We start from the raw sequence: 113056 nt of genomic DNA on the forward strand, positions 1-113056 counted from the left end.
CAAGTCGCTCTAGCGACTTGAGGGACGCCCTGATCACGGTGAGGGTGAGTCCACGGAGGGTGACTCCTCGGAAGCGGCGGTGGATAGCACGAGGCCCGGCGCGGGATCTGGTGCGGATTCGCCGGGTACTGCGGCGCCGGCGCGGGCCAGTGCGGCCATCAGGTCCGCGGCGAGCTTCTGGGCGGCTTCAGGGTCCTGGGCGGCAAGCTGCCGCATCTGCGCCACGGTGTCCGCGGCGTCGTCGGTCTGCCCCAACATGTGACGCAGCCTACAACCACAAATGTCCCTTTTGTACGATCATCGCCGCGACCCACCGCCCAGCTGACCGACAAGAAAAAACCCGACCCACGATGGGGTCGGGCGGTAAGACTCCTTGAATATACCTCAACGCGCGGCGCGCCTTGCGGTTTCACCAACCATGCGGACGGCGCAGCCTGCCAACGGATTCAGGAAGCTGCGCTGCTCTAAGGTCCACGGCCGTCAACTGGTACCACCAGTGCCCGCCGACGCCGTCCGCTGCGTCGCCGTTGAGGGCCCCGGCCGGGTACCCCTTGGTCGGATTCACCAACCCAATGGGGACCAGCCCGCGCACGGACGTTATCGGGAATGCCAGGTCACTATCGTTGCTGACGACCACAGCGGCATCTATGCGCTTGAAGAGCAGATCGAGCAATAGGTGTGCCGCGACGTTGACGTCGGAACCCTTCTCCTCGAACCGTGCCACCGAGACCATGAACCGTGCATCCGTCACCGGCTGTTCTGAGCCGTCCTGCACCATGATCGGCCAAGCAGGTCGAGTAAGCACCGGCCGTCCCCTGGCATCGCGCACAGCGAGTGGCGCGGTCGCCACACGGTTTACATACCGCCCCATCTCGATGACGTCGACAGCGCCGGCAGCATCGAGCGCCCGAAGGTACACATTTTGGTCATGTGCCCCCGTGGGATTAACGCCGCCCACGATGCGGGCAGTGCAATACACGACACGCTCGACGCGGGCGCCTGTCCAGCCGGAATTTCGATCAACCAGGTGCTGCGCCAACAGCCGCAGGTCAAGCCAGCGCCAGCCGGGCTGGCCACGACCGCCCACGAGTCCGCGACCGCCGTAGTAGAGGTTGTAGCCGTCGATGTATACACCCACGCGCATGGCGAGGACCCTACGGATTTTGCCGTTGGTGGTACAACCCACCGCTACAAGCGGCTACTGGCGGGTGGCGCGGTGGAGGGCGACGATGCCGCCGGTCAGGTTGCGCCACGCGACGTTGGTCCAGCCATTCGTTGCGATCCTTGCCGCCAGGCCGGGCTGGTCGGGCCAGGCGCGGATGGACTCCGCCAGGTAGACGTACGCGTCCGGGTTGCTCGCCACCCTGCGCGCTACTTCCGGCAGCGACCGCATCAGGTACGACATGTAGGCGGTGCGGAAGGCCGCGTTGGTCGGGTGACTGAACTCGCACACCACCAGGCGCCCGCCCGGCCGGGTCACCCGTGCCAGCTCGCGCAGGGCCGCCGCACTGTCCACCACGTTGCGCAGGGCGAACGAGATCGTCACGGCGTCGAAGCTCTCGTCGGCGAAGGGCAGCCGCAGCGCATCCCCGGCCAGCAGCGGCACGTCCGGCCGTACGCGGCGGCCGGCCTGGAGCATGCCGATCGAAAGGTCCAGCCCGACGGCGTACGCCCCAGAGGTGGCCAGCTCCACAGTGGACACCCCGGTGCCGGCGCCGACGTCGAGCACCCGCTGACCCGGCCCGAGCCCGAGCGCCTCCCGGGTGGCACGGCGCCAACCCCGGTCCTGCCCGAACGACAGGATCGTGTTCGTCAGGTCGTACCGCCGAGCCACGCCGTCGAACATCGCGGCGATCTCGTGGGGCTGCTTTTCCAGGTCAGCGCGGGTCACACCGTCAACTGTGCCAGGAGTCGCGCAGACACCGAGGGCGGGGTGGATGTCCACCCCGCCCTCGACGCCTTGCTCTATATAAACGACCGTCAGGCGGTCGGGGTCTCATCGCCCGGCGTCACCAGGACGACCTTGCGACGGCGGGACATCAGGAGCAGGGCGCCACCACCGGCCAGCACGGCCAGGCCCACACCACCGATGAGGCCGGCCTGCACACCGGTCACCGGCAGGTCGCCGCCACCACCGCCACCACCGGTACCGCCCACGAACACCGAGAACTCGGCAGTGTTGTCGGCGGGGTCGACGTCAGCCGGAGGCTCCTCGTCGATCGGCACGACTTCGAAGCCGCCGAGGGTCTTCGCCGCCTTGGCGCCACGGGCGAGTTCGGGGCTGATGACGCCGGAGGCGGCGGCCTTGAGCAGCCCGCCCGACAGCGTCACCGGGCCGGGGGCGTCCGCGGACACCTTGACAGGGATGGTCTCTTCGATCTCATACCCCGGCTCGATCTCGACGTTGGGGTCTTCACACGTGAGGATCCGCTGGTCTGGGGTGATCGTGCAGGCCGGGTACTCGTCGACGAAGGTCACGTGCTCCGGCAGCGTGATCTGGAGAACGACGCCCTTGACCGTCTGGCCACCCTCGTTGGCAACTGTCCAAAAGAACGGTGCGGTCGCCCCCGGCTTGACCGGCTCCCCGTCCTCGGCGCGCACGTCGTACGCGATCGTCGTCAGATCGGGGCCGCTCTCCACTACCTCGACCGGGATGGTGGCCGAGTTGTTGGACTCGTCCGGGTCGGGTGCGGTTGATTTGATCGACACCTTGAACGACCCGGCAGAGCCCTTCTCCGCGCCGTCCTTGAGGATGATGGGGAGTTGGAACGGGAGCGTCTCGCCAGGCGCCCCGTCACCGATCTCAAACACGATCTCATCGTCGGTGTCCTTGACGAGCTTCACGCCGTCGACCTTGACGTCTTCCGGGATGAAGTCGACGACCTTCGGGTCCAGCCCGCTGAGATCGAACGACAGAGTCGTGTCGGTCGCGACGCCCGGTCCCTCGTTCTTGAAGTCAAAGCGGAAGAACTTCAAGCCGGCGTCCACAGCGATCTTGGTCGACAACGGCTTGACGAGCACGTCGGCCTCGTCGGCGGCTAGGGCCGGGGCGGCGAACAGGCCGGTTGCGAACAGGCCGGCCGCGCCGGCGCCGGCATACGCCAACGCACGCGTGCGGAAGTTCATCGAAGCTTCCCCCGTGACTGAAGAGGTTAAGGAAAACGAAAAGTTCGAGGCGGGACGCTAGCGGCAGCAGGCAGGATGCGCTACCCCTCTCGAATTCCTCGAAGAGACCACGGCATTCGCTCAACGCGGGGATTGTCCAGTTTGGTGCTTCGTTGGGTGGGCGGGATAGCCCAAAGATAAATCGGGTCGCACAGGATCTGTCGACCGTTCGACCGATCATTGACGCATGTCAGCGTGACGAGGCGGTGACCTTACGTCGCCGAATCAACGGCATCAGTCCGCCGCACGCGACCGTGACCAGGGCAATCGGGCTTGGCCCTCGCGAGAGGCGGGGCCGCCGCGCTTATGCATTCGGATAACAAAGTCATCTCGATTGGCGCGGCATCGATTTCGGACTCCGTGCAAATGCGACTGCCGCCGGCTTGGCAAAGCCACAACCGGCGGCAGTCAAGTGGACGGTGGGTTAGGGAAGGTCGCGCCGCCGGCGTGCGACTACGACGAGACCGGAACCGAGGAGCAGCGTCATGAGGCCGATGGCGGCGACGGTGCCGGGTGAGCCGCCGCTGGCTCCTGTGACCGGAAGGCTGCTGCCGGTGGGGCTCGCGGTCGTGCTGCGGGTGGGTGTGGGTGTCGGCGTCCTGGTCGAGCTCGGGGTGGGGGTGGGCGTCGCCTTCGCACCGACGAACACCGTGTATTCGTCGATGTTGTCGATCGGGTCGACGTCGACCGCGATGCCGGCCGGAGCCTTGGCGGTGAAGAAGGCGCCGGGTGCGACGGCGGGAGCCCGCGCCGCGGTGACGCCGGCCTCGATCGGCGTGGCGGTGAGGGTGCCGCCGGTCAACGGCTTCGAGCCGGGAGCGTCGGCGGAGACCTTGACCCGCCAGTAGAACCAGCCCGCGGAGGTCGGGTCCTCTTCGTCTTCCGGGTCGTCTTCGCTAGCCGGTGCCAACTTGATGTCGTCGCGCGAGCAGACCGCGCGCCGCATCGGCTGGTTGTATACGCAGCCGGCCAGCGTCTCCGTGAACCAGAGGTGCGGGGGAAGTGCGATGGTCACGGTGACACCCGTAACGGGAGTGGCGCCCTGGTTCTGCACGTAGGCCCAAATAATGCCGGTGCCGCCCGGCGGGATGGGCTTGGTGCCCTCCAGGTACACATCGGGTGCGAACAGGCGCAAGTCGGCGCCTGGACCACCGATGGCGACCGGGGCGGTGGCCGTGTTGTTGGCCGAGACCGGGTCGGCGGTGTCGGAGGCCACCGAAACGGTGATCTCGCCCGCGCCGCCCGTGGCCCCTGTCTTGGCTACCCACTGGAGTGGCAGGTCGAGGTCTTGACCCGCCTTGAGCACGGTGTCGAGCTTGCACACGACCGTGCCGGCACCCTTGTCGTCGCAGGCTGTCAGGCCGGTCAGCGACACCTTGGTGCTGTCGAGCCCGGTCAGCGTGTATGTGATGGCGACGCCGGTCGCGTCGTTAGGCCCGTGGTTGATGAGGGATAGATGACCGGTCTTACCCGGTGCGCCGGCCGCGATGGTGGTGCCGGCGAGTTTTACTTCGATGTCGGCGGCCGCATCCGCAAAGGCGGGAACCGCGAAAGCGCCCCCGACCAGCAGACCCACCGCGGCGGCGATGCCGACGCGCGAAAGCATGGACAGAACGTTACCGGCTGATGTCTAACAGCGGCAGCCCCGCTCCGCCTCCCGGAAGCGCGATTGACGAGAAGTGCGAAACCACCCGCTCGTCCACCGGGTCGTCGGCGGGCGTGCGGTGGACGGCCAGATGCCGGTACAGCGTGTCGCGCTGAGCCGGAATGCGCCCGGCGGACCGGATCATCCAGATCAGCTCGTGCAGGTTGGAACGGTGGCGTGCGCCGGCCGAGGAGATGACGTTTTCCTCCAGCATGATCGAGCCCAGGTCGTCGACTCCCATGTGGAGGGAGAGCTGGCCCGCTTCCTTGCCGGTGGTGAGCCAGGACGCCTGAAGGTGCGCCACCTGCTCGAAGAACAGCCGCGCCACCGCGATCAGCCGCAGGTACTCCAGCGTGGTCGCCTGCGTGCGGCCCTTGAGATGGTTGTTTTCGGGCTGGTACGTCCACGGGATGAAGGCGCGGAACCCACCGGTACGGTCGTGCACGTCGCGGATCATCCGCATGTGCTCGATGCGTTCGGCGTGCGTCTCGCCGGTGCCCATCATCATGGTCGCGGTGGACTCGACGCCGAGCGTGTGCGCGAGCTCCATGACCTCCAGCCACCGCGCTCCCGACTCCTTGAGCGGCGCGATGGCCTTACGCGGCCGGTCCGGCAGCATCTCGGCGCCGGCGCCCGCGATCGAGTCCAGGCCGGCGGTCTTGATCCGGGTGATCGCCTCCTCCAGCGACACCCCCGAGACCTTAGCCATGTGCAGGATCTCGCTCGGGCCGATCGAGTGGATGACGAGCTGCGGGTACGCCTTCTTGACCGTGGAGAAGAGTTCCTCGTAGTACTCGACGCCGTAGTCGGGGTGGTGCCCGCCCTGGAGCATCACCTGGGTGGCGCCGAGCTCGACCGCCTCGCCGCACCGCCGCAGGATCTCCTCCATGGGGTGCGACCAGCCCTCGCGGTGCTTCGGTGCCCGGTAGAAGGCACAGAACTTGCACGCGGTCACGCACACGTTCGTGTAGTTGATGTTGCGGTCGATGAGGTACGTGACGATGCCGTCCGGGTACCGGCGGCGCCGCACCGCGTCAGCCGCCTCACCGAGCGCGTGGAACGGGGCGTCGGTGTAGAGGAGCAGCGCCTCCTCGGGCGTGATCCGCCCGCCGTCGGCGCCGCGCTGGAGGATGCTCTCGATCTCCCGATTCACAATCCGAGCGTACGTGAGCACACCCCCGCCGATATGCTGGCAACCCCTCTAGCTGTGAAGGCCGCCGCACTTGTGACCGCTACCGTGATTGCTGCCGAGACACCTGCGGCCCGCAAAGTTGATCAACTTCGGCGCCACTGGATCTTTCTCACGCTCTTCCTGCTCGGCGGCGTCCTGCGGCTGCTTTTCATGATCGCGTACCAGCCGGCGTTCTGGTTCTACGGCGACAGCGGGTCGTACATCCGGCTGAGCGAGGCACCGCTCGCCCCCCACGTCAGCCGCGGCCTCGGCTTCGTGGTACTGCTCAAGTGGCTCGAACCCACGGGGACGTTCCTGTCCGTGGCGCTACTGCAGCACCTGCTCGGCCTGGGCATGGCCGCCCTGGTGTACGTGGTCCTCCAGCGCCGGGGCGTGTCCCGCTGGATCTCCTGCCTGGCGGCCGTGCCGCTGCTCTTCGACGAGCTGGCCGTCACCGTGGAGCACTACCTGCTCCCCGACACCCTCTTCACGGCGCTGCTGGCCGCCGGCGTACTGGTCCTGCTGTGGCACAAGAAGCCCGGCTGGATGGCGACCGCCGGCTCCGGCGTCCTGCTCGCCGCGGCCTGGTTCACCAAGCCCAGCGCCCTGCCCGTCGTGCTCCTGGTGGGGCTGTACCTGCTCGCGACGCGGGTCGGCTGGCGTCCGCTGGTCGCGTTCGCGATCGCGTTCGCCGTGCCGTACATCACGGTGATGCAGTGGATCGGCGACCGGCCCAGCGTGTACGGCTCGCAGACCAGCATCGCGCTGTACGGTCGGGCGGCCATCATCGCCGACTGCGACCGGATCAAGCTGACTCCCGAGGAGCGCACGCTCTGCCCGGAGGTGCACTACGACCGGGCGGACGCGTACTTCTGGCGGCGGCCCCCGCACATGGTGCGGATGGTGTACACGCCGGAGGGCGTCAAGCTGATCAACGAGTTCTCCATCGCGGTGATCAAGCAGCAGCCGCTGGACTACCTGCGCTCCGTCGGCAAGGAGTCGCTCGCCCACTTCGTGCCCGGTATGCACCTGGGACCGATGCACGACTGCCTGCGCGAGCGGTGGGCGCCGCCGGAGCAGTGGCGAGACAGCACGCCGGTACCCGATCGCTGCCCACCGGCCCGCGCCCGCCCGGACTACGCCGACGACTTCGCGCCGCTGGAAAACGCGCCAACGGCCACCCCGCTCACCCGTGCCCTGGACGTGTACGGGAAGTACGTCCGCACGATCCCGCTGGTGTTCTCGGCGGCGCTCTTCCTGACCCTCGCGGCGCTCTTCTCCGGGCGCGGGGTGCGCGGGCGCATCCGGCTGGACACGGTCATGCTCCTGCTCACCGGGCCGGGTCTGACCGTGCTGACCGTGCTGCTCGGCATGTACGAGGCCCGGTACGCGCTGCCCGCGCTGCCGCTGGCCGCCGTGGGAGCCGCGCTAGCCTTGCACGGGTTGATCAACAAGCAGCAGGATGGGGAGAGCGTCGATGGAGCACCGCCGGCTGGGTAACTCCGGCCTCTCCGTGTCGGTCGTCGGGCTGGGCTGCAACAACTTCGGACGCAAGCTCGACCTCGACGGCACCCGCGAGGTGGTCGACGCCGCGATCGACGCCGGCATCACGCTCTTCGACACCGCCGACATCTACGGCACCCCGCACGGCACCTCCGAGGAGTACCTGGGCGCTGTCCTCGGCCGGCGGCGGGACGATGTGATCATCGCCACCAAGTTCGGCATGGACATGGAGGGCGTGAACGGGCGGGACTTCGGCGCGCGCGGCTCCCGGCGGTACATCCACCGCGCGGTCGAGGCGTCGCTGCGCCGGCTCGACACTGACCACATCGACCTGTACCAGATGCACGAGCCCGACCCGGCCACCCCGATCGAGGAGACGCTGGCCGCGCTCGACGACCTGGTCCGGGACGGCAAGGTCCGGTACCTCGGCAACTCGAACTTCGCCGGCTGGCAGATCGCCGACGCGGACTGGACGGCGCGCACCAACGGGCTGACCCGCTTCGTCAGCGCGCAGAACCGGTACAGCTTGCTGCACCGGCACGCGGAGGCCGCGACCGTGCCGGCGTGTGAGCGCTTCGGTCTTGGCCTGCTGCCATTCTTCCCGCTGGAGAGCGGACTGCTCACTGGCAAGTACCGGCGCGGCGAGGCGCCCGCCGCCGGCACCCGGATGGCGATGGAGCGCTACGCGAGCTGGATCGCCACCGCCCCGTGGGACGCCATCGAGGCCATCGAGAAGTACGCTTCGGCGCGCGGGATCAAGCCGCTCGACGTGGCGATCGGCGGTCTCGCGGCACAGCCGGCGGTCTCGTCCGTCATCGCTGGTGCGACCACGGCCGAGCAGATACGCGCCAACGTGGCGGCCGGCCAGTGGCGACCGTCAGCGGCGGATCTCGCCGAGTTGGACGAGATCACGCGTCATAGTCGATGACCACCCGGTCGGTGGTAGGGCTGGACTGGCACGTCAGCACGTAACCGGCGGCCAGCTCGTCCGGCTCCAGGGCGTAGTTGCGGGCCATCTCCACGGCGCCGTCGACCACCTTCGCCCGGCAGGTCGAGCACACACCGCCCTTGCACGCGTACGGCAGCTCGGCGCGCACCCGGAGCGCCGCGTCCAGTACCCGCTCTCCCGGCGCCATCGTGAAGCTGGACGCCCGGCCGTCGAGCAGGATGGTGACCTGGGCGCCGTCTATCTCAGGGGTCTCGCGACGCCGCGGCGGTGCCGGTACATCCTCCACGTGGAACAGTTCGATGTGGACACCATCCGGCCCGAGGACGGCTTTCGCGTCCATCACCAGACCGTGCGGTCCACAGAGGAACCACTCGTCCACGTCGGACAGATCGAGTGCTTCGACGAGCGCGCCGAGGCGGTCTCCGTCGATGCGGCCGGAGAGCAGCCGAGCCTCCTGCGGCTCCCGCGACAGCACGTGCACGACGTGGAGCCGGTCCGGGTACCGGTCCTTCAGGTCGCTCAGCTCCTCGGCGAACATGACGCTGCGGGCGTACCGGTTGCCGTACAGCAACGTGAAGCGACTGCCCGCCTCGGTGCTCAGCGCGGTCGCGACCAGCGACAGCACCGGTGTGATGCCCGACCCCGCGACCACCGCGCCGTAGTGCCGGATCCGGTCGGGCGCGAACGCCGTGGTGAAGTGCCCGAGCGGCGGCAGTACCTCGACCGCGTCGCCGGGCCGCAGCGCGCGGGCGGCGAAGCCGGAGAACGCGCCGCCGGGGATCTCCTTGACCCCGATCCGCAGCCGGCCCGAGGCGGCCAGCTCCGCGGGCGTGGAGCAGATCGAGTACGACCGGCGGACATCGTCACCATCCGCGGCCACCCGCCGCACGGTGAGGTGCTGCCCAGCCCGGAACCCGAACGTCTCCCGCAGCTCCGGCGGCACCGCGAAGGTCACCGCCACCGAGTCGTCGGTGAGCCGGTCGACTGCCGCGACGGTGAGCGGATGAAAGACGGGACGCCGCCGCACCGGCCGCGTGATGGTGACGCTCATCAGAGCGCCTTCACGTGGTCGAAGGGCTCGGCGCACGCGCGGCAGCGCCACAGCGACTTGCAGGCCGTGGACCCGAATCGGCTGAGCTGCTCGGTGTCGGGGGACCCGCAAAGCGGGCAACGGACGGAGAGGGCCAACCGGACCGGACCGGCCCGGTGGGGCGGCGCGATTCCCGCCGCGGCCAGCTTCGCGCGGCCGGAGTCGCTGATCCAGTCGGTGGTCCAGGCCGGCGCGAAGACGGTCTCGACCGCGACATCGCGGTACCCGGCCGCGCGCAAAGCGTCCTGGACGTCGGCCCGGATCACGTCCATGGCCGGGCAGCCCGTGTACGTGGGCGTGATGGTGACGGTCACCCGCTCACCGTCGACCCGCACGTCCCGCAGGATGCCCAGCTCCTCGATGGTCAGCACCTGCAGTTCGGGGTCGACCACCGCGGCCGCGGCCTGTCGTGGCGTCACCATTTCGCACCCGGGTGCGCCCGGTGCAGCACCTGCATCTCGGCGAGCAGGTACGACAGGTGCTCGGTGTGGACGCCCGACCTCCCGCCGTCCGGCGCCCAGCCGCCGTCGCCCGGCCGCACCAGCGTCGCCTCGGCAAGGACGGGCTCGACGAGGGTCAGCCAGTCGCTCCGGCTGACCTCGCCGGCGGTCAGCTCGTGCGTGTACGGCCAGATGTCGTCGACGGCGTCCTGCATGCGCCGGTGCGACTCCTCGGTGCCGTCGCCCAGCCGGATAGTCCACTGTGAACTGTGGTCGAAGTGGTACGCCGACTCCTTGCGGGCCTTGGCCGCGATGGCGGCGAGCCGTTCGTCGGGCCCCGCGGCGAGCGCCGTGTAGAGCGGCAACTGGTACGCCGACAGGAACAGCAGCTTGGCCATCGTGACCGCGAAGTCGCCATTGGGCAGCTCGACCAGCAGGCAGTTGCGAAACTCGCGATCGTCGCGCAGGTACGCCAGCGCGTCCTCGTCCTTGCCGAGCGACTCGCCCGCGTAGGTGAGCAGCAGTCGCGCGGCGCCGAGCTGGTCAAGAGCGATGTTGGCGAGCGCGACGTCTTCTTCCATCTCGGGCGAGCTGGCGTGCCACTCGGCGAGACGCTGCGCCGCGATCAGCGCGTCGTCACCGAATCCAAGCAGCCGGTCCACATCACTCACAGGTGCTGCACCCCGTCCGGCACCTCGTAGAACGTGGGGTGGCGGTACACCTTGTCAGCCGCGGGGTCGAAGAACGCGTCCTTCTCGTCCGGGCTCGACGCGGTGATGGCCGTGGCGGGCACGACCCAGATCGACACGCCCTCCTGCCGGCGGGTGTACAGGTCACGGGCGTTGCGCAGCGCCATCGGGGCGTCCGGCGCGCGCAGGCTGCCGACGTGCCCGTGCGACAGCCCTCGCCGGGGCCTGACGAACACCTCCCAGAGCGGCCATTCACTGCTCATCGTGACCTCTTCTTGGCGTAGGCGGCCGCGGCTTCGCGTACCCAGGCACCCTCGGCGTGGGCGCCGCGCCGGTGCGCCATCCGCTGCCGGTTGCACGGACCGTCGCCCGATATGACCCGCTTGAGCTCGTCGTAGTCGGGCTGCGTGTAGTCGTACGCCTGCCGTTCCTCGTTCCACCGCAGGTCGGGGTCTGGCAGCGTCAAGCCCAGTACCTCGGCCTGCTGCACGCACATGTCGACGAACCGCTGCCGCAGCTCGTCGTTGGAGAACCGCTTGATCTTCCATGCCATCGACTGCGCGGAGTGCGTCGAGTCGGCGTCGGGCGGGCCGAACATCGCGAGCGACGGGTACCACCAGCGGTTCACCGAGTCCTGCGCCAGCGCCTTCTGGCCGTCTGTGCCGTGCGCGAGCGTGTGGAGGATCTCGTACCCCTGCCGCTGGTGGAACGACTCCTCCTTGCAGATCCGGATCATCGCCCGGGCATAGGGGCCGTACGAGCACCGGCACAGCGGCACCTGGTTGACGATCGCGGCACCGTCGACGAGCCAGCCGATCGCGCCGACGTCCGCCCAGGTGAGCGTCGGGTAGTTGAAGATCGAGCTGTACTTCTGCCGGCCCTCCAGCAGCATCTGGACCAGCTCGTCCCGGCTCACGCCCAGGGTTTCGGCGGCGGCGTACAGGTACAGCCCGTGCCCGGCCTCGTCCTGGACCTTGGCGAGCAGGATGGCCTTGCGCTTGAGGCTGGGCGCCCGGCTGATCCAGTTGCCCTCGGGTTGCATGCCAATGATCTCGGAGTGGGCGTGCTGGGCGATCTGCCGGATCAGCGTCTTCCGGTACGAATCCGGCATCCAGTCGCGTGGCTCGATCTTCTGATCGGCCTCGATCACCGCGGTGAAGTACTCCTCGAGCCCTTCGCTGCCGCTGACCTGGCGACCGGCAGCGTCCCGGAGCGCCTCTTCAGCGGCCTCGACCTCACCCAGAAGTCCGTCATTCCCGTACACCCCATCAGTGTTACAGCTCAGGCGTTGCGCGGCCAGCGGGTGTCACAAACTCCACTCGCAGTAGTCGATCAACTACGACATGGCGTTTCGAGGTTTGAGACGTAGACTCCACGGGTCCATCCCTCCGGCTACACCCCCCTGGAAACACCCCTCATGCGCCCTCGCGTGATCATGTGGTTCACGATCGCGGCGGTCGTCCTCGGCGGATTCGTTCTTGTACCCGCCGCATTTGCCCGACTCGGGCGGGACGCGCCCGACGCAGCCCCGGCGCCGGCGGCATCGCCGTCGACATCGCCGTCGGTTGTGGCGACCACGCCACCGCAAAAACCGACACCGAGCCCAAGATCGGACGCGAAAAACCGAACCACTCTGGCCGCTGGCCCCGTAGAGGTTGATGTGGATGGTTTCTTCGGATGGGCGCTACTCGACCGCGCCACCGGCAAGATCGCCGGTTCGAAGAATATCTCCGCCACCAACTCCACCGAGTCGATGATCAAGATCTGGCTCGTCTCCGACTACCTTCGGCGTGCCGCCGAGCGGGGCGAGAAGCCGTCGGCCGAACGGCTCGCCCAGGCCAGTACGGCTATCCGCGACAGCAACGACGACGCGGCGCAGTCGCTGTATGTGGCGGGCGGCGGCGATCCGGTGGTCACCCGCATGATCTCGATCTGCGGGCTGACCGATACGAAGATCGGCCGGTCGGGGTGGTGGAGCTACACCCAGATGTCGCCACGTGACGCGGTGCGCCTCGGCGACTGCGTCAAGAACGGCACCGCCGCCGGTCCACAGTGGACCGGCTGGGTGCTGAACGAGATGGCTCGCGTGCGCGGTACGACGGCCGACAAGGACCAGCACGAAAAGTCCGGCGGCGGTCGCTGGGGCATCATCGACGGCCTGCCCGACGAGATCGTCAAGCAGGGCGTCGGCATCAAGAACGGCTGGACCCGGATCGGCGCGGACGGCATGTGGCACCTCAACTGCCTGGCGGTGGCAGATGACTGGGTACTGGCCGTGATGACCCGCTACCCGATCGAGTACGGGCTCGACTACGGAGCCAACGTGTGCGCGAGCGTCGCGAGGCAACTCGTCACACAGACACCCGAGACGAAGGGCTAACCCACACGATGGCTAAGTCGCGGCGGCGTTCCCGCTCCGGTTCCGGTAAGGCGCTCTGGGCAGTACTCGGCGTCGTCACCGTCGCGGGATTGGCGCTAGCCGGCGTCGGACTCCGGACGCTTCCCGGCTCGCCACTCGCGGCCAGCGCGGCCGGCTCTGGCGGCTCGACCACCACCGGCGCGTCAGGCTCGTCGAATTCGCCCTCGGCGTCACCGAGCCCGACCCTGCCCCCGCTCGCGATCCGGCCCGCCAGCATCACGCTCGACGTGGAGGGTGACTTCTCGTGGGCGATGATCGATCGGCGCGACGGAAAGATCTCCGGCTCGAAGAACATGGCCACGACCAGCAGCACCGCCTCGATGATCAAGGCGTGGATCGGGGCCGACTACCTGCGCCGCGCGGCTGAAAACGGCCAGACGCCCAGCAACCTGCGCATGGAACAGCTCCGCATCATGATCCGAGACAGCGACAACGACGCGGCGCAGACTCTCTGGGGTCAGGTGGGGCGCGCCGCCTCGACGCAGCGGATGATCAAAATGTGCAAGCTCACCGACAGTAAGGCGAACTCCAACTGGAGCATCACCGCCCTGTCGTCCCGCGACACCGCCCGCCTTGGCGCCTGCATCGCAGACGGTCGCGCCGCCGGCAAGAAGTGGACGCCCTGGCTGCTCGACGAGATGCGGGCGGTACGCGGCGTCGGCGACTTCGGCATCCGCAAGGCGTTCGCCGAGGACGTGTCCGACACGATCGCCATCAAGAACGGCTGGGTGGTCCGCGACGCTTCTGGCGAGTGGGAGGTCAACTGCCTGGCGATCGGCGACAAGTGGGCGCTCGGCGTGATGACGCACTACCCGGCGAACCTCGGCTACGAGTACGGCGCCAAGATCTGCCAGGACGTGGCGCTCAAGCTCAAGACGCCGACGGCCTAGGGAAGCACGAACTCCGGGCCATGGTCCGGTAGCGGCGGTGCCGCGCCCAGCGCCACGGCGCGCTGGGCGAACTCGCGCAGCCCCGCGACCTGGCGCTCACCGAGCGAGAAGTCGAGCACCCGGAAGTACGAGGCCAGCGTCGCCGCGTCGAAGGGCTCCCAGCGCGCCGCGCTCGCGGCCACCTCGTCGAGCTCGGCCAGGCACAGGTCACGCGAGCGCAGGAACGACTCGTGCACCTCTTTCACCAGGCCGGGATGTGCGTCGGCGAACTCGCGTCGGACCGCCCAAACGGCGAACACCATCGGCAGGCCGGTCCACTCCCGCCAGGCCTGGCCCAGGTCGGTGACGGTCAGGCCACGCCGGGGCGCCTCGTACAGGGCCCGCAGCGCCGTGTCGCCGATGAGCACGCCAGCGTCCGCCTCGAGCAGCATCTGCGTCAGGTCGGGCGGGCAGCTGAAGTACTCGGGATTGGCCCCGTACCGCTCCGCGAGCAGCATCTGGGCGAGCAGGACGCCGGTGCGCGACGTGGAGCCGAGGGCCACCTTGGCGTTGTCGAGGTCGGCGAGCGGCCGCGTGGAGACCAGGTTGACGGAGAGCACCGGCCCATCGCTGCCCACCGCGAGATCCGGCAGGAGTAGCAGGTCGTCGGCGTTGCGCAGGTACTCGACCAGCGAGATCGGCCCGATGTCCAGGTCGCCGGCCACGAGGGCCGAGTTCAACCGGTCCGGCGAGTCCTTGTGCAGCTCAACATCGATAAGCGCGCCCGAGCGCATCAAGCCCCAGTAGATCGGTAGGCAGTTCAGAAACTGGATGTGGCCGACTCTCGGACGCCTCATGATCCCCACCGTATCGATCGCCTCCGGGAGTGGGTCGGGCAGTCACCTCAGAAGTGGCCGACCGCACCTTCGGCGCGACCAGAAGCACCACGAGCAGCCCGGCCAGCCCGCAGACCGCCACGAGCGGCCTCGGCTCGAACCGTTCGAGCAGCAGCCCGCCAGCGAGGAACCCGAAGAGCCCCGCGCCCTGGATCGCCGCGCCCTGCGCCGCGAACGCCCTGCCTCGGTCCGCGGCGGGCACCCGGTTCGCCATGATCATGGTGCTGAAGACGTTGAGCCCGCCGTTGAACACGCCCCCGAACAGCCACAACGGCAGGAGCCAGCCCCAGCTTGGCACCGCCGCGCTCGCCAGCACCGCGACGCAGCACAGCCCGAGCATCAGCATCAGCCCGTCGACCAGTGCGCCGTCGCTCCGCGCCCGCTGGACCGACCGGGCCAGCAGCCACCCACCGGCCAGCATGCCAGCCGTCCAGGTCGCCTGGACCAGCCCGAACACGGTTGTCGAACTGTCCAGCGTGTCCCGCACGAAGAAGACCTCGACGACGTTCACCGCTCCGACCCCAGCCACCGTGCCGGCGATGGCCGCGGTCATCGCCAGCACGATCGGATCCTGGCGCAACGTCCACCCGGCTCCAGCCACGCCGGCCGCAGCCGGCTTGGCCCTCATGCCACCTCCTCTTCGTGTACCGAGCAGAAGCCCCGCCGCGACCAAGCTGAGATAGCTCACGGAGTCGATGAGCAGCGGAACCCTGACCCCGAACTCCCCGACGAGCAGGCCCGCCAATGCCGGCCCGAGCAGCACACCCACCGAGTTGGCAGTCTGGTTGACGGCGCTCGCCCGCGGCAGGTCAAATCGGCTGACCATCTCCGGGAGCAGCGCGGCCAGAGTCGGCTGGGTCACCGCAAGCCCGCTCGCCAGCAGCGCCACGAGCACGATCTTCACGCCCACGCCGTCCGCGAAGGCGAGCGAGAGGCAGATCGCCGCCTGCGAGAGCCCCGCACAGATCAGCAGCGTGCGGCTGTCGACCCGGTCCGCCAGCCGCCCGGCGAGCGGCGCCAGCAGCACGAGCGGCGCGACCCCGGCCAGCATCAGCGCGGCGACCGAGAAGCCCCCAGCCCCGGACGACTGGAGCGCGAGGGCGAGCGCGGTCGCCGCGAGCAAGTCTCCGCAAGCCGAGATGCCCCGAGCTCCGGCCGCGACATACACGTCACGCCACCGCGACTCGGAAGATGTGAAGGACATACTTCGAAAGTAATCCTTCACATCTCCAGCCCGCAACCCTTCGGCGCTCCCGTGTGATGTGAGACTGGGGCGGTGACGTCGGGACAGCAGCGGATGACGATTACCGACCCGCAGGTGATGCGCGCGCTCGCGCACCCGGCACGGTTGGCGATCATGGAGTACCTCAGCTCGACCGGCGCCGCCGTGACGGCGACCGAGGGCGCGGAGGTCGTGGGGCTCTCGCCGAGCGCGACCAGCTATCACCTCCGCGCGCTCGCCAAGGCGGGCATGGTCGAGCAGGCGCCCAGCCGGGGCGACGGCCGGGAGCGGGTCTGGCAGAGCGCCGTCGTGTCGTGGCAGATCGACGCCGGCCCGGGCGCCGACGAGGAGACCCGGGCGGCCGAGGGCGCGCTGATCGACGCGTACCTGGCGCGGACCGTCGAGCGGGTACGCGAGTGGATGCGGAGCCCCGACGTTTACTCGCGCGAGTGGTACGACGCCGCGACCTTGAATGAGTCGGTGCTGTTCGTGACGGCGGAAGAGTTGACGGCGCTCGGCGCGGCGGTGCGCGAGCTGGTCGAGCCCTACAAGCGGCGGCACCGCATGACCGGCGCACCCGCGGGCGCCCGAACCGTCGCGGCGCAATTCATAGCAATCCCCACCGACTGACCACCCTCACAGCGCTGGACAGCCGGTACTACAAACTGTTTGTAGTACAAACTGTTTGTAGTACCGTGTCCTTGTGACGATCGTCGGGCGGAAGACGGAACTAGCAGAATTAGCAGAAGGCTGGAGCCGAGCCTCGGCTGGCGAGCCCGAGCTAGCGGTCGTTTGGGGGCGTCGCAGGGTCGGCAAAACCTATCTGTTGACTCATTTCGCCGAGGGCAAGCGCTCGGTCTACTTCACGGCGACTCGTCAGGACAACGACGACCGTCAGCTGTACCGGTTCGCCGAGGCACTGCGGGAGCAGCTCGGCGACGAGGTGGCAGACCTCGCACCGCCTACCTTTCCCTCCTGGGAGGCGGCGCTGCGATTCGTGGCGGGCCTTGCCCGCACGGAACCTCTACTGGTGGTGCTCGACGAAGCCCCTCGCCTTACCGGGGGTCATGCCGACTTCGCCGACACGGTTTCAGCGGTGTGGGAGAACCACATCAGAAACCAGCGCCTAATGCTGGTGCTTTCAGGCTCCGCCGTTGCTGTGATGGAGCAGATGCTGGGCCCACAGGGAGGCTTGCACCGCCGCGCCGGGGTCGAGCGTCGGATGGACCCTTTCCCGCTTGTGGACGCTCGCGCATTCCAGCCTGATCTGTCGCCTACAGAGTTCATCGAGGCGTACGCAGCCTGCGGCGGGTATCCGTTGCACCTGACTCGCTGGTCCGCGCAGCGGTCCAGCGACGAAAACCTCGATGAGCTGGCATTCTCGCCTGGCGGTCTGCTCCTTCGCGACGCGCCGGACATCCTTTCCGAAGATCTGGACTGGCGCGGCGGGTATGAACGCGTCCTAACCGCGATGGCAGGGGGTGCGCGCCGGCGCTCCAAGATCGCCGGGCGGGCGCAACAGCGCATCGACTACACGCTCGACCGGCTGCGCCGCGCCGGCTACGTGCGTGTCGTCCGTTCGCTCGGCAACGCCGGCTCGCCCGATCCGCTCTATGAAATCGCCGACGACTACCTCGCCTACTGGTTCGCGGTACTGCGCGACGACGCGGATCTGATCGATGGCGGCCAAGGCCCGGCTGTCCGGCAGCGGACCGCGGGGCGGTGGCAGACGCACCTCGCCAGGGTCTTCGAGCATGCGGCCCGTGCTCATGCACAGCGGCTGGTGGCATCTGGCGCACTGCCCAGCGACACCATCGTCGGCCGGTGGTGGAGGGACGAAACCGTCGAGATCGACGTACTCGGGCTCTCCGGCGATCAGCCGATCCTCGTGGGCGAGTGTCGGTGGCAGGCCAAGCGACTTGCCCAGCGCGACCTCAGTGACTTGCAACGCCGAGCCGCCCACCTGCCGCCGCCTGGTCCGGCCGGGCTCACTTTCGCGTTCTGGTCCCGCGGCGGGGCCGACGAAAGCCTGGCGGGCCATCCAGAGGTTCGTGCGTTTACACCCGACGACATCGTGGACGGGGACTAAATCGGTGGTGAGGTGGGGTGGGGGCGCGTAGGGTGGAGGGCCGCTTGACGGCCGAGGTGAGTAGCACCGCATTGGACGTCCCCGCGCCGGCTGGCTGGCGACCCAGCCCCGGAAACGCGAGCGAGCAGCAGATGACCCGATAGGAAGTCAGCGTGCCCGCATCCGACCTGGACACCGATCTCAAGAACGAACGCGAACACCTCGCCTCGTCCCGTGCCGCGCTGCGGCGGATGCGGGACCGGGCGGAGGCGCTGTTCGCGACCGGCGCCAACGTCGCCGGTGACGCGTACGCCGCCGAGACGCTGGGGCGGACGCTGTCGCGACGGGTGGCCGAGCTGGCCGATGATCCCACGATCCCGCTCTTCTTCGGGCGCCTGTGGTTCGAGGACGAGCCGCACCACATCGGGCGGCGGCACGTCACGGACGATGTGGGCGAGCCGATGGTGCTGGACTGGCGGGCGCCGATCTCGCGGGCGTTCTACCGGGCGAGCGCCAGTGACCCTCAGGGTGTCACGGTGCGGCGGCGGTTCGGCTTCGCGGCCGGCGAGTTGACCAGCTTCGAAGACGAGCACCTGGACCGGGGCGAGGAGCTCGGCACCAAGTCGCGCATCCTGACCGCGGAAATCGAGCGGCCGCGCGTGGGGCCGATGCGCGACATCGTCGCCACCATCCAGCCGGAGCAGGACGAGCTGGTACGGGCCGATCTTGAGGACTCGATCTGTGTACAGGGTGCGCCGGGTACCGGGAAGACGGCGGTCGGGCTGCACCGCGCCGCGTACCTGCTCTACCTGCACCGGGAACGGTTGCGCCGCTCAGGCGTACTGATTCTCGGGCCGAACAAGGCGTTCCTGTCGTACATCTCGGCTGTCCTGCCGGCGCTCGGCGAGGTCGAGGTGGAGCAGAGCACCGTGGACGAGCTGATCGCCCGGATGCCGGTGCGCGGGCGAGACGGTGCGCAGACCGCGGCGGTCAAGCATGACGGCCGGATGGCGACGGTGCTGCATCGAGCGTTGTGGCGGCACGTCCAGAAGCCGGTCGAGCCGATGGTGGTGTCGGACGGCTCGTACCGGTGGCGGATCACCGAGGAGGCGCTGCGCCGGGTGGTCGACGAGGCGCGCCGGGAGGGGCTGCCATACGGGATCGGGCGGGAGCGGGTACGCGCCCGCGTGGTGGGGCTGTTGCAGCGGCAGGCGGAGGCCCGGCGGGCGGAGTCTCCGAGTGACGCGTGGATGCGGCGGATGTCGCGCGGCAAGCCGGTCACGGAGTTCATCGACGCCGTATGGCCGGCGGTCACGCCGGAAGGGCTCGTCTTCGGGCTGCTGAGCGACGCTGCCGCGCTGGCGAGTGCCGCCGACGGCGTGCTGACCGCCGAGGAGCAGGAGCTTCTGTTGTGGACGGCCAAGCCACGCACGCCGAAGGCGGCCAAGTGGAGCGCGGCCGACGCGGTACTGATCGACGAGGCGGCCGGCCTGATCGAGCGACCGTCGAGCTTCGGTCACGTGGTGGTCGACGAGGCGCAGGATCTCTCGGCGATGCAGTGCCGGGCGATCGCGCGGCGCAGCGAGCACGGTTCGATCACGCTCCTCGGTGACCTGGCGCAGGGCACCGCGCCCTGGGCGGCGACGGACTGGCGGGAGTCGCTGCGCCACCTGGGCAAGCCGGACGCGCCCGTGGTGCCGTTGACGACCGGTTTCCGGGTACCCGCGGCGGTTGTGGCACTCGCGAACCGGTTGCTTCCGGAGCTGGCTGTCGACGTACCCGAGGCCGTTTCCCTGCGTCAGGACGGCGAGCTGCACCTCGAAGCCGTGTCCGATGTGGACGCGGCGGCGGTGGGTGAGGTGCGGGCGGCGCTGTCGCACGACGGATCGGTCGGGGTCATCGCCGCGGACGCGGCGCTCGACCGGATCGGCGCGGCGCTGGCCGCCGCCGGGGTCGAGACCGGCACGCTCGACGAGCCGTCCGCGCGGGTGACTCTGGTACCGGCCAGCCTCGCCAAGGGTCTGGAGTACGACCACGTCGTGGTGGTGGAGCCGGCGCAGATCGTGGCCGCCGAGCCGCGCGGCCTGCACCGGCTGTACGTGGTGCTGACGCGGGCGGTCTCGCGGCTGGCAGTCGTGCACGCCGAGCCACTGCCGGCCGCTATAGCGTAATCGCCGTAACGGTGTAATCATGTAATCATGCGTGAGAAGCTAGAGCCGCCACCCGCCGATGGCGCGGCGGCATGGATCACCGGCGCGCTGCCGGAGGGGTGGTTCACCGAGCCACCTGAAGTGATCATCGACCGGGACGAGATCGTCGTGTACGGGCGGCTGCCCGAGCCGCAGCTCGCCGACGACGCGTCCGACGCCGACCGGGCCGCGGCCGAGGCCGGTCGCGTCAACCAGCACCGCGAAGACACCCGCGAACGCCGCATCAAGATCGCCCGCCAGGTCGAGCACAGGTACCAGCGCAAGGTCGCCTGGGGTGTGGTCTGCGGCAACACCCGCGTGCTGTTCACCAACCTGTCCGCGCCCGTCATGACCCGGCTGCGCCAGCCCGAGCGGCAGGTGCTCGACACTCTGGTCGACGCGGGTGTGGCCCGATCCCGATCCGAGGCCCTCGCCTGGTGCGTACGCCTCGTCGGCCAGCACGCCAACACCTGGCTCGACGAGCTGCGCGACGCGATGGGCGCGGTGACCGAGCTACGGCGCCGGGGCCCCGAGATTCCGTAGCGCCGAAGGCGGCCAGGCGCGGGCGCGCGGCGAGCCGAGCGCCCGCGACACCCCGCGCGCGGCCGCCCGCACCGCCGGGATGTAGGGGCCGGGCGGCTCGCCCGCGGGTACCACGATCGACAGGGCCGCCACCGGCTCCTCGGCCGCCCCGAAGACCGGCGCCGCCACCGACAGCGCGGTCAGCTCCAGCAGCCGGTCACTGATCGCCACGCCGGCCCGGCGCACCTCGGCAAGCTTCCGGCGCAGGTCACGCGGGTTCGTGACGGTGTACGGGGTGAACCGGGGCAACGGGCCCGCCAGCACGCGCTCCTGCACGTCGGGTTCGGCGTGGGCGAGCAGGGCCAGACCGACACCGGTGGCGTGCAGGGGCAGCCGCCCACCCACACGAGAGATCACGCCGACGGCACCGCGGGCGCTGAGCCGTTCCAGGTACAGGGCCTCGGTGCCGTCGAGCACGGCGAGCTGCACGTTCTGGCGGGTCGCCTCGTACAGGTCCTCCAGGTAGGGCATCGCGTGCTCGCGCAGCCCGAGACCGCGCGGCGCGAGCGCGGCCACCTCCCACAGGCGGAGCCCGATCCGGTACCGGCCCTCGTCGTCGCGCTCCAGCGCGCCCCACGTCGTCAGCTCCCCCACCAACCGGTGCGTGGTGGTCAGCGGCAGCCCGGCGCGGCGGCTGAGCTGCGACAGCGTGAGCCGCGGCCGGTCCGGCGCGAAAGCCTCCAGCAGCCGCAGCACGCGGGACGTGACGGTGGGCCCCATCGCACCATCATGGCTTCCGCTGAGCGGAAGAGCCACGCCACCGGGTCGCCCGGCGTTGGACGCTGCTGGCATGCGTACCCGGGTTGGCATCATCGGCGCGGGCCCCGCCGGACTGGCGCTCGCGCACCTGCTCCGCCTCCGTGGCATCGACTCCGTCGTGCTGGAGGCGCGCAGCCGCGAGTACGTCGAGCGGCGGGTCCGGGCCGGCGTCCTCGAACACCCCACCGTCGAGCTGCTGCGCGAAGCGGGTGTCGCCGACCGCCTGGACCGCGAAGGGATGCCGCACCACGGCCTGTCGCTGCGCTTCGACGGGGCGGATCACCGCATCGCGCTCACCGACCTGACCGGCCGCTCGATCACCGTGTACGGCCAGCAGGAGGTGGTCAAGGACCTGATCGCCGCGCGGCTGGAGGCGGGCGAGCCGATCGTGTTCGAGGCGTCGGACGTGCGGCCGCACGACGTGGAGACCGACCGGCCGTACATCACGTACGTCGACGCGGACGGGACGCCGCAACGGCTCGACTGCGAGGTGATCGCCGGGTGCGACGGCTCGCACGGGGTCAGCCACACCGCGCCGTCCACTGTGCCCTCTACCCGACACGAACACGACTATCCGTTCGCCTGGCTGGGCGTACTGGCAAAGGCGCCACCGTCGCACAGTGAGCTGATCTACACGCATCACGAGCGCGGCTTCGCACTGCACAGCATGCGCACGCCCGAGATCACCCGCCTGTACCTCCAGGTGCCGCCCGAGGAGCGGATCGAGGACTGGTCCGACGACCGGATCTGGGACGAGCTGGGCCGCCGGCTGACCGCGGACGGGTTCACGCTGACGACCGGGCCGATCATGGAGAAGGGCATCACGACGATGCGCAGCGTCGTCACCGAGCCGATGCGGCACGGGCGGCTGTTCCTGGCTGGCGATGCCGCCCACATCGTGCCGCCCACCGGAGCCAAGGGCATGAACCTCGCCATCCACGACGTCTGGGTGCTCGCGGAGGCGCTGGGCCGGTACTTCGGCGAGGGGCGCACGGACCTGCTCGACGGGTACAGCGACACCTGCCTGCGGCGGGTCTGGCGGGCCCAGCACTTCTCCTGGTGGATGACGTCGATGCTGCACCAGGCACCCGGCGCGGACGACTTCCAGCGCCGGCTCCAGCTCTCGCAGCTCCGGTACACCGCGAGCTCGACGGCCGCCGCGACCAGCCTGGCCGAAAACTACGTCGGGTTGCCGTACCGGTGAGGTGTTAGCGTCTGGCTGGGAGGCCAGCATGGCGCTGACGGACCTGCGAGACAAGCTCGTCGCCGATCTCGGCCGCGACGGTGTGATCGACGACCCGGCGCACCTGCGCACGTACGAGTGCGACGCGCTGACCGGATACCGGGTCGTGCCTGCCCTGGTCGTCCTCCCCCGCGACGCCGACGATGTGGCCACCGCCGTGCGCGCGTGTGCCGAGCACGGGGTGCCGTTCGTGGCCCGGGGCGCGGGCACCGGGCTGTCCGGAGGCGCGCTGCCCACCGCCGACGGCGTCGTCATCTCGCTCCAGCGGTTGCGGCGGATCATCGAGGTCGATCCAGCCAACCGGCGAGCCGTCGTGCAGCCCGGCGTGACCAATCTCGACATCAGCAAGGCGGCCGCCGCCTACGGGCTGTACTACGCGCCGGACCCGTCCAGCCAGCAGGTGTGCACGATCGGCGGCAACGTCGCGGAAAACTCGGGCGGCGCCCACTGCCTCAAGTACGGGTTCACGGCCAACCACGTGCTCGCCGTCGACGTGGTGCTCCCCGACGGCACACAGACGCGGCTCGGCGGCGACGCGCCGCATCAAGCCGGGTTCGACCTGCTGGGCGCGTTCGTAGGCAGTGAGGGCACGCTGGGCGTGGTCACCGCGGTCGTGGTGCGGCTGCTGCACACGCCCGCGACGGTACGCACGCTGGCGGCCGACTTCGACTCGACCGAGACCGCGGGTGCGGCGGTCACCGCCGTGATCGCCGCGGGCATCGTGCCGGCCGCGATCGAGATGATGGACAACCTGGCGATCGAGGCGGTCAACGAGGCGGTCGACGCTGGCTTCGACCCCGATACCGCGGCGGTGCTCATCATCGAGCTCGATGGTCCGGCCGACGAGGTGGAAGAGCGATTCGCCGAGGTGACGGCCGTGTGCACGGCGGCGACCCGGGTCACGATCGCGCGCGACGCGGAGCAGCGGGCCCGGTTCTGGCGCGGGCGGAAGGCGGCGTTCGCGGCGGTTGGCCGCCTGAGCCCGAACTACTTCGTGCAGGACGGCGTCGTACCGCGTACCCGGCTGGGCGAGGCACTGGCCCGGATCGCCGCGATGGCCGATGAGGCCGGGCTGCGGGTGGCGAACGTCTTCCACGCCGGTGACGGCAACCTGCACCCGCTGGTGCTCTACAGCGAGGCGGCCGGCGAGCACGAGCGGGCCGAGGCGCTCTCGTCCGGGATCGCGGAGCTGTGCGTCGAGCTGGGCGGTTCGCTCTCCGGTGAGCACGGCATCGGCACCGACAAGGCGTGCTCGATGCCGCGCATGTTCTCGACCGACGACCTGGAGACGATGCAACGGCTGCGGGCCGCGTTCGACCCGGCGGGGCTGTGCAATCCCGGCAAGATCTTCCCGACGCCTCGGCTGTGCGGTGAGCGCCCCGGGCCGTACCGCCCGCATCCGCTGGAGTCGGCCGGGGTGATCGAGCGCCTATGAGACCGGCGACGCTGGCGGAGCTGCGAGACGCGGTCCGCGACACGGACGGCCCGCTCCTCGTGTGCGGCGCCGGCACGGCCGCGGGGTGGGCCGGTACGCCCTCTCCCGACGCCGCCAGGATCGAGACCACCGGCCTGGCCGGGATCACTACCTACAACCCGGACGACATGACGGTCGCGGTCCGCGCCGGCACGCCCCTGGCGTGGCTCCAGGCCGAGCTGGCATCGCACGGCCAGCGGATCGCGCTGGACGCCGCCCGGGTACCGGCCGGAGGGACGGTCGGTGGACTGGTGGCGACCGCCGACTCGGGCCCGTTGCGGCACAGCCACGGCGGTCCGCGCGACCTGGTCATCGGCGTGACCGTGGTACTGGCCGACGGCACGGTGGCGCGCTCGGGCGGGCACGTCATCAAGAACGTGGCCGGGTACGACCTGGGGAAGCTGTTCTGCGGCTCGTTCGGCACGCTCGGGGTGCTCGCCGAGGTGGTCCTGCGGGTGCATCCGCTGCCACCGGCCACCCGCACCGTTGCCCTGCCCTGCGACGCCGTCGAGGCGCTCGACGCGGTCGGCCGGGTGCTCGCGGCGCGGCTCGAACCGGTGGCGCTGGAGTGGTGCGACGGCAGTCTGCTCGCGCGGTACGAGGGCGGCCCGTCCAGTGTGGAGCGTAGAGCCTCGGCCACGCTGCTCCACAGTGCTGGCACGGTGCTCGACCCAACGGAAGAGGCCGAAGCCTGGCGGCGCGTCTCCGAGGTGAGCGACGAGCCGACCGTGGTGCGCTGCGGCACCCGCCCCGACCAGTTCCCGTACGTCGCCAAGCACGCGACCCGCGTCACCAGCAGCGTGGCGGTCGGCGTGCACACCGTGGCGGTGGCGGGCGCGGCGGAGGTCGAGCGGCTGCGAGCCGAGTTCGAGCACGTGACGCTCTGCCGCCGTCCGCCCGGCTCCGACCTGCCGGCGTGGGGGCGCCCGCACGCGTCGGTACCGCTGATGCGAGCGGTCAAGCAACAGTTCGATCCGGCGGGGCGGCTGGGCGTCGGCCGCTTCGCACCGTGGTTCTAGGGAGGTGGGGCGTGAAGCGCGAGCTGCTCGACGTGTGTGTCCACTGTGGCTTCTGCCTACCCACCTGCCCGACGTACGCGGTCAGCGGTGACGAGGCCGAGTCGCCGCGTGGGCGGATCTACCTGATGAGTCTCGCCGAACGGGGTGAAACCCCCATCGGTGGCGCCTTCACCGAACACATCGACTCGTGCCTCGGCTGCCTCGCCTGCGTACCGGCGTGCCCATCGGGCGTCCAGTACAACCTGCTGATCGAGGCCGCCCGCCCTCGCATCGAGCAGGAGGCGCCCCGCTCTCTTGGGGAGCGGCTGTTTCGGCGATCGGTGTTCGGCCTCTTCCCGTACCCGCGCCGGCTGCGGGTCGCGGCCGTGTTCGGCGTGCTCTACCAACGCATCGGCATCCGCCCCACGCGCCTGCTCAAGCGGCTGCCGGCGCGGGTACGGGCGCTGGAGTCGCTGCTGCCACCGGTCCGGGTACGCGATCTGTTCGCGCGTACACCACGGGCGACGCTGCCATCGGGGTCGGCGCGGCGGCGGGTCGCGCTGCTCACCGGCTGCGCCCAGCGGGTGTTCTTCGCCAAGGTCAACGCCGCCACGATTCGCGTACTGGCCGCCGAGGGCTACGAGGTGGTCGCGCCGCGGGGGCAGGGCTGCTGCGGGGCGCTCAGCCTGCACAGTGGACGCGACGAGGAGGCGCGCCGGTTCGCGCGGCGCACGATCGACGCGTTCGGCGACGGGTACGACGCGATCGTGGTCAACGTGGCCGGCTGTGGCTCGACGATGAAGGAGTACGGCGAGTTGCTGAGCGACGATCCGGCGTACCGCGAACGGGCCGCCGCCTTCGCCGCCAAGGTCCGCGACGTGACCGAGGTACTGGCGGAGTTGCCTCCGGTGGCGCCCCGGCATCCCGTCGAGGCGAGAGTGGCGTACCACGACGCCTGCCACCTGGCCAACGCGCAGCGAATCACCGCACAGCCGCGCCAGGTGCTCGCCGCGATCCCCGGTGTCGAGCTGGTCGACGTCCCCGAGGCGCAGATCTGCTGCGGCTCGGCCGGCGTCTACAACCTGTTACAGCCCGAGACCGCCGAAGAGTTGGGCAAGCGGAAAGCGGCGAACCTCGCCTCGGTGAAGCCAGACGTCATCGCCACCGCCAACGCGGGCTGCCTGCTCCAGATCGGACGGTTCACATCGGACGGCACACCGATCGTCCACCCCGTCGAGCTGATCGACGCGTCCATCCGCGGTGCGGCCACTCCTAAGGACGGGTAGCGGCCGCGTGCTCGGTGGCGGCGCCGATGCGCACTATGCGGTGCCAGCGCAGCCGACCGCCCAGCAGAGCCATCACCGCCGACTGGAACACCACCAGGTACATGAGCTGGCGGTAGACGACCTGCTGGAACGGGAGGCTCCACAGTGGGCCGTAGCGCTCCCGGTCCAGCCGCAGGGCGTACCCGGCGACCAGAGCCTGCATGACCGTGAAGCCGAGCCACACCGCGGCCACCTTGGCGGGCGGCAGGAAGAGCAGCCCGTACAGGCCGTACACGTCGACCATGCAGGCGCACAGCGGCAGCAGCACCTGGAAGAGCAGCAGGTACGACAGGCCACGCCGGCCCAGCCGACCCGCGGCGCCACCCTGCACCAACGCCCTGCGGTGCTTCCACATCGCCTGCATCGTGCCGTAGCACCACCGGTACCGCTGCCGCCACAGCTGCCTCAGCGAGGCGGGCGCCTCGGTCCAGGCGATCGCGTCCGGCGTGTACACCACCCGCCAGCCGGCCCGGATCAGCGCCATCGTGAAGTCGGTGTCCTCGGCGAGCGTCTCGGACGACACGCCCCGCACGTCGCGCACAGCGTCGCGGCGGAACGCGCCGATCGCGCCGGGCACGGTGGGCATACACCGCAGCACGTCGAACATCCGCCGGTCGAGGTTGAAGCCGATGACGTATTCGAGGTGCTGCCAGCGCCCCAGCAGCCCGCGCCGGTTGGCCACCTTGGTGTTTCCGGAGACCGCGCCGACATCCGGGTCTCGCAAGGGCTGCACTAGCCGGCCCACCGCGTCCGGTTCGAAAACGGTGTCACCGTCGACCATCACCAGCAGGTCGCCGCGCGCGTGGGCGATACCGGTGTTGAGCGCGGCGGGCTTGCCGGCGTTGGCCTGCCGGATGACGAAGACGCCCGGGAGCCGCAGCCGCTCCACGACATCGGCGGTGCCGTCGGTCGACCCGTCGTCGACCACGATCACTTCGAGCCTCGGGTAGTCGCTGGCCACCAGGGACCGCACGGTGGCCTCGATGTTCGCCGACTCGTTGTACGCCGGCACGATCACCGACACCGGGCCCAGGTACTGGAGCGGCTGGCGGGACTGCCGGCGTACCCGGCGCACGTGGATCCGCGCACACACGAGCTGGATGAGCAGGCGCAGCAGGCCGAGCACGACCGCCGCCAGCATGAAGGCGCCGAGCACGCGGTCGAGGCCGGCACCGCCCGCCTGCGCCCACCGCAGCGCCTGGCCGCGCCACCGCTGGCCCGCCGAGGCGGCCGGCGGAGCGGCGAGCTTGAGCCCTTCCGAGACGGTGGTGAAGCGGTAACCCTGGCTTTGCAGCCGGGGGATCAGTACGTCGAGCGCGGCGACGGTCTGCGCGCGGTCGCCACCGGAGTCGTGCAGCATCACCACGGCACCGGCGCCCTTCGCCGGCTGGGCGGCCGCCACGATAGCTTCCACACCGGGGCGCCGCCAGTCTTCCGTGTCGCGGTCGGCCAGTACGACCAGGTATCCGTCCGCGCCGGCCTGTCGCATGGCGGCGAACGCGGCACCGTCGACGGCGTCGGGTTCGGACGAGTACGGCGGGCGCATCAGTACCGGCACGTGACCGGTGGCGGCCGCGATCGCGTTGCTGGTGAGCGTCATCTCCATGCCACGCCGCCACGACGGCAGGGCGCTCAGGTCAGCGTGCACGAACGTGTGCGCCCCGATCTCGTGGCCTTCGTCGACCACCCGGCGTGCGAGTTCGGGGTGCCGGTTGACCTGCGCACCGGTCTGGAAGAAGGTGCCGTGCGCGCCGTACTTCGCCAGCACGTCGAGGATCCGCGGCGTCCAGCGCGGGTCCGGGCCGTCGTCGAAGGTGAGCGCGATCGTCTTGGCGGGCATCGCCCGCGTACTGACCGACGAGTCAGCCCCGACCCGCTGGACCGGGCCACCCTCGGTCACCTCGGCGGGTACCGCGCCACCGCTGGCGCCCGCCGCGGGCTGGCCGGCACCCTCACCGCGCACATTGGACACGTACCCGTTGAGACACAGGCCGGCCAGCAGGACGAGCGTGAAAAGAGACAGCAGGAGCCAGTGTGCTTTGGGCTCGCGCCGCTCGATGTGCCTCGACATCTACGCGCGCTTGGTGGGCTTGCCACCGGGAGTGTGCGTCGGCACGTTGCGGTGGTTGGTCTTGCTGGGGCTCGGCGCCACCTGAGTGGTGGTCGCCGGCGCGGGCGTACCCGTCCGGGTCGGTCGCGGTGCGGCGGCCGACTCCGAAGGCGACGGGATCGTTCGCGGAGCCTCGGGCGGTTTCACGGTGGCGACCGGCGCCCGCAGCTGCTCGCCGGCCGATTCGGGTAGCAACGGCAGGCGCCCCGGGCCGGTGCCGGTGAACCCGGCGATCAGTACGAGGGTCGCCAGGGCCAGCGCGGCACCGCTCGCCAGGCCGGCGATGAGAAAGACGCGGCGCCGGCGGCCGGTGCGGTCAACGAAGACCGGGTCAGTTCTCCGTCTGCGTACGTGCATCGCCCATCGCTTTGTTCGCGCGGTATCGAGGACGGGGTGGCACCCCGGTGCGGGTGCGTGCGGCCCACACCGGGGTGCCTGGCTGGCTTCGCAGATCTGGGGGAGGTTGCGAAACCGGCCACAGAGGGGTGCCCCTTTACCCCTTCTGGTGCGGAGTCGTCGTGGGGCGCCCGCGCCCCTTGCCTTCATTGGGATGGCTGGGCTTGGCGGACGGCGGGCCCTGCCCGTTTTCGGCTGGGCCGGCGTCGAGCAGAGGTGCGCAGAACTCGGCGATGTTCGCCTCGCCACCGGCCGCCCGAGACAGGTCCTCGAACGCCTCCGACGCCATCTTCTTGCCGGTCGGGTTCTTCTCGCTGGCATCCCAGGCCCGGCACAGCCCGAGTGTCGCCGGGCTGGAAGGGCTGATGGTGCGGCCGTGGTTGCTCGGGCTGGGCGCCGGAGTGGGCAGCGCGGACGCTGGGCCAGCCGGTGTCGGGGTGGCGCTGGCGCGGCCGGCGGGCGGCACTCCCAGCCCCGAGAACAGGTCGTGGGCGTGCTTCTGGGCGGCGTCTGGCAGGTTGCCGGTCTCGGCGGCCAGTGCGGTGCCACCGAACAGCAGGACGGCTGTGCCCGCGGCCGCCTTGACGGCGATCGACCGGGTCAGCCAGGAGCGGCGCGCGGCCGGCACGGCGGTCTCACCGGCCGTGAGACCGGCCCGCTCGTACGCGGCGACCGCCGCGGCCAGGCCGACCAGCTCGTCGGAGCGGGGCGGGGCCGCCGCCGCGGCGAGCAGGTAGCTCAATTCGGGGTGCGCGGGATTCGAGCCCGGTGCGGAGAGCATCTGCTCCGCCTCGCGGGACCCGATCCGGCGCTTTCGTGCGATCAACATCTTGCCCAAAAGGGCGTCCCACAGGCCCACGGCGTTACACCCCTTCCGGCCGGGCCGAGTTCAGGCCGAGGGAGGGCCGGATCGCCGCCCGCCTCGCCTGGACCTCCGCGTGACCGGCCAGCCGCCGCAGCCCCCGCATCGCGGCGATCCGCACCGCGCCGGGGCGTTTGCCCAGTACCTGTGCCGTCTGCGCCACGTCGAGGCCCGCCACCACGCGCAGGGTGACCGCCTCGGCCTGGTCTTTGGGCAGCGACGCGATGACGCTGAGCGCCCAGTCGGTGTCGGACCGCTGGATGACCTCGGCCGCCGCGTCGGGCGCGCTGCCCGCGATGTCCTGGTCGGTCAGGTCCTGCGGCTCCTCCGGGCGGCGGCGGGCGCGGCGGCGCTCGTCGATCGCGCGGTGGCGCGCGATGCGGAAGAGCCAGACCCGGAACGCGGGCGGCTCGCCCGCGAACGCCCGCAGGTCACGCGCGGCCTGGAGCCACGTCTCAGAGGCCACGTCTTCGGCCGCCTCGCCCACGATGACCCGCAGGTACCGCAGCAGCGCCGGCTGCAGGGCGTGCCACAACGCCGCGAAGGCCGCCGCGTCACCTCGCACAGCGGCCGCTAGAGCCCTCGCGAGTTCTTCGTCGTCCAAAGCATCGATCCCGTCGCGTCTGGATAGCGCCGAGCCAGCAGGCTACACCCTTCCTTCAGGCCCGCCACCAGGGAAGGATCGGCTTACTTGAGCCCGTCGGACTCAAGTACAGAAGGAGCCCGTTACCCAAAATCGGCCATGATCACGAAAAGTGGCCGTTGGTTGGCGACATGCGTCTGCGCGCCCATGGCGATCAGGCCGCTCGCGGGTTCACGGCGACGTGCCTGACCTGCTGCGATCGTGCCTCGAACCTGTGCACAACCTTAAGAGGGGACAGAGACAATGGGGGGACGCTTGCTCGTGCGCCTGGCCACAATTGCCGGCGCGGCGCTCGCGGTGGGGCTGAGTGCGGCATCACCCGCGCTGGCGGCTACGACGATCCCGATCAACCCGGGCAACGTGCCCACCACGGCCGCCGACTACGAGCAGGGGTGCGACTTCGGGGGTGGCCCGTTCGCCGACAAGGACGTCTGGGTCTTCGTCCTGCCCGGCAACTCGGGCGATTTCGTGTCGGTGACCGCGACGTTCAGCACGTCGGGGGGCACGGTCACCCGCACGATCCCGACCGACGGCGGCGCGATCGTCGATGACAAGGGCACCAGCAAGGCGTGGATCGCCACCGCGGCCGGCTGGACGCTGACCGGCGCCACCGCGGAGATCACCGGCACGTCGCCGCAGGACCAGTTCAACCTGACGCACACGTGCGCGGCCAAGGGCAACAGCACGTCGACGCCCACGCCGCCGGCGAGCCCCTCGCCATCGGCGTCGGTCTCCCCCGACACGTCGGGCAGCGCGACCCCGGGCACCACGCCGGGCGCCGGCGGTGGCGGCTCGGGCGACCTGCCGATCACCGGCGCCGGAGTGGCGGGCATCGTGATCTTCGGTGCCGCGCTCGTCGCCGGTGGTGCCGCGCTCCTGGTGCTTCGCCGCCGCCGCGACATCACCCCGATCGCGTAACCCCTCCATGTAGTGATCAGGGCGTCCCTGAAGTTGCTCTAGCGACTTGAGGGACGCCCTGATCATGAGGAGATCGACAGGGCTGTCCAGGCGCCTACGTAGATCGTGTCGCCGCTCTTGAGCGGATGCGGGACGTTCGGGTCCAGCGGGTCCGATGCCGGGTCGTTCAGGTACGTGCCGTTCGCGGACTCCAGATCGACGACGGCCCAGCCGTCGGGCTGCGCGACCAGCAGCGCGTGCATGTGGGAAACGCCCGGGTCTTCTGGCGGCCCGGTCAGGTCGATGTCCGGGTTGACGCCGCGCGAACGGCTGCGCCGGCCGATGACCATCTGCTCGCCGGAGAGCTGGAAGCGGCGCTCGGGCGCGAAGCGCGGGAATGCCAGCGAGCCCGCGTCTTCGCCGCCCATCGCCTTGACGACCTCGAAGTACGTGGAGTCGGCGCGGACGGCAACCTGCCACACACCGGCCGGTGCGGGCGGCGCCGAAACCGGTGGCGGCGCGGGCGTCGAAGCAGGCGGTGCGCCAACCGGCGGCGCCAGCAGGAAGTCGTATCCGTCCTCCTCGCAGAACCGTCCGGTCTGCGAGGACCCGCACACGGGGCAGGTCTTGGCGTCCGGCGCGGAAGCCGGCGCGGCAGCCGGCGAAGCCGACGCCGGCGCGCCGCCCATCCGGGCACCGCACACGTCGCAGTAGTCGGCGGTGCCGGACTCGTGGCCCTTGGGACAGGTCGCCATCAGCCCTCCTCCTGCTTCTTCTTCACCCGCACCGTCACCGTCGACCGCACGTTCGTCAGCTCGGCGTCCACACCGGACACCTGCTTCTTCAGCCGTACCGTGCCGGCCGGCGCGTCGACCACGTCTACCACGCGGGCGAGCAGCTTGGCGGTTCCCTCGTGGCCGGACTCGTTGGCGATCTGCACCGCGCGTCCCAGCTTGGCGGTCGCGGTCTCGATGTCGCCCGCGTCGCGGGCCTCGAGCCCTTCCTGGATGACCGCCGCCAGCTCGGCCTGGCCCGTGTAGTGAGCGACCTGCGGGTTGATCTTCGTGGAGAGCGCGGTGTCGTCGGTCCAGCGCGCCAGTACCAGCTTCTCGGTGAGCACCTGACCGCCGCTGACCAGGCTGACCCGGGCCGCGAGCACCTCTTCGCCGACCACGTCTGGCTCGACCTCGATCGAGACGTGGTAGTCGCGGCTCTCCGCACCCCACGCGCCGGTCGGGTAGTCGCCGATCCGGCCGCTCACCTCGGTGCGCCGGGCGGTCAGGTCTTCCACCTGCGGGTACACCTGCTTGACGAACTTGATCGTCGAGCCGGCCGGCGACCACACGCGCAGCGACACGTCGGCGACCGCCTTGCCCATCGCGCCCTCCGTCATCGCCTGGAACGCGGCGGGCAGTTCCGCCGGGTCTTCGAGGCCGTCGGCCGTGCCGAGCAGCGTCGAGGCGATCAGCCGCAGCTCGCGAGCCACCCAGTCTTCGCCGACACCCCGGCTGTCGCACACGAACTTGCCCTCGCACGCGTCCAGTACCCGCTGGAAGTCTTCCGGGCTCTCGTGCTGGTTCTGGCCGTCGGTGAGCAGGATGGCGTGTTTGACCTCGGCCTGCTGGCCCGCGAAGAGGTAGTTGGCGAGGTCCAGCCAGCGGCCGATGGCGGTGCCACCGTCGGCGCGCAGTCGCTGGACGGCGGCCTTGGCCTCCGCCTTGGTCTGCGCCGACGCCGGCACCATCTTCGCGTCGCCGGGATACACCATGTGAGCACCGGCCGTGCCCGCGATGACCGCGAAAGCGACACCGTCCCGCAGCGTGTCGATCGCGACCGCGGTGGCCTTCTTCGCCTCGGCGATCTTCTTGGCCGGCATGCTCATCGAGCCGGAGACGTCGACCATGATGACCTCGGCAGCGGTGAGCGGCTGCGAGTTGTCGCGCAGGTCGCCGCCCTGCGCGGTCACGGTGATGATGGCGTCGACCACTCGGCCACCCTCAGGCAGGTATTCGTTCTGATCGATCTCGGCCGAGAACTGCGCGGTCATGGCAGGGGTCCTCCTGGGGGTGGGAAGGCGAGCAGTGCGATCGCGATGTTGTCGTGACCGCCGCCGTCCAGCGCGACGGTGGTGAGGTGGCGGGCGGCGTCGATCGGTGACCGGCCCGCGATCGCTTCGGCCAGCGCCGCCGGGTCGGACAGGTAGTGGTGCAGGCCGTCGGAGCAGAGCAGCAGGTGACCCGGTCCGGTCGGGCGCAGCGACATCACCTGCGCCTCCGGATCGCCGGAATCGGCTCCCAGCCAACGGATCAGCGCCCGCGACTCCGGGTCGGGTTCGAGTGCGAGCGGCAACGGGCGGCCGGCGGCGATCAGAGCCGCCATCGAATCGTCGATGGTCATTCCGGCGGCGTCGGAACCGAGCCAGTACGCCCGGCTGTCACCGATCCAGCCCACCGTCACGCCTTCCGGTGTCACGACGCCGGAGACGTAGGTACAGCTCGGTGGCGCGTCGCCGTCGCTCGCCTCGGCGACAGCCCGCGCGGCGGCGGCAGCGGCCCGGGCAGCCTCCACAGTGGCCTTCGCCGGGTCGGCGCCCCGGCTCAGATCCGCCAGCAGTGACGTGAGTCCCGCCTCAGAGGCGTCGTGCGAGGCCGCGTCGGAACGGGTCGATGTGGACACGCCATCGCACACCACGGCCAGGTTGAGCCCGGCCGACCGGCCCACCACGACCGCGTCCTCGTTGCGGCGGCGCCGCCGGCCCTTGTCGGTCACGGCGGCGACGGTGCCCAGGTCCAGCTCCGCGTGGTCGCGCCCCACCGAACGGCGGCGTCCACAGTGGTCGCAGTACGCCTGGGAAGTCGCGAACGTTTCACCACAACCGCCACACGCCGTACCCGACGCGCGCGACGACACCCACACCGTCGGCACCTCCACGCGCGGCGGCTCACCGGTGTCGAGGTTGCGCCCGCAAACCTCGCAGAACCGGTGGTCCGCCTCGCTCGGCGGGCCGTGCTCGGGACAGGCCCTCACGTGAGCGTCCTCGGGCGGACGGCGTTGGCGCGGTCGACGAGCGCGATGCGCGTATCGGGGTCCTGCGCGAGCTGAGCCATCGCCCGGTACGCCTGCTCCAGCCCCAGGCGCAGCCCGCGCTCGCTCAACTCGTGGCCCAGTACCTTGGCGCCCGGTGGCAGCCGGTGCCCCGGAAGCCTCGACCCGTTGATCCAGCCCAGTGCCGCCTCCAGCATCTCCACGGCGAGCCGGGCGCGGCGCTCGACGTCCAGCGTGATCCGTTCCAGCCGGCCGGACGCGGAGACCAGGTCGTCGTGCTTGAGCGCGTGCGCCTCGGCTCTGAGGCTGGCACGCACGCCCGCCACCTGCGCGGCGATGTGCAGGCTGGAGCTGTCGGGCACCTGGTCGAGCACCGAGAGCGCGCCGGCACGGTCACCCGCCGCCAGGCGGATACGGGCGAGTCCGAAGGCGGCGCTGATGTACCCGCGATCCACGCGCCAGACCCGCTCGTAGAGCTTGGCGGCAGCGTCCACGTCGCCCGTGCACTCGACCGCGGCGGCCAGCGCCAGCCGTGCGGCCGGCTCACCGGGCAACTCGTCGTAGACGGCGTCGAACGACACCCGCGCCTCGGCGGCGTTGTCTCCCGCCAGCGCGGCGATGCCCCGGTACCAGTCGATGCGCCAGTCGAACGGGTCGGTCGCGGCCAACTCGTCCAGCCCAGCCTTCGCGCCCGCCAGGTCGCCGCTCTCGATGCGGGCCCGCACCAGCCGGAGCACTATCTCCACACTGGACATCGGTGCCGCCTCCAGCTGCTTCACCGCCTCCGCTGGGTCGGCGACGCTCAACGTGGCAAGGAAACCAGCGCCCGGGTCGAGCACGTCGACCTGCGGCAGCGGCAGCCCGGCGGCCACATCGGACGGACGCAGCTCAGCGACCGTCTCTTCGCCGACCTCGCCCGCCCCCGTGCCGAATGCGCGCCGCTCCGGCGTGAACTGCCGGGACAGCGTCGGCCGCGCGATGCCGTCTGTCGCCGAAACCACCTCGCGCAGCACGCCGAGCAGTTGCTCGCTCAACTCGGCCGCCGACTGGAAGCGCCTGTCGCGATCCTTGTGCGTGGCCCTGCGCAGCAGCCGGTGGTACGACTCCTCCTGCGCCAGCAGCGGCACATCCTTCGGGAGCTCGTGGGCGTACGTGGTGGAGAACCCGCGGAACTCGAAGCTCAGTACCGCCAGCGACCGCCCGACGGTGTAGATGTCCGAGGCGACCGACGGACCCAGCTCCGCCACCTCCGGCGCCTGGTATCCGGGCGTGCCGTACACCGCGCTCACGTCGTCGTCGGCCCGCCGCACACCGCCGAGGTCGATGAGCTTGAGCTGTTCCTCGGCGTGGATCACGTTGTCTGGCTTGAAGTCGCAGAAGATGAGGCCCCGGTCGTGCAGGTAGCCAAGGGCCGGCAGGATCTCGACGCCGTACGCGATGACCTCTGCCAGCGGCAGCACCCGGGCACCCTCGGCCCGCCGCGCCACCAGGATGTCGCGCAGCGAATGGCCGCCGACATACTCCATCACGATGTACCCGATCAGCTCACCGGTCTTCGGATCCGGGTGCTGGACGAAGTCGAAGATCTTCACGATGTTCGGGTGGTCCATCTCGACCAGGAATCGCCGCTCGGTCACCGCGGAGGCCATCGCGTCGGCGTCACCGGTGTTGATGAGTCCCTTGAGGACAACCCATCGCTCAGTGACCGCGTCGCCGACGTTGCGGTCGCGGGCCAGGTAGATCCAGCCCAACCCGCCATAGGCCAGGGCGCCGAGCATCTCGTACCGGTCGTTGACGATGTCGCCGGGGTGCAGGCGGGGCACGAACGAGAACGGTGTGCCGCAGCTGGGGCAGAATCCCTCGACGCGGCCGGGCTTTCCGTCCTTGCCGCGCCCGACCGCCTCGTTGCACTTCGCGCAGTACCGCCGGCCCTCGGCCACCTTCGGGTCCTGCATGACCGCGGTCGCGGGGTCGCGCAACGGCACCCGAGCGATGTCGATCAGACCGGCGCCGAGCCCACCACGCGAAGAACCACGCGTGCGGCCCGAGCTGGCGCGCGTCGACCCGGCACTCACCGTGGCGACAGACGGCACGGACGCGGGAGACGCGGCCGACGGCACGCTCGCCAGCGGCTTGTCGGGCTTCTTGCGCCCGCACTCGTCGCAGTAGCCCTCCGGTCCGTACGACCCGGGACAGTCGGCCCGGACACACCTCATCGGTGTCCCCTCTCCGTGAGTTCGTTGAGGTAACGCTGGTAGGCAACCACCGCGCGGGTTGCGGCCGGCAGGTCGCACGGGCTCGTGTACAACAGCTCCTGCGCGGCCCGATGCAGCTCCGAAAGCTGCGCGTGCTCGGCCAGCGCCATCCGTCCGGTACGAGCCCGGTAGGCGTCGAGCCGGCCGCGCAGCTCGGCCCGGCGTTGCATAAGGCCATCGGCCGCCTGGTGCAGGTGCGCGGCCCGCTCGCGAGCCGCCGTCACCGAACGCTCCACGATGGACAGCTCATCGGCCAGCCGCGGCCACCGCTGCTCGCGGTGGAGCTGGTCGAGCTGCGCGATATGGGCGCGCAAGGCCGGGACCGCGTCGGGCGCCGCCGGCAAGCCCGGGTTCGCGATCTTTTCAAGGGCTATCGAGTACGCCGCCGCCGCGACCGCCTCGGCGTTGGCCACCTCGTCGAGGGCTGCCTTCAGCCGCCGGATGCGTTCCGGATACGCGTCGCGGAGCCGGCTGTAGTCGGCCAGCTTCGCCGCCAACCCGTCCACATCGCGCACCAGGTCGGCCGCCGGACCGACCGGATCCAGCGGGTCACGCATAGCGGCGAACGTCGCCTCCGCCAGCCGTACGTCCAGCCGCTCCACATCGGACCCCGTGGTGGCGTACCCGAGCACATCCGCCACCTGCCTGGCCTGCTCCAGCGCCTTGCTCACCGGCTCGAACCGGTGGGCCGTCTCGGCCTGCGCGGTCTGCACGTCGTCGAGCGTGTCGGTGACCTCGGCGCTGGCCCGCTCCAGCTCCTGGGCGAGTCCCATCGTGGTCACCCAGTTCGGAGGCGGACCGGCGAGCGGATCCTCGACCACCATGCCGTCCGGTCCCAACGGCAGCACCGGGCCACGCAACAGGATGGTCAGCTCCTGCAGCTCCTCGTCGCCCGGGCGGGACCGCTCGGCCCGTACCGCCTTCACCCGGTCGAGCACCGACCTCAACGCACTGAACTGCGACCACAGCGTGTCGACACGCGGCAGCGTCTCGGCGGCCACCGCCTGCGTCGTACCCCGCAGATCGTTGCGGCGCAACACGACAAGTCCCGGATGAGCGTCCACTGTGTACATCGCTGCCGAGATCCGGTCATGCGCGGCCACCAGCCCGACGATGGCGAAATCCACCTCGTCGCGGCTCATCGGCGGCGAAACCATTGCTCAGTCCTGGTATCGGGCGGCGGGCGGCTGCGGCGTGCTGCCCAGCGCGGAGAGCCACTTGTTGTAGAGCCGGGTCCAGGTGCCGTCGGCGCGCAGTCCTTCGAGGACGCCGTTGACGAAGCGCACCAGGTCGGTCGACTCCTTCTTCATCGCCATGCCGTACGGCTCCTCGGTGAACCGCTCCGGCAGTACGACCGTGCTCGGGTCCTGCGCCGCGAACCCGGCCAGGATCGCGTCGTCGGTGGAGACCGCGGCGACCTGGTTCTGCTGGAGCATCACCAGGCAATCGAGGGCGTCGGCGCCCGATACCGGTTTCGCTTGTGGCGCCTTCGCCGCGATGTTGCGGATCGACGTGCTGCCCGTGGCCGCGCACACCTTCTGTCCGGTGAGATCCTTCAGCCCTTTGATCGCCGAGCCCTTCGCCACCAGGATCGCCTGGCCCGCGCTGAAGTACTCAGTGGAGAACGCCACCCGCTGCCACCGGTCACAGTTCATCGTCATGCTGCGGATGACGATGTCGACGGTGTTTTCCTGGATCGCCTTCTCCCGCTCGGCCGTCGTGACCGTGCGGAACTGCACCTTGTTGCGGTCGCCGAAGATGGCCTCCGCGATCTCGTACGCCAGGTCGATCTCGAAACCCACCAGGTTGCCGGTCTTCGGATCGCGGTACCCGAAGCGATAGTTGTTCTGGTCGACACCGACGACCAAGCGGCCGCGCTTCACGATCTGCGCCATCGTCGAGCCCGCCGGCATCCGGCCCGCCGCCGGCAACGCGCCTGACGGCCGCAGGCTTGCACGCGGGTCGCAGGAGCCGGCCGGGGCGGCGGCACCGGAGGGAATGACCGCGGGGTCCTTGGCGTCGACCGGGCGGGGTGCGCCACCGTCGGCCCGACCCTCCGGCAGCGCCTCGGCGGTCGTACAGCCGGCGAGGAACATCGCCGCCACCAGAGCCGCACCGATCGCGCCTTTCATCGGTACTCCGCCAGCCGCCGCTGGATGCCCAGAGCCGCGCCGAGGATCAGCAGGGCCGCCAGCAGCCCGACCCCGATGTCGGCTGCCGTCAGCGCCCCGGCGGCACTGTCCACCTCCCGAGTGAAGGTCTTCCCGTTGTGCTCGATCGCCTCAGCGAGCTGCGCGTCGAGCTTCCCCGCGATGCTCGCCGTCGACGTGGGCTCCGTGCCGATCGCGGCGGTCACCGCGTTTCCGTACTGGCCGCCTTCGTCGAGCGCGCGCAGATCCTTGTGCGCTTCCAGCCACTTCTGCGCCTCGGCGTCCGCCGCCCGCGCGTACGCCTGGGTGGCGTCGTCGGCACCGTCCAGTACCAGAAGCTGGGTGACCCGCGGCATCACCTCGACGTAGTCCTTCTCGAACGCCGCGCCGTTGCCCCGTGCCACCAGCGTGTGCGCCTCGTCGGCCCGGGCCTGCAACGCCGCGATCCGCGCACCCGCCAGCCGGGCCACCTGCGCGGAGCCCTCGTCGCGGCTCGCGTCCAACCGCCCAGCCGCCAGTACCGCCGACACCGCCAGCCAGATCACCAGGACGGCAGCCGCCCCCGTGGCGGCCAGCAACCCGACGTTGAAGACTCGGTTGGTGCGCCGGGTCAGGTACCGCTGCACGACAATGAGCGCGGCGATCGTCACCAGCCCGAGGAAAATGGCGAACCAAGGGAAGGCTCCGGCACTGTCCCGCGCGTCGTCCAGCTCCTCCGAAACCGCCTCGTACAGCGACTGCGCCGCCGGCAGCAGGCTCGACCGCATCAGGCCGGACGCCTCACGCAGGTAGGCGCCGCCGATCGGTACGCCCTGGCGGTTGTAGACCCGAGCCGTCTCGACAAGTCCTGTGTAGACCGGCAACTGGGCGGCAATCTTGGCGACCGCCGCGTCGCCCTCCTCACCGCCGGCCCGTCCGCCCGACACGATCGAGAGGGCGGCGGCCGCGTCGGCGATGTCGGCCTGGTACCGCTCACGCATCGCGGCCGGCTCGACGCCACCCGCAAGGAACGCGCTCGCGGCCGTGGCGTCGGCGTCGGAGAGCGCCCGGTACAGCCGCTGGGCGGCGACGGTCAGCTCGCCGTTTCGGGCGGTCGCTCCGTTGATCAGGTCGATGCGCTGGCGCACCCCGATCGCGCCGGCCAGCCCCGTGGCGAGGCCCAGCACGATGAGTACGGCCATGGCCAGTCCCAGCCGCCCGGGAGTACGGCGAAGACGCCGCTGCACCGCAGGAAGCCGCCGGGCGATCGTCGCCGGTTCGCGAACGAGAGTCACGCTCACCACCTCGGGGATCAAGGTATCCCCGAGGCGCAACCCACCCGCGCGCCCGCGCCCCCGCGCCCCCTTTCCGTCGATCAAGGGCGAATGCACGCGGTTCGATCTCTTTTCCGCGTGTATTCGCCCTTGATCCATGCGAATGCCCTTGATCGCCGGTGGAGACGGCGGCTTTGCCGCCGTCTCCGCCGCCTGCACTGTCGGAGTGCGGCACCCAAGCCCGGCGATCTTGCAGTTGTCATGGCCCAAAGCGGGCATTTCGTCGCGACAACTGCAAGGTCGCCGCGCCGATGCTCGCACCGCGTGGCCCTGTCGTGCGTGACGGCGCGCGACGGCGGTCGGCCGCGCGGGCGCCGCGTGGGACAGCGCGCGAGGACGCGCGGGCGCCGCGTGGGACAGCGCGCGAGGACGCGCGGGCGCCGCGTGGGACAGCGCGCGGGCGCCGCGGGACAGCGCGCCGTGAGCGGCGTCGATCAAGGCCATCCGCGTGGATCAAGGGCAAACGCACGCGGAAACGCGATCGAACCACGTGCATTCGCCCTTGATCGGCGGAAGAGGGGCGCCGTCGGCGCGGCGCGGGCGGCGCAGTGCGCGGCGCGGGCGGCGCAGTGCGCGGCGCGGGCGGCGCAGTGCGCGGCGCGGGCGGCGCAGTGCGCGGCCGCGCGGGTGGGCTAGGTGGGGCGGATGGGGATTACTACGGGGCCGTTGGGGGTGTCTAGGACGCGGACGGTGGCGGCGTAGTGGTTTGTGAGGAGTTGCTCGGTTAGGACTTCCGTGGGGGTGCCGGTGGCGGCGACTCGGCCGTTGGCTAGGAGGAGCAGGCGGTCGGCGTACTCGCCGGCAACCGAGAGGTCGTGCATCGTTGCCAGGACTGTCAGGCCATCGTCGCGGCGGAGCTGGTCGACAAGTTCGAGTACTTCCTGCTGGTGGCCGATGTCCAGGGCGCTCGTGGGCTCGTCGAGCAGCAGCAGGGTGGCGCCCTGGGCTAGCGCGCGGGCCAGGAAGACGCGTTGGCGTTCGCCGCCGGAGAGCGTGGTGAGGTGGCGGTCGGCGAAGCGGGTCAGGTCCAGGCGGTGCAGGACGTCGTCGACGGCGGCCAGGTCGGCGGCGGATTCGCGGCCGAGCGGGCGGATGTAGGGGGTGCGGCCCAAGAGTACGTAGTCGAAGACGACCATGCCGGGTGGGACGACCGGAGACTGTGCCACGGTCGCCACGATGCGGGCTCGCTGTCGCCGAGGCAGTCGGGCCGTGGGCGTACCAAATAGGGAGATGGACCCCGATGCTGGCAGGAGGCCGCCGACGGCGCGCAAGAGGGTCGATTTGCCGGCGCCATTGGGGCCGATGACGGTGACCCATTCGCCGGTGGCGACCGTCAGGTCGACGCCGGCCAGGATCGTGGCGCCGTCGAGCACGACGTGGAGGTCCGACACCTCGACGGCTGTCAAGGGGGGCGGGCCCGAAGGGCTGGGGGGCGGGAGCATCAGAGCGCTACCCGGCGGGTGGTGCGGAGGACTAGTACGAAGAAGGGGGCGCCCAGGAAGGCGGTGACCACGCCGATGGGGATCTCGGCGGGTGACGCGACGGTGCGGGCGACCAGGTCGGTGAGCGTGAGGAACGCGCCGCCGAAGAGGACCGCAAGCGGCAGGATCACGCGGTAGCTGGCGCCGAAAAGCAGTCGGATGGTGTGCGGCACGATGATGCCGACGAACCCGATCAGGCCGGACACCGAGACGGCGGCGGCGGTGCCGAGGCTGGCGGCAGCGAGGAGCACGTATCGCGAGCGTTGCGGGTGGAGGCCCAGGCTGCTGGCTTCGTCGTCGCCGACGGAGAGCACGTCGAGTTCGCGCCGGTAGAGCAGGACGACGGCGCTGGTGATGATCGCGTACGGGAGGATGATCAACACGTCGTGCCAGCCGGCGGTGGCGAGGCGGCCGAGCAGCCACGAGTAGACCTCGCGGATGGCGTCGACGTTGCGCTGCATGAGGTACGTCTGGCCGGCGCCGAGGAAGGCGGAGACGGCCACGCCAGCGAGGATCAGCGTGGCCGTGGAGCGGTCGCGACCACCGGCGACGCCGAGCAGGTACGTGAGCGCGACCGCACCGAGCGCACCGATGAACGCCGCGATCGGGGTGGTGATCGGCAGGCCGGACGTCACGTCGCCGCCGGACCGGCCGGTGCTGACCCGGAGCGCGATGACGGCGGTGACCGCGAGCCCGGCCCCGGCGGCCACGCCGAGCAGGTGAGGATCGGCGAGCGGATTGCGGAACACGCCCTGGTAGCAGCCGCCGGCCAGGGCGAGCATCCCGCCCACGAGAAGGCCGAGCACCACGCGCGGCAGGCGGATCTGGGTGATGATCGCGATCTCGCGCTCGGTGAGGCCGCTGTCGATGTGCACGCCGGGGATGAGGTTGAGCAGTTCGGCCGCGACGCTGCCGGGTGGCAGGCTGACCGGGCCGAACGCGATCCCGGCGACGCCCGCCACCAGGACCGCGCCCAGCCCGATCAACACCCAGAGCCCGCGGAGCCTACTCACGCGGGGATCTTGCTGACCGCGTCGACGATGGCGCGTACGAGGTCGACGACGCGCGGGCCCCAGCGGGACGCTACGTCGTCGTCGAGGGCGACGACCTGGCTGTTCTTGACGGCCGTGATGCCGGACCAGCCGGTGCGGGCCTTGACCGTGTCGGCCGACTGCTGGCAGCACTTGCTGTCGGCCAGGAAGACCAGGTCGGGATCCGCCTTGATGATCACCTCGGCGGAAAGCTGCGGGTATCCGCCCTTCGCACCGTCGGCGTCGGAGCCGTCGGCGATGTTTTCCAGGCCGGCCAGCGAGAAGAGCGAGCCGATGAACGTCTTGCTGGTCACCGAGTAGAACGTGGGGTCCAGCTCGTAGTAGTAGCTGAGCTTCTCGGAGCGCTGCGGCACGTCCCTGACCAGCTTCGCGATGTCGTCCTTCATGCGCTGCACCACGTCGGCGGCCTCGTCGGGGTGACCCGTGAGCGTGCCCAGCTCGGTGAGCTGCTTGTACGTGTCGTCGAGCGTGGTGGCGGCGGGCGCCTGGTACACGGGGATCTTGAGCGCGGTGAGCTGGTCGACGACCTTGTTGGTGTCGTTGGAGAGCACGACGAGGTCGGGGCTCTTGGCGGCGATCGCCTCGGCGTTCGGCTGGAACCCGGACAGGTCCGACTTGGGCGCCTCGGCCGGGTAGTTGGAGTTGTCGTCGGCGGCGGTCACCTGCGCACCCGCCCCGATCGCGAAGAGCATCTCGGTGGCGCTGGGTGAGAGTACGACGATCTTCTGGGGCTGCTTGTCGAGCGTGAGGCTGCCGACGGTGACCGGGTACGCCGGCGCACTCGTGGTGGGCGCGGCCGGCTCCTCGGTGTTGTCAGCGCATGCGGCCAGCAGCATCGCGGCGGCCACGATTGCCAGGGCTCTCTTCATCGGGTCCTCCTGTCGGTCGAGGATCTGGTGCTTCGCCGACAAGAGCCGCGCTCCGCCCGCGAAGGCGCCCCTCCTCGAAGGCGCGGTTCGCGACCGTTCGCAGGCGACCTGGCTTGTCCTCCCTCACTTAAGCGGGCGGCATCACAGTTGCGGGACAGCACCGGAGTCACACCGGCTTCGCTACGCGCGGTCATGGAGCACGTTACCCGCCCCGCGGCTCACGCTGGAGCCGCGGGGCGGGCGGGTGTGACCTGCTATGACGCCGTGATGGTGACGTTGTCGACGCCCGCCTCGACGAGGCTGGCGGTGGATGCGTCAGCTGCCTCGATCAGGATGCTGACCGACTGCCCCGCGTACGGGGTCAGGTTGGCGCTGGCGGTCGCCCAGGCGCCGTTGCGGTTGGTCGCCGCGCCGGCCACGGTCAGGAGAGCCGTCGTGCCGCCCGAGTGCACCACGCTCACCCGGAAGAAGTCCGCCGACGACGCGTTCGAGCCGTGGGCGAGGTACCAGGCGAACGACAGCGACAGCGTCCCGCTCGACGGCAGGGTCACGGCGGGCGAGCGCACGCTGGTGGTGCCGCCGTCGATGTCGTTGTCGCCGGCGGCCGCGCCCGCGGACAGGCCGGTGGCGAGGTCGTTGCTGCCCGCGAACGGGGTCAGCTGCTTGGCGCCGCTCGACGTGGTCGCCTGCGCCGCGCCCCGCGCCCAGGTGCCGGTCGTGGCGGTGTCGGTGCCGCTGGCGTTGGTCGTCCAGCCGGTCGCGGTCTCCAGCGTGTCGGACCAGACCGTGGTGCCGGGGCCGGTGCCGCAGTACGTGCCCTGCATGCCGGTGGCGCGGTAGGGGCAGTCGGCGTACTCGGAGAGGATCAGCACCGCCTCACGGTTGCGCGAGGTCTGCGCGGGGATGACCTCGTCGGGCGGGTAGAACCCGCCGCCGGTGGCAGAGCCCGGGTACATCTCGAAGGTGTACGCCCAGATGCCGTGCTGGCCCCACATCCAGTCGATGCTGTCGCCGTCCGTGATGTAGAGGTCGGACGACTGCTCCGGCGTGTAGCCGTTGGTGGCGGCCATCTGCTGCCCGATGGTCTGGAAGACGGCCTGCTGATCGGCGTTGAGCCCGGGCGCCGTGTTGGCGGTGGTGTACCCGAACGGCCAGAGGATCAGCTGGGAGTACGTGTGGAAGTCGATGTTGGCCTTGATCTGCTGCACGCCACCGACGACCCGGCTGTTGACGAAGTCGCGCAGCCGCTGGGTCTCGGGTGCGGAGAACGCGGACGGACCACGGTACGTCTCGGAGCTCGTCGTGCCGGACGAGCCGCCACAGCAACCCCAGTTGTAGCTCCAGTTGCGGTTGAGGTCGGTGCCCACATTGGACGAACCGCTGTTGGGTTGCCGGTTCTTGCGCCATGAGCGATACGAGCCGGTGGCGACGTCGTACTCGCTGCCATCGGGGTTGACGGACGGGACGATCCAGATCTCGCGGGAGTTGACCACATTGGTCACCCGGGAGTCGGAACCGTAGCTGTCCGTGAAGAGGTTGAGCAGGTAGATCGCCATCTCGACGGTCAGGTGCTCGCGCGCGTGCTGCTGGGAGTTGAACAGGATCTCCGGCTCGGCCTCGTCGGTGGCCACATTGTCGGAGATCTTGACAGCCATGATGTCGCGACCCTCGTACGAGGCGCCCAGGCTGATCTTGCGAGCGATGCTCGGATGGTCGGCGACGACCTGGTTGACCACCGTCGTCAGCTCAGCGTAGTTGTGGTACGCCGAGTCGGCGGGCGGGAAGTCCAATGTGCTCACGCCGCCGGACGGCACCTCGGCCGGCACGGCCACGACCTGGAAGCCGAGCCGGATGATGGCTCGCACCTCGGCCGGGGTGGCAGAGACGTAGATCTTGCCGTGCTCGATGTAGTCGATCGCGGCACCTGTGCGGGCGATGGCATCGCGGTCCGCGAACGTCCGCGGGCCGACGACGGTGTACTGGCCGGCCAGAACGGCCGCCTTCGGGCCGGGCTCGGGTTCGGCGACGACCGGGCTTCCTGTGATCAGGAGCAGCGCGGCGGCCGCTGTGGCGCCGAGGATGGTGATCCTGCGCAGTTGCATTGCGTGAACCTCCGTGGGTGGGGAGATCCGGTTATGTGATGAACAACTGCAGCACCCATCACATGGTCATATCAATATGTCAGTGTGGTCGTCTCGCCGGCAAAGATTTACCAACTAGATGGATCTGGCGAAAGTTGTCTTCGGACGGAATAGTGACGGCATGGCCCGAACCACCGCTGCCCTCGCCGGCGTCACCGCGATCGCCATACTCGGCGCCGGGGCGCCCGCCCACGCCGCCGCCCACACTCACTCCCTCACTCATGACGAGCAGATTGTGTTTCAGGACTGGTCGACCTACAAGGACTGGCGCGGCGGCACCCATCAAGGCACGGTCGCGATTCCCGGGGTACGCACCGGAATCACCATGTTGAAGCCCGCCGGCACGATCGATTACGCCGATCCGCACACCGGCACGACCAAGACGTGGAAATATGCGACCTGGACGTCGCCGGTGCGCCAGGTTGGGTTCGACGCCAGCGAACTCGTCGCGTCGTGGAACGCCGAAACCCCCGCCGGCACCTGGATCCAGATCGAGATGCAGGGCACATACAACACGGGCACGCAGACGCCGTGGTACGTCATGGGGCGGTGGGCCTCCGGCGACCAGGACATCAAACGCACCAGCGTCAACCGGCAGGGCGATCCCTGGTCGACGATCTGGACCGACACATTCTCCATCGACGACGTGGCCAACGGGGTCATGCTGAGCGGGTACCAGCTGCGGCTCACCCTGTACCGGGCGCCTGACCAGTGGCGGTCACCCCGGGTGTGGATGCTCGGCGCGATGAGCTCGTACGTGCCGGACCGCTTCACGGTCACCCCGAGCGCCGGGGGCATCGCGTGGGGCCGGGAACTGGCCGTACCTTCGTACTCGCAGAACATCCACACCGGGCATTACCCCGAGTACGACGGCGGTGGAGAGGCGTGGTGCTCGCCGACTTCGACCGAGATGGTCATCGAGTACTGGGGACGCAAGCCGTCCGAAGAGGACACGTCCTGGGTGGACCCGACGTACCCGGATCACACCGTCAACCACGCCGCGCGGATGGTCTACGACTACCAGTACGACGGGGCGGGAAACTGGCCGTTCAACACGGCGTACGCCGCCACCTTCCCGGGACTGGACGGGTTCGTGACCCGGTTGCACTCGCTCGACGACGTGGAGCGGTTCATCAAGGCCGGCATCCCGGTGATCACGAGCCAGTCGTTCCTCGCCAGCGAGCTCGATGGGGCGAACTACGGTACCGCTGGGCACCTGTTCGTCGTGGTCGGCTTCACCTCGAACGGTGACGTGGTGGTCAACGATCCCGCCTCGTCATCCAACGACGCGGTGCGCAATGTGTACAAGCGGTCGCAGTTCGAGCAGATCTGGCTGCGTACGAAGAGGATCAACGCGAGCGGCGGGGTGTCGGGCGGTTCCGGCGGGATCGCGTACATCATCAAGCCCTGGTGGAAGCCCATGCCCCACGGGGTCTAACCCCGCTACCTGCTTTCGTCGCGGGGCGCGCTCCGCGCTCCGCACGCGCCTTTTCGCCGCCCGCTCCGCGCTCCGCGCGCGCCCCTCTCGCCGCCCGCTCCGCGCTGCGCGCGCGCCCCTCTCGTCGCCGATCAAGGGCGAATGCACGTGATTTGATCTCTTTTCCGCGTGCGTTTGCCCTTGATCGATGCGAATGCCCTTGATCGACGTCGTTGAGCTGCGGGCTCTGGCACCGTGCCAGGCCCGACCAAGCGCAGCGGGCGCGGCGCCGGCCACCGACCGGATTGTTCCCATCCGCGCAGCGGACCTCTCGAGCTGTGAACGGTTGTTGCTGCTCCAGCTACAACAACCGTTCACAGCTCGTCGCAGGCGGCGACGCTGACGTCGCGCCAGTCGTTGATCGGCGGGTCGTTGCGAGCGCTAGGACTTCGAGGCTTCGTCGTCGCCCGCGAGGGCGGCGCGGAGCCGCTCCTTCTCGGCCTTGCGCCGCTCGGCGGCCGTGGCCATCTGACCGGCCATCTGGTCGCGCCAGGCGCGCAGCAGGACGAACGACAGACCAGCCGAAGCCAGCAGGGCAATCATGATCTTCACGAAGATGTCAAGATCCAAGGGCCACAGGACGGCGAGGATCACCACAAACAGGCCGATCCGACCCAACGTGTACTTGATCGCGGGGCTCATGGCCTTTCCTTACCCGGTCCGGTGGACCAACCACCGGATGCCGTAGAACCAGATCAATGCGTATGCCAGCGCGAAAACAGCCGCCGCGGCGACGCCCGACCAGAGCGGACCCGCGCCACTGATCAATCCCGCGGCCAGCAAGCCCAAGGTGACGCCGATCGCGGCACCCACCAGCGCGGCCGCGATCCGGGCCGGGCCGCCCGCCCACGCACGGAACTCCTCAACGAAGATCCACACCGGCAGGATCATCGCCAGCCAACCGCTCGCCTCGCCGAAGTCGCCGAGGTCGAGCAGTGAGAAGACGCCGTCGAAGACGACCAGCGCGAGTACGCCGATCACCAGGCCGGCGAGCGCCAGGCCCAGCAGGTCGGTGATGGCGATGATGCGCCCGTCGGCGTCGCGCCGGGGGAAGCTGCTCTGCGCTTCAGTCATGACCCCATGAGCGTACGTGAGGCTGTAGGCGATCCATCCCAAGGGATCGCGGCCAGGCCGCGATCAAGGAAGATCGAATGGATCAAGGGCAAATACACGCGGAAAAGAGATCCAACCACGTGCATTCGCCCTTGATCGGCGGGCACAGGGGCCGCGGGCGCGGAGCGCGGGCGCGGGGCGCGGGGCGCGGGGCGCGGGCGTGGGTTAGGTCCAGATGTTTTGGGGGGTTTTGCGGCGGTCGGCTAGGGGGGTGGGTGGGGGGTGTTCGGTGATTACGGTGTGGTCCGGGGTTCGTTCGACTGGTTGGAGGCCGGCGTCCCAGATCAGGTTGAGCACGTCGTCGCGGTCGGCGTCGGCGGGGCATACGAGGTCGTCGGCGCCGAAGTTCAGCGCGAGTTGGGCCAGGGGTGCGCCGTGCACGGCCAGGGAGGCGACGACGTGTGCGTCGTCGGCAGCGCTCAGGCGGGCCAGCGCGAACGCCTTCAAGGATTCGGCGGGCGACGTGCCAGGGGCGGGGGTCTCGCCGGCCGGAGCCTCGCCGCCGATCACGAAGGTCACGCGATTTGCGTACCTGGCGGTGCGGCGGGTGTGCGCGAGCCGGCCCAGCCAGGACAAGTCGTCGGACTCGCCGAGGAACGCGACGTCTTCTGGCAGCAGCGGTGCACCACCGGATACTTTGTCGTCAACCTGCCGCTTGTGCACCGGATCCATGACACCGAGCCTACGTTGGTTGTAGGTCAACGATCTCTCAGGTACCCGTTACCTGACTTCCAATCGACATAGGTCGGCCTTTGCGGTAGGAACAGGATGGGATGGGTTGGTTACGGGGAGGCCTTATGGCGAGGCGTAAGGGTAGGCATCAGGCACCGCGTCGAGGGGTGGTTGGTCCCGTGCTGCGACCAATCGCCTGGTCCGCCGCGCTCAGTGCCGCCGTCGCCTTCGCGTTCGCCAGCCCTGTCTACGCCGAGCCCACCGTGCCCAACACGGTTCCCGACGCCGGCACCCGTCCCGCCCCCGCCGGCAGCCTCCTACTCCCCGGCCAGGCACCGCCCCCCAGCACCGGCGGCTCCACCTACACGCCGCCGCCCACGGTCAACGGCCCGCTCGCCACGCAGGTCTTCAACGCCCGGGTCGAAGTACAGACGCTTGAACAGCTGCTGGTCACGCGGCTCCAGGAGCGCGATCAGGCCAAGGCCGACCTCGGCAGCGTCGAGCTCCAGCTGAGCCAGGCCAAGGAGGCCGTCGCCAAGGCGGAGTCCGCCGCCGACAGCGCCGCCGCCGATGCGCTCAAGGAAGCAGCGGAGCTGCCGCCGGGCATGTTCGGCTCCGACCTGCACGGGCTCAGCGAGCTGTCGCGCCTCCAGCGCGGCGAGCGGTCCAGCGCCTCGACGCAGGACGCCGACCGCGAGGTGGCACGGGCCAAGGACGCCGAGCGGGTGGCGCAGGAGGCGTACAACGCGGCGCTGGGTCGCCATCAGATGGCGGTCACGCAGTTCACGACGCTGGAGAGCACCTACAAGACCAAGGACGCCGCGCTCGCCGAGCTGGAGACGCGCAACGCCGCCCAGCTCGCCGTCATCGAACGGCAGAACGAAGAGGCGGAGCAGCGGCGCGGCGCCCAGTACATCGGCGACGAGACGATCGCCGGCAAAGCGGCGCACCCCAAGGCCATCGCGGCCATGCAGTTCGCGAAGGCGCAGATGGGCAAGAGCTACGTCTGGGGCACCGAGGGCCCCGATACGTACGACTGCTCCGGCCTCATGTGGGCGGCGTACCGGTCGGTCGGCTACTACCAGCTTCCCCGGGTGTCCCGTGACCAGTACTACGCCACCCGTGGCAAGTCGGTGTCCAAGTACGCGCTGCTGCCGGGCGACCTGGTTTTCTTCGCATCTGGCAACAGCTGGACGACCATCCACCACGTGGGCATGTATGTCGGTGGCGGCATGATGGTCCACGCCCCGAACAGCCGGTCAAAGGTGCAGATCAACGCCGTTTGGTGGTCACGGCTCTTCGCCGCGACCCGGGTGTACGGCGAGGTGGCCGCGCCGGTCACACCGGCGCCCACGACGCCGGCTCCAACGACGCCAGCGCCGACCACACCGGCACCCACCACTCCACCGGCCACGCCGAAGCCGCCGACCACGCCGCCTACGACGCCACCCACGACACCGCCGACCAGCCCGAAGCCGCCGACCACGCCGCCGGCGCCGCCCACCACGCCTCCGACCACGCCGCCGCTGGCCACGCCCTCGCCGACGCCGCCGGACAGCCCGAGCGCGGCCCCGGGTACGTCCAGCGCCGCTCCCGCCACCTCCGACGCGTCTCCCGACTCGGAGTCGTCCGCATCGACGTCGGCCAGCAGCGGCTCCTGACCTGAGCCTTCCGGGTCTGGGTGGGCTGGCGGGCGCGGATATGGCACGGTGAGAAGTGAAGGGGACGCGGGAGGCGAAGATGAACGAGCACCAGTCCGGCGACCCGGCGGCTGGCCGGGAGGCGTCGGCGGATCTGCCGCCGCCCCCGCCCGTCGGCACAGCGCTGCCGGAGGCACCACCCGAAGACCTGCCCGAGGCGTACGAGTTGCCGCCGCCACCGCCCGCGGGAGCCCTGTGGCCCGGCTTCGCCCCCGCTGACCCGGCACCGCCTTCTCCCGTGTCGGCGCCACCGGTCGTATCGGCACCTCCTGCTGTCGCATCGGCGCCAGCTTCTAAGGCGGCGCCGGCTTCTGAGGTGGCGTCAGCTTCTCAAGCGGCGCCAGCTTCTCAAGCGGCGGGCGGGATCACGCCCCTGCCGCCTGGTGCGCTGGTCTGGAGCACGCCGCCCGGCCTGCCGGTGGTAACGCCGGACAAGCCGGCCGTCAGGGGGCGCGCGACTGTGGCGTCCGCTTCCACGCCGGCCCCCGGCGAGCTCGCCGGGCTGCCGTCGCGGGGCGCCAGCAGCGGCACCACCTACCGGGCCGGCGACGCTGCCGCGGCGGCGAAGGAAGAGCCCGCGCCGCAGCCACCAGCCAGTACGGATCCTCCTCCGGTCCCGTCGCCCCAGATGGCACCGGCCGGATCGGCGCCACCGCTCGCGCGGCGCCAGCCCAAGGCGCCGGTCGACAGTTCTCCGTGGTCGGCCTTCGCGGTGGCATGGAAAGATCCCGCGCCGGACGCCCCCGCATCGCCCGCTCCGGCTCCCGCGTCTGGCCCGCCCGCCTACAGCACGCCGCCGGCTGGCGCTTCCCTGCCAGGCGCGCCGTCGCACGAGGCGCCCGTCTCGGGCCTGCCGTCCTACAGCACGCCGCCGGCCGCGACCTCGTACGAGGCGCCCCCGCCCGGTGTGCCCTCCTTCGGCGCTGCCGCTGCGGTGGCTGGCCGCGCCTCGGCATCGGCCGCGGTCTCCGCTCCGCCGGCGTCCGGTCCACCGGCACCGACGTCAGCGCCGCCCGCACCGACCTCCGGGGCACCGGCCGCCGGGCAGACTCCCGAGTACGTGCTTCCCGCACAGCGCTCCGGCGAGCCTGGCGCGTCCGCGCGGGCGCGCGTCTCCGTCCCGGGTGCTCCGCAGCCGACCGCCGACGAAATCAGGGCGGCGCTGCTGCGCGGCACCGGAAGCCAGGCACGGATCTACCGCGCACCGACCGCCAACGAGCCCGCGCCTCCTGACGAGCCGCCTCGTCCGGAGCCGCCCGGACCAGGGCCGGCGCCAAATCCGTTCCCACCGCCAGAGCCGGTGCCACCGGTGCCCGTGCCACCCGGCCCCGCGCCCACTCCGGCGCCACCCGGGCCACCCCCAGCACCGGAACCCGCGCCACCGTTCCCGCCACCACCGCCCACAATGAGCACACCATGGCCGCCGGCAGTGAGCACGCCACCGCCGGCAACGAGAACACCACCGCCCGCGATGAGCGCGCCATCCCCACCCACGGCGAGCACGCCACCGCCGGCAATGAGCGCGCCATCACCGATGGCGAGCACCCCACCGTCCGCGATGAGCACGCCACCATCACCCACGGCGAGCGCCGCGCCGAGCGCGGCGGGCGCGCCACCCGTCGTGCCGGCCCCGGCGCTACCGAGTTGGCCGCCGGCGGGTAATCCCACCGCGCCTGCTGGCTGGGGTGCCCCGGCTGCCGACCGGGTCGAAGAGCCCGAAGGGCGGCCCGACAGCGCGCCGCCGGCGGCGGTGTCCACATCGGCCGAGTACGGGCAGTGGGCACGCGGTCAGCGTCCACATGGGACTGTCTACGGCGGACCGGGCAGCGAGCCGCCGCCGCACATGACCATGGCGGTGCCGAACGGCCCTCACCTGGAAAACTCTGGCTCGCTCACCGGCCACATCCTGGCTCAGGGCTGGTCCGACGAGACGAGCAACGGCCGCAGCACCGCCAAGGTCATGGTCATCATGGCGATCGTGCTGGGCGTGGTCGTCATGCTCGGAGTGATCGCCGCACTCGCCGCGGGCGACACGTTCAGCAACCTTTTCGACGGTCTGCTGAACGGCTGAGCCCTTTGGGGTGAGCACGCCCACGTGGGCGCGCGCCGCCGCGTACACGTACACTTGTCGAGATCACTGACCTGGCGCGGCCGTTTCCGCGCCCATGGGCGTTCTTTCTGGCGATCGGCGGCGAGCTGCGGGCCGCGGCGGGGCCATGCGAAGAGGGCCCCCGTTGAGAGGTTTACTTGACCACCTTCGCTGACCCCAGCACGTTTCCGTCCGTTTTCGACTCCTCTGCGGAGCCCAGCTTCACCGACCTTGGTCTGCCGCGCCCCCTCGTGCGGGCGCTCGACCGGGAAGGCATCACCACACCATTCGAGATCCAAGCCGCCACGGTGCCAGACGCCCTGGCCGGCCGCGACGTGCTCGGCCGCGGCCAGACCGGCTCCGGTAAGACGCTGGCGTTCGGCCTGCCGCTGCTGGCCCGCCTGTCAGCCGGTCCGAAGGCCCGGCCGCGCCACCCGCGCGCGCTGATCCTGGTACCGACCCGCGAACTCGCCATGCAGGTCGCCGACGCGCTCCGGCCGCTGGGCCGCGCTGTTGGCCTGTTCCTCGGCACCGCGGTCGGCGGCGTGCCCTACGACCGGCAGATCGACGGGCTGCGGCGGGGCGTCGATGTGATGGTGGCCACGCCGGGGCGCTTGGGTGACCTGATCCAGCGCGGCGCCTGCTCGCTCGACGACATCGACATCACGGTCCTCGACGAGGCCGACCAGATGGCCGACATGGGCTTCCTGCCCGAGGTCACCGAGTTGCTCGGCAAGACGCCAGCCGGTGGGCAGCGGCTGCTCTTCTCGGCCACCCTCGACGGCGACGTCGACACGCTGGTCAAGCGCTTCATGACCGACCCGGTGACGCACTCGACCGCGCCGCCGGTGGCCACGGTCAGCACGATGGACCACCACATGCTGCTGATCCCGCCGCACGACAAGTTCGGGGTAGCCGCCTCGATCGCCGCGCGCGAGGGTCGCACGATCATGTTCGTTCGCACCCAGATGGGCGTCGACCGGCTGGTCGGGCAGCTCGCCGCGGTGGGCGTACGGGCGGGGGCGCTGCACGGCGGCAAGACCCAGCGGGCCCGCACCCGGACCCTGGCGGAGTTCCGCGAGGGGCGGGTCGGCGTGCTGGTGGCCACCGACGTGGCGGCCCGCGGCATCCACGTCGACGACGTGTCGCTCGTCGTGCACATCGATCCGCCGAACGACTCCAAGGACTACCTGCACCGTGCCGGCCGCACCGCGCGCGCCGGCGAGTCGGGCGCGGTCGTCACCCTGGTACTGCCCAAGCAGCGCCGGTCGACGCTCGCCCTGCTGCAGCGGGCCGGTGTGAAGCCGACGGAGACCCGCGTACGGGCCGGCGACCAGGCACTGGCCGACGTGACCGGTGCCCGCGAGCCCAGCGGCGTACCGGTGGTCGAAGAGCCCACTCCGTCTCCGGCTCCCCGCCGGGGCGACCGGGCGCCTCGATTCGACCGTCCGCGTGGCTCCCGGCCGCCGCGGCGCCGCTTCGAGCACGAAGGTTCGCGTGCGAAGGACCGCACACCGCGCGGATAATCACGGGCGTGATGCCTGCGGCGCTCTTCTGGGAACGCATCGACAGCAGTGGGTCGGATCTGGCCCTTGTGGATGATCGCCGCGGGCTGTACGCCCGCGGCTATGCCACCGCCATCGACCCGATACCGCACGTGTGCCGGTACGAGCTGGTCACCGACGAGGGCTGGGCGACCGCCCGGCTGGACGTGAGCGCCGAGGGAGCCGGCTGGCTGCGCACGCTCAAGCTGGAGCGGGCCGCCGGCCGGTGGCGTGCGAGTACCGCCGAGCAGGGTGACCTGGACGCAGCGCTCATCGCGGCCGGTCACCCGCCGGTCGGGCTGCCCGGCACCGAAGAGCCCGAACGGCTACGCGACGCGATCGACGTCGACCTGTGGGCGGCGCCCCTGCCGAACACGTTGCCGATCCGGCGGCTCGATCTGCTGCGCGCCCCGCCCGGCACCGCGCACCGGCTCACGATGGCGTTCGTGCGGCTGCCCAGCCTGGCGGTCTTTCCCAGCGAGCAGATCTACACGGCGGTCGGCCCTGACACGGTTCGCTTCGCGAGCGGCACGTTCACCGCTGACCTGACGGTGGACGCGAAGGGGTACGTCACGCACTATCCCGGGCTCGCGGTCCGAAAACCCTGAGCGCGTCCGCGTCCGAGGCGGCTGACCGTACGAAGTAGTCGGCCCACTTCGCGGCGTCGGGGTACCCGGACTCGGCGGCGATCCGGGCACATGCCGCGTCGAGGTCGAAGCGGGTGCGGCGCAGGCTCACCCCGTCGCCGAGCAGCGCCCAGTGCGCGCCCGCACCGCCGTACGGCATGCCGACGCTGCCCGGGTTGACGACGAGCCGCCGGTCGGCGAGGCGCACGAACGGCATGTGCGTGTGGCCGCACACCACGGTCGTGACCTCGTCGGGTACGCCCGCGAAGACGGTGGCCCACCGGTCGAGTGGACTGTCGACGAGCACCACCTCTTCGTCGTCACGCGGGGTGGCGTGGCAGAAGAGCGTCGATCCTAAGGTGACCGTCAACGGCAGCCCGCCGAGCAGTTTCCGCTGGTCGTCGCGCAACTGGCTGGCCGCCCACCGGGAGACCGGCTCCTCGGTGGTAGCGGCGGCAAGTTCACGGTCGGCGTTGCCGCGTACCCACACCGCCCGCTCGCCCAGCGAGCTGAGCAGATCGATGGTCTCGACCGGCTGCGGCCCGGCAGCCAGGTCACCGGTGAGCACGATGAGGTCGGCATCGCGCACGTCTGGCTCGGCGAGCACCGCTTCCAGCGCCGGCAGTACCCCGTGAATGTCTGACAGGACGGCGATCCGGTCAGGCATCGCCGGCCCATTCGCCGGTGGCGAGGAAGCGGTCGACGGTGGCGCGGGGCGGGGCAAGATCGAGGCCCTGCGCGGCCACCCAGGCGTCGGAGTAGTACGTGTCGGCGTATCGCTCGCCGCCGTCGCAGAGCAGCGTCACGACGGAACCCGTCTCGCCGGCACCGAGCATCTCGCTGATCAGGCCGAAGGCGCCCCACAGGTTGGTACCCGTCGATCCTCCGACGCGGCGGCCGAGTACCGCCGAGGCGGCACGCATCGCGGCGAGCGAGGCGGCGTCCGGCACCCGGACCATGCGGTCGACGACGGCCGGCTGGAACGACGGCTCGACGCGCGGCCGCCCGATGCCCTCGATGCGGGAGCCGAGCCCCGTCTCCACTCCCCAGTCGGCCGCCTGCCACGCGGGGAAGAACGCCGAGTGCTCCGGGTCGACCACGCAGACCTTGGTGCCGAGCCGGCGGTACCGGACATAGCGACCGATGGTGGCGCTGGTGCCACCGGTCCCGGCCCCGACCACGACCCACGCCGGCACGGGATGGCGCTCCAGCGACATCTGCTCGTAGATCGACTCGGCGATGTTGTTGTTGCCACGCCAGTCGGTGGCGCGCTCGGCGTACGTGAACTGGTCCATGAAGTGGCCGCCGGTGTCTTCGGCGAGCCAGCGGGCCTCGACCACGACGGTGGCGGGGTCTTCGACCAGGTGGCACTTGCCGCCCTGGAACTCGATGAGCGCGATCTTCTCGGGCGACGTGGAGGCCGGCATCACGGCGATGAAGGGCAGGCCGAGCATCCGCGCGAAGTACGCCTCGGAGACCGCCGTCGAGCCGGACGACGCCTCGACGATCGTGGTGTGCGGGCCGATCCAGCCGTTACACAGGCCATAGAGGAACAGCGAGCGGGCCAGCCGGTGCTTCAGCGAGCCGGTGGGGTGCACGGACTCGTCCTTGAGGTACAGGTCGACGCCCCACGCGGCGGGCAGCGGAAACGGCAGCAGGTGCGTGTCGGCGGACCGGTTGGCGTCGGCCTCGACCTTGGCGATGGCTTCCGCCACCCAGGCCCGACCCTCCTCGTCACACCGGTCCAGCATCTCCATCATCGGACGGTAGCAAGGGCTGCGGGCGCCCCTCCCACTTGGTCGAGAGGGCGATCGCGGTGCGTGTGGACGCGACGCCGCGGGTCCGGTTGAGCCGGACGATCAGGTGCTCCAGCTCGGCGATCGTCGCCACTCGCACCTTGAGCAGGAACGACTCCACACCGGCCATGAAGTAGCAGGACTCGATCTCGGGCATCTCGCGCAGCTCGGCGAGGACCTCGTCGGAGTCGCCGTCGGAGTCCTGTACGAGGCCGATGAGCGCGGTCACACCGAGGCCGATGGCTTCCGGATCGGCGTCGGCGTGGTATCCACGAAGGATGCCGCTGGTCTCGAGCTTGCCGACGCGATCGTGCACGGCTGGGGCAGACAACCCGACCTGTCGGGCGAGCTCGGCGTACGAGAGCCGGGCATTCGCGCGCAATAGGTCTACAAGCCTCAGATCGATACCGTCCACGGTTGCTAGACCCTAACAGCACGGGAAGGCGAGGAGGGCTCGCAAATCCTACCGTCTAACTTCCCAGACAGTGCGTTTTCCCTGTTTCCCGGACACGACACGCTCGCGGTGCTGTAATGACCGTACGTCCCTATCGAGGCTGTCGGGACATCACCCGGCGTGGCTTCGTCGACGCAAGGGAGGGGCCCGTGGACACTGGAGATCGTCTGCTGACGCCGGGCGAGGTGGCTGCGCTGTTCCGCGTCGACCCGAAGACCGTGACGCGGTGGGCGGCGGCGGGCCGAATTGGCAGCATTCGTACGCCTGGCGGGCACCGGCGCTTTCGGGAGTCGGAGGTACGAGCGCTGCTCGAAGGCGAGGGCGAGTTGGAAGCCCTGCGCGACGAGTCCGCCCCACCACCGAGCACAGCTCATCGGCCGCGAAACGACGGACCCGGCGGGCAACACCCGGGTCCGAGTCGCACAAATCACAACTCGCCCAGCTCCGCTCGCTGAGCAGTCACAGGCGCCCGCACCGGCAATCGCCGGTGCGGCGCCTCAGCGCGCCCCCAACTCACCGGTCCACCGGCGAAACAGGGTGTGCTCGACGCCTAACGCGTCAAGAATCTTGCCGGCGACGAAGTCGATGAGCTGCTGCGCTGACGCCGAGGCACCGGCACCGTAGAAGCCGGGACTGGCCGGCAGCACCACCGCACCCGCGTCGTGCAGGGCGATCAGGTGCTCCAGATGGCTGCGGGTGACCGGGGTCTCCCGGGGCACCACGACGACCCGCCGGCGCTCCTTGAGGTGCACCTCGGCGGCGCGCTGGAGCAGATCCTTGGACAGGCCGATCGCGATACCCGCGCACGCCGCGGTGCTCGCCGGCACGACCACCATGCCGCGCGCCGGGTACGAGCCGCTGCTCGGTCCGGCGGCGAGGTCACCGGCCGGCCAGTGGACGATGTCGGCGCCGCCCAGGTCACGGCCGAGCCAGGTGGTCAGGTCGTCTTTCCAGTGCGCGTCGCGGAAGGCGTGCCCGGTCTCGTCGAGGATCGTCAGCCGCGCGGCTCGGGACACCACGAGATCGATCGACTCTCCGGCATCGATGAGCCCCCGCAGCACCGCCGCCGCGTACGGCGTGCCAGATGCACCAGAGACACCGACGATCGTCGGCTTTCGCATCGTTCCAGCGTAAGGCTACCGTCATCAGACTGACGTTTGGCCGGACGGCAGGAGGCGGCGATGATGCCGACGATCTGTTTCACTCTCGACTGCCCGATAAATCCCACTATGTCGGTATACGCCGACGAAGTCCAGGATTGGGTCGGCGAATGGACGCGCCGACACGGACTCCCCGCCGAACTGGCGGACCGGCTCGCGGAGGGCGGCATCGCCCGGTACGCGGGCCGTCTTTATCCAGACGCGACGCCCGACGACCTGAAGATCGTCGCGGCGCTCTTCACCTGGTTCTTCCTCGCCGACGACGAGTGCGACCGCGCCAGCGTGCCCGAGCCCGACCGGGTTCGCGCGCTGGTCAACGGCGCTCTCGACCTGCTCGAGACCGGGAGCGGCGCCGTCGACGGACCACTCGGCTCGATGCTGGCGGACGCGTGGCAGGAGCCGCGCCGGCGGATGCCGGCACGCTGGCGTGCGCGGTTCGTCAGCGCGGTCGAGCACCACCTGCGTGGCGTCGTGGTCGAGGCCCGTAACAAGGCTTCCGGGTACCGTCCGGGGATCGCCGAGTACATCAGGTTGCGCCGGGCGACCTCGGCGGCGTACGTCGCACACGCACTTGTCGACTTCGCGGCTGGCGTCAGCGTGCCGGAAGGGGTGTGGCGGCACCCCGCGGTACGCGCGTACAGCGCGGTCGGCAACGACCTGCTGTCGTGGTTCAACGACCTGCTGTCGCTCGACCGGGACGCCGCGACCTCTGGCGGGCACAACCTGGTCCTGGCGGTCGCGACCGAGGCCGGCGTGCCGCTCGAAGTGGCCGCGGAACGGGTACGCGACCTGTGGCAGGAGACGATGAGCCGCCTGCCGGGGCTGAGACCGGCGCTCGGCGGTCCGGCGGACCGCTATATCGACGGCGTCGACTGGGCGATCCGCGGCACCATCGACTGGTCTCTGGAGAGCGCTCGTTACCGGTAGACCTACCGGTATACGAGGTCGCCTAACGCGAACGCGAAGAGGGCGATGCCCACGAAGCCGTTCGCGGTGAAAAACGCCCGATTGACGCGGGAAAGGTCAGTCGGTGTGACCACCGTGTGCTGGTAACCGAACGCCACCGCGGTCAGCGCCAGCCCGACCCACCAAGGCCAGCCCAGCCCGACCAACTCGCCGAACCACACGAACAGCCCGAACGTCACCACATGCACCACAGTCGACAGACGCAGCGCGAACGGCACGCCGTACCGCGCCGGCACGCTGCGCACGCCGATCCGGCGATCCACCTCGGCGTCCTGACACGCGTAGATCAGGTCGAACCCGCCAATCCACAAACCGACCGCCAGGGCCAGCACCCACGCCGGTCCCGAACCTTCGAACGTGCCGGTCACCGCCAGCCACGCGCCCATCGGCCCGACCATCTGCGCGAGCGCCAGGATCGCGTGCGGCCAGTCGGTGAACCGCTTGCCGTACGGGTACACGACCAGTGGCACCACCGCGAGCGGCGAGAGCAGCAGGCAGAGCGGGTTCAGCAGTGCGGCGGCTCCGAGGAACACGACCAGCGCGACCGCCGCGCCGGTCCAAGCCGTGCGCACGCTCACGGCTCCGGTGACAAGCTCTCTGTTGGCGGTACGCGGATTGCGCGCGTCGATGTGCCTGTCGATGATCCGGTTGGCGGCCATGGCGAACGTGCGCGCGCCCACCATCGCGATCGTGATGATCAACAGGTCTGCCCAGCGCACCTTCCCGCCGTCGCGGGTCATGACGGTCAGGGCGGACAGGTACGCGAACGGCAGCGCGAAGACCGAGTGCTCGATCGCGACCAGCTTCAGGAAAGCCTTCACTTGAGGCCGTACTCTTTCCAGCGCTTGTCGACGAGCGCCTTGATCTCCGGCGACATGACCGCCTCGTCCGGCCAACCCCGCGTGTACCCCTCGGTCGGCAGCTTGCGGGTCGCGTCGATGCCCGCCTTGCCGCCCCAGAACTGCTGGTACGACGAGTGGTCGAGGTGGTCTACCGGCCCTTCGGTGATCAGCAGGTCGTGCTTGTAGTCGACGTTGCTGAACGCCCGGAACGCCACCTCGTTGTAGTCGTGCACGTCGCAGTCTTCGTCGACCACGACGATCAGCTTCGCCAGCGAGAGCAGGTGCGCGCCCCAGACCGACGACATCACCTTCTGCGCGTGCTTCGGGTACCGCTTGCGAATCGAGACCACCACGCAGTTGTGGAAGACGCCTGCCTCCGGCATCGAGTAGTCGACGATGTCGGGGATCAGCAGCTTGAGCAGCGGCAGGAAGATCCGCTCGGTCGCGTGCCCGATGGGCCCGTCTTCCTGCGGCGGCTTCGACGTGACGATCGAGTGGTACACCGGGTCGCGCTGGGTCGTCATGCACTGCACGTGCAGCACCGGAAACGGCTCCACCGGCGTATAAAACCCGGTGTGATCGCCGAACGGGCCTTCGGGCAGGCGCTCGCCCGGCTCGACGTACCCCTCCAGGACGATCTGGGCGTGCGCCGGCACCTGCAGCGGCACGGTTAGGCAGTCGACCATCTCGACGCGCTCGCCGCGCAGGAAGCCCGCGAACAGGTACTCGTCGATGTCGCTCGGCAGCGGTGCTGACGCGCTGTACGAGACGACGGGATCGCAGCCGAACGCGACCGCCACCGGCAGCCGCTCGCCCCGACGCTCCGCCACCGCATGATGAGCGGTCGAGTCCTTGTGGATCTGCCAGTGCATGCCGAGCGTGGTAGGCGAATGCTGCTGGAGGCGGTACAGCCCGAGGTTCCGCTTACCGGTCTCGGGGTGCTTCGTGTGGGTGAGCCCGTAGTTGTGGAAAATGCCCCCGTCGTCGGGCCACGTCTGCAGGCCCGGGAGCCGGCCCAGGTCCACGTCGCCGTCCCGGTACACGACCTCCTGGCAGGGCGCGGTCTTGACCTTCTTCGGCGGCACGGACTTCAGCTGCATCACCTTGCCGAGCCCCTCCCGGATGCCCGACCATCCGACCGGCAGCTCGGGCTTGACCAGCTCACCGATCCGCGCGCCAATCTCCTCGACACTGTCGACGCCAAGCGCCATCGCCATCCGGCGCTGCGTGCCAAACAGGTTGATCGCCAGCGGCATCTCACCCCGCGTCGGCCGCTCGAAGAGCAGCGCCGGCCCCTTGGCCGCGACGGCGCGGGTGACCACCTCGCTGATCTCCAGCGTGGGATCGACGGGCGCGGTGACCCGGTGCAGCTCGCCGGCGCGCTCCAGCGCCGCGAGAAAGTCCTTCAACCCCGTGTACGGGAACCCACGTACCGCCATACCAGCCAGTCTGTCCTACCGCCCGCCCGCCCTCCGCCGCACCCCCACCGCGCGTGATCCACGCGTCACCACCAATGCAATCACGCAAATAAAGCGGGCCACGATCATGAATCACAACGCATTAGGCTCGCGGGGTGTATTTCCTGTGCTTCGTCGACGACGGCGGCGAAAGGCCCCACCAAACCTTTGCAGGATTGCTGGTGCCGGTTGGCGCCCATGTCGATCTCTATGCTGCCTGGATGGTGGGGCGCCACAAGCTCAAGGAGCGCTGGGATATTCCGCTCGAAAGAGAGATCAAAGCCAACCTGCTCATGTCCGGGCGTGGACATTACTCGGCTCCCGGCAGCACCAGGCCACTGACTTCGATGGCAGAGCGCTTTGCGGCATATGAGATCATGTTGGACGCACTGACGTCCTTCGACGACGACCGCTTTAAGACGACCGTAACGTGCCAGCACTATGACACGCGGAACGGCGGCAACATCACAGAGCTTGCGTTCGCATCGTTCATCCGACGCGTCCCGATTGGGCCGCGACGACCAACAACCGTGTGATCCTGGTGTACGACGGCGACCCTTCACCCAGGGACATCGAACACCTCGACGCCAACCAAGTCATGAAAAGGTGGGCAGATTACAACAACACGCACCGACTGCGAGAGGTGTATGCCCAACTCCGCGCCGGCCTTCCCCAAGCCCGGGGAAAACCGGTGATCAAAGACCTACTCCTTCAATCCAGCATCGAGAGCCCACTCATTCAGGCCGCCGACTTCCTATCGTTCGCAGCATTGCAATATGCGCGCAGACGAAGAGGGCCACAAAACGGCTCACGATCGGAAACGCCAGAAAGATACCGGCGAGCACTCGCCGAGTCCTACCTCTCAGCATTCGGCCCACGAGCACTTCCAGACGATGACCACGGCATTCACTGGATCGGTTATCCAGAGTAGAAAGCCCCCAGGCTCACCTGAGGGCTTTCTTGGCAGTGCCCGGGGGCAACCCGGACTCCGCAGGCTCAAGCATACCGCGATAGTGGACCAGGTTCGACACCTTCGGGTGCGTCACCGCAAAAGCCCGTGGCGGTTTTGCCCAGTGTGACCATTTTTCGAAGTGCGGCTCTTGCGGGGGTCACCGTCGGGCTGGTGCTCGCCGGGGGTGCCAGTGCCGCCCCCGCGCAGTACCACCACCTTGGCGCGGCCTCCACGGGTGAGTGGTCGGGGGTGCTAGGACGGCTGACGGTGCGGGATACCGGGGCACGGGCGGGTACGCATGACTTCGTCGCCACCCGGCTCATGGTCAAGGAAGAAGCGAAGGGCCAACTGTCCTGGCTGGAGGCGGGTTGGGCGGAGACCGGTTGGGCGGGCGGCGGCAAGCAGCGGGTCTACACGTACGACACGACGCGGAACGCTTGGACGTTCTACGACAGGTTTCCGCTCGCCGACAACGAGCAGATCTGGATCTCGGTGCACACCGAGAAGGACGACGTCTGGCAGGCGTGGCTGTGGTGGCGCGACCAGTGGCACCTGCTGACGACGGCGAAGCTGCCGCTCGGGGGGCGCGGGCAAGTAGAGCAGTTCGTCGAGGTGCATGTGGACGGTGGAGCGGGGTTTCCGGTACCGCGGATCACGGTCGACAACGTCCAGGTGCGGGACGGGGACGCCACCCGCTACTGGCGCGAGAACGATGTGCCGACGGCGTCGGGCGGTGGCAGCGGCGAGTACTGCCTGGACTGGGCGACGCGCTTCGACACCTGGACCGCCGGCACCTGCTGACGACGGATCCAGTCACGCGACAAAATCCCCGATTTTGTCGCCTCAAAAGCGCTCGGAGGCCGCATTATCAGGGATTTCGTTGCAACGTCTGGGCGCGGGTTGTGTAGCCGCGCAGGGTGAGGCCGCGGGAGCAGTGGCCCGGAGCGCGGTGGGCGTCGCGGTAGCCCAGATCGTCTAGCTCAGCGGCGTCGATCAAGGAGATCTGCACGGATCAAGGGCAAACACACGCGGAAAAGAGATCGAACCACGTGCGTTTGCCCTTGATCGGCGGCAGAGGGGCGCGCAGCGGCGCGCGGGCGCGGGCGGAGCGGGGCGCGGGCGGAGCGGGCGCGGCGCCCAGAGGGGCTCTGGCGGAGCGGGGCGTGAGGGTTAGAGGCCGCCGTAGGAGTGGAGGCCGGTGAAGAAGATGTTTACGCCGAACAGGTTCATCAGCATCGTCAGCCAGCCGACCACGGCGATCCAGGTCGCGGTCGTGCGCTTGACGCTGGGGGTGGCGCGGGCGTGTAGGTAGCCGGCGTACACGATCCAGGAGATGAAGGCCCAGACTTCCTTGGGGTCCCAGCCCCAGTATCGTCCCCAGGCCGCCTCGGCCCAGATCGGGCCGGCGATCAGCGCGCCGAACGTCCAGATCGGGAACGCGAACGCGTGCAGCCGGAACGTCAGGCGGTCGAGCGCGTCGGCGGCTGGTACGCGGGCGCCGAGGCTGTACGGGAAGCTGCGCTTGCCGCGGTCGTAGCCGGATCGGATCAGGAACATCGCCGCGGGCACGAAGCCGAGCAGGAAGATGCCCGACGAAAGTACGGCCGCCGACACGTGCACCACGAACCAGGTGGACTTCAGGGCTGGCACCAGCGGGGCCACGTCGACGTACAGCACCATGCCGGCGACGCCTAGCAGCAGGACCATCGCGAGCGCGACGAACAGGCCCAGGTGGCGGATCGTGTGCTTGCGTGAGAGGACGACGAGCCAGGCGGTGATGCCGACGAACGTCACCGACAGCACGAACTCGTACATGTTGCCCCACGGCATCCGGTGGGCCGCGAGGCCGCGGGTGACGAGGGTGCCCAGGTGGACGAGCGCGGCGATGACCGTGGCGGCGACCGCGAACCAGCCGGCGTAACGGGCCTTGTCCGGCGCCGGAGGCGGCGGGTCGAAGGACGAGGGCAGGACAGGCTCAACGGCGGGAGGACCGCCCGCACCAACCAGCGCCGGCTCAGGAACGACCGCCGGAGCGGCCGCCCGGCCCACGTGGCTGCGCTGGCCGAACGCGTACTCGGCGGCGTGACCCACCATCGCCGCGACGTACGACATGATCGCGATGACCAGGAGCTGGTCAGACAGTGCGGCCATTGACCGGCCCCTCCGAATCTCTGTCTTCCACGTCCTTGACGAGCTGAGCGAACTCCTCGGCGAACCCGGCGTAGTCGGTACGCGGCAGCCCACCGGCCTCGACGAGAGTACTACGCCCCGTCGTAACACGGAAGAACACCCTGCGCCGCCGGCCCGTCAGCGACAGCATCAAGCCGAGCAGGCCGACCGCCGCGCTGGCCAACACCGGCTTCTCCCCCGGGTCGTACCGCACCGACAGCGTCGCGTACTGCTTGGTGCCGAGGAACTCCACCGACGTGCCGTCGTCGAGTGTCCACTTTTCGCCGACCCGCAACAGCTTGCCGTCGCCGATCCGGGCGAGCCTGCCGCTCGTGACCTGGCGCTGGTCGAGCTTGTACACCGAGTTTGGGATGCCGGCGTCCATGCCGAGGTTGCCCCGATAGGCGAACAGCAGCAGTGCGGGCGAGCGCTCGGCTGGGAAGAGCGACCGGGTGTACGGGGCGGTGTCGGGTGCGGTCGGCAGGTACAGCCCTTCGAAGGCGACCTGGAGCTTCGAGTCGCGCGCGCCGGTCTTCGGGTCGACGTTGGCGTCCGGGAAGGCGGCCACACCCTCGCTGGTCAGCATCCCGTCGACGGACAGGAAAGGCGCGGTCGTGGTCTGCGACCGCCCGTACCGGTCGGTGTACTTGATCACCGGCGCGTACCCGTGCCCGAGCAGGTACACGTTGGCACCGTCGAGCCGCAGCGGCGAGTTGACCGAGAACGAGCGCGGCGCGCCGCCGTCGACACGAGCGGTCGCGCGGAACGACTCCGGCTGCCCGGTCGCCAGGAACTTCGCCTGGAAGTCGGTCAGCTCAAGACAGAAGCGTGGCAGGTCGGACGCGTCGACCCGAGCGCCGAGGCCGGACTCGTCGTACTGCTGGAGCGTGTTGCAGAACGCGTTGTCCGGGCCGGCGACGAGCAGGCGGTTGCCGTGCCACCCGTACCAGGATCCGATCGCGACGCCGAACAGTACCGCCAATAACGCCAGGTGAAAGAGCAGGTTGCCGGTCTCCTTGAGGTGTCCCTTCTCGGCGGAGACCGTGTCGCCGCGGACCGCGACCCGCCAGCGGCGCTTGCGCAGCACGGCGGCGATGGCGTCGGCGTCGGGTGTGCCCGTGAGGACGGCGTGCTGTGGCAGCCGGTCGAGCCGGGCCGGCACGGCCGGGGGCGCCATCCGCATCGCGCGGAAGTGATCGCGCAGCCGCGGGATGATGCAGCCGATCAGTGACGTGAAGAGCAGCAGGTAGATCGCCGAGAACCAGGGCGACGCGAACACTTCGAACGCGCCCAGCCGTTCGAGGATCGGCGCGAGCGTGGGGTGCTCGGCGTAGTACCCGTCGACGTTCTGCGCGTCGACGCCGCGCTGCGGCAGCACCGAGCCGGGGATCGCGGCGATGGCGAGCAGGAACAGCAGGATGAGCGCGGTGCGCATGCTGGTGAGCTGCCGCCACGAGTTCCGCAGCAGCGCCCACGCGGCGTTGGGCCGTCGCGCGGGAGCGGGCGCCGGCTTTTCCTCAACCACCGTCATATCGAGACCTCGCCCGAGCCGACCGTGGTCTGGAGCCAGATCAGGAAGCTGTTCCACGCGCCGCTGACCAGCGCGACCCCGACGGCGATGAGCAGCGCGCCGCCGATCCTTGTGACCCACTGGCTGTTGCGCCGCACGGCCTTGAACACGCCGAGCAGCCGCCGGAAGCCCACCCCGAACGCGATGAACGGCAGGCCGAGGCCGAGGCAGTACGCGACCGCGAGCACCACGGCGCGGTCGGTCTGCCCGCTGACCGTGGACATGCCGAGCACCGCGCCCAGCGTCGGGCCCACGCACGGGATCCACGACAGCGCGAACACCGCGCCGAACACGGGCGCGCCGAGTAGCCCGGCCGTGGGCAGCTTCTGGATGCGGAACTCGCGCTGCATGCCGGGCACGATCCCGATGTACGCGAGGCCGAGCACGATGATGAGCAGGCCGACGCCGATCTCCAGCCCGCGGCGGTGCTCCAGCAGCGCGCCACCGATCCGCGCGACCACCACGGCGGTCAGGGTGAAGACCGCGGTGAAGCCGGCGATGAAGAGGATCGTGCCGGCGAGAATCCGCCGGCTCCGATGCGACTCAAGCTCCGCACCGGAAAGACCGGTCACATAGGACAGATATCCGGGTACCAGTGGAAGCACGCACGGAGACAGGAAGCTGACCAGCCCGGCGAGTGCCGCCGCACCGATCGCCAGCACGATCGGCCCGCTGCGAGCCATCTCTTCGAACGCCGAACCCATCTCTACGTCGCCTCCGCGGCAATCCGCTCGACGATCGGTGTCAGCTCGGTCTGGACCGTCGCACGCCGGATGACCGCGGCGATGCGGCCGTCCCGGTCGATCACGACGGTGGCGGGGATCGCGTTCGGCGGTACGTCGAAGTCGAGCGCCACCTTGCCGGACGGGTCGAACAGGCTCGGGTAGGTGACCCGGCCCTCCTCGAACGCCTTGGCCGCGTCCGGGGAGTCGCGCAGGTTGACGCCGAGGAAGGTGGCGCCCTTGTCCTTCGTGGCCTGGTAGGTGGCCTCAAGGTCGTCGGCCTCGGCCCGGCAGGGCGCGCACCACGAGCCCCAGAAGTTGACCACGACGACCTTGCCGCGATCCTGCGTGAGGTCGTACCGCCCACCGGTCAGCAGGTCACCGGCCACCTTCGGCGGGTCGGGCCGCTGATCGGCCGCACACTCGATGACGCCCTTCGCCGTGGTTTCGCACTTGTCTTCCCAGCTCCCGCCCGAACACGCGGCGGCCATCGGTAGGAGCATCAGCGCCACAGCAGCAAGGCGTCGCATCACGCCCCCTTGGCCGTTCGGGCGCCCGGCGAGAGCGCGACCAGGTGGGCGGCCGGCTCGGAGTACCCGATGCCGACCACCTTGGCGCCCTCGAAGTGAAAGGACGTGAGGCTGGCCAGGCCGCACTGGCGCTTGCGGGGGTCGTGCCAGAGGCGCTTGCGCTCGATGTACCGCCGCAGCGTCCAGATCGGCAGCTGGTGCGATACGCACACCGCCTCGTGCCCCTCCGCGGCGACACGAGCGGCGTGCAGCGCGGCGAACATCCGCTCGGCGATCTGCTTGTACGGCTCGCCCCAGGACGGCGTCATCGGGTCGCGGAGCACCCACCAGTTGCGGGGATCGCGGAACGAGCCGTCGCCGGGCGAGACCCGCTTGCCCTCGAACCAGTTCGCGCTCTCGATCAGCCGGTCGTCGACCGCAACGGACAGCCCGAACTGGGCCGCGATCGGGTCGGCGGTCTCCTGCGCACGCTCCAGCGGGCTCGCCACCACGTACGCGATGTCGCGCTCGGCCACCGCCTGCGCGGCCGCTTTGGCCATCTGGCCGCCCAGCTCGGACAGGCGGAACCCGGGCAGCCGGCCATACAGGATCTTGTCCGGGTTGTGTACCTCCCCGTGCCGCAGCACATGCACGACCGTCTTACTCGTCATCTGCTACCCCCCGCTGCAGCCGCGGCCTCGGGCAGGGCCGCCGCGATGATTTCGAGCGCATCGTCGTCGATGGCAGTGGACACGAACCAGGCTTCGAACGCGCTTGGCGGCAGGTAGACACCGCGAGCCAGCAGCGCGTGGAAGAACGCCTTGAAGGCGGACACATCCTGGGTACGCGCTGCGTCGAAGTCGGCCACGTCCGCGTCGGTGAAGAAGATCGAGAACATGTTGCCCGCGTACGAGAGCCGGTGCGGGACCCCGGCGGCGGCCAGCGCCTCGGTGGCGAGCTTGCTCACCGTCGCGGCCGTCTCGTCGAGGCGGCGATAGGTCGCCTCGTCGGCGAGGCGCAGGCTGGCGAGGCCGGCGGCGCAGGCCAGCGGGTTACCGGAGAGCGTGCCGGCCTGGTACACCGGCCCGGCCGGCGCGAGGCGGGCCATGATGTCGGCCTTGCCGCCGAACGCCGCCGCCGGCAGGCCACCGCCCATCACCTTTCCGAACGTGAACAGGTCGGCGTCGACCGGAGCGAGCCCGGCCCAGCCGCCACGGGACACCCGGAACCCGGTCATGACCTCGTCGAGGATGAGCAGCGCGCCGTGCCGGTGCGCGATCTCGGCGAGCCTGGTGTTGAAGCCGTCGCGCGGCGCCACCACGCCCATGTTGCCGGGCGCCGCCTCGGTGATGATCGCGGCAATGTGCTCACCGTCGGCCGCGAACGCCGCTTCCACGGCGGCCACGTCGTTGTACGGCAGCACGATCGTCTCGCTCGCCGACGCGCCCGTGACGCCCGGCGAGTCCGGCAGCGAGAACGTCACCACGCCCGAGCCGGCGGCGGCGAGCAGCGCGTCGACGTGCCCGTGGTAGCAGCCGGCGAACTTCACGATCTTCGTGCGCCCGGTGCAGCCCCGCGCCAGCCGAATCGCCGACATCGTGGCCTCGGTACCCGAGTTGACCAGACGCACCTGCTCGGCTGGCGTACGCGCCACCATCTCCTCGGCGAGGTCGACCTCACGGGGGGTCGGCGTGCCGAAGCTGGTGCCCGAGGCGGCCGCCTCCTGCACCGCGGCGACGATCTCCGGATGCGCGTGCCCGTGGATCAGCGGCCCCCACGAGCACACCAGGTCGACGTACCGCCGACCGTCTGCGTCGAAGAGCCACGGACCCTCGCCGCGCACCATGAATCTCGGCGTGCCGCCGACAGCCCGGAACGCGCGCACGGGAGAATTGACCCCGCCCGGCACGATGGCCTGAGCGCGATCGAAAAGGGCCTCGGATGCGGGCGCGTCGTCGGGGTAGCGACCGGCGCCGGCGTGATACGTAGTGGTCACGGTTAAGCCATTCTGACAGCGTGCTCCGGGAGCTCGGCAAGGCACCCCAAACGAGGCCTTAACCGGTCGATGACCTGGGTACACATCGGGCATCTCGACGGTGATCACGTTAGGCTGATGGTGTGGAACGTCCGGAGCTGTCTATCGCGGTGCTGCGCGCACCCGGTGAGGTCGTGCTCAAACTCGCCGGTGAAATCGACATGCTCACGGCGGCCCAGCTCTCCAGCGTTGTCAATGAGGTACTCGCCGAACCGCCGGCACGCATCGTGCTCGATATGGGCGGCATCACGTTCTGTGACTCGCAGGGGCTGGGCACGCTGGTGGTGTTGAGCCGTAAGGCAAGCCACGCGCAGACCGTTCTCAGTCTGACGAACGTCGGCGACTTCCTCTTACGTGTGCTCGACATCACGGGATTGCGGTCCGCGCTGACCGTCCGCAACGAGCCCGCCACCCGCTGAAGCCCTGCTCCTAGCGGAGGGCTACCGCGTGTTCGCGTAACGCGTTGGCGAGGTCGATCGGGATGGCGCCGCGTAATACCAAATCGTCGATCGAGGTGAAACCGCCCCGAAACTGGCGCTCGGCCACGATCCGCTGGGCCAGCTGCGAGGTCATGCCCGGCAGCCCGGCCAGCACCTCGACAGGTGCGGCGTTGATGTCGATCAGACCGCCGTCGTCGAACACGCGGGGCAGGTCGGGCCGGCCGATGTTCAGTTCGCGCGCGACCGCCGGGTACTGGCTGGCGAGTTGCAGGGCCTGCTGCCGCCGCGCGCGCTGCTCGATCTGCACGATGTGGTGCGGGTCGGTCCGCGCCCGCGACGGCATGACGAAGCTGAGCAGGGCCAGGTGCACCGATCCACCCAGCGTGGCGACCATCATCGCGAACATGGCGAAGCCGAACCATCCGCTCGACTCGCTCTCCTCGGTGGTGAGATCGGCGATCACGCATCCGGTCACCGCGAGAAGCAGGTAGCCGGCGGACACCAAACCGAGCAGCTTGCTTCGCCGGTGTACCGCGTACGTCAGGAACACCATCCAGGTCAGCGTGCCCAGGGAGAGCACTGGCAGAGCGACCGCGCCGATCTTCGCGGCCACCATCCAGCCCTGCGCGGAGGACGGACGGGGCGGCGGCCGGTGTGCGAGGTACGGGGGTGGTGGCGCCCACGGCGGGCTCACGGGGACGCTGCCGAGCGCGACCGCGGGGATCGGCGGGGAGGCGGGCGCCATGACCACGATGCTCGGGTCTTCGGCCGGTGCCAGCGCCGGGTCGGAGCGCAGGATCCGCTGGTGCAACTGCTGGAGCCGCTCGCCCGGCTCGACGCCGAACTCGTCGGACAGGTACGCGCGCGCGTCCCGGTACGCGGCCAGCGCCTCCGCCTGCCGCCCGCTGCGGTACAGGGCCAGCATCTGGACGTAGCGCAACTGCTCGCGCAGCGGGTACTCGGCGACGAGCCGTGCCAACTCGGGCACCAGCGTGGCGTGGCCGCCCTGCTCCAGCTCGATCTCGGCCCACGCCTCCAGGGCACTGGCCCGCGCCTCGGTCAGCCGGTCGCGCGCCGAGTCGAACACCGGCCCGGACAGGCCCGCCAGCGCTTCGGCCCGCCACAGCGCGAGAGCCGAACGCATCTCGGCGGCCGCCGGCGCGAGCCGGCCATCCAGCCATTCGGCGCGTGATCGGCGTACCCGCTCGTGGAACTCGTCGGCATCGAGGCCGCCGCCCGGAACGGTCAACACGTATCCGGCGGGCGTGAACGTGAGCAGCTGCCCGGGCGTACGGGGTGACCGCTCCGGCTCCAGCACCCGGCGCAGGCCCGCGATGTACTTCTGGACCACGTTGGCGCCATTTTCGGGCGGATCGTCCTGCCACACCGAGTCGATGATCTGCGTCGTCGACACCGGCTTGTTGGCGTTCAACAGCAGTACCGCCAGCACCGCCCGCTGCTTCGTCGGCCCAAGATCCAGTTCCTGTACACCGTCGAAAGCGCGCACAGGGCCGAGGATCTCGAAGCGTTTCAGCGCGACACCACCCCGTTGACCAGGACCGTTCAGCAGGACCGCAGCATGCGGCAGTAGGACGGCAGCCCTCGGCAGCATAACGGCACCCGTCCAGCAGTCCGGCCGCAGACGCTTCCGCCGAAGGCCGGGTCAGGAACCCCAGCGGGCCTTTTCCAGCAGCTCGGCAGCCCGCTCTCGGCCGTCTGGCTCCTGCGATCGCAGCAACGCGGTCGCCTCGTCGACGGCCTCGGTCAGGGTCCGCCACTGCGTCTCCCGCTCGCGGACCGCCTCGGACTGTGCCTGTAGCTGCTGGGTCTTCGTCCACAGGTCGACGAAGACGGACACCTTCGCCCGCAGCACCCAGGGGTCGAACGGCTTGGTGAGGTAGTCCACCGCACCGACCGAGTACCCGCGCAGCGCGAGCTGGGCGTCCCGATCCGCGGCCGTGAGGAAGATGATCGGCACGTGCCGGGTGCGCTCCCGGCGCTTGATGTGGCTGGCGGTCTCGAACCCGTCCATGTTGGGCATCTGCGCGTCGAGCAGGATCACCGCGAAGTCGTCGACGAGGAGCTGCTTGAGCGCCGCCTCGCCGCTCTCCACCGCGACCGCCCGCACCGGCAGGCCCTGGAGGATCGCCTCCAGGGCGACCAGGTTGTCTCGCCGGTCGTCGACCAGCAGAGCTTTCGCGACACCCAACTAAGACACAACCTCTCGGCCGCCGCCGTTGACCCAGGCGGCCATCAGCTCGATCAACTCATCCAGGTCGACCGGTTTGGTGATGTAGTCGCTGGCGCCGGCGCCGAGCGCCGACTCCCGGTCACCCGGCATGGCCTTCGCGGTGAGGAACACCACCGGCAGGTCGGTGAAGCGGTGGTTGCGGCGGATCGCACGGGTGGTCTCGTAGCCGTCCTGGTCCGGCATCATCGCGTCCATCAGTACGATGTCCACCTCCGGGTGCTCTGCCAGCAACCGTACCCCTTCCGCGCCATTGTCCGAGTAGAGCACCGTCATTCCGTGCAGCTCGAGGGCGCTCGTCAGAGCGAAGACGTTACGCACATCGTCATCGATGATGAGTACCGTGGCGCCATCCAGCTGACGGGCCGCCGGGGAGGCCGGGCGATCGCCGTCCGGCGATGTCCGCAGCAGCGGCAGGTCGGTCAGCGCCGGCAGTCGGGGCAGCTCCGGCAGGTCGGTGAGCGGCCGGGTCGCCGTCGCCGGTGGCAGCACCACGGGTACCGCCTCCGGGGCGATCACCTCGGGTAGCAGGAGCGTGAACGTCGACCCCTCCCCGGGTGCCGAGGACACCGTGATCGTGCCGCCGAGCAGCCGGGCGAGGTCGCGGCTGATCGACAGGCCAAGACCGGTGCCGCCGTACCGCCGGCTGGTCGTGCCGTCGGCCTGCTGGAACGCCTCGAAGATGATGTCGAGCTTGTCGTCCGAGATGCCGATGCCGGTATCGGTCACCGCGAACGCCACCACCGATCGGGCGCTGGCCAGGGCCGGTACGTCCGCGTAGCCGTCACCCAGTTCGGCACGCTCGATGCGCAGGCGTACCGAACCGGAGTCGGTGAACTTCACGGCGTTGGCCAGCATGTTGCGGATGATCTGCTGGAGCCGCTGCGCGTCGGTGATCACCACCTCGGGCAACCCCGGTGCGATCGCGACGCTGAAGTCGAGCTTCTTCTCCTCCGCCTGCGGCGCGAACGCCTGCTCGACGTACGCCCGGACCTCGGCGAGCCGCACCTCGGCGGGCTCGACGTCCATGCGGCCAGCCTCGATCTTCGACACGTCGAGGATGTCGTCGATCAGGGCCAGCAGGTCGGAGCCGGCACTGTGGATCGTCCGGGCGAACTCGACCTGCTTCGCCGACAGGTTCTGCTCGGAGTTGTCGGCGAGCAGCCGAGCCAGCAGCAGCAGCGAGTTGAGCGGCGTACGCAGCTCGTGGCTCATGTTCGCCAGGAACTCCGACTTGTACGCGGACGCGCGGGAGAGCTGCTGCGCCTTCTCCTCCAGGCCGGCGCGGGCCAGCTCGATCTCGCGGTTCTTGGTCTCGATGTTGCCCTTCTGCTCCGACAGCAGCTGCGCCTTGTCTTCCAGCTCGGCGTTGGTGCGCTGCAGCTCCGCCGACTGCTCCTGCAGCTCGTGTGCCAGCCGCTGGGACTGTGCCAGCAACTCCTCGGTGCGGCGGTTGGCCTGGATCGTGTTGAGCGCGATCCCGATCGTGGCCACGAGCCGCTCCAGGAACGACAGGTGCAGTTCGGAGTACGCGTTGACCGATGCGAACTCGATCACGCCGAGCATCTCGCCCTCGAAGAGGATCGGCAGCACGACGACGTCCTTGGGTACCGAGCTCAGCAGCCCGGACCGCAGGGTGAGCGCCCCGGTGGCGTCGGCGCTGACCCGGATCGTCCGGCGCGACACCGCCGCCTGCCCGACCAGGCCCTCACCCGGCCCGAAGACGACCTCGTTGGTGCGCGCCACGTACCCGTACGACGCGGCGATCCGCAGCCGGGTGACCGCCTCTTCGTTGTCGACCAGGAAGAACGCGCCGAGCTGCGCCTCGACCAGTGGCGTGACCTCGCCCATGATCATGCGGCAGACCTCGCCGAGGTCGCGCTGACCCTGCAGGAGGCCGCCGATGCGGGCCAGGTTGGAGTCCAGCCAGCCCTGCTCGGCGTTCTTCCGGGTGGTCTCGCGCAGCGTGACGATCATCTGGTTGATGTTGTCTTTCAGCTCCTCGACCTCGCCCTGCGCCTCGACGGTGATCCGCTGGGTCAGGTCGCCCTTGGTCACTGAGGTCGACACCCCGGCGATCGCCCGGAGCTGGGTGGTGAGGGTGGCCGCGAGCTGGTTGACGTTTTCGGTGAGGTCGCGCCAGGTACCCGACACGCCCTTCACCCGCGCCAGGCCGCCGAGCTTGCCCTCGATGCCGACCTCGCGACCGACCCGGGTGATCTCTTCGGCGAACGAGGAGAGCTGGTCGACCATCGTGTTGACGGTCTGCTTGAGCTGCAGGATCTCGCCCTCGGCGTCGACCGTGATCTTCTGCGAGAGGTCACCCTTGGCGACGGCGGTGGTGACGGACGCGATGTTTCGCACCTGGGCGGTCAGGTTCGACGCCATGAAGTTCACGTTGTCCGTCAGGTCACGCCACGTACCCGCGACCCCACGCACCTGCGCCTGACCACCCAGCTTGCCCTCGGTGCCCACCTCACGGGCCACCCGCGTGACCTCTTCGGCGAACGAGGAGAGCTGGTCCACCATCGTGTTCATGGTGTTCTTCAGCTCCCAGATCTCACCCTGTGCGTCCACGGTGATCTTCTGGGAGAGGTCGCCGCGCGCCACGGCGGTGGAGACCTGGGCGATGTTTCGCACCTGGGCGGTCAGGTTCGACGCCATGAAGTTCACGTTGTCCGTCAGGTCACGCCACGTACCCGCGACCCCACGCACCTGCGCCTGACCACCGAGCTTGCCCTCGGTGCCCACCTCGCGAGCGACTCGGGTCACCTCGTCGGCGAACGAGGAGAGCTGGTCCACCATCGTGTTGACGGTCGACTTGAGCTCCAGGATCTCGCCGCGGGCGTCCACCGTGATCTTCTGGCCCAGGTCGCCCTTGGCGACAGCAGTGGTGACGGACGCGATGTTTCGCACCTGAGCCGTCAGGTTCGACGCCATCGAGTTCACGTTGTCGGTGAGGTCACGCCAGGTTCCCAGTACCCCCTTGACCTGGGCCTGGCCGCCAAGCTTGCCCTCCGTGCCCACCTCGCGCGCGACGCGCGTCACCTCTTCGGCGAACGACGAGAGCTGATCCACCATCGTGTTGACGGTGTTCTTCAGCTCCAGGATCTCGCCCTGAGCCGCCACCGTGATCTTCTGCGACAGGTCACCCTTGGCCACCGCCGTCGAGACCTGCGCGATGTTTCGCACCTGGGCGGTCAGGTTGCCGGCGAGCTGGTTGACGCTCTCGGTCAGGTCTCGCCAGGTGCCGGAGACACCGCGCACCTGGGCCTGGCCGCCGAGCTTGCCCTCCGTGCCCACCTCGCGCGCGACGCGCGTCACCTCTTCGGCGAACGACGAGAGCTGATCCACCATCGTGTTCATGGTGTTCTTCAGCTCCAGGATCTCGCCCTGAGCCGCCACCGTGATCTTCTGCGACAGGTCACCCTTGGCCACCGCCGTGGACACCTGCGCGATGTTTCGCACCTGGGCGGTCAGGTTCGACGCCATGGAGTTGACGTTGTCGGTGAGGTCCTTCCAGATGCCGGCCACGCCTGGCACCTGGGCCTGACCGCCGAGCTTGCCCTCGGTGCCCACCTCGCGCGCCACCCGGGTCACCTGCTCGGCGAACGTGCGCAGCGTGTCGGTGAGCGAGTTGATCGTGTGGGCCAGCTCGGCGACCTCGCCCTTGGCGGAGACCGTGATCTTCTGGGAGAGGTCACCGCTGGCGATCGCGGTGGTCACCTGCGAGATCGACCGCACCTGGCTGGTGAGGTTGGACGCCATCGTGTTGACCGAGTCGGTCAGGTCGCGCCAGGTACCCGCGACACCGCGCACGTCGGCCTGGCCGCCGAGCGCGCCCTCGGTGCCCACCTCGCGCGCCACGCGGGTCACCTCGTCAGCGAACGAGGAGAGCTGGTCGACCATCGTGTTGACCGTGCGGCCGATGCGCAGGAACTCACCGCGCAGCGGCCGCCCGTCGATCTCCAGCGCCATGTGCTGGGTCAGGTCGCCGTCGGCCACCGCCACGATGACCCGGGAGATCTCGGTGGTCGGCCGCCCCAGGTCGTCGATGAGGGAGTTGATCGCGCGGGCATGGTCGGCCCAGGCGCCACTCGCCTCCTCCTCGTCGAGGCGCTCGGTGAGCCGCCCGTCCCGGCCCACGATCCGACTGATCTTGCGGACCTCGAGGTTCTGCCGCTCCTGCAGCGACACCACGTCGTTGAACGCGTCCGCCACCTCGCCAGCCACGCCCGCGCGGCGGGGCAGCCGTACCTTCAAATCTCCGCGGCGCACACGGCGCAGCGCGTCTGCCAGCTCACTGAGAACGGCGGCCTCGTCCGATCCCGACCGGGCACTTGCCTGTTTCGCCGTGGTCATGCGTCTCATCATTGCGCTATGTCGGTGACAGAAGCGAGCGTCCCGCTTGGATGAACCCGCCCGGGCAGTAGAGGATGCAAGCGTGTCCGGGGAGGTCAGGCGTGGAATCGCCAACGCCGCAGACGAGCATGTGCGGCGCGTGCGGCTGCCCGCTGACCGCCGCACACCGGCCGCCGCACGCGCCGTCGTGCGGTCGGTGCTGACCGAGGCACACCTCGATGAGCTGCTCAATGAGGCTCTGCTGCTCACCACCGAGCTGAGCACCAACGCCGTGCTGCATGCCGGCACCGAACTGGACATCGAGGTCGTCGCCGACCGGACCGGGCTGACGGTGACGGTTACGGACTTCGCGACCAGCCCGGTCGAGAGTTTGACAGCGCGTCCGCGCAGCGACGAAGTGGATATTTCGGAGGTATCCGAGCGCGGACGCGGACTCCTACTCGTCGATCACTTCGCGAGCCGGTGGGGTACCACACACCTGCCCACCGGCAAGGGCGTCTGGTTCCGCCTCGACAGCAAGGCGTTCGCGGAGATCCCTGCCACACCGCCGCCGACCGCAGAAGCGGCAGCGGCACCGGCCGGCGCCCCCACCGCCGGCGCCCTCAGCGCGCTCCTGCAAATCGAACCCGAGGCGCACGCCGACGACCCGCTCGGCGACTTCGCCAGCCACCTCCTCGTACGGGTCGTCGAGCTGGTCGGCGCTGCCGGCGGGGCGGTACGCCTCGACCGCGGCGACGGCGCCGGCACCCAACTGCTCGCCCGGCACGGCCGTCAGCCCCGCGCCGGCGCCGAGCTGCTCCGGGTACCGCTCGGCGTGCAGCGCCCGTACGCCGGTGAGCTGGAACTCGACGTCGCGCCCTCCGGGTACGCCACGCCGCTCGCCGCGCTCGTCGCCGAACGGCTCACCCTGCACCTGGAGAACGACCGCCTGCGCCGCGCCGACCTGCGCCGGCAGACCTGGCTCACGTTTCTGGCCGAGGCCAGCGAGCTGCTCGCCCAGTCGCTCGACGTCAACCTCACGCTCGCGCTCATCCCGCAGCTCGTGGTGCCCCGGCTCGGCCAGTGGTGCGCCGTGCACACCACCGACGAGTGGGGCCGCCTCCAGCTCGCCGCCGCCACCCACGTCGACGAGTCGGCGCTCCCCCAACTGCACGCCACGCTCGCCGAGACCGGTCCGGACAGCGTCGTCGGCAGGCTGCGCGAGGCGCTGCGGGTCGGTTCCGGGGTACCGCTCGGCGCGCCGACGGAAGGCTTCGCCGTACCGCTCGTTGCCCGCAGCCAGCGCCTCGGCACTCTCGCGGTCGGCCGGCACTCGAAGCACCGGCACGACGCCGACGAGATCGCGGTACTGGAAGACGTTGCCCGCCGTGCCGCGCTGGCCGTCGACAACGCCCGCATCCACGACGAGCGCCGCCGGATCGCGCACACCCTCCAGCAGTCGCTCCTGCCGCCCGCCCTGCCAGCGATCAACGGCGTCGGGTTCGCGGCGGAGTACGTGCCGACGGGCGACGACGCCGAGGTCGGCGGCGACTTCTACGACGTCATGCCGCTGCCGGACGGCCGGTGGCTCGCGGTCATCGGCGACGTATCGGGCAAGGGCGTGCAGGCCGCCACGGTCACCGGCCTGGTGCGTGACGTGATCCGGGTACTGGTGCGGGACGGCAAGCCGCTCGCCGAGGCGCTCGTGCGGCTCAACGACACCCTCGTCGAGCGCGGTGGTGGGCGGTACTGCACGCTGGCGCTCGCCGCCGTCGGGCAGTCGCTCGACGGGCAGCTCGACGTCTCGCTGCACCTCGCCGGGCACGACCGGCCGGTGCTGGTACGCGCCGACGGCCGCGCCTCGTTCGTCGGCACCGGCGGCACCGCCCTCGGCCTGCTCGACACGATCACCACCCCGTCGATCACGGTGCCTCTCGCGCCCGGTGACACGCTCGTGTTCTACACCGACGGCGTGACCGAACGCCGGCGAGGGCGGGAGCTGTTCGGCCCGGAACGGCTGCGCGACACGGTTGCGCCCCTGGCCGGGTACTCCGCCGACGTGGTCGCCGCCAGGCTCCGCTCGACCGCGATCGGCTTCTCCGCGGAGCCACCGAGGGATGACATCGCCATCCTCGTCCTGAAGAACGACCCTGCTTAACTAGGATCGCCACGTGCGCGTACTTCTCATCGGAGGGGGCGGGCGGGAGCATGCGCTCGCGCTCAGCCTCGCCGCCGACCCGGCCGTCGACCAGCTCGTCGCCGCTCCGGGCAACCCGGGCATCGCAGCCATCGCCGAGCTACGGGAGGTGGCAGCCAACGATCCGGCAGCGGTCGCGGCGCTGGCCGTGGAGACCGGTGCCGACCTGGTAGTGATCGGCCCCGAGGCGCCACTCGTCGCGGGCGTCGCCGACGCGGTACGCGCCAAGGGCATCGCCTGCTTCGGTCCCTCGGCGGCAGCCGCCCAGCTCGAAGGCTCGAAGGCGTTCGCCAAAGACGTCATGGCGGCCGCCGGCGTACCCACCGCGCGAGCGTACGCGTGCGCCGACGCCGAGTCGGCCGCCCGGGCGCTCGACGAGTTCGGGGCGCCCTATGTCGTCAAGAACGACGGGCTCGCCGCTGGCAAGGGCGTCGTGGTCACCAACGACCGTGACGCGGCCCTCGCCCACGCGGCGGCCTGCGAGCGGGTCGTCATCGAGGAGTACCTCGACGGTCCCGAGGTGTCGCTGTTCGTCGTGACCGACGGCGAGGCGGCCGTGCCGTTGCAGCCGGCGCAGGACTTCAAGCGGGTCGGCGACGGCGACTCCGGCCCCAACACCGGCGGCATGGGTGCGTACACCCCGCTGGACTGGGCGCCCGCAGACCTGGTCGAGCAGGTGATGGCCAGTACCGTGCACCCGACGCTCGCGGAGATGCGGCGCCGTGGCACGCCGTTCAGTGGGCTGCTCTACGTGGGGCTCGCGCTGACCAAGGCGGGCCCTCGGGTGATCGAATTCAACGCGCGCTTCGGTGATCCGGAGACGCAGGCAGTACTCGCGCTGCTGGACACGCCGCTGGCTGGCGTGCTGCACGCGGCGGCGACCGGCACGCTGGCCGCGCTCCCGCCCCTGCGCTGGCGGCCGGGCGCGGCGGTCACGGTCGTGCTGGCGTCCGCCGGCTACCCGGCCGCGCCGCGCACCGGCGACGTCATCACCGGCGCGGACCGCGCCGGCATCATCCACGCCGGCACCGCGCGCCGGGCCTCCGACGGTGCCCTCGTCTCCGCTGGAGGCAGGGTCGTCTGCGGTACGGCCACCGGCCTGGACCTCGCCACGGCCCGCCGCCGGGCATACCTACTACTCGACGGCGTAACCCTGGAGGGCGCGCACCGCCGCTCCGACATAGCCCAAGCCGCCGCCGAAGCCACCCCTTCGTGATCAGGGCGTCCCTGAAGTCGTTAGGACGCCTTGAGGGACGCCCTGATCACGGGGAGAGGGGCGCTGGGGGCCAGGTTTCGCCGTGGAGTAGCTGCCCGGCGCCCACCCAGGCGAAGTTCATCATGCGGGTGGCTGTCTTGTCCGGGTCGGCGTCGGGGCGGTCGGCGAGCCAGTCCGCCAGCGACTCTGACGCGCCGACCAGGGCGTACGCCATGACCTCGAGATCCATGTCGCGGATCTCGCGGCCCTCGGCGGCGAGTGCCTGCGCCAGCATCGTGCCGATCACCTCGACCATGCGCTCGCGCATGGTGGCGAGCGCGCCCGCGAATGGCTGCTGGGCGCGGGCCTGCCGGTACAGGACGGCCCAGCCGTCCCGGTGCGCGCCCACGAACCCGAAGAACGCCCGGAGCCCGCGCCAGAGCTGCTCGTCGGGCGGGAGGTCGGTGCCGACTCCTGCCACGATGGCCTCCATCAGTCGCGTGCCCTCGCGGTGCAGGCAGGCGATGAAGAGCTCCTCTTTGGTGCCGAGGTAGGCGTACACCATGGGTTTGGAGATGCCGGCGTCTTCGGCGATCTCGTCCATGCTCGCGGCGTGGAACCCCCGTCGAGAGAAAACACGCACGGCCGCGTCGAGCATCTGCTGCTCACGCACGGCCCGGGGGAGTCGTTTGAACGTTGGTGACGTTGTCACCCTTGCCATCATACCTACTCGCACGTAAGGTTACGCGCGAGTAAGTTAATCTGATCCGGAGGCACATCCGATGACCGACTTCGATCCGGCTACGTTCGCCAGCGTAGACCCCAAGCAGTTCGCACAGCTCGTCAAGACCACGCCGGACGCGCAGATCAAGCAGGTCATGCAGAGCGACCTGCGCGGCAAGATCCTTGACGAGGTGTTCGGCCGGATGCCCACGCTCTTCCGCGCGGACCGCGCCGGTTCCACCAACGCGGTGATCCACTGGACCGTCACCGAGCGGCCGGACGGCGGTGCCGACACCTACGAGGTCGTCATCGAGAACGGCACCTGCACGGTCTCGGAGAGCGCCGACCGCGACCCGAAGCTCACGCTCACGATGGGCCCGGTCGAGTTCCTGAAGGTCGTCTCGGGCGGTGGCAACCCCGTGATGATGTTCATGACCGGCAAGCTCAAGGCCAAGGGTGACCTGGGCCTGGCCGCCAATATCGCCAACCTGTTCGACATCCCGAAGGCCTGATATGCCTGAGTTCTCGCTAGACCTGAACGAGGAACAGCGGGATCTCCGCGACTGGGTGCACGGCTTCGCGCGAGACGTCGTGCGCCCAGCCGCGGCAGAGTGGGACGCCCGCGAAGAGACGCCGTGGCCGCTTCTGCAGGAGGCGGCGAAGATCGGGCTCTACGGCTTCGAGTTCCTCGCCAACTGCTGGGCCGACCCGACCGGCATCTCGCTGCCCATCGCCAACGAAGAGCTTTTCTGGGGAGACGCGGGCATCGGCCTGGCGCTCTTCGGTACGTCGCTCGCCGTCGCGTCGATCTACGGATCGGGTACGCCGGAGCAGCTCGTCGAGTGGGTGCCGCAGTGCTTCGGCACGGTCGACGAGCCGGCGGTCGCCGCGTTCTGCAGCACCGAGCCCGAAGCCGGTTCAGACGTCGGCTCGATGCGCACCAAGGCGCGGTACGACGAAGCGACCGACGAGTGGATCCTCAGTGGACAGAAGGCGTACGCCACGAATGGTGGGATCGCCGCCGTGCACGTGGTCACCGCGACCGTCGACTCCTCGCTCGGTTCGCGCGGGCAGGCCGCGTTCGTGGTGCCGCCAGGCACGCCGGGGCTCACCTCGCCCGGCAAGCTGAAGAAGCTGGGCCTGCGCGCCTCGCACACCGCCGACCTGTTCCTCGACGACGTACGGGTGCCCGGCCGGTGCCTGCTCGGCGGCCGCGAAGCTCTGCTGGAGCGCCTCGACCGGGCGCGCAACGGGCAGAAGGCCGCGGGCCAGGCGGCGATGCGCACGTTCGAGCTGTCCCGCCCGACCGTGGGCGCGCAGGCGATCGGCGTGGCGCGTGCGGCGTACGAGTACGCGCTCGAGTACGCCCGTGGGCGGGTGCAGTTCGGCCGGCCCATCATCGAGAACCAGGCCATCGCGTTCGCGCTCGCCGACATGAAGATGGAGATCGACGCCGCGCGGCTGCTGGTGTGGCGGGCCGCGTGGATGGGGCGCAACAACCGTGTCTTCGACGCGGGCGAGGGCTCGATGTCCAAGCTCAAGGCCGGCGAGGTGGCGGTGTCGGTCACCGAGAAGGCGGTGCAGATCCTCGGCGGTGCCGGGTTCCTGCGCGAGCACCCGGTCGAGCGCTGGTACCGGGACGCAAAGATCTACACGATCTTCGAGGGCACGTCGGAGATCCAGCGACTCGTCATCTCACGGGCGATCTCCGGAGTACAGATTCGATGAACCACCCCACGAAAATGCTCCGCTACGCTCCACATTTCCGCGGGGACCCCGGATGATCACGCCGTTCGTCGTGGCCACCCTGACCCGACGCGGCCTGCTCACCCCGGGTTCCCCGGTGCGGGTGGCGTCCCAGCTCAAACAGCTCTGGCGGTGGGGCTTCAGCCTCGCTGGCGAGCTACGACAGGCCGCCGCCCGCGATCCAAATCGGGTCGCCGTCATCGACGATAGGCGCGGCCCGGTCACGTACGCCGAGCTGCTGCACCGGTCCGAGCAGCTGGCCCGGTCGTTGCGCAGCGCCGCCGGCATCGGGTCCGGCGACCGGATCGGCCTGCTCTGCCGCAACCACGCGGGCATGGTCGAGGCGATGGTCGCCGGCACCCTGCTGGGCGCCGACACGGTACTGATCAACACCGGGCTCTCCAGCGCGCAGCTGAGCGTCGTGGCGGTGGAGCAGCGGTTACGCCTGCTGATCCACGACGCGGAGTTCGCGGACCGGGTGGTCGAGGTGCCCGCGCAGGTCGAGCGGATCGAGGAGAGCCGAGCCGAGGAGCTGACCGCCGGCGCGCCGCCCGGCGAGCTGCGGCCACCCGAGCGCGACGGCCGCACGATCGTGCTGACCTCCGGCACCACGGGCACACCCAAAGGCGCCCGGCGCCGCACGCCGGGCGGCTTCGGGCCGCTCGTCTCGATCATCCATCGCATCCCGCTGCACGCCCGCGATCGCATCATGATCGCCGCGCCGCTCTTCCACACCTGGGGCTACGCCGCGCTTCAGGTCTCGTTCGCGCTGCGCGCGACCGTGGTGCTGGAGCGCAGGTTCGAGCCGAACAGCCTGCTCGGGGCGGTCACCCGCCACAACTGCCGGGCTCTCTTCGCGGTACCGGTCATGCTGCAGCGCCTGCTGGAGGTGCCGCCGCCGGCCAAGAACCCGCTGCGGATCGTCGCGGTCAGCGGTTCCGCTCTGCCCGGCGGCCTCTCGACCAGGTTCATGGACGCGTACGGCGAGGTGCTCTACAACCTGTACGGCTCGACCGAGGCGTCGTGGGTGTCGATCGCCACGCCCGCCAACCTGAGGATCGCCCCGCAGACCGCCGGCAAGCCGCCGCACGGTACCAAGGTGTCGATCCTCGATGAGAAGGGCGAGCCGGTGCCGCGCGGACAGGTCGGCCGCATCTTCGCCGGCAACGAGATGATCTTCGAGGGCTACACCTCGGGTGCCAGCCGGGAGACCCTCGATGGGCTCATCTCCACGGGCGACCTCGGGTTCGTCAACGGCGACGGGCTGCTCTTCGTGGCCGGGCGTGACGACGACATGATCGTCTCCGGCGGCGAGAACGTCTTCCCGTCCGAGGTGGAGAACCTGCTCGCCGACCTGCCGCAGGTACGCGAGGTGGCCGTGGTCGGCGTACCCGATCCGGAGTTCGGCCAGCGGCTCGCCGCCTATGTGGCGCTGCACCAGGGCGAGGCGCTCGACGCCGACGCGGTGCGCGAGTACGTGAAGCGTTACCGGGCCCGCTTCTGCGTGCCCCGCGACGTGTACTTCGTGCCCTTCCTGCCCCGCAACGCCACCGGCAAGGTAGTCACCCGAGACCTGCCCCGACCGCGCTAGCACCCACAGGCGCGGCACAGGGATGTCACAAGGGCGGCTCAGGCCGGCCGGCGAGTCTCTTGGGCATGACCACACTGTCAGTCCGGGAACGCGGTCAGCGCCAGGTCGTCGCGGTGACCGGTGGCCTCGTCGTGGCGAGCCTCGCGGGGGCGCTGGTGGTGGCGGCCGTGGTGCCGTCAGCCGAATCGACGTCCTCGTCGACCTCGACGTCCACGCAGTCCTCTTCTTCGTCCGGCACCTCCAACGACTCTTCCGTCTCCAGCGGCAGCGGCTCGTCGCAGGCCACGTCTGGCGGGTCGTGACATGCCGCTGCTGGAGACCCTGCCCGTCGGCGTGGACACCGCCCAGTGGCCGGTCTGGAGCACCACCGCCCGGCTCGTCGTCACCGACCCATCGACCCTGCCCACCGCCCGCCTCCTGGTCGAAGGCGAGCTGCGGGCCGTCGAACTCGCCTGCAGCCGGTTTCGCGAAGACTCCGAACTGCGCCGGGTACGCCTCGCGGGCGGCCGCCCCGTCAGGGTGAGCGCGCTGCTCGCCGAGCTGATCCGGGCCGCCCTCGACGCGGCCGAGCGCAGCGACGGCGACCTCGACCCCACGGTGGGCACCGCGCTGTGCGACCTGGGCTACGACAAGACGTTCTCCGAACTGCCCGTGCGATCCGCGCCCATGCGGCTCGTCGTCGCGCCCGCGCCGGGCTGGCGGCAGGTGATGCTCGACGGCCGCGACCTCACCGTCCCGCCGGGCGTACTGCTCGACCTCGGCGCCACGGCCAAGGCGTACACGGCCGACCGGTGCGCGCGGCTGGTCGCCGAGCGCTGCGACACCGGGGTACTGGTCAGCCTCGGCGGCGACATCGCGACGGCCGGACCCGCGCCCGAGGGCGGCTGGCAGGTGCTGGTGCAGGACGGGCCGGCTGAGCCGCCATCCCAGGTGGCGCTGACCGCTGGCACCGCTCTCGCCACGTCCAGCACGATCAGCCGGCGCTGGCACACGGACGGGCGCAGCCTGCACCACATCCTCGACCCGCGTACCTGCCAGCCGGCCGCCCCGGTCTGGCGCACGGTATCGGTCGCCGCGCCCCGCTGCCTGTACGCCAACACCCTCACGACGGCCTCCCTGATCCGCGGCCACGGTGCACCCGACTGGCTGCGCTCGCTGGGCGTACCGGCCCGGCTGGTGGCAGCGAACGGCGAGGTGCTGACGATGGGCGGTTGGCCGGCGTGAGTACCGACGTCCTCTGGTACCTGGCTCGCGGCACCGGTGTGGTCTCGCTGATCATGCTCACGGTCGTGGTGGTCCTCGGCGTCGGCGGCCGCTCCGGGCGCCCGGTGTTCGGCCTGCCCCGGTTCGCCGTCGTAAGCGTGCACCGCAACGCGTCGCTGCTCGCGGTCAGCCTGATCGCCGTGCACATCCTGACCCTGTTCTTCGACCCGTACGCCCAACTGAAGCTGGTCGACCTCTTCGTACCGTTCCTCGGCGAGTACCGGCCGCTGTGGCTGGGACTGGGCACGCTGGCCTTCGACCTGATCCTCGCTCTGGTGGTCACGAGCCTGCTGCGGCACCGGCTCGGTGTGACGGCCTGGCGGGCGGTGCACTGGCTCGCGTACCTGTGCTGGCCGGTCGCGCTGCTGCACGGCCTCGGCACCGGCACCGACAACGGCGAGGTGTGGATGTGGGCCGTCTCCATCGCCTGTGCCGCCGGTGTGGTTTCTGCCCTGGGCTGGCGCCTGTCCGATCGATTCGCACCCGTGGGGAGCCTGCGATGACCACGACCCTTGTCGGTACACCCGGCCTGCTGACCGACCCCGACGCGGGACCGATCCGCCTGTCGCACGAACCGCGGCGGCTGCTCGTCTTCGCCGAGGAAGCGGGGCTGACAGGTCGGGGCGGCGCGGGCTTTCCCACCTATCGCAAGCTGGCAGCCGTCGCGGCCGGGGCACAGAAAAGCGGCGCCGAGCGCCCCGTGGTCATCGGCAACGGCGCCGAGGGCGAGCCGGCCAGCGGCAAGGATCGTGCGCTGCTCACCCACTCACCCCACCTGGTACTCGACGGCCTGATGCTCGCCGCCGAGGCCGTCGGTGCCGAAAAGGTGTACCTCTACGCGCCCGCCGACCTCGCGCCGTCCCTGCGAGCCCGGATCGCCCAGCGGGCGCCGCGGATCACGGTCGTCGAGGCGCCGGACACGTTCATCAGCGGCGAGGAGTCGGCGGTGATCTCCCGGATCGAGGGGCGCGCCGCGCTGCCCCGCGACAAGCGCCGGCTGGTCGTCGAGTCCGGGGTGCGTGGCGCGCCGACCCTGGTGCAGAACGTCGAGACGCTCGCTCATCTGGCGCTGCTGGCGCGGTACGGGCCGTCGTGGTTCCGGAGCCGTGGCACGCGGCAGGAGCCGGGCACGTTCCTCGCCACGTTGAGCGGTGCGGTGCGGATGCCGGGTGTCTACGAGGCGCCGTACGGCATCCCACTCGGGGAACTGGTGAGCCTGGCCGGCGGCCCCTCGTCCGACCTCCAGGCCGTTCTCGTGGGCGGCTACCACGGCGCCTGGCTGCCCGCCCGCGCCGAGGTACCGGTGTCGCGGGCCGGGTTACGGCAGTACGGTGCGTCGCCCGGCGCGGGTGTCGTCGTGGCGCTGCCGACCTCGGCGTGCGGCCTCGTCGAGAGCGCGCGTATCGCGAGCTACCTGGCCCGCCAGACCGCCGGCCAGTGCGGCCCGTGCGTCAATGGGCTGCCCCGGCTCGCCGACACGCTGATCCGGCTCGCCCGTCGCGACCGCGACACCCGGCTTCCTGGTGAGGTGGAGCGGCTGCTCGGGCTCGTCGCCGGGCGGGGCGCCTGCCACCACCCGGATGGCACCGTGCGCTTCGTGCGCAGTTCCATGGCCACGTTCGCCCCGGAGGTGCGGATGCACCTGGCGGGGTACTGCACAGCGGAGGGCGCGTCGGATGTCTGAGCGACTGCACATCGACTGGACCGCTTGCCGGGGACGCGGGCTCTGCGGGGAACTCCTGCCCGAGATGCTCGACCTCGACGAGTGGGGGTACCCGCGGCCCAAGCAGGGACTGTCGGTGCCCCGCGCGCTGTCGGGTCCGGCGCGCCAGGCGGTGGGACTCTGCCCCCGCCAGGCGCTTCGGCTTCAGACCGAGGCCACCTCGTAGACCTCCGCCGAGGCGGTCAGCTTCTTCGAGCGCACGGGTTGGCCGCCGATCGTCTTGAGCAGGTACGTGTGCGTCACGCTCTCACCCGGCTCGCCGCCGCACGGGAAGGCGAGCGTGGCGGTGCCCGTGGCCTCGTACGTGTCGTACACACCGGGGCCGTCGACCGAGAGCGTCACCTGCTTGGCGCCGGTGACCTTCCACTCCAGGATCACCGGCACGCCCTCGACGGGGAACTCGCTGGTCCCCTGCGGGCAGCGCGGCTTCTGTGCGATCCGGAAGTAAACGATCTTCGGCCCGGTCGCGACGGGCGGCGTCGTGGCCGGTCGCGTCGTGGTCGGTCGCCCGGCCGGCGTCGTCTGGGCGGGAGCCGGTGACGTGGAGGCCGGCGTGGCGGGTGCGGAGGCCGTGGGAGCCGCGCCCAGGCCACCGGTGCCGCCGGGAGCCGAGCCTTCGTCGTTCGGTGACAGGCAGCCTGCCAGCGCGCCGACCGAGCTGGTGACGACCACGGCGCCAGCCAGGATCGTGAGTGCCGTCCGGTTCTTCATACCCTGACGGTAGGGGTCCAGCAACGCCCCGTAATCCTGACTTCGTGCCACCCATCTTCGTGATCAGGGCGTCCCTGAAGTCGTTAGGGCGACTTGAGGGACGCCCTGATCACGGAAGGTTGTCCACAGGGTTATCCACAGGGATGGTCTGCGGCCGGTAGAGGCGGCACAGTCGTCGGCATGCCGAGGCGGCGCTTGCAGGTGGACATCAGCGGACTGGTAGATCTCCAGTACGGCGTCGTGCGTCGCGATCAGATCGTCGGCGCCACCCTGACCGACGGCTCGCTGAGATGGCTGCTCCGCAGTCGCCAGTGGCAGGTGGTCCTGCCATCGGTCTACGCCAGTTTCACTGGGCGGCTCACCGACGCACAGCGCGAGGTCGCTGCCCAGCTCTACTGTGGACCATCCAGCCAGCTCACCGGCCCGGCGGCGCTACGCGCGCACGGCATGCGATACGCCCCCGACGACGAACTTCTCCACATGCTCGTGCCCCACACGTGCCATGTGAGCTCGTCGGGATTCGTGTTGGTTCGGCGCACACGCCGGCTAGATGGACGGCCGGTCCAGCGCGGCGCCGTGACACTGGCATCCGTGGCGAGGGCGGTGGCCGACACCGCCCGAGCCTGCGTCGACCTTCGCTCCGTGCGCGCCATGGTTGCGGAAGCGGTCCAGAGGCGGCTCACCACTGTGGCGCTGCTACGGGAGGAACTCGACTCGGGCGCGCGGAAAGGAAGTGCCTTGATGCGCGAGGCCCTCGGTGAGGTCGCCAGCGGCGTACGGTCGGCGCCCGAGGCACAGCTGCGGCAGATCACCGAGACGAGTTCCGCCCTTCCAGCGGTGCTGTGGAATCCAGCCCTGGTCACACTGTCCGGCCTGCCGCTGCCGACCCCAGACGGCTGGATCGACGACGTGGGCATCGCCCTCGAAGTCGACTCGCGGGAGCACCACTCGATGCCTGACGACTGGTCCAAGACGCTCCACCGGCACAACATCCTCACCAGCCATGGCGCCCTGGTACTGCATTTCACCCCGACCGCGATCTACGCCGCACCGGAAACAGTGCGGCGCACGATCGTCGAGTCGTACCTGGAGCGCGTACGGAGCGGCGGCAAGGCCGCGATCCGCCTCCGCTCCCCTTCCCCCTGATCAGGGCGTGATCGTTCCAGTGAGGTGTGGTTTTGCGGATCTTGCGTCGTGCAGGGCGAAGGTCCAGGACGGTGAGGCGGAAAACGCGACCGTGGCGGGCATCAGGATCGGGAGCTTGAATGCCACGTCCACTGTGTACGTCTCAGGCAGGCGGCCCTCCAGCGCGGCCAGGCAGCGAGCCTTGCTCCACATGCCGTGCGCGATCGGGCGGGGGAACCCGAAGAGGCGCGCCCCGATCCGTGATGTGTGTATCGGGTTGTGGTCGCCGGAGACCCGCGCGTAGTCGGTGCCGACCCGAGGAGCCACGCGCCACCGCGCGGACGGCGCAGGCGGGTCGGTGCGCTCGCCGCTGCGGCCGCCGTCCTTGCCCTCCCGCTTCAGGTACGTCGAGACGCCGCGCCACACCTCGACGCCACCCGAGGAGGCGGTCGCCACGATGTCGAACTGCCGGCCCCGGTCGTGTGGACGTAGATTGGCAGCGCGAACCGACAGGTCGAGCGGCTCGCTCGCGTCGATCGGGCGCACCAGCTCGATGCGGTTGGCGACATGCACCAGCCCTATCACCGGGAAAGGGAAGTCCGAAGCCGTCATCAGCCGCATGGCCAGCGGAAACGCCATGATGTGCGGGTATGTGGCCGGCAGCGCGTTGGTGAGCCGGAAGCCGCAGGCCCGGTTGTAGTCGGCAAGCCGGCTCAGGTCGGTTTTTACGTCCCGCAGTTCGTGCACGGTGTCGGGGAGGCCACGCGGACGGGAAAACGCGGGGACCAAGCCGATCGCGGCGCGCAGATACATCACGCCCCCAGGAGGCTTTGGCCGCAGACGCGTACGACGTTTCCGGTGACTCCGCCCGACGCCGGCGACGCGAACCACGCGATCGTCTCCGCCACGTCGACCGGCAGGCCACCCTGGGACATGCTGTTCATCCGGCGGCCGGCCTCGCGGAGCATGACCGGCATCTTCGCGGTCATGCGGGTCTCGATGAACCCGGGCGCCACCGCGTTGATGGTGATCTCCCGGTCGATCAGTACTGGCGCCATCGACTCCACGAGCCCGATCACGCCGGCCTTGCTGGTGGCGTAGTTGGTCTGGCCGCGGTTTCCGGCGATGCCCGCGATCGACGCGACCCCGACCAGCCGGCCGCCGTGCGGGATCAGGTCACGGGCGAGGAGTACGTCGTTGATGCGCTCCTGGCTGGAAAGGTTGACGTCGAGCACCGAGTCCCAGCGGTCGGCGTCCATCCGGGCGATCGTCTTGTCGCGGGTGATGCCGGCGTTGTGTACCACGATGTCGAGCCGGCCGTGGCGGTCGGCGATGTGGTCGGCGAGCCGCCCCGGAGCGTCGGCGGCGGTGAGGTCGAGCTGGTAGGCGGTACCCCTGATGTCGTTGGCCACGTCGGCGAGCGCGTCGCCGGCGGCGGGCATGTCGAGCGCGACGACCTGCGCGCCGTCGCGGGCCAGGACCCGCGCGATGGCCGCGCCGATCCCGCGCGCCGCGCCGGTGACCAGCGCGACCTTGCCGTCGAGCGGCCGGTCCCAGTCGGCCGGCATGGTGAACGCACTGGGTCCGATGCGGATGACCTGCCCGGAGACGTATGCCGAGCGCCCCGACAGCAGGAACCGGAGCGTCGACTCGGTGGCACCCTCGGCGCCGGGCGTCACGTAGACGAGCTGCGCGGTCGTGCCCCGCCCGAACTCCTTGCCAATGCTGCGGGTCAGCCCTTCGAGGGCGCGCTGTGCGGTGGCCTCGCGCGGGGACTCGCACGCCTCCGGCGGGGTGCCCAGCACGATCACCCGGCCGGAGGGCAGAAGCGCGCGGGCGTTCGGGTGGAAGAAGTCGTAGAGCGACTTCAGGTCGGTTGAGTCGGTGATGCCGGTGGCGTCGAAGATCAGCCCCGAGTACCGCTCACCCGCGTCGGAGACTCCCGCCGCCTTGAGGATCGCCCTGACAGGCTCGTGAAGTCGTCCACCAGCGGCGGCTTCGACTAGCACCGGGCCGGGTACAAGGGGGTCGCCGGGCCGATGGCGGCGCAGGCTCGGTGGTGCGGGCAGCCCCAGGCGCTTGACCAGGGCGCGGCCCGGCCCGGAGTTGGCAAAGGTCGCGTACCGATCGCTCATAGGCGTATCCTACTGGCCAGTAGGTTACTTCGGGAGAGGAATGCGCCGTGCATACCGTCCGACGAGTCGCCATCATCGGCGGCAATCGCATCCCGTTCGCGCGGTCGAACAGCCGATACGCGGCAGCGTCCAACCAGGACATGCTCACCGCCGCGCTCGATGGATTAGTGGCCCGGTACGGGCTGGCGGGCAAGCGGCTCGGCGAGGTGGCCGCCGGTGCCGTCCTCAAGCACTCGCGCGACTTCAACCTCACCCGTGAGGTCGTGCTCGGTTCGAAGCTCGACCCGCGCACGCCCGCGTACGACGTGCAGCAGGCGTGCGGCACCGGCCTGGAGACGGCGCTGCTGGTCGCCAACAAGATCGCGCTCGGCCAGATCGAGGTCGGCATCGCGGGCGGCGTCGACACCACATCCGACGCCCCGCTCCAGCTCAACGAGGACATGCGGCGCGCGCTGATCGAGATGAACGCCGCACGCAGCCTCGGTGCCCGGCTGCGGGCCGCGGCCAAACTGCGCCCGCTCCAGCCGTTCAAGCCGCAGCTCCCGCAGAACGCGGAGCCGCGTACCGGGCTGTCGATGGGTGAGCACGCCGCGATCACCGCGCGGGAGTTCGGCATCACGCGCGAGGACCAGGATGCCCTCGCGCTCGAGTCGCACCGCAGACTCGCCGCGGCGTACGACCAGGGGTTCTTCGACGATCTGGTGACGCCGTACCTCGGGCTGAAGCGTGACCAGAACCTGCGCCCCGACACCTCGCTGGAGAAGCTGGCCGCTCTCAAGCCGGTGTACGGCGTGAAGGACGGCGACGCCACGATGACCGCCGGCAACTCGACGCCACTCACCGACGGCGCGTCGGTGGTGCTGCTCGCGTCCGAGGTCTGGGCCCGCGCGCACAATCTGCCGGTACAGGCCTGGTTGGTCGACGGCGAGACAGCGGCGGTCGACTTCGTGCATGGCGCCGACGGGCTGCTCATGGCGCCCGCGTACGCGGTGTGCCGGCTGCTCGACCGGCGCAACCTGAAGCTCCAGGACTTCGACTTCTACGAGATCCACGAGGCGTTCGCGTCGCAGGTGCTCGCCACGCTGGCGGCCTGGGAGTCGCCCGACTTCTGCAAGACCAAGCTCCGCCTCGACGCCCCGCTGGGCGCGATCGACCGGTCCAAGCTCAACGTCAACGGCTCGTCGCTCGCCGCCGGACACCCGTTCGCGGCGACCGGTGGCCGCATCCTCGCCACGCTCGCCAAGCTGCTCGCCCAGAAGGGCACCAAGGGCCGCGGACTGATCTCCATCTGTGCCGCCGGTGGGCAGGGCGTGGTGGCGATCGTCGAACGCTGACGCCGTACCGTGGTGGCGTGATCCCGAACGTTCTCGCCGCCCGGTACGCGTCCCCTGAGCTGGTCACCCTCTGGTCGCCGGAAGAGAAGGTACGCCTGGAGCGCCGGCTGTGGCTGGCTGTCCTTCGTGCCCAGCGCGATCTCGGTGTCGAGGTGCCCGACGGTGTGGTCGAGGCGTACGAGGGCGTCCTCGACCAGGTCGATCTGGGGTCGATCGCGGCCCGCGAGCGGGTCACGCGGCACGACGTGAAGGCGCGGATCGAGGAGTTCAGCGCGCTCGCCGGCCACGAGCACGTGCACAAGGGCATGACCTCGCGCGACCTCACCGAAAACGTAGAGCAGCTCCAGGTGCGGCAGTCGCTGGAGCTGGTACGCGACCGGGTGGTGGCGGCACTGGCCCGGCTGGCTCGGCTCGCGGTCGAGCACTCCGACCTGGTGATGGCCGGGCGCTCGCACAACGTGCCGGCGCAGGCGACCACGCTCGGTAAGCGGTTCGCGTCCGCCGCCGACGAGCTGCTGATCGCGTACGAGCGGCTCGACGACCTGATCAACTGGTACCCGTTGCGCGGCATCAAGGGCCCGGTGGGCACCGCGGCCGACCAGCTCGACCTGCTCGGCTCGCCGGAAAAGGCCGCCGAACTCGAGCGCCGGGTCGCCGCACACCTCGGCTTCACCCGTGTACTGGACAGCGTCGGCCAGGTCTACCCGCGCTCGATCGACCTGGCCGTGGTCTCCGCGCTGGCGCAGGTCGCCGCCGCGCCGTCGTCGCTGGCCACCACGATCCGCTTGATGGTGGGGCAGGAGCTGGTCACCGAGGGGTTCAAGCCCGGCCAGGTCGGCTCGTCGGCGATGCCCCACAAGATGAACACCCGGTCGAGTGAGCGCGTCAACGGGTTCGCCGTGATCATCCGGGGGTACCTGTCGATGATCGGCGAGCTGGCCGGCGACCAGTGGAACGAGGGCGACGTGTCGTGCTCGGTCGTGCGCCGGGTCGCGCTGCCGGACTCGTTCTTCGCCGCCGACGGCCTGTTCCAGACGTTCCTGACGGTCCTCGACGAGTTCGGCGCGTACCCAGCGGTGATCGCCCGCGAGCTCGACCGGTACCTGCCGTTTCTCGCCACCACGAAGATCCTGGTCGCGGCGGTGCGGCGCGGTGTCGGGCGGGAAACCGCCCACGAGGCGATCAAGGAGCACGCGGTGGCCGTGGCGCTCGACATGCGCGAGAAGGGCATCGCGGAGAACGACCTTTTGGACCGGCTGGCGCACGATCAGCGCCTCGGCCTCACTCGCGCCGAGATCGACACGCTGGTGGCCGATCGGGCCGCCTTCGTGGGTGCCGCCCAGGCGCAGGTGACCGCCGTTGCCGACCGGGTCGCACAGGTCGTCGCCGCACACCCCGCAGCCGCCACCTATACCCCCGGCCCCATCCTCTGACGAGTCGCTGCGGATTCCCGACAGATCGCACGCCGATTCGAACCGCTAGCGTGCGCTTATGACCGCCCCTCCACCCGGTTACGACCCGTATCAGCAGAACTATCCGCTCGTGCCGTACCAGCAGCAGCCCATGTCCGCGCCGCCCGTGCCGTACTCGCCCGGTCCCGCCGGCTACCCGCCTCAGTACGGAGTGGCGCCTTATGGGACGGCGCCCTACGGACTGGACCCGCTGACGGGTTACCCGCTGTCGGACAAGAGCAAGGTGATCGCCGGCCTGCTCCAGATGCTGCCCGGGTTCTTCATCGGCCTCGGCGGCGTCGGGCGACTGTACGCCGGCAACACGGGGCTGGGTATCACGCAGATCTGCCTCACCGTGGTCGGCTGGATCTCGTTCTGGTGCGGCTTCCTCCTGATCTTTCCCTTCATGATCTACCTCGGCCTGTGGGTGTGGTTCGTGGTCGACGGCATCGTGATGCTCGCCGGCCGGCCGGTGGACGGCCAGGGACGCCCACTCCGTACGTGACACGCGCATGATCAGGGCGTCCCTCAAGTCGTCTCAGCAACTTGACGGACGCCCTGATCACGGAGAAGGGTTAGACGCCTGCGGTTGACTGGATCCAGGCGCGGTTGAACGCGACGCTGCCGTAGTTCTGGATGTTCACGCCGTTAGCGGTCGACGCCACGCCAACCTGGGCGCCGTTGTAGAACTCAGGCCCACCCGAGTCGCCACGCCACGCGTTCCCGTTGATCGCGGTGCTGCGGATCGCACGACCGCCGTACGCGTCCGTCACGTTCGTGCTGGTCACCCGCACCGACGCGGTCTTGAGCTGGGCAGACGCCCCGCAGCCGCTGTAGCAGGTCATGCCCCAGCCGTAGATCGAGTTGGTCGAGCCAACGGGCGGGTCGCTGCTCGCCAGCGTCACGTAACTGGTGCTGACGCTGCTGCTGAGCCGCATGAGCGCCAGGTCGGAGCGCGTAAAGGTGGCGCTGACAGTCCGGGTGACACCGCCCGACGCGCGCAGGACGCTGCCGACGCGCACCGACATGGTGCCGCTGATGCAGTGCCGCGCGGTCAGTACCCAGGTCGGGGCGATGATCGTGCCGGAGCACGTGAACGAGCCGTTGCTGAAGACCGCGGCCGCCCACGGTGCGGAGGAGACGGTGCTGCCGCCGATGATGTACGGCTCCACGTCTGCGGCGACCGCGGCGCTGGGCGCGGCCACGGCCGCGGCGGCCGCGGTGGCGAGCGCCGTCACGGCTAGGCGCATGCGCATGGTTGGACCTCCTTTTTGAGGGGTTTGGGACACGCTAGGACGCATCGATACCCGTCGACAAGGATCCGATCCAGGTCATACGACGGCGTGATGGCCGTAATGACCAGGTAGGCTCGGCTGAGCGAAGGGGAGTAGCCCCCAATCGCGCGGTCGACACACTGGCGCTCCGGCGCCCGGCCGCGTGGCCGTGTTCACCACGGTGGGCGAGACCTTCGGCCCAGGCCATACGTGCCGGGTCGAGGGCGCCCGTGCTCCCGGCCCTGCCGGGAAAGGAAACCGACCATGGAGTACGCGCTCGTCGCGCTGACCGCGTTCGTGCTGATCCTGCCCGTGGAACTGCCGGACAAGACGTTCGTCGCCACGCTGGTACTCAGTACGCGGTACCCGGCGCTTCCGGTGTGGCTCGGCGTCAGCGCCGCGTTCGGCGTGCAGTGCCTGGTCGCCGTCGGCGCCGGTCACCTGCTCTCCCAACTGCCCGAGCGTCCGGTGGCGCTGGTGGCCGCCGCGCTCTTCGCACTCGGCGCGATAGTGCTGTTTCGGGGAGCACGCACGGCCGACAACGCCGAGGCCGAGCAGGAGCGCGAGTACGGCGAAAAGATCACCACCGGTAAGCGTGGCTGGCGCGCGGCGGGGGCGAGCTTCCTCGTGCTCTTCACCGCTGAATGGGGTGATCTGTCCCAGTTGCTCACCGCCGGCCTGGTAGCGAGCGGAAAGCCCGCGGTACCGGTGTTCTTCGGCTCATGGGTGGCGCTGATCACGGTCTCCGGCGCGGCGGTCCTGCTCGGCCGCTGGCTGCTGAAGCGCGTGAAGCTGTCCGTCGTGCGGTACGCCGCCGCCGGGGTCTGTGCCCTCCTCGCGACCATCACCGTGGTCGGTGTGGTGGCGGGCTGAGCCATCCCGTGACCAGGACAGCCGGTGCAAGCTGCCCGCCCTCTACCAGGTACGCTTGGCACGCTTGTCCGGGGGCGGGGGGCGGCACCATTTTCGGCCCCGGCAGTCGATAGCGGCAGCGTCCGCGTACACAGTCAGGAGTGCCCAGTGGCTCGCGTCGTTGTCGACGTCATGCTCAAGCCGGAGATCCTTGATCCGCAGGGCCAGGCAGTCGCCAACGCGCTGCCAAGGCTCGGCGTCACCGACGTCGCGTCGGTGCGCATCGGCCGCCGGATCGAGATCGAATTCTCTGGCGAGCCAGACTTGGACCGTGCCCGGGAGATCGCCGACAAGCTGTTGGCCAACCCCGTGATCGAAGACTTCACCGTGCGTGTAGAGGCGGAGGAGCCGGCCGAGGAGCCTGTCGAGGCCCCGGCATGAGCGCGCGTATCGGTGTTGTCACGTTTCCCGGGTCGCTCGACGACGGCGACGCGGCACGTGGCGTGCGTCTCGCGGGCGGCGAAGCGGTTCGCCTCTGGCACGCCGACCCCGACCTGCACGGCGTCGACGCCGTCATCCTCCCGGGTGGCTTTTCCTACGGTGACTACCTGCGCGGCGGTGCGATCGCCCGGTTCGCCCCGGTGATGGAGTCGATCGCCGTGGCGGCGCGCGACGGCCTCCCGGTGCTCGGCATCTGCAACGGCTTCCAGATCCTCTGCGAGGCCCACCTGCTGCCGGGCGCGCTGACCCGCAACCAGCACCTGCACTTCCGAAACCGCGACCAGTGGTTGCGCGTCGAGGCCATCCAGCCCGTGTGGACCAACGCGTTCACCGACAGCCAGGAAGTGCTGATCCCCGTCAAGCACGGCGAAGGCCGATACGTCGCCGACCAGCGGACCCTCGAGGAGCTGGAGGCCAACGGCCAGGTGGTCGCCCGCTACATCCAGGGCAACCCCAACGGTTCCCTCAACGACATCGCGGCCATCAGCAACGCCGCCGGCAACGTGGTCGGCATCATGCCGCACCCGGAGCACGCGGTCGAGGCCCTGACCGGCCCGTCCATCGACGGGCTGGGCTTCTTCACGTCCGTACTCAAGCACCTTGCCGGCGCGGGGGCTCAGGCATGACCGAATTAACTGGCAATGTGCTGCAACAAGAAGAGGCACCGTCGGTGAATGTCGATGAGTTCGACGGCGGGCCCGACACGGTCCAGCGCGCCACGGCGACGCCGCAGGAGCTCCAGCCGTACGCCGAGCTCGGCCTGAAGGACGACGAGTACGAGCGCATCCGCGAGATCCTCGGCCGCCGGCCCACGCAGTCCGAGCTGGCCATGTACTCGATCATGTGGAGCGAGCACTGCTCCTACAAGTCGAGCAAGGTGCACCTGCGGCAGTTCGGGGAGAAGGCGCCACCCAGCGACCGGCTGCTCGCCGGCATCGGCGAAAACGCGGGCGTCATCCAGGTCACCGACGACCTCGCGGTCACGTTCAAGGTCGAGTCGCACAACCACCCCAGCTACGTCGAGCCGTACCAGGGCGCCGCGACCGGCGTCGGCGGCATCGTCCGCGACATCCTCGCCATGGGCGCGCGGCCCGTCGCGGTCATGGACCCGCTGCGGTTCGGCGCCGCCGACCACGAAGACACCGCCCGGGTACTGCCGGGTGTGGTGGCCGGCATCGGCGGTTACGGCAACTCCCTCGGTCTGCCCAACATCGGCGGCGAGGTCGTCTTCGACCCCTGCTACCAGGGCAACCCGCTCGTCAACGCGCTCTGCGTCGGCGTCCTGCCGGTCGACCGCCTGCAAAACAAGGCCGCCGCCGGCGTGGGCAACATCGTGGTGCTCATGGGCGCCAAGACCGGCCGCGACGGCATCGGTGGCGTGTCGGTACTCGCCAGTGCCACCTTCGACGACGAGAGCCAGCAGCGCCGCCCGTCCGTGCAGGTCGGCGACCCGTTCATGGAGAAGCTGCTCATCGAGGCGTGCCTGGAGCTGTACGACGCCAAGCTGGTGGTCGGCATCCAGGACCTCGGCGGCGCCGGCCTCACCTGCGCGCTCACCGAGACCGCCGCGGCGGCTGGCACCGGCATGACGGTCGCGCTCGACCGTGTGCCGCTGCGTGAGCCCTCGATGGCACCGCACGAGATCCTCGCGAGCGAGTCGCAGGAGCGCATGCTGCTGATCGTCGAGCCCACGCAGCTCGACGCGGTGCTGGCGATCGCCGAGAAGTGGGGCGTGATCGCCACCGCGATCGGCGAGGTCACGCCGCCCGGCCCAGACGGGCTGCCCGGCCGCCTCACGATCGACTGGCGTGGCCACACCGTGGTCGACGTGCCGCCCGGCTCGCTGGCCGACGACGGGCCGGTCTACGCCCGCCCGATACGCGAGCCCGCCGACCGCATCCTGCTCCAGGCCGACCGGGCCGAGACGCTGACGCGACCGTCCACACCGGAGGCGCTGCGCGAGACCCTGCTGCGCATGGTCGCCTCGCCCAACCTGTGCGACAAGAGCTGGGTCACCGAGCAGTACGACCGGTACGTCCTGGGCAACACCGTGCTCGCCCAGCCCGAAGACTCCGGTGTAATCCGGATCGACGAGCACAGCGGTCTCGGCGTGGCGCTGTCGGTCGACGGCAACGGCCGGTTCGCCCGGCTCGACCCGTACCAGGGCGCCAAGCTAGCCCTCGCCGAGGCGTACCGCAACGTGGCCGTCACCGGCGCTCGTCCGCTGGCCGTCACCAACTGCCTCAACTTCGGTTCACCCGAAGACCCCAGCGTGATGTGGCAGTTCGCCGAGGCCGTGCGCGGCCTGGCCGACGGCTGCGCCGAGCTGGGCATCCCGGTCACCGGTGGAAACGTCAGCTTCTACAACCAGACCGGGGCTGCGGCGATCCACCCGACGCCCGTCGTCGGCGTGCTCGGCGTGCTCGACGACGTCAGCCAGCGGGTGCCGATGGGCTTCCCCAAGCCGGCCAACCCCGAGGGCGACATCATCTTCCTGCTCGGCGAGACCCGGGTGGAGCTGTCCGGCTCGGAGTGGGCCTGGGTCACGCACGAGCACCTCGGTGGCGTGCCGCCCCGGGTCGACCTGCCGCGCGAGCGCACGCTCGCCACGGTCCTCGCGGAGGCCGCACGCGTCGGCCACCTGAGCGCCGCCCACGACCTCTCCGACGGCGGCCTCGCACAGGGCCTCGTCGAGGCGTGCCTGCGCAACGGTGTCGGCGCCCGCATCGCCCTGCCCGAGGAGCACACGGCCGGCTCGATGCCGTTCGCGTACCTGTTCAGCGAGTCGGCCAGCCGCGCCCTCGTCTCCGTGCCGCACGGCCAGGAGAAGGCGTTCACCGCGCTGTGCACCGAGCACGGTCTACCGTGGACGGCGCTCGGCGTGACCGATCAGAACGCTGGTGTCCTCGACATCCGCGACCAGTTCACGATCGGGCTCGACGAGCTGCGCGAGGCGTACACGTCGACGCTGCCGAAGCTTTTCGGCGGCGATGCCTGAGTCGGTCTACGCCCAGCCGGGCGCCGGAGTCCGCTTCGATTGGGGCTTGGCGGGCGCGGCCGAGCTAGGCCGGGTCTGCGCGGTACTGGTCGTGGTCGACGTGCTGTCGTTCACCACGGCTGTCGACGTGGCCGTCGGGCGTGGCATGCGGGTGCACCCATTTCCATGGGGAGCGCAGGCCGACGCATACGCCCGCCGGGTTGGCGCTGTCGCGGCCGTCGGGCGCAGCAAGGTCAGCCCGGACCGGCCGTGGTCACTGTCGCCGGCTGCCCTGCGGGCCGCGCCGGTCACACCCGAACTCGTGCTGCCATCGCCGAACGGCTCGGCGATCTCCGCCGCCGCAAGCGCCACCGGCATTCCGGTGGTGGCGGGCTGCGTCCGCAACGCACCCGCCGTCGCCCGCTGGCTCCTCCGGAGAGGGTACGGGAGCCTGCGTGCCCCGATCGGTGTGGTGGCCGCCGGTGAGCGGTGGCCCGACGAGGCCCTGCGACCCGGGGTGGAAGACCTGCTGGGCGCGGCAGCCGTGCTCAACGGCCTGATCGACGCGCCGGGAGGCCTCTCGGTCGAGGCGGCCGTGGCACTGGCCACCTACGCGAGCATCCCGGATGTGCCGGCGGCGATCAGAGGCTCGGTGTCGGGCCACGAACTCGTCAAGATCGGCTTCGGAGACGACGTGGAGATCGCTGTCCAGGCCGGCGAATCAGAGACGGTGCCGGTGCTGAGCAGCGGCGTCTTCGCCCCCGCCTAGCGCATTCCTCATGATCAGGGCGTCCCTCAAGTCGTTAGAGCAACTTGAGGGACGCCCTGATCACGGGTTAGTCGTCTAGCCAGTCCAGGGAGCGGCGCTCGCCTCGGCTGGCTGGCTGCTGCGGGCCGCCGCCACCGTGCCGACCCTGCTGAGGGCCGCCCTGTCCCTGGCCGCCCTGGTCGTAGTAGCCACCCTGCTGGTCGTACCCGCCGCCCTGCTGGTCGTAGCCACCACGCTGCTCGGGCACCCGGTCATAGCCGCCCTGCTGGTCGTATCCGCCACCGCCGCCGTAGCCGCCGCCCTGCTGCGGGGCGCCGTAGTTGCCGCCACCGCCGCCGTAACCGCCGTCGCCTTGGCCGTAGCCACCCTGCTCGTAGCCGTTGCCCGCGCTGGGCCGGCCGCCGTACGGGTCACTCTGCGGGCCGTAGCCGCCGCCCTGACCGTAACCGCCTTGCTCCGGCTCGGGCTGGTAGCCACCGCCCTGCTGCCCGCCGTACGCGCCGTTGTCGTAAGTCGGTGCCGAAGGCGGCTGGGGTGGGCCGTAGCCACCGCCGCCCGGGCCGGCGCCACCGCCGGTCCAGCGGCCGGTCGGCTCGTCGTACCGGTCGCCGCCGACGCGGGGGTCGCCGCCGTAGCCGCCGCCCTGCTGTGCGCCGTAGCCGCCACCGGGGCCACCGCCGTACTCGCCACGACCGCCGCCGTATCCGTCGTCGGCCGGCCGACCCGCGTACGGGGCGTCATCGCCGGGGCGACCGCCAGCGTAGGGGCCAGCGGGTGCCGCGGGGCTGCCGTAGCCGCCCGGTGCGGCCGGACCGCCATAACCGTTGGGGCCACCCGGGCCGCCGGGGCCAGCACCGTAACCGCCACCGCTGGTTGGGCCACCGGCTTGCGGGGCACCGTAACCGCCACCGCTGGTCGGGCCACCGGGCGGACCGCCGTAGCCACCGCTACCGCTCGTGGGGCCGTACTGGCCCGGACCGCCCTGCGGCTGACCGCCGTATCCGTTGGCCGGCGGCGGGCCGTACCCGTTGACCGGCTGGGTCGCGCCGTAGTTGTTGCCGACCTGGGTTGGCGCGCCATACGCGCCGTTGGCGCCTGGCCCCGCCCAGTCGGACTGCTGCGGACCGGGCGTCGCGGCCGGCATCGGCGCGCCGTACGGGTCCGGGTACTCGTCGACCACAGGGCTCTGCAGCATGGTGGGCGCGTCGGCAAGCGACGGCCGCCCGACCATCGTCGCGTCGGGCCCCGCACCAGCGCGGTTCGCGACGCGGGTGGCGTCGGGGCCGCCGTGGTACACACCCTGCGCACCCGGAACGCCAGGGCGCGGGCCCGGGCCACCGGAGCCGTCCGGCTCGTCCTCGTCGTCTTCGCCGTCATCCTGCTTGCGGCGGATGACGAGGAGCACGATCGCACCAACACCGAGCGCCACCAGCAGACCACCGACGATGATCAGCAGCCAGGAGCCCATGCCGCCGGATTCGTTGTTGGACGCGTTCTGAGTGTCGGGGTTGGCGGTGGCCTCGACCGAGGCCTCCTCTTCGGGAGCCGTGGACTCCTCGGGGCTCGGGGTGGCCGCGGCGCTCGCGGACGGCGACGCCGCCTTGGTCGACTTCAGCGACAAGGTGGGCACGGTCACGGACTGGCCGGCATTGCCGTTGACCTGCTTCTGGGCATTCTTGTAATCCGCGGCGCCGGCGCCGATGAAGAGCTCTCCGGCGGCGATCTGCTTGCCCTCGCAGGTGGTGAACTTGTAGTTGCCGGTGCTGTTCGTCGTGGCCGTGCAGTTACTGCCCTGCGAGTCGGCCAGCGCCACCGTCGCGCCCTCGATGCCCTCGCCGGTGGCGTCGTCGCGCACCTTGCCCGACACCTGCTTGACCGTCTGTGGCTGCTGCTCCTTGGCGGTGACCGTCAGAGAGAAGTTTTCGGTGGCGGCGTCTCGCTCGCTCACGACCCGCACGGTGACCTGCGTGCCGTTGGCCGCCGGGGCGCCGTCGGACGCGCGCAGGGTCAGCAGGTGGTTCTTCTGCTGGGCGACGTTGAGGCCGTCGACCCGACCGCACCCATCACTGCAACTGACCCCATTGGGCAGCCCGGTCAGGCTGACGTTGGCCGAGTTTTCCTCTGGGCTCGACGCCCTGATGCGCAATGTCACGGTCGCGTCACTACCCGCTGAAACCGTGACGGAGCTTGGACTAACGTCTACCTCGGCGGCGAGGGCCGGGGCCGCGGGGACGGCAACCAGGGCGCCAGCAGCCAGCGCCAAGACCACACCGGCGCGAAGCGACCAGGCCCGTCGGTGTGAAGTCACGTCCACCGCCTTCCGGTTATGCCATCCCGTGACGAGTCACCGTCGGCCACTATGCCTTGTTTGGGGGCGCGAGCGCGACCCAGGGGCGGAAGGAAGTGACGGATTAGCGGGTCGTATCGTCCCGACGTGTCCAGTGCGCACAATAAGTCCGCCGCAGTAGCGGCCACTCTCGCCGACATCGATGCCGGCCGCACACCGGACGCCGCCACACTCCGTGACGCCGTGCGGGCACTTCTGTCAGACCTCGCCAAGCGGGCTCCGGGACGTTCGGTAGAGGTGCGCGTACCACCCTACGGGGCGGTGCAGTGCGTACCCGGACCGCGACACACCAGGGGTACGCCACCAAACGTCGTGGAAATGGATCCCGTCACGTGGGTGCTTCTCGCGACCGGCCGGATGGGGTGGGACGAGGCGGTTACCCAGGGGCGGATCAGGGCCAGCGGCACCCGTGCTGACATTTCCGACTACATACCTATGTAACAACCGCGTGACATGACGTACACGGTGACGAGAGGCAGCCAAAAGGTGGCTCTCTGTTGTCGGCCTCGGCTCGCGTACACTGTGGCGACAGGAAGTCCCGGATCAGCACTGAGGAGCGGCAGGTGCCCCGAGGCGACGGCCGGTTGAGCCACGACCTCGACCCCCAACGGCCCGGCCCGCAAGATGCTTGCGGCGTGTTCGGTGTCTGGGCGCCGGGGGAAGAGGTGGCAAAGCTCACCTATTTCGGTCTGTACGCGCTGCAGCACCGTGGCCAGGAGGCGGCGGGCATCGCCGTCAGCGACGGCTCCGGCGTGGTGGTCTACAAGGATCTCGGCCTGGTGGCTCAGGTCTTCGACGAGCCGACCCTGGCGAGCCTGCGCGGATACCTCGCGATCGGGCACACCCGTTACTCCACGACGGGCGGCTCGACGTGGGAAAACGCGCAGCCGACCATCCGCGCGACCCCGGCCGGCACGACTATCGCCCTCGCTCACAACGGCAACCTGGTCAACACCGCCCAGCTCGCTCGTGACGCCGCCGAGCGCGGCGTCGAGTCCGACGGTGCGACCTCCGACACACCCCTCGTCACCGCACTGCTCGCGAGCCGCCCCGACCTCTCCGTCGAGGCCGCGGCCCTCGAGGTGCTGCCGACACTGCGCGGCGCGTTCAGTTTCGTCTTCATGGACGAGACCACGTTGTACGCCGCACGCGACGCACACGGCGTGCGCCCCCTGGTGCTGGGCCGGATGGAACGCGGCTGGGTGGTCGCGAGCGAGTCGGCGGCCCTCGACATCGTCGGCGCGTCGTTCGTGCGCGAGGTCGAGCCCGGCGAGCTCATCGCGATCGACGAGCACGGCCTGCGGTCCGCCCGCTTCGCGGTGCCCGAGCCCAAGGGCTGCCTCTTCGAGTACGTCTACATCGCCCGTCCCGACACGGCGATCGCCGGCCGCAACATCTACGCGGCCCGGGTCGAGATCGGCCGGCGGCTCGCCAAGGAGCACCCGGTCGAGGCCGACCTGGTGATCCCGGTGCCGGAGTCGGGCACGCCCGCCGCGATCGGCTATGCGGAGGGCTCCGGCATCACATACGGCGCCGGCCTGATGAAGAACCCGTACGTCGGGCGTACCTTCATCCAGCCGTCGCAGACCCTTCGCCAGCTCGGCATCCGCCTCAAGCTCAACCCGTTGCGCGACAACGTGCGCGGTAAGCGGGTCGTCGTCGTCGACGACTCGATCGTCCGCGGCAACACGCAGCGGGCGATCGTGCGCATGTTGCGCGAGGCCGGCGCGCTGGAGGTGCACGTCCGCATCTCGTCGCCGCCGGTCACCTGGCCCTGCTTCTACGGCATCGACTTCGCGACCCGGGCCGAGCTCCTCGCCAACGGCCTGGACGTCGAGGGCATCCGCCGTTCCATCGGCGCGGACACGCTCGGCTACGTGTCCCTGGCCGGTTTGATCGCCGCCACCGAGCAGCCGAAGACGCGCCTGTGCCGCGCCTGTTTCGACGGCGAATATCCGATCGAGCTGCCTGCCGGCAACCTCATCGGCAAGCACGTACTGGAAGGTGTCGACAAGCGGGTGGCCACACCGGCTGCCGACCAGTACGAGGCCGGAGCTGAGGGCTCCGGGTCGGGCAACCAGCCACTCGTCGCGAGCCCCGGTGGCGGCGACGCATTGCACCGCCCGTAGCAGAACCGCTACCCAACGCGGCAAGCCGCGAATGCACAAAGGGGAGAACCGTGACGCACGTGACCGAGCGCAGCAGCGCGGGCACCAGTGGGGGCGGACGCAACCGCCAGCCGTGGACCAGCCGTACCGGCCGCAAACGCACGGTCACGTACGCCGATGCCGGCGTGTCCATCCACGCCGGTGAGCGCGCGGTGGAGCTGCTGAAGTCCAAGGTGCACCGCACACTGCGGCCCGAGGTCATGGGCGACCTCGGCGGGTTCGCGGGCCTGTTCCGGCTCGACGTCGGCAAGTACAAGCACCCGATCCTCGCCTCGTCGACCGACGGCGTGGGCACCAAGCTCGTCATCGCGCAGCAGCTCGACATCCACGACACCGTCGGCATCGACCTGGTGGCCATGGTCGTCGACGACCTGGTGGCGTGCGGCGCCGAGCCGTTGTTCCTGCTCGACTACATCGCCTGCGGCGAGGTCGTGCCCGACAAGGTCGCCGAGATCGGCGCGGGTATCGCCGACGGCTGCCGGTACGCCGGCTGCGCGCTGCTCGGTGGCGAGACCGCGGAGCACCCGGGCGTCCTGCGCCCCGACGAGTACGACGTGTCCGCCACCGGCGTGGGTGTGGTCGAGGAGAGCGAGATCCTCGGGCGCGACCGGGTCGAGGTCGGCGACGTGGTGATCGCGATGCGTTCGTCCGGCCTGCACTCCAACGGCTTCTCGCTGGTGCGGCACGTGCTGCTGGGCGCGGGCCGGATGCGGCTCGACACCGTGGTGGAAGACTTCGGCCGGCAGCGGACCCTCGGCGAGGAGCTGCTCACGCCGACGAAGATCTACGCCCGCGACTGCCTCAAGCTGATCGAGGAGTGCGAGGTGCGCGCGCTCGCGCACGTCACCGGCGGCGGCATCCCGGGCAACCTGGTGCGCATCCTGCCGGAGCACGTCGACGCGGTCGTCAACCGGTCCACCTGGAAGCCTCAGCCGATCTTCGATCTGATCCAGGGCAAGGGCCGGATCGAAGACCCGGAGATGGAGTCGACGTTCAACATGGGCGTCGGCATGTTCGCCATCGTTTCGGCCGCCGACGCCGACCGGGCGCTGGCGTTCCTGGCGGGCCGCGGCATCGAGTCGTGGCAGGCCGGAGAGGTCATCGAAGGCACCGGAATGGTCCAGATGATCGGCCAGCACACTCGAGGCTGACAGACAACCCCCTTCACCCGACCGGGTATCCCGCCTAGCCTGGAACGACACGCACGGGGCGGAGGAGACGGTTGGCGGCGTTTAGCGGTATGCGCGGCATCGCCTCCGTGCCGACGTACGTGGTGATGCAGCCGACGACGCTGTGCAACCTCGACTGCGCGTACTGCTATCTGCCCTTGCGTGGTGCAGACCGCAGGATGCCGGCGGAGGTCGCGGCGGCAGTGGCCGGCGCGGTCAACGAGTGGGCCGCGAGCGGCCGCTTCTCGGTGGTGTGGCACGGCGGCGAGCCTCTCGCCGCCGGCCGCGATCACTTCGCCGCGCTGCTCGCGCCGTTCGACGCGGGGGTCGAGCACCACATCCAGACGAACGCGACGCTGATCGACGACGCGTGGTGCGACTTCTTCGCGGAGCACCAGATCCGGGTGAGCATCAGCGTCGACGGTCCGCGCGAGCGAAACACCGACCGGGTCACCCGTGGCGGCAAGCCGTCGTACGACCGCATCGTGCGCGGCATCGAGGCGCTGCGCCGGCACGGCATCGACTTCTCGGCGCTGTGTGTCGTGGCGCAGCCGGCACCGGGGCTTGCCAGCGAGCTGTACGACTACTTCCTCGACCTGGGCTGCGACGTGCTGGGCATCAACATCGAGGAACTGGAAGGGGTCAACGCGCGGTCGAACGCGCGCGATCCGGCGGCGGTCACCGCCTTCTGGGCGGAGCTGGTCGCCGCGTGGCGGCGGGAGCCGCGCATCCACATCCGTGAGGTGGAGTGGTCACTGCGGTACGCCGCCGCGGTCCTCGACGGCACCGCTGACGACGTGCTTCCCCGCCAACTCGACCCGATCCCGACGGTCGGATACGACGGCTCGGTGGTGCTGCTCTCCCCCGAGCTGGCTGGGTTCTCCCATCCTCACTATGGCGACTTCACCAGCGGAAACGTACTCTCGACGCCACTGCCGGAGATCATCGCGAACGCAGCCGACCGCACGACGTGGATAGCCGAATTCCTCGCCGGCGTGGAGGCCTGCCGGACGAGTTGCGCGTACTTCGGCTTCTGTGGCGGTGCTCACGCCGCCAACCGCTACTTCGAGCACGGGCGTTTTGACGGTACGGAGACCGATCACTGCCGCAACAGCAAGATGCGCCTACTAGAGGGAGTGTTGGACCATGCCCGAGACCACGAGCCGTCGCCAGCCTGACGCCGTACTCGATCCGGTGGCGGAGCGGGTCCACGAGGCGCGGGCAGGCTTGACCGCGCTACTGGCGGAGGCCGCCGAGGCGAGACGCCAGCGGTCTGAGACGACGGATGGCGGCGGTGACTCAGGAGCGGTGTGCGCCTGGAACCACTTCGAGAACATCCCGACGTTCTACAACTGGAACAACCGTCCTCGCTGACCGAGGAAGGCACACCAATCAAGGGCAAAGGCGCGTGGTCACGAGATAGACCACGTGCCTCTGCCCTTGATTGCTGAATGGCCGCCGGGCGAGGGACGCAAAGCGCACCGCGACGAACCGCTAGGACACGACACGCAGGAGCACGCGGTGGTGCCGCGTGCTCGGTCGTGCCTGCGGATCAGCGGGCGCGAGGCGCCCAGTCGTCCGGCTCGTCTTCGTCGTCTTCGTCGACAAACTGGTTGTCGTCGTCGACAAAGTCACGGTCTGGCTTGCCGCTGCCGGAAAGTTCTCGCTGCAAGGCGGCGAGGTCGGTGTTCGGGGAGTGGTACTTCAACTCCCGGGCCACCTTTGTCTGCTTGGCCTTAGCACGGCCGCGCCCCATGGCTCGACCCCCTCGCACAGAATTCGGGGCAGCCCGAAGGCGGGCCCCGATGACGTCAGGCATCTCTCGTGGGTCTTACGGTACATGGGGATGCCCCGGTTCGGCATCTCGGGTTACCCCCGCCACCCTCCGGCGCGTCGCAGGCGGGTCCGGAAGCGCCAGTTCTGTTCGGTAAGGACCGATCCGGGGCATCAACCATGACCGTACGGCCAGGACTGGGCCTAGGCCAGATGGATCGTCCGGAGCCGGCCCACTTCGGCCATCCGCCGCTCCGCGAGGCGGTCGGCGGCGACGGCCGGCGGTACGCCCTCGGCGTCAGCGAGCCGCAGGATGTCGCGGGTGGTGTCGTAGATCCGGTTGGCCCGCAGTTTCGCGCGCTCGAAGTTGAAGCCCTCGATCTCGTCCGCGACCTGGATCACACCACCCGCGTTCACGACGTAGTCGGGCGCGTAGAGGATGCCGCGATCGGCGAGCACCTTCTCGATGCCCGGGTGGGCGAGCTGGTTGTTGGCACCGCCGGCGACCACCTTCGCGCGCAGTGCCGCGACCGAGTCGTCATTCAGCGCGCCGCCGAGGGCGCATGGCGCGTACACGTCGATGTCGGACGTGATGAGCGCGTCCGCGTCGGCGACGAGATCGACCTGCGGGTACGTCTCGCGAGCCCAGGCGAGTGCCTTCTCGCTCACGTCGGTGGCGACCACCGCGGCACCGTCTTCGAGAAGGTGGCGGGTCAGCACCTTGCCCACCTTGCCCAGACCCGCGACACCGACCCGCCGGCCGGCCAGCGTGGGGGTACCCCACATGTGCTCGGCGGCGGCACGCATGCCCTGGAAGACGCCCCACGCGGTCAGGATCGACGAGTCGCCGGCTCCGCCGTGCTCGACGCTGCGCCCGGTGACGAACCGCGTCTCGCGAGCCACCACATCCATGTCGGCGACGTAGGTGCCGACGTCGCAGGCCGTGTAGTAGCGGCCGTTCAGCGACTGCACGAAGCGCCCGTACGCCCGCAGCAGCGCCTCGCTCTTGCCCTGCTCCGGGTCGCCCCAGATGACCGCCTTGCCGCCACCGTGGTCGAGCCCGGCGAGCGCGTTCTTGTACGCCATGCCGCGCGACAGGTCGAGCACGTCCCGGAGCGCGTCGTCTTCCGTGGCGTACGGGTAGAAGCGGGTGCCGCCCAGCGCGGGGCCGAGCGCGGTGGAGTAGATGCCGATGATCGCCTTCAGCCCGGTCGGCTTGTCGTGACAGAAGACGACCTGTTCGTGGCCGCTGGACTCCTGGTCTTCGTTGGCGAATACGCCCATTGCTGCTCCCTTGTGAGGCGCGTTGCGGGTGTGGGCCGGCCGGGGTGCCGCCGGCTCTCCTGTCGAGCCTAGTGCCGGGTTTCTGATCGCCGGATAGGCGACGCCACCGACGGCGAAGTCACGATTCGTGGGAGGATCGCGCCGTGCCGTCGCTGTTCGCTTCGTACCTTCGGGTCTATGAGCCGCTGACCGCCTTCGACCGGGATCGCCAGGTTTTCTGGCGACGTTATGTCCGGGAGGGCCGGGCGATCGCGCCGACCGACGGCCCCGGACGGCAACGGACGGCCGTGATCGAGGCCCTGGGCGCCGGCTGGACGAGGCTGCCGGACCTGCCCGATGAGGCGTACGTCCTGGAAGCCGACGACACTCTCCTGGTCTGCCCCTGGAACCTGCGCGTACGGGTCGCTGAGGCGGCACTCAGCGCCCGCGATGGCGTGCCGTCGGTGCTCGCCGATGCCTTCGTGCCGCCGATCCTGGCGGGGCAGGCCAAAGCGATCGTCGAAGACTGGCGCAACGGCGCGAAGGTGCTCGAACGCGGCGTGCCCCGGGTGCACGAGCAGATCGCGACGTGGGGCGTGCCGCTGCGGTGGTTCGTCTTCGTCGACGCGGAGGAGCGTGAGCTGATCATCCGTCAGGGGCGGCGGGCGCTCCGGTACCGGACGGAGATCTCCAAGGCTCGGCGGCGCGCGCACCGGGGCGTCTCGGTACTGCGCAAGTCGGTGGGCGACGCACCGATCACCGAGGCGGTCGAAGAGGGCGCCCGATGGCTCGAGGAGTTCCACCCGCGGTCGGTGGTCGAGCTCGACTATGGAGGTCTCGTCGACCTCCTGCCGGACGACGCCCTAGAAGCGGATGATTCCCCCAAATTGGTCGCCGCCGGGCTGGCCGGTTTGTCCCGTGGTGACGCCGACGCGGCCACCGAGGCGTACGAGAAGCTGGTCGCGCGCTGGCGGGCCGTGCAGTTGCTGGAACGTTGTAATTAGTCCGGATTCCTGCATACTGGGCACGCTCCCAAAGTGAGATAGCCTCGTAGTACTTCAAACACGAAGCGTGACTAAGCGTCCAAATATGGCGGTATCTGACCCTCAAAGTCCGGATAAATCAGTCATTGCTCATCCGTCTATCCAGGGACGTTCGGCCGTTCGGCCCATGTCGGACATCGGGGACTAGCCGGACCATGGGAGACGCGTCGGCCGGCGGGACCCCGGCCGATGTCTATAGGTATGTGGAGGAGTGACCGATGGCATCGCGTACGCACGAACCAGAGCCGCTACTTACGCCGGCCGAGGTGGCGTCGATGTTCCGAGTCGACCCGAAGACCGTGACACGGTGGGCAAAGGCGGGCAAGCTCAGCGCAATTCGGACGCTGGGTGGCCACCGGCGTTACCGCGAGTCTGAGGTTCGCGCTCTGCTGCAGGGCCAGATTCCCCAGCAGCGTCAGGGCGACTGACTTTTAGCGCTCGTAATCGATCTCCGAGTCAGGGGCGGGACACCTGGAAACAGGTACCCCGCCCCTAACTCGTACCTGCGTGATCAGGGCGTCCCTGAAGTCGTTAGAACGACTTGAGGGACGCCCTGATCACGCGAGGGCCGCAGGCGCGAGCAGGGCGCCGTCGCGGAGTTGGACGACCCGGTCGGCGACGTCGATCAGCGAGGCGTCGTGGGTCGCCACCAGCGCGGTCATCCCCCGCGACCGCACCAGCGCCCGCAGCAGATTCATGATCGAACGTCCGGTCTCGGAGTCGAGCTGGCCGGTCGGTTCGTCCGCGATCAGCAGCTTCGGATCGTTGGCCAGCGCCCGCGCGATCGCCACCCGCTGCTGCTGCCCACCCGACAGCTCGTACGGCCGCTGGCCCGCGTGCGCGCCCAGCCCCACCAGCTCCAGCAGCATCGTGACCCGCTCGTCGCGCTGCGCCGCCGGTACCTTGGCCAGCCGCAGCGGTACACCCACGTTTTCGGCCGCTGAGAGGATCGGAATCAGGCCGAAGGACTGAAAAACAAAGCCGATCGTGCCCCGGCGCAGTTCGAGCAGCTGCGACTCGCTCGCGGCGGTGATGTCGTGCCCGGCGACCACCACCCGGCCGGCGGTCGGCCTGTCGAGGCCGCCGATCAGATTGAGCAGCGTGGTCTTGCCCGCGCCGGAGCGGCCACGGACAGCCACCAGCTCACCGGGCTCGGCCGCGAAGCTCACGTCGCGTACCGCGTGCACCACACGCTTGCCGGCGCCGAAGTCCCGGCTGAGGCCCTCAACTATTACCACTGCGCACCTCGATGTGGTCGGGTTCCAGGTTGAGCCTGACCCGGTCGCGCAGCGACAGGGCGTCGACGAACGGCACCGGAAGCTGCATCCGGCCGCTGCGGTCCAGTACCGCGTATTCCTCGGTGACCAGCTCGTGCGACCCGTCTTCGGCGACCCGCGCGGACCGGCGTACCTCCGACGCGGTCCGGCCGTCGCGGATGGCGATGGTGCGGCGGACCTGCGACGACACCTGATGATCGTGGGTGACCACCACGATCGTCACGCCCAGCTCGGCGTTGATGGTGCGCAACGCGCCGAAGACCTCGGCCGCCGTGGCCTCGTCGAGCTCACCGGTCGGCTCGTCGGCGAAGAGCACCTCAGGGTCGTTGGCCACCGCGACGGCCACCGCGCACCGCTGCTGCTCGCCACCGCTCATCTGCCCCGGTCGCCGGTCGGCGCAGTGGGCGACACCCACCAACTCCAGCAGCTCCTCGGCACGGGCCCGGTTGCGCCGGCGCCTGGCGAGCCGCAGCGGCAGCTCGACGTTTTCCCGCGCGGTGAGATAGGGCAGCAGGTTGCGCCCGGTCTGCTGCCAGACGAAACCGACCGTGTGCCGCCGGTACGCCAGCCGGCGCTTCGCGGACAGGCCGAGCAGGTCGTAGCCCGCCACCCGGGCGAGGCCCGCGGTGGGCACGTCGAGCCCGGAGAGGATGTTGAGCATCGTCGACTTGCCGGATCCGGACGCACCGACGATGGCCAGCAGCTCACCGCGGTCGACCACCAGGTCGAGCCCCTGCAGGGCGACCACCTCGACGCCGTCGGTCTTGAAGATGCGCACGAGGCCGTCGCAGACGATGTGCCCGCTGAGCCGGTCGTGGCCGCCCGCCCGCGCGGCGGCCCGCTCGGCCGCGCGGCGTTCAAGGTCGGCGAGGTCGGGTACCTCCGTGGCAGCAGTCACGAGCTCTCCTCTCCCACGCGGAGCACCTCGCCGAGGCGCAGCCGCCGGTTGATCAGATTTTCCATCAGGACCGCGGTGGCCAGGCCAATGACGACCAAGGCGAGCACCGCCGCACCCACGAGCGGGTCGAGGTACGTCCGGACGGCCTCGCCGGACGTGAAGGTGGACAGGCCGAGCGCCGGTCCGAGCGCAGCGGGCAGGAGCGTGCCAACCAGCCCGCCCGCGATCACCGCGATGCCCGCGAGCGGCACGAGTTCGTACACCAGCAGCCCGCGCCCCTGCCCAGCGGACATGCCCAGCGTCCGCAGCCGGGAGAGCACCCGCCCGCGCTGCGGCGCGCCTGACAGCACCGTGAACCCGACCGCCAGCAGGGCCAGCACGCTGGCGCCCACGGTGCCAGTGAGGAACGCGAAGCTGAGCACGTCGTTCGCGCCGGTGCGGTCGAGGCCGTCCCGGTACCCGGGCCAGGTCGTGATCGAGGTCCGCGACGGCACCATGCGCACCGTGACCGCGTACTCCCGCTGGCCCTCGTCGGCGGCCGCCAGCAACGCGCCCTGGTCGAACCGGTCGCCGGCAATCAGGAAGCGGTTCGGCAGCAGCGGCGACGCCTTCTCCGGCAGCGCCTGCCAGGGCAGGACGACGAACCGGCGAGAGGTGAGGTCGATGCCCGGGAAGCTGTCGACCACCGCACCGGCGGTGAAGTCGTACGCGGCGCCACGCACCTGTACCGACCCACCGTCGCCGATCTCCGCGGCGAGG

At 70.1% G+C, this 113056-nt stretch carries 108 protein-coding genes, 1 pseudogene and 1 riboswitch (1 of these 110 cut by a window edge); of the genes and pseudogenes, 50 read left to right on the plus strand and 59 right to left on the minus strand.

Features of this window, described 5'->3' with window-relative positions; translation table 11 throughout:
- Positions 1-33 precede the first annotated feature (33 nt).
- The 6 genes and pseudogenes from QMG73_RS00180 to mqnC all read right to left on the minus strand — a co-directional run bounded on the left by QMG73_RS00180 (position 34) and on the right by mqnC (position 5963).
- Positions 34-258, minus strand: coding sequence for a hypothetical protein (locus tag QMG73_RS00180; protein WP_281891582.1), 225 nt, complete (start codon positions 256-258; stop codon positions 34-36).
- 151 nt (positions 259-409) lie between these two features.
- Positions 410-1144, minus strand: a complete 735-nt coding sequence (locus QMG73_RS00185) for a PIN domain-containing protein (protein ID WP_281891584.1) — start codon at positions 1142-1144, stop codon at positions 410-412.
- 54 nt (positions 1145-1198) lie between these two features.
- On the minus strand, positions 1199-1891 hold the full coding sequence (locus QMG73_RS00190) for a demethylmenaquinone methyltransferase (protein WP_281891586.1): 693 nt from the start codon (positions 1889-1891) through the stop codon (positions 1199-1201).
- Between the two features lie 89 nt (positions 1892-1980).
- Positions 1981-2145 (minus strand): annotated as a pseudogene (locus QMG73_RS46285) (LPXTG cell wall anchor domain-containing protein); the annotation flags it as partial.
- A gap of 1444 nt (positions 2146-3589) precedes the next feature.
- Positions 3590-4771 (minus strand): LPXTG cell wall anchor domain-containing protein, encoded by a 1182-nt coding sequence (locus tag QMG73_RS00200; protein WP_281891590.1) that lies wholly within the window; start codon positions 4769-4771, stop codon positions 3590-3592.
- Positions 4772-4781: 10 nt separating this feature from the next.
- Entirely contained in the window at positions 4782-5963 is a 1182-nt protein-coding gene (gene mqnC / locus QMG73_RS00205; RefSeq protein WP_281891592.1) for a cyclic dehypoxanthinyl futalosine synthase, read from the minus strand.
- Positions 5964-6035: 72 nt separating this feature from the next.
- Here mqnC and QMG73_RS00210 point away from each other — a divergent pair, with 72 nt between their 5' ends.
- Positions 6036-7481: a phospholipid carrier-dependent glycosyltransferase gene (locus QMG73_RS00210; RefSeq protein WP_281891594.1), complete on the plus strand. Its 1446-nt coding sequence runs from the start codon at positions 6036-6038 to the stop codon at positions 7479-7481.
- A complete protein-coding gene (locus QMG73_RS00215) occupies positions 7459-8412 on the plus strand; it encodes an aldo/keto reductase (RefSeq protein ID WP_407676722.1) in 954 nt (317 codons plus the stop codon). Before QMG73_RS00210 ends, QMG73_RS00215 begins: the two co-directional genes overlap by 23 nt.
- Here the strand turns inward: QMG73_RS00215 and paaE are convergent.
- The 5 genes from paaE to paaA are packed head-to-tail and all read right to left on the minus strand — an operon-like array spanning position 8393 to position 11937.
- On the minus strand, positions 8393-9484 hold the full coding sequence (paaE, locus tag QMG73_RS00220) for a 1,2-phenylacetyl-CoA epoxidase subunit PaaE (RefSeq protein ID WP_281891596.1): 1092 nt from the start codon (positions 9482-9484) through the stop codon (positions 8393-8395). The two genes, QMG73_RS00215 and paaE, sit on opposite strands and share 20 nt — an antisense overlap.
- Positions 9484-9945 carry a 1,2-phenylacetyl-CoA epoxidase subunit PaaD gene (paaD, locus tag QMG73_RS00225; RefSeq protein ID WP_281891597.1) on the minus strand — a complete coding sequence of 154 codons (462 nt, stop codon included), beginning with the start codon at positions 9943-9945 and terminating at the stop codon, positions 9484-9486. Before paaD ends, paaE begins: the two co-directional genes overlap by 1 nt.
- Positions 9939-10634 (minus strand): 1,2-phenylacetyl-CoA epoxidase subunit PaaC, encoded by a 696-nt coding sequence (gene paaC, locus QMG73_RS00230; RefSeq protein ID WP_281891598.1) that lies wholly within the window; start codon positions 10632-10634, stop codon positions 9939-9941. The genes paaD and paaC overlap by 7 nt, the downstream gene beginning before the upstream one ends.
- On the minus strand, positions 10631-10915 hold the full coding sequence (gene paaB, locus QMG73_RS00235) for a 1,2-phenylacetyl-CoA epoxidase subunit PaaB (RefSeq protein ID WP_281891599.1): 285 nt from the start codon (positions 10913-10915) through the stop codon (positions 10631-10633). Before paaB ends, paaC begins: the two co-directional genes overlap by 4 nt.
- A complete protein-coding gene (paaA, locus tag QMG73_RS00240; protein ID WP_309299420.1) occupies positions 10912-11937 on the minus strand; it encodes a 1,2-phenylacetyl-CoA epoxidase subunit PaaA in 1026 nt (341 codons plus the stop codon). The genes paaB and paaA overlap by 4 nt, the downstream gene beginning before the upstream one ends.
- Positions 11938-12069: 132 nt before the next feature.
- Between paaA and QMG73_RS00245 the strand changes: the two genes are divergently transcribed.
- Both QMG73_RS00245 and QMG73_RS00250 read left to right on the plus strand, forming a co-directional pair.
- Positions 12070-13032 carry a hypothetical protein gene (locus QMG73_RS00245; RefSeq protein ID WP_281891601.1) on the plus strand — a complete coding sequence of 321 codons (963 nt, stop codon included), beginning with the start codon at positions 12070-12072 and terminating at the stop codon, positions 13030-13032.
- Positions 13033-13040: 8 nt separating this feature from the next.
- Positions 13041-13961 (plus strand): hypothetical protein, encoded by a 921-nt coding sequence (locus tag QMG73_RS00250; RefSeq protein WP_281891602.1) that lies wholly within the window; start codon positions 13041-13043, stop codon positions 13959-13961.
- Here QMG73_RS00250 and QMG73_RS00255 read toward each other — a convergent pair.
- Positions 13958-14797, minus strand: a complete 840-nt coding sequence (locus tag QMG73_RS00255; RefSeq protein ID WP_281891603.1) for a menaquinone biosynthetic enzyme MqnA/MqnD family protein — start codon at positions 14795-14797, stop codon at positions 13958-13960. The two genes, QMG73_RS00250 and QMG73_RS00255, sit on opposite strands and share 4 nt — an antisense overlap.
- Positions 14706-16040, minus strand: a complete 1335-nt coding sequence (locus tag QMG73_RS00260; RefSeq protein ID WP_281891604.1) for an MFS transporter — start codon at positions 16038-16040, stop codon at positions 14706-14708. The genes QMG73_RS00255 and QMG73_RS00260 overlap by 92 nt, the downstream gene beginning before the upstream one ends.
- A 72-nt stretch (positions 16041-16112) precedes the next feature.
- On the opposite strand from QMG73_RS00260, the gene QMG73_RS00265 reads away from it, so the two are divergent.
- The 4 genes from QMG73_RS00265 to QMG73_RS00280 all read left to right on the plus strand — a co-directional run bounded on the left by QMG73_RS00265 (position 16113) and on the right by QMG73_RS00280 (position 20858).
- Positions 16113-16688 carry an ArsR/SmtB family transcription factor gene (locus QMG73_RS00265; RefSeq protein ID WP_309299408.1) on the plus strand — a complete coding sequence of 192 codons (576 nt, stop codon included), beginning with the start codon at positions 16113-16115 and terminating at the stop codon, positions 16686-16688.
- A gap of 73 nt (positions 16689-16761) precedes the next feature.
- Positions 16762-18147, plus strand: a complete 1386-nt coding sequence (locus QMG73_RS00270; protein WP_281891605.1) for an ATP-binding protein — start codon at positions 16762-16764, stop codon at positions 18145-18147.
- Between the two features lie 152 nt (positions 18148-18299).
- Positions 18300-20297 carry a HelD family protein gene (locus QMG73_RS00275; protein ID WP_281891606.1) on the plus strand — a complete coding sequence of 666 codons (1998 nt, stop codon included), beginning with the start codon at positions 18300-18302 and terminating at the stop codon, positions 20295-20297.
- Positions 20298-20324: 27 nt separating this feature from the next.
- Positions 20325-20858, plus strand: a complete 534-nt coding sequence (locus QMG73_RS00280) for a hypothetical protein (RefSeq protein ID WP_281891607.1) — start codon at positions 20325-20327, stop codon at positions 20856-20858.
- On the opposite strand, the gene QMG73_RS00285 is transcribed toward QMG73_RS00280, so the two are convergent.
- A complete protein-coding gene (locus QMG73_RS00285; protein WP_281891608.1) occupies positions 20829-21617 on the minus strand; it encodes an IclR family transcriptional regulator in 789 nt (262 codons plus the stop codon). The genes QMG73_RS00280 and QMG73_RS00285 overlap by 30 nt on opposite strands.
- A 70-nt stretch (positions 21618-21687) precedes the next feature.
- Between QMG73_RS00285 and QMG73_RS00290 the strand changes: the two genes are divergently transcribed.
- From QMG73_RS00290 to QMG73_RS00305, 4 genes are read left to right on the plus strand one after another with little or no spacing between them, the layout of a single operon-like run.
- The gene (locus QMG73_RS00290; RefSeq protein WP_281891609.1) at positions 21688-22860 is read left to right on the plus strand and encodes a 4-hydroxybenzoate 3-monooxygenase; all 1173 of its coding nucleotides are present in this window, start codon (positions 21688-21690) and stop codon (positions 22858-22860) included.
- Positions 22861-22888: 28 nt separating this feature from the next.
- The gene (locus QMG73_RS00295; RefSeq protein ID WP_281891611.1) at positions 22889-24334 is read left to right on the plus strand and encodes an FAD-linked oxidase C-terminal domain-containing protein; all 1446 of its coding nucleotides are present in this window, start codon (positions 22889-22891) and stop codon (positions 24332-24334) included.
- Complete coding sequence (locus QMG73_RS00300) at positions 24331-25392, plus strand: FAD-binding oxidoreductase (RefSeq protein ID WP_281891612.1); 1062 nt, start codon at positions 24331-24333, stop codon at positions 25390-25392. The genes QMG73_RS00295 and QMG73_RS00300 overlap by 4 nt, the downstream gene beginning before the upstream one ends.
- An 11-nt stretch (positions 25393-25403) precedes the next feature.
- A complete protein-coding gene (locus tag QMG73_RS00305; RefSeq protein ID WP_281891613.1) occupies positions 25404-26657 on the plus strand; it encodes a heterodisulfide reductase-related iron-sulfur binding cluster in 1254 nt (417 codons plus the stop codon).
- On the opposite strand, the gene QMG73_RS00310 is transcribed toward QMG73_RS00305, so the two are convergent.
- The 4 genes from QMG73_RS00310 to QMG73_RS00325 all read right to left on the minus strand — a co-directional run bounded on the left by QMG73_RS00310 (position 26644) and on the right by QMG73_RS00325 (position 30668).
- Positions 26644-28767, minus strand: coding sequence for a bifunctional polysaccharide deacetylase/glycosyltransferase family 2 protein (locus QMG73_RS00310; RefSeq protein WP_281891614.1), 2124 nt, complete (start codon positions 28765-28767; stop codon positions 26644-26646). The two genes, QMG73_RS00305 and QMG73_RS00310, sit on opposite strands and share 14 nt — an antisense overlap.
- A complete protein-coding gene (locus QMG73_RS00315; RefSeq protein WP_281891616.1) occupies positions 28768-29163 on the minus strand; it encodes a hypothetical protein in 396 nt (131 codons plus the stop codon).
- Positions 29164-29299: 136 nt separating this feature from the next.
- On the minus strand, positions 29300-30031 hold the full coding sequence (locus tag QMG73_RS00320) for a hypothetical protein (protein ID WP_281891617.1): 732 nt from the start codon (positions 30029-30031) through the stop codon (positions 29300-29302).
- Between the two features lie 34 nt (positions 30032-30065).
- Entirely contained in the window at positions 30066-30668 is a 603-nt protein-coding gene (locus QMG73_RS00325) for an RNA polymerase sigma factor (RefSeq protein ID WP_281891620.1), read from the minus strand.
- Between the two features lie 282 nt (positions 30669-30950).
- On the opposite strand from QMG73_RS00325, the gene QMG73_RS00330 reads away from it, so the two are divergent.
- Positions 30951-31625 carry an LPXTG cell wall anchor domain-containing protein gene (locus tag QMG73_RS00330; RefSeq protein WP_281891621.1) on the plus strand — a complete coding sequence of 225 codons (675 nt, stop codon included), beginning with the start codon at positions 30951-30953 and terminating at the stop codon, positions 31623-31625.
- Positions 31626-31687: 62 nt separating this feature from the next.
- Here QMG73_RS00330 and QMG73_RS00335 read toward each other — a convergent pair whose 3' ends face one another.
- From QMG73_RS00335 to QMG73_RS00385, 11 genes are all read right to left on the minus strand, one after another.
- The gene (locus tag QMG73_RS00335; protein ID WP_281891622.1) at positions 31688-32359 is read right to left on the minus strand and encodes an FHA domain-containing protein; all 672 of its coding nucleotides are present in this window, start codon (positions 32357-32359) and stop codon (positions 31688-31690) included.
- Positions 32359-33651, minus strand: a complete 1293-nt coding sequence (locus QMG73_RS00340; RefSeq protein ID WP_281891623.1) for a VWA domain-containing protein — start codon at positions 33649-33651, stop codon at positions 32359-32361. The genes QMG73_RS00335 and QMG73_RS00340 overlap by 1 nt, the downstream gene beginning before the upstream one ends.
- Positions 33648-34631: a PP2C family protein-serine/threonine phosphatase gene (locus tag QMG73_RS00345; RefSeq protein ID WP_281891624.1), complete on the minus strand. Its 984-nt coding sequence runs from the start codon at positions 34629-34631 to the stop codon at positions 33648-33650. Before QMG73_RS00345 ends, QMG73_RS00340 begins: the two co-directional genes overlap by 4 nt.
- Entirely contained in the window at positions 34628-36865 is a 2238-nt protein-coding gene (locus QMG73_RS00350; RefSeq protein WP_281891625.1) for a serine/threonine-protein kinase, read from the minus strand. Before QMG73_RS00350 ends, QMG73_RS00345 begins: the two co-directional genes overlap by 4 nt.
- A complete protein-coding gene (locus tag QMG73_RS00355) occupies positions 36862-38046 on the minus strand; it encodes a hypothetical protein (RefSeq protein WP_281891626.1) in 1185 nt (394 codons plus the stop codon). Before QMG73_RS00355 ends, QMG73_RS00350 begins: the two co-directional genes overlap by 4 nt.
- Positions 38047-38064: 18 nt before the next feature.
- Positions 38065-39036: a glutamate ABC transporter substrate-binding protein gene (locus tag QMG73_RS00360; protein ID WP_281891627.1), complete on the minus strand. Its 972-nt coding sequence runs from the start codon at positions 39034-39036 to the stop codon at positions 38065-38067.
- Positions 39033-40328, minus strand: a complete 1296-nt coding sequence (locus QMG73_RS00365) for a hypothetical protein (RefSeq protein WP_281891628.1) — start codon at positions 40326-40328, stop codon at positions 39033-39035. Before QMG73_RS00365 ends, QMG73_RS00360 begins: the two co-directional genes overlap by 4 nt.
- Before the next feature lie 671 nt (positions 40329-40999).
- A complete protein-coding gene (locus tag QMG73_RS00370; RefSeq protein ID WP_281891629.1) occupies positions 41000-41809 on the minus strand; it encodes an ABC transporter ATP-binding protein in 810 nt (269 codons plus the stop codon).
- Positions 41809-42861 carry a FecCD family ABC transporter permease gene (locus tag QMG73_RS00375; protein WP_281891630.1) on the minus strand — a complete coding sequence of 351 codons (1053 nt, stop codon included), beginning with the start codon at positions 42859-42861 and terminating at the stop codon, positions 41809-41811. The genes QMG73_RS00370 and QMG73_RS00375 overlap by 1 nt, the downstream gene beginning before the upstream one ends.
- Positions 42858-43769, minus strand: a complete 912-nt coding sequence (locus QMG73_RS00380) for an ABC transporter substrate-binding protein (RefSeq protein WP_281891631.1) — start codon at positions 43767-43769, stop codon at positions 42858-42860. Before QMG73_RS00380 ends, QMG73_RS00375 begins: the two co-directional genes overlap by 4 nt.
- Before the next feature lie 85 nt (positions 43770-43854).
- Positions 43855-43994: riboswitch (cobalamin riboswitch) on the minus strand.
- Positions 43995-44023: 29 nt separating this feature from the next.
- Positions 44024-45871: a M14 family zinc carboxypeptidase gene (locus tag QMG73_RS00385; protein ID WP_281891632.1), complete on the minus strand. Its 1848-nt coding sequence runs from the start codon at positions 45869-45871 to the stop codon at positions 44024-44026.
- Positions 45872-46031: 160 nt separating this feature from the next.
- Between QMG73_RS00385 and QMG73_RS00390 the strand changes: the two genes are divergently transcribed.
- Complete coding sequence (locus tag QMG73_RS00390; protein WP_281891633.1) at positions 46032-47348, plus strand: C39 family peptidase; 1317 nt, start codon at positions 46032-46034, stop codon at positions 47346-47348.
- 420 nt (positions 47349-47768) lie between these two features.
- Here QMG73_RS00390 and QMG73_RS00395 read toward each other — a convergent pair whose 3' ends face one another.
- From QMG73_RS00395 to QMG73_RS00405, 3 genes are all read right to left on the minus strand, one after another.
- The gene (locus QMG73_RS00395; protein WP_281891635.1) at positions 47769-48029 is read right to left on the minus strand and encodes a DUF4229 domain-containing protein; all 261 of its coding nucleotides are present in this window, start codon (positions 48027-48029) and stop codon (positions 47769-47771) included.
- Positions 48030-48038: 9 nt separating this feature from the next.
- Entirely contained in the window at positions 48039-48461 is a 423-nt protein-coding gene (locus QMG73_RS00400; RefSeq protein WP_281891637.1) for a hypothetical protein, read from the minus strand.
- A gap of 204 nt (positions 48462-48665) precedes the next feature.
- The gene (locus QMG73_RS00405; RefSeq protein ID WP_281891638.1) at positions 48666-49172 is read right to left on the minus strand and encodes a hypothetical protein; all 507 of its coding nucleotides are present in this window, start codon (positions 49170-49172) and stop codon (positions 48666-48668) included.
- Positions 49173-49351: 179 nt separating this feature from the next.
- Here QMG73_RS00405 and QMG73_RS00410 point away from each other — a divergent pair, with 179 nt between their 5' ends.
- Positions 49352-50833, plus strand: a complete 1482-nt coding sequence (locus QMG73_RS00410) for a C40 family peptidase (RefSeq protein WP_281891640.1) — start codon at positions 49352-49354, stop codon at positions 50831-50833.
- Positions 50834-51730: 897 nt separating this feature from the next.
- Here QMG73_RS00410 and QMG73_RS00415 read toward each other — a convergent pair.
- Entirely contained in the window at positions 51731-52048 is a 318-nt protein-coding gene (locus QMG73_RS00415) for a hypothetical protein (protein ID WP_281891642.1), read from the minus strand.
- Between the two features lie 240 nt (positions 52049-52288).
- Here QMG73_RS00415 and QMG73_RS00420 point away from each other — a divergent pair, with 240 nt between their 5' ends.
- The 4 genes from QMG73_RS00420 (at position 52289) to QMG73_RS00435 (ending at position 55113) form a co-directional block, all read left to right on the plus strand.
- Positions 52289-52534: a hypothetical protein gene (locus QMG73_RS00420; protein ID WP_281891643.1), complete on the plus strand. Its 246-nt coding sequence runs from the start codon at positions 52289-52291 to the stop codon at positions 52532-52534.
- A complete protein-coding gene (locus tag QMG73_RS00425; protein ID WP_281891644.1) occupies positions 52494-52943 on the plus strand; it encodes a hypothetical protein in 450 nt (149 codons plus the stop codon). Before QMG73_RS00420 ends, QMG73_RS00425 begins: the two co-directional genes overlap by 41 nt.
- A 254-nt stretch (positions 52944-53197) precedes the next feature.
- Positions 53198-54487 carry a DEAD/DEAH box helicase gene (locus QMG73_RS00430; protein WP_309299421.1) on the plus strand — a complete coding sequence of 430 codons (1290 nt, stop codon included), beginning with the start codon at positions 53198-53200 and terminating at the stop codon, positions 54485-54487.
- An 11-nt stretch (positions 54488-54498) separates the two neighbouring features.
- On the plus strand, positions 54499-55113 hold the full coding sequence (locus QMG73_RS00435; protein WP_281892176.1) for a putative glycolipid-binding domain-containing protein: 615 nt from the start codon (positions 54499-54501) through the stop codon (positions 55111-55113).
- On the opposite strand, the gene QMG73_RS00440 is transcribed toward QMG73_RS00435, so the two are convergent.
- From QMG73_RS00440 to QMG73_RS00450, 3 genes are read right to left on the minus strand one after another with little or no spacing between them, the layout of a single operon-like run.
- The gene (locus QMG73_RS00440) at positions 55076-55798 is read right to left on the minus strand and encodes a metallophosphoesterase family protein (RefSeq protein ID WP_281891645.1); all 723 of its coding nucleotides are present in this window, start codon (positions 55796-55798) and stop codon (positions 55076-55078) included. The two genes, QMG73_RS00435 and QMG73_RS00440, sit on opposite strands and share 38 nt — an antisense overlap.
- Positions 55791-56888, minus strand: a complete 1098-nt coding sequence (gene cds1, locus QMG73_RS00445; protein ID WP_281891646.1) for an L-cysteine desulfhydrase Cds1 — start codon at positions 56886-56888, stop codon at positions 55791-55793. The genes QMG73_RS00440 and cds1 overlap by 8 nt, the downstream gene beginning before the upstream one ends.
- The gene (locus QMG73_RS00450) at positions 56866-57342 is read right to left on the minus strand and encodes an Lrp/AsnC family transcriptional regulator (RefSeq protein ID WP_281891648.1); all 477 of its coding nucleotides are present in this window, start codon (positions 57340-57342) and stop codon (positions 56866-56868) included. Before QMG73_RS00450 ends, cds1 begins: the two co-directional genes overlap by 23 nt.
- Before the next feature lie 188 nt (positions 57343-57530).
- Here QMG73_RS00450 and QMG73_RS00455 point away from each other — a divergent pair, with 188 nt between their 5' ends.
- On the plus strand, positions 57531-57836 hold the full coding sequence (locus QMG73_RS00455; RefSeq protein WP_281891650.1) for a BldC family transcriptional regulator: 306 nt from the start codon (positions 57531-57533) through the stop codon (positions 57834-57836).
- A gap of 42 nt (positions 57837-57878) precedes the next feature.
- On the opposite strand, the gene QMG73_RS00460 is transcribed toward QMG73_RS00455, so the two are convergent.
- Complete coding sequence (locus QMG73_RS00460; protein ID WP_281891652.1) at positions 57879-58502, minus strand: UbiX family flavin prenyltransferase; 624 nt, start codon at positions 58500-58502, stop codon at positions 57879-57881.
- A gap of 108 nt (positions 58503-58610) precedes the next feature.
- On the opposite strand from QMG73_RS00460, the gene QMG73_RS00465 reads away from it, so the two are divergent.
- Positions 58611-59468, plus strand: coding sequence for a terpene synthase family protein (locus QMG73_RS00465; protein ID WP_281891653.1), 858 nt, complete (start codon positions 58611-58613; stop codon positions 59466-59468).
- 2 nt (positions 59469-59470) lie between these two features.
- Here the strand turns inward: QMG73_RS00465 and mqnP are convergent, their stop codons facing one another.
- Together mqnP and QMG73_RS00475 are read right to left on the minus strand one after the other, a co-directional pair.
- Positions 59471-60349 carry a menaquinone biosynthesis prenyltransferase MqnP gene (gene mqnP, locus QMG73_RS00470; protein ID WP_281892178.1) on the minus strand — a complete coding sequence of 293 codons (879 nt, stop codon included), beginning with the start codon at positions 60347-60349 and terminating at the stop codon, positions 59471-59473.
- Positions 60325-61788 carry a menaquinone biosynthesis decarboxylase gene (locus QMG73_RS00475; RefSeq protein ID WP_281891654.1) on the minus strand — a complete coding sequence of 488 codons (1464 nt, stop codon included), beginning with the start codon at positions 61786-61788 and terminating at the stop codon, positions 60325-60327. The genes mqnP and QMG73_RS00475 overlap by 25 nt, the downstream gene beginning before the upstream one ends.
- A 134-nt stretch (positions 61789-61922) precedes the next feature.
- Between QMG73_RS00475 and QMG73_RS00480 the strand changes: the two genes are divergently transcribed.
- Both QMG73_RS00480 and QMG73_RS00485 read left to right on the plus strand, forming a co-directional pair.
- Positions 61923-62342, plus strand: coding sequence for a hypothetical protein (locus tag QMG73_RS00480; protein WP_281891655.1), 420 nt, complete (start codon positions 61923-61925; stop codon positions 62340-62342).
- A gap of 539 nt (positions 62343-62881) precedes the next feature.
- Positions 62882-63559, plus strand: a complete 678-nt coding sequence (locus QMG73_RS00485; protein ID WP_281891656.1) for a hypothetical protein — start codon at positions 62882-62884, stop codon at positions 63557-63559.
- A 369-nt stretch (positions 63560-63928) separates the two neighbouring features.
- Here QMG73_RS00485 and ccsB read toward each other — a convergent pair whose 3' ends face one another.
- The 6 genes from ccsB to hemL are packed head-to-tail and all read right to left on the minus strand — an operon-like array spanning position 63929 to position 69724.
- Positions 63929-64909, minus strand: coding sequence for a c-type cytochrome biogenesis protein CcsB (gene ccsB / locus QMG73_RS00490; protein ID WP_281891657.1), 981 nt, complete (start codon positions 64907-64909; stop codon positions 63929-63931).
- On the minus strand, positions 64893-66458 hold the full coding sequence (gene resB, locus QMG73_RS00495; RefSeq protein WP_281891658.1) for a cytochrome c biogenesis protein ResB: 1566 nt from the start codon (positions 66456-66458) through the stop codon (positions 64893-64895). Before resB ends, ccsB begins: the two co-directional genes overlap by 17 nt.
- Positions 66455-67201 (minus strand): cytochrome c biogenesis CcdA family protein, encoded by a 747-nt coding sequence (locus tag QMG73_RS00500; protein WP_281891659.1) that lies wholly within the window; start codon positions 67199-67201, stop codon positions 66455-66457. Before QMG73_RS00500 ends, resB begins: the two co-directional genes overlap by 4 nt.
- Before the next feature lie 2 nt (positions 67202-67203).
- Positions 67204-67749, minus strand: coding sequence for a TlpA disulfide reductase family protein (locus QMG73_RS00505; RefSeq protein ID WP_281891660.1), 546 nt, complete (start codon positions 67747-67749; stop codon positions 67204-67206).
- Positions 67749-68399: a histidine phosphatase family protein gene (locus QMG73_RS00510; protein ID WP_281891661.1), complete on the minus strand. Its 651-nt coding sequence runs from the start codon at positions 68397-68399 to the stop codon at positions 67749-67751. The genes QMG73_RS00505 and QMG73_RS00510 overlap by 1 nt, the downstream gene beginning before the upstream one ends.
- A complete protein-coding gene (gene hemL, locus QMG73_RS00515) occupies positions 68396-69724 on the minus strand; it encodes a glutamate-1-semialdehyde 2,1-aminomutase (protein ID WP_281891662.1) in 1329 nt (442 codons plus the stop codon). The genes QMG73_RS00510 and hemL overlap by 4 nt, the downstream gene beginning before the upstream one ends.
- Positions 69725-69846: 122 nt before the next feature.
- On the opposite strand from hemL, the gene QMG73_RS00520 reads away from it, so the two are divergent.
- Positions 69847-70182: an STAS domain-containing protein gene (locus QMG73_RS00520; protein ID WP_281891663.1), complete on the plus strand. Its 336-nt coding sequence runs from the start codon at positions 69847-69849 to the stop codon at positions 70180-70182.
- A 10-nt stretch (positions 70183-70192) separates the two neighbouring features.
- On the opposite strand, the gene QMG73_RS00525 is transcribed toward QMG73_RS00520, so the two are convergent.
- The 3 genes from QMG73_RS00525 to QMG73_RS00535 all read right to left on the minus strand — a co-directional run bounded on the left by QMG73_RS00525 (position 70193) and on the right by QMG73_RS00535 (position 76813).
- Positions 70193-71710 carry a BTAD domain-containing putative transcriptional regulator gene (locus QMG73_RS00525; protein WP_281891664.1) on the minus strand — a complete coding sequence of 506 codons (1518 nt, stop codon included), beginning with the start codon at positions 71708-71710 and terminating at the stop codon, positions 70193-70195.
- Positions 71711-71866: 156 nt separating this feature from the next.
- Complete coding sequence (locus QMG73_RS00530) at positions 71867-72412, minus strand: response regulator (protein WP_281891665.1); 546 nt, start codon at positions 72410-72412, stop codon at positions 71867-71869.
- Entirely contained in the window at positions 72413-76813 is a 4401-nt protein-coding gene (locus QMG73_RS00535) for a HAMP domain-containing protein (RefSeq protein WP_281891666.1), read from the minus strand. It lies immediately after the preceding gene.
- 82 nt (positions 76814-76895) lie between these two features.
- Here QMG73_RS00535 and QMG73_RS00540 point away from each other — a divergent pair, with 82 nt between their 5' ends.
- Entirely contained in the window at positions 76896-78950 is a 2055-nt protein-coding gene (locus tag QMG73_RS00540; protein ID WP_281891667.1) for a SpoIIE family protein phosphatase, read from the plus strand.
- A 13-nt stretch (positions 78951-78963) separates the two neighbouring features.
- On the plus strand, positions 78964-80205 hold the full coding sequence (purD, locus tag QMG73_RS00545) for a phosphoribosylamine--glycine ligase (RefSeq protein WP_281891668.1): 1242 nt from the start codon (positions 78964-78966) through the stop codon (positions 80203-80205).
- Between the two features lie 46 nt (positions 80206-80251).
- Here the strand turns inward: purD and QMG73_RS00550 are convergent, their stop codons facing one another.
- Positions 80252-80896, minus strand: coding sequence for a TetR/AcrR family transcriptional regulator (locus QMG73_RS00550; protein WP_281891669.1), 645 nt, complete (start codon positions 80894-80896; stop codon positions 80252-80254).
- A 70-nt stretch (positions 80897-80966) separates the two neighbouring features.
- On the opposite strand from QMG73_RS00550, the gene QMG73_RS00555 reads away from it, so the two are divergent.
- The 8 genes from QMG73_RS00555 to QMG73_RS00590 all read left to right on the plus strand — a co-directional run bounded on the left by QMG73_RS00555 (position 80967) and on the right by QMG73_RS00590 (position 87396).
- Complete coding sequence (locus QMG73_RS00555; RefSeq protein ID WP_281891670.1) at positions 80967-81419, plus strand: SCP2 sterol-binding domain-containing protein; 453 nt, start codon at positions 80967-80969, stop codon at positions 81417-81419.
- Position 81420: 1 nt separating this feature from the next.
- Positions 81421-82635 (plus strand): acyl-CoA dehydrogenase family protein, encoded by a 1215-nt coding sequence (locus QMG73_RS00560; RefSeq protein WP_281891671.1) that lies wholly within the window; start codon positions 81421-81423, stop codon positions 82633-82635.
- A 52-nt stretch (positions 82636-82687) separates the two neighbouring features.
- Positions 82688-84244, plus strand: a complete 1557-nt coding sequence (locus QMG73_RS00565) for an AMP-binding protein (RefSeq protein ID WP_281891672.1) — start codon at positions 82688-82690, stop codon at positions 84242-84244.
- Positions 84245-84309: 65 nt separating this feature from the next.
- Entirely contained in the window at positions 84310-84546 is a 237-nt protein-coding gene (locus QMG73_RS00570) for a hypothetical protein (protein WP_281891673.1), read from the plus strand.
- 1 nt (position 84547) lies between these two features.
- Positions 84548-85468 carry an FAD:protein FMN transferase gene (locus QMG73_RS00575; RefSeq protein WP_281891674.1) on the plus strand — a complete coding sequence of 307 codons (921 nt, stop codon included), beginning with the start codon at positions 84548-84550 and terminating at the stop codon, positions 85466-85468.
- Entirely contained in the window at positions 85465-86010 is a 546-nt protein-coding gene (locus QMG73_RS00580) for a ferric reductase-like transmembrane domain-containing protein (protein WP_281891675.1), read from the plus strand. The genes QMG73_RS00575 and QMG73_RS00580 overlap by 4 nt, the downstream gene beginning before the upstream one ends.
- A complete protein-coding gene (locus QMG73_RS00585; protein ID WP_281891676.1) occupies positions 86007-87191 on the plus strand; it encodes an NADH-ubiquinone oxidoreductase-F iron-sulfur binding region domain-containing protein in 1185 nt (394 codons plus the stop codon). The genes QMG73_RS00580 and QMG73_RS00585 overlap by 4 nt, the downstream gene beginning before the upstream one ends.
- Entirely contained in the window at positions 87184-87396 is a 213-nt protein-coding gene (locus tag QMG73_RS00590) for a ferredoxin (RefSeq protein WP_281891678.1), read from the plus strand. The genes QMG73_RS00585 and QMG73_RS00590 overlap by 8 nt, the downstream gene beginning before the upstream one ends.
- On the opposite strand, the gene QMG73_RS00595 is transcribed toward QMG73_RS00590, so the two are convergent.
- Positions 87375-87941 carry a hypothetical protein gene (locus tag QMG73_RS00595; protein ID WP_281891679.1) on the minus strand — a complete coding sequence of 189 codons (567 nt, stop codon included), beginning with the start codon at positions 87939-87941 and terminating at the stop codon, positions 87375-87377. The genes QMG73_RS00590 and QMG73_RS00595 overlap by 22 nt on opposite strands.
- A gap of 180 nt (positions 87942-88121) precedes the next feature.
- On the opposite strand from QMG73_RS00595, the gene QMG73_RS00600 reads away from it, so the two are divergent.
- Entirely contained in the window at positions 88122-89087 is a 966-nt protein-coding gene (locus QMG73_RS00600) for a hypothetical protein (RefSeq protein WP_281891681.1), read from the plus strand.
- Here QMG73_RS00600 and QMG73_RS00605 read toward each other — a convergent pair whose 3' ends face one another.
- Both QMG73_RS00605 and QMG73_RS00610 read right to left on the minus strand, forming a co-directional pair.
- Positions 89088-89879 carry a MaoC/PaaZ C-terminal domain-containing protein gene (locus QMG73_RS00605; RefSeq protein WP_407676732.1) on the minus strand — a complete coding sequence of 264 codons (792 nt, stop codon included), beginning with the start codon at positions 89877-89879 and terminating at the stop codon, positions 89088-89090.
- On the minus strand, positions 89879-91201 hold the full coding sequence (locus tag QMG73_RS00610) for a 3-oxoacyl-ACP reductase (protein WP_281891682.1): 1323 nt from the start codon (positions 91199-91201) through the stop codon (positions 89879-89881). The genes QMG73_RS00605 and QMG73_RS00610 overlap by 1 nt, the downstream gene beginning before the upstream one ends.
- 47 nt (positions 91202-91248) lie before the next feature.
- Between QMG73_RS00610 and QMG73_RS00615 the strand changes: the two genes are divergently transcribed.
- The 3 genes from QMG73_RS00615 to QMG73_RS00625 are packed head-to-tail and all read left to right on the plus strand — an operon-like array spanning position 91249 to position 94491.
- A complete protein-coding gene (locus QMG73_RS00615) occupies positions 91249-92535 on the plus strand; it encodes an acetyl-CoA C-acetyltransferase (protein WP_281891684.1) in 1287 nt (428 codons plus the stop codon).
- A 17-nt stretch (positions 92536-92552) separates the two neighbouring features.
- Positions 92553-93968 carry an adenylosuccinate lyase gene (purB, locus tag QMG73_RS00620; protein WP_281891685.1) on the plus strand — a complete coding sequence of 472 codons (1416 nt, stop codon included), beginning with the start codon at positions 92553-92555 and terminating at the stop codon, positions 93966-93968.
- 58 nt (positions 93969-94026) lie between these two features.
- A complete protein-coding gene (locus QMG73_RS00625; protein ID WP_281891686.1) occupies positions 94027-94491 on the plus strand; it encodes a TM2 domain-containing protein in 465 nt (154 codons plus the stop codon).
- A 70-nt stretch (positions 94492-94561) separates the two neighbouring features.
- Here QMG73_RS00625 and QMG73_RS00630 read toward each other — a convergent pair whose 3' ends face one another.
- On the minus strand, positions 94562-95242 hold the full coding sequence (locus tag QMG73_RS00630) for a S1 family peptidase (protein WP_281891688.1): 681 nt from the start codon (positions 95240-95242) through the stop codon (positions 94562-94564).
- 282 nt (positions 95243-95524) lie between these two features.
- On the opposite strand from QMG73_RS00630, the gene QMG73_RS00635 reads away from it, so the two are divergent.
- From QMG73_RS00635 to QMG73_RS00655, 5 genes are all read left to right on the plus strand, one after another.
- Positions 95525-96133: a TMEM165/GDT1 family protein gene (locus QMG73_RS00635; RefSeq protein ID WP_281891690.1), complete on the plus strand. Its 609-nt coding sequence runs from the start codon at positions 95525-95527 to the stop codon at positions 96131-96133.
- Positions 96134-96280: 147 nt separating this feature from the next.
- Positions 96281-96553, plus strand: coding sequence for a phosphoribosylformylglycinamidine synthase subunit PurS (purS, locus tag QMG73_RS00640; protein WP_281891691.1), 273 nt, complete (start codon positions 96281-96283; stop codon positions 96551-96553).
- Positions 96550-97239 (plus strand): phosphoribosylformylglycinamidine synthase subunit PurQ, encoded by a 690-nt coding sequence (purQ, locus tag QMG73_RS00645; RefSeq protein WP_281891692.1) that lies wholly within the window; start codon positions 96550-96552, stop codon positions 97237-97239. The genes purS and purQ overlap by 4 nt, the downstream gene beginning before the upstream one ends.
- On the plus strand, positions 97236-99611 hold the full coding sequence (gene purL / locus QMG73_RS00650; protein ID WP_309299409.1) for a phosphoribosylformylglycinamidine synthase subunit PurL: 2376 nt from the start codon (positions 97236-97238) through the stop codon (positions 99609-99611). The genes purQ and purL overlap by 4 nt, the downstream gene beginning before the upstream one ends.
- Entirely contained in the window at positions 99604-100359 is a 756-nt protein-coding gene (locus tag QMG73_RS00655; RefSeq protein WP_281891693.1) for a 2-phosphosulfolactate phosphatase, read from the plus strand. Before purL ends, QMG73_RS00655 begins: the two co-directional genes overlap by 8 nt.
- Positions 100360-100426: 67 nt before the next feature.
- On the opposite strand, the gene QMG73_RS00660 is transcribed toward QMG73_RS00655, so the two are convergent.
- Positions 100427-102511 (minus strand): carboxypeptidase regulatory-like domain-containing protein, encoded by a 2085-nt coding sequence (locus tag QMG73_RS00660; RefSeq protein WP_281891695.1) that lies wholly within the window; start codon positions 102509-102511, stop codon positions 100427-100429.
- A 282-nt stretch (positions 102512-102793) separates the two neighbouring features.
- On the opposite strand from QMG73_RS00660, the gene QMG73_RS00665 reads away from it, so the two are divergent.
- The 5 genes from QMG73_RS00665 (at position 102794) to amcA (ending at position 107417) form a co-directional block, all read left to right on the plus strand.
- Entirely contained in the window at positions 102794-103147 is a 354-nt protein-coding gene (locus QMG73_RS00665) for a sterol carrier family protein (RefSeq protein WP_281891696.1), read from the plus strand.
- A gap of 122 nt (positions 103148-103269) precedes the next feature.
- Positions 103270-104835 carry an amidophosphoribosyltransferase gene (purF, locus tag QMG73_RS00670; RefSeq protein WP_281891698.1) on the plus strand — a complete coding sequence of 522 codons (1566 nt, stop codon included), beginning with the start codon at positions 103270-103272 and terminating at the stop codon, positions 104833-104835.
- Between the two features lie 50 nt (positions 104836-104885).
- Positions 104886-106025, plus strand: a complete 1140-nt coding sequence (purM, locus tag QMG73_RS00675; protein ID WP_281891699.1) for a phosphoribosylformylglycinamidine cyclo-ligase — start codon at positions 104886-104888, stop codon at positions 106023-106025.
- Positions 106026-106114: 89 nt separating this feature from the next.
- Positions 106115-107221: a cyclophane-forming radical SAM peptide maturase AmcB gene (gene amcB / locus QMG73_RS00680; RefSeq protein WP_281892183.1), complete on the plus strand. Its 1107-nt coding sequence runs from the start codon at positions 106115-106117 to the stop codon at positions 107219-107221.
- Complete coding sequence (gene amcA / locus QMG73_RS00685) at positions 107190-107417, plus strand: multiple cyclophane-containing RiPP AmcA (RefSeq protein WP_281891700.1); 228 nt, start codon at positions 107190-107192, stop codon at positions 107415-107417. The genes amcB and amcA overlap by 32 nt, the downstream gene beginning before the upstream one ends.
- A gap of 178 nt (positions 107418-107595) precedes the next feature.
- On the opposite strand, the gene QMG73_RS00690 is transcribed toward amcA, so the two are convergent.
- Together QMG73_RS00690 and QMG73_RS00695 are read right to left on the minus strand one after the other, a co-directional pair.
- Positions 107596-107799, minus strand: coding sequence for a DUF3073 domain-containing protein (locus QMG73_RS00690; RefSeq protein ID WP_281891702.1), 204 nt, complete (start codon positions 107797-107799; stop codon positions 107596-107598).
- 221 nt (positions 107800-108020) lie between these two features.
- Positions 108021-109100 carry a Glu/Leu/Phe/Val dehydrogenase dimerization domain-containing protein gene (locus tag QMG73_RS00695; protein WP_281891703.1) on the minus strand — a complete coding sequence of 360 codons (1080 nt, stop codon included), beginning with the start codon at positions 109098-109100 and terminating at the stop codon, positions 108021-108023.
- Positions 109101-109243: 143 nt separating this feature from the next.
- Between QMG73_RS00695 and QMG73_RS00700 the strand changes: the two genes are divergently transcribed.
- Positions 109244-110083, plus strand: a complete 840-nt coding sequence (locus QMG73_RS00700; RefSeq protein ID WP_281891704.1) for a hypothetical protein — start codon at positions 109244-109246, stop codon at positions 110081-110083.
- 257 nt (positions 110084-110340) lie between these two features.
- The gene (locus tag QMG73_RS00705; RefSeq protein WP_007073996.1) at positions 110341-110550 is read left to right on the plus strand and encodes a BldC family transcriptional regulator; all 210 of its coding nucleotides are present in this window, start codon (positions 110341-110343) and stop codon (positions 110548-110550) included.
- A gap of 129 nt (positions 110551-110679) precedes the next feature.
- Here the strand turns inward: QMG73_RS00705 and QMG73_RS00710 are convergent, their stop codons facing one another.
- The 3 genes in view from QMG73_RS00710 to QMG73_RS00720 are tightly spaced (each overlapping or abutting the next) and all read right to left on the minus strand, a layout consistent with a single transcriptional unit that may run on beyond the window.
- The gene (locus QMG73_RS00710) at positions 110680-111360 is read right to left on the minus strand and encodes an ABC transporter ATP-binding protein (protein WP_281891706.1); all 681 of its coding nucleotides are present in this window, start codon (positions 111358-111360) and stop codon (positions 110680-110682) included.
- A complete protein-coding gene (locus tag QMG73_RS00715) occupies positions 111347-112297 on the minus strand; it encodes an ABC transporter ATP-binding protein (protein WP_281891707.1) in 951 nt (316 codons plus the stop codon). Before QMG73_RS00715 ends, QMG73_RS00710 begins: the two co-directional genes overlap by 14 nt.
- A protein-coding gene (locus QMG73_RS00720; protein ID WP_281891709.1) for an FtsX-like permease family protein crosses the window boundary here: on the minus strand, positions 112294-113056 show its end. Its footprint extends 1895 nt past the window's final position; 763 of the gene's 2658 nt are visible here — the last part of the coding sequence; its start codon lies beyond the right edge, outside the window; it ends in the stop codon at positions 112294-112296. Before QMG73_RS00720 ends, QMG73_RS00715 begins: the two co-directional genes overlap by 4 nt.

The organism is Phytohabitans aurantiacus, assembly GCF_027923225.1.
Classification (GTDB): domain Bacteria; phylum Actinomycetota; class Actinomycetes; order Mycobacteriales; family Micromonosporaceae; genus Phytohabitans; species Phytohabitans aurantiacus.

Excerpts from the sequence above, each read along its gene's own strand:
- QMG73_RS00180 (WP_281891582.1), bottom strand. The coding sequence starts at position 258 with ATGTTGGGGCAGACCGACGACGCCGCGGACACCGTGGCGCAGATGCGG.
- QMG73_RS00185 (WP_281891584.1), bottom strand. The coding sequence starts at position 1,144 with ATGCGCGTGGGTGTATACATCGACGGCTACAACCTCTACTACGGCGGT.
- QMG73_RS00200 (WP_281891590.1), bottom strand. The coding sequence starts at position 4,771 with ATGCTTTCGCGCGTCGGCATCGCCGCCGCGGTGGGTCTGCTGGTCGGG.
- QMG73_RS00215 (WP_407676722.1), top strand. The coding sequence starts at position 7,459 with ATGGAGCACCGCCGGCTGGGTAACTCCGGCCTCTCCGTGTCGGTCGTC.
- paaE (WP_281891596.1), bottom strand. The coding sequence starts at position 9,484 with ATGAGCGTCACCATCACGCGGCCGGTGCGGCGGCGTCCCGTCTTTCAT.
- paaD (WP_281891597.1), bottom strand. The coding sequence starts at position 9,945 with ATGGTGACGCCACGACAGGCCGCGGCCGCGGTGGTCGACCCCGAACTG.
- paaB (WP_281891599.1), bottom strand. The coding sequence starts at position 10,915 with ATGAGCAGTGAATGGCCGCTCTGGGAGGTGTTCGTCAGGCCCCGGCGA.
- QMG73_RS00245 (WP_281891601.1), top strand. The coding sequence starts at position 12,070 with ATGCGCCCTCGCGTGATCATGTGGTTCACGATCGCGGCGGTCGTCCTC.
- QMG73_RS00250 (WP_281891602.1), top strand. The coding sequence starts at position 13,041 with ATGGCTAAGTCGCGGCGGCGTTCCCGCTCCGGTTCCGGTAAGGCGCTC.
- QMG73_RS00255 (WP_281891603.1), bottom strand. The coding sequence starts at position 14,797 with ATGAGGCGTCCGAGAGTCGGCCACATCCAGTTTCTGAACTGCCTACCG.
- QMG73_RS00260 (WP_281891604.1), bottom strand. The coding sequence starts at position 16,040 with ATGTCCTTCACATCTTCCGAGTCGCGGTGGCGTGACGTGTATGTCGCG.
- QMG73_RS00280 (WP_281891607.1), top strand. The coding sequence starts at position 20,325 with ATGCGTGAGAAGCTAGAGCCGCCACCCGCCGATGGCGCGGCGGCATGG.
- QMG73_RS00285 (WP_281891608.1), bottom strand. The coding sequence starts at position 21,617 with ATGGGGCCCACCGTCACGTCCCGCGTGCTGCGGCTGCTGGAGGCTTTC.
- QMG73_RS00290 (WP_281891609.1), top strand. The coding sequence starts at position 21,688 with ATGCGTACCCGGGTTGGCATCATCGGCGCGGGCCCCGCCGGACTGGCG.
- QMG73_RS00295 (WP_281891611.1), top strand. The coding sequence starts at position 22,889 with ATGGCGCTGACGGACCTGCGAGACAAGCTCGTCGCCGATCTCGGCCGC.
- QMG73_RS00300 (WP_281891612.1), top strand. The coding sequence starts at position 24,331 with ATGAGACCGGCGACGCTGGCGGAGCTGCGAGACGCGGTCCGCGACACG.
- QMG73_RS00310 (WP_281891614.1), bottom strand. The coding sequence starts at position 28,767 with ATGTCGAGGCACATCGAGCGGCGCGAGCCCAAAGCACACTGGCTCCTG.
- QMG73_RS00315 (WP_281891616.1), bottom strand. The coding sequence starts at position 29,163 with ATGCACGTACGCAGACGGAGAACTGACCCGGTCTTCGTTGACCGCACC.
- QMG73_RS00320 (WP_281891617.1), bottom strand. The coding sequence starts at position 30,031 with ATGTTGATCGCACGAAAGCGCCGGATCGGGTCCCGCGAGGCGGAGCAG.
- QMG73_RS00330 (WP_281891621.1), top strand. The coding sequence starts at position 30,951 with ATGGGGGGACGCTTGCTCGTGCGCCTGGCCACAATTGCCGGCGCGGCG.
- QMG73_RS00335 (WP_281891622.1), bottom strand. The coding sequence starts at position 32,359 with ATGGCGACCTGTCCCAAGGGCCACGAGTCCGGCACCGCCGACTACTGC.
- QMG73_RS00340 (WP_281891623.1), bottom strand. The coding sequence starts at position 33,651 with ATGACCGCGCAGTTCTCGGCCGAGATCGATCAGAACGAATACCTGCCT.
- QMG73_RS00350 (WP_281891625.1), bottom strand. The coding sequence starts at position 36,865 with ATGAGGTGTGTCCGGGCCGACTGTCCCGGGTCGTACGGACCGGAGGGC.
- QMG73_RS00355 (WP_281891626.1), bottom strand. The coding sequence starts at position 38,046 with ATGAGCCGCGACGAGGTGGATTTCGCCATCGTCGGGCTGGTGGCCGCG.
- QMG73_RS00360 (WP_281891627.1), bottom strand. The coding sequence starts at position 39,036 with ATGAAAGGCGCGATCGGTGCGGCTCTGGTGGCGGCGATGTTCCTCGCC.
- QMG73_RS00370 (WP_281891629.1), bottom strand. The coding sequence starts at position 41,809 with ATGCTCCCGCCCCCCAGCCCTTCGGGCCCGCCCCCCTTGACAGCCGTC.
- QMG73_RS00380 (WP_281891631.1), bottom strand. The coding sequence starts at position 43,769 with ATGAAGAGAGCCCTGGCAATCGTGGCCGCCGCGATGCTGCTGGCCGCA.
- QMG73_RS00385 (WP_281891632.1), bottom strand. The coding sequence starts at position 45,871 with ATGCAACTGCGCAGGATCACCATCCTCGGCGCCACAGCGGCCGCCGCG.
- QMG73_RS00390 (WP_281891633.1), top strand. The coding sequence starts at position 46,032 with ATGGCCCGAACCACCGCTGCCCTCGCCGGCGTCACCGCGATCGCCATA.
- QMG73_RS00395 (WP_281891635.1), bottom strand. The coding sequence starts at position 48,029 with ATGAGCCCCGCGATCAAGTACACGTTGGGTCGGATCGGCCTGTTTGTG.
- QMG73_RS00400 (WP_281891637.1), bottom strand. The coding sequence starts at position 48,461 with ATGACTGAAGCGCAGAGCAGCTTCCCCCGGCGCGACGCCGACGGGCGC.
- QMG73_RS00405 (WP_281891638.1), bottom strand. The coding sequence starts at position 49,172 with ATGGATCCGGTGCACAAGCGGCAGGTTGACGACAAAGTATCCGGTGGT.
- QMG73_RS00420 (WP_281891643.1), top strand. The coding sequence starts at position 52,289 with ATGGCCGCCGGCAGTGAGCACGCCACCGCCGGCAACGAGAACACCACC.
- QMG73_RS00435 (WP_281892176.1), top strand. The coding sequence starts at position 54,499 with ATGCCTGCGGCGCTCTTCTGGGAACGCATCGACAGCAGTGGGTCGGAT.
- QMG73_RS00440 (WP_281891645.1), bottom strand. The coding sequence starts at position 55,798 with ATGCCTGACCGGATCGCCGTCCTGTCAGACATTCACGGGGTACTGCCG.
- cds1 (WP_281891646.1), bottom strand. The coding sequence starts at position 56,888 with ATGGAGATGCTGGACCGGTGTGACGAGGAGGGTCGGGCCTGGGTGGCG.
- QMG73_RS00460 (WP_281891652.1), bottom strand. The coding sequence starts at position 58,502 with ATGCGAAAGCCGACGATCGTCGGTGTCTCTGGTGCATCTGGCACGCCG.
- QMG73_RS00465 (WP_281891653.1), top strand. The coding sequence starts at position 58,611 with ATGTCGGTATACGCCGACGAAGTCCAGGATTGGGTCGGCGAATGGACG.
- QMG73_RS00475 (WP_281891654.1), bottom strand. The coding sequence starts at position 61,788 with ATGGCGGTACGTGGGTTCCCGTACACGGGGTTGAAGGACTTTCTCGCG.
- ccsB (WP_281891657.1), bottom strand. The coding sequence starts at position 64,909 with ATGGCCGCACTGTCTGACCAGCTCCTGGTCATCGCGATCATGTCGTAC.
- resB (WP_281891658.1), bottom strand. The coding sequence starts at position 66,458 with ATGACGGTGGTTGAGGAAAAGCCGGCGCCCGCTCCCGCGCGACGGCCC.
- QMG73_RS00500 (WP_281891659.1), bottom strand. The coding sequence starts at position 67,201 with ATGGGTTCGGCGTTCGAAGAGATGGCTCGCAGCGGGCCGATCGTGCTG.
- QMG73_RS00505 (WP_281891660.1), bottom strand. The coding sequence starts at position 67,749 with ATGCGACGCCTTGCTGCTGTGGCGCTGATGCTCCTACCGATGGCCGCC.
- QMG73_RS00510 (WP_281891661.1), bottom strand. The coding sequence starts at position 68,399 with ATGACGAGTAAGACGGTCGTGCATGTGCTGCGGCACGGGGAGGTACAC.
- QMG73_RS00535 (WP_281891666.1), bottom strand. The coding sequence starts at position 76,813 with ATGACCACGGCGAAACAGGCAAGTGCCCGGTCGGGATCGGACGAGGCC.
- QMG73_RS00555 (WP_281891670.1), top strand. The coding sequence starts at position 80,967 with ATGACCGACTTCGATCCGGCTACGTTCGCCAGCGTAGACCCCAAGCAG.
- QMG73_RS00560 (WP_281891671.1), top strand. The coding sequence starts at position 81,421 with ATGCCTGAGTTCTCGCTAGACCTGAACGAGGAACAGCGGGATCTCCGC.
- QMG73_RS00565 (WP_281891672.1), top strand. The coding sequence starts at position 82,688 with ATGATCACGCCGTTCGTCGTGGCCACCCTGACCCGACGCGGCCTGCTC.
- QMG73_RS00570 (WP_281891673.1), top strand. The coding sequence starts at position 84,310 with ATGACCACACTGTCAGTCCGGGAACGCGGTCAGCGCCAGGTCGTCGCG.
- QMG73_RS00575 (WP_281891674.1), top strand. The coding sequence starts at position 84,548 with ATGCCGCTGCTGGAGACCCTGCCCGTCGGCGTGGACACCGCCCAGTGG.
- QMG73_RS00585 (WP_281891676.1), top strand. The coding sequence starts at position 86,007 with ATGACCACGACCCTTGTCGGTACACCCGGCCTGCTGACCGACCCCGAC.
- QMG73_RS00590 (WP_281891678.1), top strand. The coding sequence starts at position 87,184 with ATGTCTGAGCGACTGCACATCGACTGGACCGCTTGCCGGGGACGCGGG.
- QMG73_RS00595 (WP_281891679.1), bottom strand. The coding sequence starts at position 87,941 with ATGAAGAACCGGACGGCACTCACGATCCTGGCTGGCGCCGTGGTCGTC.
- QMG73_RS00600 (WP_281891681.1), top strand. The coding sequence starts at position 88,122 with ATGCCGAGGCGGCGCTTGCAGGTGGACATCAGCGGACTGGTAGATCTC.
- QMG73_RS00605 (WP_407676732.1), bottom strand. The coding sequence starts at position 89,879 with ATGTATCTGCGCGCCGCGATCGGCTTGGTCCCCGCGTTTTCCCGTCCG.
- QMG73_RS00610 (WP_281891682.1), bottom strand. The coding sequence starts at position 91,201 with ATGAGCGATCGGTACGCGACCTTTGCCAACTCCGGGCCGGGCCGCGCC.
- QMG73_RS00625 (WP_281891686.1), top strand. The coding sequence starts at position 94,027 with ATGACCGCCCCTCCACCCGGTTACGACCCGTATCAGCAGAACTATCCG.
- QMG73_RS00630 (WP_281891688.1), bottom strand. The coding sequence starts at position 95,242 with ATGCGCATGCGCCTAGCCGTGACGGCGCTCGCCACCGCGGCCGCCGCG.
- QMG73_RS00635 (WP_281891690.1), top strand. The coding sequence starts at position 95,525 with ATGGAGTACGCGCTCGTCGCGCTGACCGCGTTCGTGCTGATCCTGCCC.
- purQ (WP_281891692.1), top strand. The coding sequence starts at position 96,550 with ATGAGCGCGCGTATCGGTGTTGTCACGTTTCCCGGGTCGCTCGACGAC.
- purL (WP_309299409.1), top strand. The coding sequence starts at position 97,236 with ATGACCGAATTAACTGGCAATGTGCTGCAACAAGAAGAGGCACCGTCG.
- QMG73_RS00655 (WP_281891693.1), top strand. The coding sequence starts at position 99,604 with ATGCCTGAGTCGGTCTACGCCCAGCCGGGCGCCGGAGTCCGCTTCGAT.
- amcB (WP_281892183.1), top strand. The coding sequence starts at position 106,115 with ATGCGCGGCATCGCCTCCGTGCCGACGTACGTGGTGATGCAGCCGACG.
- amcA (WP_281891700.1), top strand. The coding sequence starts at position 107,190 with ATGCCCGAGACCACGAGCCGTCGCCAGCCTGACGCCGTACTCGATCCG.
- QMG73_RS00690 (WP_281891702.1), bottom strand. The coding sequence starts at position 107,799 with ATGGGGCGCGGCCGTGCTAAGGCCAAGCAGACAAAGGTGGCCCGGGAG.
- QMG73_RS00695 (WP_281891703.1), bottom strand. The coding sequence starts at position 109,100 with ATGGGCGTATTCGCCAACGAAGACCAGGAGTCCAGCGGCCACGAACAG.
- QMG73_RS00705 (WP_007073996.1), top strand. The coding sequence starts at position 110,341 with ATGGCATCGCGTACGCACGAACCAGAGCCGCTACTTACGCCGGCCGAG.